This window comes from Pseudomonas edaphica, from assembly GCF_965277385.1.
Lineage (GTDB): Bacteria > Pseudomonadota > Gammaproteobacteria > Pseudomonadales > Pseudomonadaceae > Aquipseudomonas > Aquipseudomonas edaphica.
In genome coordinates this window covers 1,643,618-1,756,526 of record NZ_OZ255725.1, presented here as the reverse complement: position 1 = coordinate 1,756,526, position 112,909 = coordinate 1,643,618, and the positions used below count along the sequence as shown (strand labels likewise).

The 112,909-nt window shown below is 60.2% G+C and carries 109 protein-coding genes and 1 pseudogene (2 of these 110 cut by a window edge); 54 read left to right on the top strand and 56 right to left on the bottom strand.

All coding sequences use genetic code 11. The features are described from left to right. The 3 genes from ACQY47_RS07930 to ACQY47_RS07920 all read left to right on the top strand — a co-directional run. A protein-coding gene (locus ACQY47_RS07930; protein WP_428556820.1) for an OmpA family protein crosses the window boundary here: on the top strand, positions 1-261 show its 3' end. 897 nt of this gene lie to the left of the window's left edge; 261 of the gene's 1,158 nt are visible here — the last part of the coding sequence; the start codon falls outside the window, past its left edge; its stop codon occupies positions 259-261. A gap of 27 nt (positions 262-288) precedes the next feature. Next, the gene (gene pdxH, locus ACQY47_RS07925; RefSeq protein WP_428556818.1) at positions 289-936 is read left to right on the top strand and encodes a pyridoxamine 5'-phosphate oxidase; all 648 of its coding nucleotides are present in this window, start codon (positions 289-291) and stop codon (positions 934-936) included. A 262-nt stretch (positions 937-1,198) separates the two neighbouring features. Beyond that, complete coding sequence (locus tag ACQY47_RS07920) at positions 1,199-1,663, top strand: glycine zipper 2TM domain-containing protein (protein ID WP_017137197.1); 465 nt, start codon at positions 1,199-1,201, stop codon at positions 1,661-1,663. Between the two features lie 283 nt (positions 1,664-1,946). Here the strand turns inward: ACQY47_RS07920 and ACQY47_RS07915 are convergent, their stop codons facing one another. Both ACQY47_RS07915 and nhaA read right to left on the bottom strand, forming a co-directional pair. Further along, positions 1,947-3,569, bottom strand: a complete 1,623-nt coding sequence (locus ACQY47_RS07915) for a methyl-accepting chemotaxis protein (protein ID WP_169985418.1) — start codon at positions 3,567-3,569, stop codon at positions 1,947-1,949. A gap of 196 nt (positions 3,570-3,765) precedes the next feature. Next, the gene (nhaA, locus tag ACQY47_RS07910; protein WP_017137199.1) at positions 3,766-4,941 is read right to left on the bottom strand and encodes a Na+/H+ antiporter NhaA; all 1,176 of its coding nucleotides are present in this window, start codon (positions 4,939-4,941) and stop codon (positions 3,766-3,768) included. A gap of 215 nt (positions 4,942-5,156) precedes the next feature. On the opposite strand from nhaA, the gene ACQY47_RS07905 reads away from it, so the two are divergent. After that, positions 5,157-6,251 (top strand): PLP-dependent cysteine synthase family protein, encoded by a 1,095-nt coding sequence (locus ACQY47_RS07905; protein ID WP_017137200.1) that lies wholly within the window; start codon positions 5,157-5,159, stop codon positions 6,249-6,251. Positions 6,252-6,386: 135 nt separating this feature from the next. On the opposite strand, the gene ACQY47_RS07900 is transcribed toward ACQY47_RS07905, so the two are convergent. The 3 genes from ACQY47_RS07900 to ACQY47_RS07890 form a co-directional block, all read right to left on the bottom strand. Then, on the bottom strand, positions 6,387-8,000 hold the full coding sequence (locus ACQY47_RS07900) for an NAD(P)/FAD-dependent oxidoreductase (protein ID WP_236446415.1): 1,614 nt from the start codon (positions 7,998-8,000) through the stop codon (positions 6,387-6,389). A gap of 106 nt (positions 8,001-8,106) precedes the next feature. Continuing rightward, positions 8,107-8,778 (bottom strand): COG3650 family protein, encoded by a 672-nt coding sequence (locus ACQY47_RS07895; protein WP_236460221.1) that lies wholly within the window; start codon positions 8,776-8,778, stop codon positions 8,107-8,109. A gap of 97 nt (positions 8,779-8,875) precedes the next feature. Beyond that, a complete protein-coding gene (locus ACQY47_RS07890; protein ID WP_428556814.1) occupies positions 8,876-9,475 on the bottom strand; it encodes a short chain dehydrogenase in 600 nt (199 codons plus the stop codon). 104 nt (positions 9,476-9,579) lie between these two features. Between ACQY47_RS07890 and ACQY47_RS07885 the strand changes: the two genes are divergently transcribed. Next, a complete protein-coding gene (locus tag ACQY47_RS07885; protein ID WP_099548581.1) occupies positions 9,580-10,494 on the top strand; it encodes a LysR family transcriptional regulator in 915 nt (304 codons plus the stop codon). On the opposite strand, the gene ACQY47_RS07880 is transcribed toward ACQY47_RS07885, so the two are convergent. Genes ACQY47_RS07880 through ACQY47_RS07865 form a run of 4 tightly spaced genes read right to left on the bottom strand, consistent with a single transcriptional unit; the run spans position 10,485 to position 12,959 of the window. Then, positions 10,485-10,970, bottom strand: coding sequence for a DoxX family protein (locus ACQY47_RS07880; RefSeq protein ID WP_017137204.1), 486 nt, complete (start codon positions 10,968-10,970; stop codon positions 10,485-10,487). The genes ACQY47_RS07885 and ACQY47_RS07880 overlap by 10 nt on opposite strands. Beyond that, complete coding sequence (locus tag ACQY47_RS07875) at positions 10,967-11,743, bottom strand: DNA-binding domain-containing protein (RefSeq protein ID WP_017137205.1); 777 nt, start codon at positions 11,741-11,743, stop codon at positions 10,967-10,969. Before ACQY47_RS07875 ends, ACQY47_RS07880 begins: the two co-directional genes overlap by 4 nt. Continuing rightward, positions 11,740-12,627, bottom strand: a complete 888-nt coding sequence (locus tag ACQY47_RS07870) for a DUF692 domain-containing protein (RefSeq protein ID WP_428556810.1) — start codon at positions 12,625-12,627, stop codon at positions 11,740-11,742. The genes ACQY47_RS07875 and ACQY47_RS07870 overlap by 4 nt, the downstream gene beginning before the upstream one ends. Before the next feature lie 23 nt (positions 12,628-12,650). Beyond that, positions 12,651-12,959: a BufA1 family periplasmic bufferin-type metallophore gene (locus ACQY47_RS07865; protein WP_017137207.1), complete on the bottom strand. Its 309-nt coding sequence runs from the start codon at positions 12,957-12,959 to the stop codon at positions 12,651-12,653. Positions 12,960-13,184: 225 nt separating this feature from the next. On the opposite strand from ACQY47_RS07865, the gene ACQY47_RS07860 reads away from it, so the two are divergent. Beyond that, complete coding sequence (locus tag ACQY47_RS07860) at positions 13,185-14,477, top strand: MFS transporter (RefSeq protein ID WP_428556808.1); 1,293 nt, start codon at positions 13,185-13,187, stop codon at positions 14,475-14,477. A 50-nt stretch (positions 14,478-14,527) separates the two neighbouring features. Here ACQY47_RS07860 and ACQY47_RS07855 read toward each other — a convergent pair whose 3' ends face one another. The 5 genes from ACQY47_RS07855 to ACQY47_RS07835 all read right to left on the bottom strand — a co-directional run bounded on the left by ACQY47_RS07855 (position 14,528) and on the right by ACQY47_RS07835 (position 19,524). After that, positions 14,528-15,229: an ABC transporter ATP-binding protein gene (locus tag ACQY47_RS07855; protein ID WP_017137209.1), complete on the bottom strand. Its 702-nt coding sequence runs from the start codon at positions 15,227-15,229 to the stop codon at positions 14,528-14,530. A 1-nt stretch (position 15,230) separates the two neighbouring features. Beyond that, positions 15,231-15,998 carry a high-affinity branched-chain amino acid ABC transporter ATP-binding protein LivG gene (gene livG / locus ACQY47_RS07850; RefSeq protein ID WP_017137210.1) on the bottom strand — a complete coding sequence of 256 codons (768 nt, stop codon included), beginning with the start codon at positions 15,996-15,998 and terminating at the stop codon, positions 15,231-15,233. Beyond that, positions 15,995-17,248 (bottom strand): high-affinity branched-chain amino acid ABC transporter permease LivM, encoded by a 1,254-nt coding sequence (locus ACQY47_RS07845; RefSeq protein ID WP_017137211.1) that lies wholly within the window; start codon positions 17,246-17,248, stop codon positions 15,995-15,997. The genes livG and ACQY47_RS07845 overlap by 4 nt, the downstream gene beginning before the upstream one ends. After that, positions 17,245-18,168 carry a high-affinity branched-chain amino acid ABC transporter permease LivH gene (gene livH, locus ACQY47_RS07840; RefSeq protein WP_017137212.1) on the bottom strand — a complete coding sequence of 308 codons (924 nt, stop codon included), beginning with the start codon at positions 18,166-18,168 and terminating at the stop codon, positions 17,245-17,247. The genes ACQY47_RS07845 and livH overlap by 4 nt, the downstream gene beginning before the upstream one ends. A 228-nt stretch (positions 18,169-18,396) precedes the next feature. Then, a complete protein-coding gene (locus ACQY47_RS07835; RefSeq protein WP_017137213.1) occupies positions 18,397-19,524 on the bottom strand; it encodes a branched-chain amino acid ABC transporter substrate-binding protein in 1,128 nt (375 codons plus the stop codon). Positions 19,525-19,662: 138 nt separating this feature from the next. Here ACQY47_RS07835 and ACQY47_RS07830 point away from each other — a divergent pair, with 138 nt between their 5' ends. Together ACQY47_RS07830 and ACQY47_RS07825 are read left to right on the top strand one after the other, a co-directional pair. Beyond that, positions 19,663-19,869, top strand: a complete 207-nt coding sequence (locus tag ACQY47_RS07830; RefSeq protein WP_138453093.1) for a hypothetical protein — start codon at positions 19,663-19,665, stop codon at positions 19,867-19,869. After that, the gene (locus ACQY47_RS07825; protein ID WP_017137214.1) at positions 19,866-20,186 is read left to right on the top strand and encodes a DUF2288 domain-containing protein; all 321 of its coding nucleotides are present in this window, start codon (positions 19,866-19,868) and stop codon (positions 20,184-20,186) included. Before ACQY47_RS07830 ends, ACQY47_RS07825 begins: the two co-directional genes overlap by 4 nt. Before the next feature lie 376 nt (positions 20,187-20,562). Here the strand turns inward: ACQY47_RS07825 and ACQY47_RS07820 are convergent, their stop codons facing one another. Both ACQY47_RS07820 and ACQY47_RS07815 read right to left on the bottom strand, forming a co-directional pair. Next, positions 20,563-22,827, bottom strand: a complete 2,265-nt coding sequence (locus ACQY47_RS07820; RefSeq protein ID WP_099548586.1) for a putative bifunctional diguanylate cyclase/phosphodiesterase — start codon at positions 22,825-22,827, stop codon at positions 20,563-20,565. Between the two features lie 138 nt (positions 22,828-22,965). Then, a complete protein-coding gene (locus tag ACQY47_RS07815) occupies positions 22,966-23,331 on the bottom strand; it encodes a YkgJ family cysteine cluster protein (protein WP_099548587.1) in 366 nt (121 codons plus the stop codon). Between the two features lie 251 nt (positions 23,332-23,582). Here ACQY47_RS07815 and ACQY47_RS07810 point away from each other — a divergent pair, with 251 nt between their 5' ends. Continuing rightward, a complete protein-coding gene (locus ACQY47_RS07810) occupies positions 23,583-24,929 on the top strand; it encodes a spinster family MFS transporter (RefSeq protein ID WP_428556803.1) in 1,347 nt (448 codons plus the stop codon). 156 nt (positions 24,930-25,085) lie between these two features. Here the strand turns inward: ACQY47_RS07810 and rapA are convergent, their stop codons facing one another. Beyond that, complete coding sequence (gene rapA / locus ACQY47_RS07805) at positions 25,086-27,932, bottom strand: RNA polymerase-associated protein RapA (protein WP_428556801.1); 2,847 nt, start codon at positions 27,930-27,932, stop codon at positions 25,086-25,088. Positions 27,933-28,150: 218 nt separating this feature from the next. On the opposite strand from rapA, the gene ACQY47_RS07800 reads away from it, so the two are divergent. Then, the gene (locus ACQY47_RS07800) at positions 28,151-28,492 is read left to right on the top strand and encodes an aspartate-semialdehyde dehydrogenase (RefSeq protein ID WP_200433463.1); all 342 of its coding nucleotides are present in this window, start codon (positions 28,151-28,153) and stop codon (positions 28,490-28,492) included. Here the strand turns inward: ACQY47_RS07800 and ACQY47_RS07795 are convergent. The 3 genes from ACQY47_RS07795 to ACQY47_RS07785 form a co-directional block, all read right to left on the bottom strand. Then, positions 28,489-29,670 (bottom strand): aminotransferase class V-fold PLP-dependent enzyme, encoded by a 1,182-nt coding sequence (locus ACQY47_RS07795; RefSeq protein WP_428556799.1) that lies wholly within the window; start codon positions 29,668-29,670, stop codon positions 28,489-28,491. The two genes, ACQY47_RS07800 and ACQY47_RS07795, sit on opposite strands and share 4 nt — an antisense overlap. After that, the gene (locus tag ACQY47_RS07790; protein ID WP_428556797.1) at positions 29,667-30,137 is read right to left on the bottom strand and encodes a RidA family protein; all 471 of its coding nucleotides are present in this window, start codon (positions 30,135-30,137) and stop codon (positions 29,667-29,669) included. Before ACQY47_RS07790 ends, ACQY47_RS07795 begins: the two co-directional genes overlap by 4 nt. A 90-nt stretch (positions 30,138-30,227) precedes the next feature. Then, positions 30,228-31,100 carry a LysR substrate-binding domain-containing protein gene (locus ACQY47_RS07785; protein ID WP_428556795.1) on the bottom strand — a complete coding sequence of 291 codons (873 nt, stop codon included), beginning with the start codon at positions 31,098-31,100 and terminating at the stop codon, positions 30,228-30,230. Positions 31,101-31,258: 158 nt separating this feature from the next. Here ACQY47_RS07785 and ACQY47_RS07780 point away from each other — a divergent pair, with 158 nt between their 5' ends. The 3 genes from ACQY47_RS07780 to ccoM all read left to right on the top strand — a co-directional run bounded on the left by ACQY47_RS07780 (position 31,259) and on the right by ccoM (position 32,267). Further along, positions 31,259-31,744, top strand: a complete 486-nt coding sequence (locus ACQY47_RS07780) for a lipocalin-like domain-containing protein (RefSeq protein ID WP_428556793.1) — start codon at positions 31,259-31,261, stop codon at positions 31,742-31,744. A gap of 101 nt (positions 31,745-31,845) precedes the next feature. Next, entirely contained in the window at positions 31,846-32,007 is a 162-nt protein-coding gene (locus ACQY47_RS07775; protein ID WP_017137225.1) for a hypothetical protein, read from the top strand. 143 nt (positions 32,008-32,150) lie between these two features. Beyond that, entirely contained in the window at positions 32,151-32,267 is a 117-nt protein-coding gene (gene ccoM / locus ACQY47_RS07770; protein ID WP_017137226.1) for a cytochrome c oxidase subunit CcoM, read from the top strand. Between the two features lie 201 nt (positions 32,268-32,468). Here ccoM and ACQY47_RS07765 read toward each other — a convergent pair whose 3' ends face one another. The 3 genes from ACQY47_RS07765 to ACQY47_RS07755 all read right to left on the bottom strand — a co-directional run bounded on the left by ACQY47_RS07765 (position 32,469) and on the right by ACQY47_RS07755 (position 34,996). Beyond that, positions 32,469-33,944 (bottom strand): inorganic phosphate transporter, encoded by a 1,476-nt coding sequence (locus tag ACQY47_RS07765; RefSeq protein ID WP_428556791.1) that lies wholly within the window; start codon positions 33,942-33,944, stop codon positions 32,469-32,471. 334 nt (positions 33,945-34,278) lie between these two features. Beyond that, positions 34,279-34,479, bottom strand: a complete 201-nt coding sequence (locus tag ACQY47_RS07760; protein ID WP_003189295.1) for a hypothetical protein — start codon at positions 34,477-34,479, stop codon at positions 34,279-34,281. Between the two features lie 295 nt (positions 34,480-34,774). Then, positions 34,775-34,996, bottom strand: coding sequence for a hypothetical protein (locus ACQY47_RS07755; protein WP_138452464.1), 222 nt, complete (start codon positions 34,994-34,996; stop codon positions 34,775-34,777). On the opposite strand from ACQY47_RS07755, the gene pcaR reads away from it, so the two are divergent. The 11 genes from pcaR to pcaC all read left to right on the top strand — a co-directional run bounded on the left by pcaR (position 34,985) and on the right by pcaC (position 46,102). Further along, complete coding sequence (gene pcaR / locus ACQY47_RS07750) at positions 34,985-35,827, top strand: pca regulon transcriptional regulator PcaR (RefSeq protein WP_017137228.1); 843 nt, start codon at positions 34,985-34,987, stop codon at positions 35,825-35,827. The genes ACQY47_RS07755 and pcaR overlap by 12 nt on opposite strands. 144 nt (positions 35,828-35,971) lie before the next feature. Further along, positions 35,972-37,312, top strand: a complete 1,341-nt coding sequence (locus ACQY47_RS07745; protein WP_428556788.1) for an MFS transporter — start codon at positions 35,972-35,974, stop codon at positions 37,310-37,312. Between the two features lie 359 nt (positions 37,313-37,671). Beyond that, positions 37,672-38,529 (top strand): CoA transferase subunit A, encoded by an 858-nt coding sequence (locus ACQY47_RS07740; protein WP_017137230.1) that lies wholly within the window; start codon positions 37,672-37,674, stop codon positions 38,527-38,529. Next, entirely contained in the window at positions 38,529-39,308 is a 780-nt protein-coding gene (locus tag ACQY47_RS07735; protein ID WP_017137231.1) for a CoA-transferase subunit beta, read from the top strand. Before ACQY47_RS07740 ends, ACQY47_RS07735 begins: the two co-directional genes overlap by 1 nt. Then, a complete protein-coding gene (pcaF, locus tag ACQY47_RS07730) occupies positions 39,305-40,507 on the top strand; it encodes a 3-oxoadipyl-CoA thiolase (RefSeq protein ID WP_169985849.1) in 1,203 nt (400 codons plus the stop codon). Before ACQY47_RS07735 ends, pcaF begins: the two co-directional genes overlap by 4 nt. A gap of 17 nt (positions 40,508-40,524) precedes the next feature. Continuing rightward, positions 40,525-41,229, top strand: a complete 705-nt coding sequence (gene pcaH, locus ACQY47_RS07725) for a protocatechuate 3,4-dioxygenase subunit beta (RefSeq protein WP_017137233.1) — start codon at positions 40,525-40,527, stop codon at positions 41,227-41,229. Position 41,230: 1 nt separating this feature from the next. Further along, a complete protein-coding gene (gene pcaG / locus ACQY47_RS07720; protein ID WP_428556785.1) occupies positions 41,231-41,797 on the top strand; it encodes a protocatechuate 3,4-dioxygenase subunit alpha in 567 nt (188 codons plus the stop codon). A gap of 189 nt (positions 41,798-41,986) precedes the next feature. Next, positions 41,987-43,282, top strand: coding sequence for an MFS family transporter (locus ACQY47_RS07715; protein ID WP_017137235.1), 1,296 nt, complete (start codon positions 41,987-41,989; stop codon positions 43,280-43,282). A gap of 9 nt (positions 43,283-43,291) precedes the next feature. Further along, positions 43,292-44,656 (top strand): 3-carboxy-cis,cis-muconate cycloisomerase, encoded by a 1,365-nt coding sequence (locus tag ACQY47_RS07710; protein WP_428556783.1) that lies wholly within the window; start codon positions 43,292-43,294, stop codon positions 44,654-44,656. A 10-nt stretch (positions 44,657-44,666) separates the two neighbouring features. Next, positions 44,667-45,458: a 3-oxoadipate enol-lactonase gene (gene pcaD / locus ACQY47_RS07705; protein ID WP_017137237.1), complete on the top strand. Its 792-nt coding sequence runs from the start codon at positions 44,667-44,669 to the stop codon at positions 45,456-45,458. 245 nt (positions 45,459-45,703) lie between these two features. Beyond that, complete coding sequence (pcaC, locus tag ACQY47_RS07700; protein WP_017137238.1) at positions 45,704-46,102, top strand: 4-carboxymuconolactone decarboxylase; 399 nt, start codon at positions 45,704-45,706, stop codon at positions 46,100-46,102. A gap of 27 nt (positions 46,103-46,129) precedes the next feature. Here the strand turns inward: pcaC and ACQY47_RS07695 are convergent, their stop codons facing one another. The 8 genes from ACQY47_RS07695 to ACQY47_RS07660 all read right to left on the bottom strand — a co-directional run bounded on the left by ACQY47_RS07695 (position 46,130) and on the right by ACQY47_RS07660 (position 59,534). Further along, positions 46,130-47,725, bottom strand: coding sequence for a M91 family zinc metallopeptidase (locus ACQY47_RS07695; protein ID WP_428556780.1), 1,596 nt, complete (start codon positions 47,723-47,725; stop codon positions 46,130-46,132). A gap of 110 nt (positions 47,726-47,835) precedes the next feature. Then, a complete protein-coding gene (locus tag ACQY47_RS07690; protein WP_017137240.1) occupies positions 47,836-48,723 on the bottom strand; it encodes a polysaccharide deacetylase family protein in 888 nt (295 codons plus the stop codon). 83 nt (positions 48,724-48,806) lie between these two features. Beyond that, on the bottom strand, positions 48,807-50,057 hold the full coding sequence (locus tag ACQY47_RS07685; protein ID WP_428556778.1) for an OprD family porin: 1,251 nt from the start codon (positions 50,055-50,057) through the stop codon (positions 48,807-48,809). 150 nt (positions 50,058-50,207) lie between these two features. Beyond that, positions 50,208-51,893, bottom strand: coding sequence for a J domain-containing protein (locus ACQY47_RS07680; RefSeq protein ID WP_428556776.1), 1,686 nt, complete (start codon positions 51,891-51,893; stop codon positions 50,208-50,210). 11 nt (positions 51,894-51,904) lie between these two features. Continuing rightward, on the bottom strand, positions 51,905-53,602 hold the full coding sequence (locus ACQY47_RS07675; RefSeq protein WP_017137245.1) for a molecular chaperone HscC: 1,698 nt from the start codon (positions 53,600-53,602) through the stop codon (positions 51,905-51,907). A 164-nt stretch (positions 53,603-53,766) separates the two neighbouring features. Then, complete coding sequence (adeC, locus tag ACQY47_RS07670) at positions 53,767-55,224, bottom strand: AdeC/AdeK/OprM family multidrug efflux complex outer membrane factor (RefSeq protein WP_017137246.1); 1,458 nt, start codon at positions 55,222-55,224, stop codon at positions 53,767-53,769. Next, positions 55,221-58,382, bottom strand: coding sequence for an efflux RND transporter permease subunit (locus ACQY47_RS07665; RefSeq protein ID WP_017137247.1), 3,162 nt, complete (start codon positions 58,380-58,382; stop codon positions 55,221-55,223). Before ACQY47_RS07665 ends, adeC begins: the two co-directional genes overlap by 4 nt. Before the next feature lie 3 nt (positions 58,383-58,385). Then, positions 58,386-59,534 carry an efflux RND transporter periplasmic adaptor subunit gene (locus ACQY47_RS07660; RefSeq protein ID WP_428556773.1) on the bottom strand — a complete coding sequence of 383 codons (1,149 nt, stop codon included), beginning with the start codon at positions 59,532-59,534 and terminating at the stop codon, positions 58,386-58,388. A 265-nt stretch (positions 59,535-59,799) separates the two neighbouring features. On the opposite strand from ACQY47_RS07660, the gene ACQY47_RS07655 reads away from it, so the two are divergent. Then, positions 59,800-60,432, top strand: coding sequence for a TetR family transcriptional regulator (locus tag ACQY47_RS07655; RefSeq protein WP_017137249.1), 633 nt, complete (start codon positions 59,800-59,802; stop codon positions 60,430-60,432). 395 nt (positions 60,433-60,827) lie between these two features. On the opposite strand, the gene ACQY47_RS07650 is transcribed toward ACQY47_RS07655, so the two are convergent. The 3 genes from ACQY47_RS07650 to ACQY47_RS07640 are packed head-to-tail and all read right to left on the bottom strand — an operon-like array spanning position 60,828 to position 63,421. After that, positions 60,828-61,883 (bottom strand): alkene reductase, encoded by a 1,056-nt coding sequence (locus ACQY47_RS07650; RefSeq protein WP_170040890.1) that lies wholly within the window; start codon positions 61,881-61,883, stop codon positions 60,828-60,830. A gap of 31 nt (positions 61,884-61,914) precedes the next feature. Beyond that, positions 61,915-63,081, bottom strand: a complete 1,167-nt coding sequence (locus ACQY47_RS07645) for an MFS transporter (RefSeq protein WP_017137251.1) — start codon at positions 63,079-63,081, stop codon at positions 61,915-61,917. A gap of 13 nt (positions 63,082-63,094) precedes the next feature. After that, entirely contained in the window at positions 63,095-63,421 is a 327-nt protein-coding gene (locus ACQY47_RS07640) for an ArsR/SmtB family transcription factor (protein WP_017137252.1), read from the bottom strand. Between the two features lie 154 nt (positions 63,422-63,575). Here ACQY47_RS07640 and ACQY47_RS07635 point away from each other — a divergent pair, with 154 nt between their 5' ends. Then, the gene (locus ACQY47_RS07635; RefSeq protein WP_428556770.1) at positions 63,576-64,160 is read left to right on the top strand and encodes an ACP phosphodiesterase; all 585 of its coding nucleotides are present in this window, start codon (positions 63,576-63,578) and stop codon (positions 64,158-64,160) included. Between the two features lie 124 nt (positions 64,161-64,284). Here the strand turns inward: ACQY47_RS07635 and ACQY47_RS07630 are convergent, their stop codons facing one another. Next, the gene (locus tag ACQY47_RS07630) at positions 64,285-65,076 is read right to left on the bottom strand and encodes a lysophospholipid acyltransferase family protein (RefSeq protein WP_017137254.1); all 792 of its coding nucleotides are present in this window, start codon (positions 65,074-65,076) and stop codon (positions 64,285-64,287) included. Next, entirely contained in the window at positions 65,076-65,831 is a 756-nt protein-coding gene (gene olsB, locus ACQY47_RS07625) for an L-ornithine N(alpha)-acyltransferase (RefSeq protein ID WP_017137255.1), read from the bottom strand. The genes ACQY47_RS07630 and olsB overlap by 1 nt, the downstream gene beginning before the upstream one ends. Before the next feature lie 185 nt (positions 65,832-66,016). On the opposite strand from olsB, the gene ACQY47_RS07620 reads away from it, so the two are divergent. Then, positions 66,017-67,099, top strand: coding sequence for a serine hydrolase domain-containing protein (locus ACQY47_RS07620; protein WP_428556767.1), 1,083 nt, complete (start codon positions 66,017-66,019; stop codon positions 67,097-67,099). Then, positions 67,096-67,410, top strand: coding sequence for a hypothetical protein (locus ACQY47_RS07615; RefSeq protein WP_017137257.1), 315 nt, complete (start codon positions 67,096-67,098; stop codon positions 67,408-67,410). The genes ACQY47_RS07620 and ACQY47_RS07615 overlap by 4 nt, the downstream gene beginning before the upstream one ends. A 180-nt stretch (positions 67,411-67,590) precedes the next feature. Here the strand turns inward: ACQY47_RS07615 and ACQY47_RS07610 are convergent, their stop codons facing one another. Beyond that, positions 67,591-67,884: a DUF3077 domain-containing protein gene (locus tag ACQY47_RS07610; RefSeq protein WP_099548603.1), complete on the bottom strand. Its 294-nt coding sequence runs from the start codon at positions 67,882-67,884 to the stop codon at positions 67,591-67,593. Between the two features lie 395 nt (positions 67,885-68,279). Between ACQY47_RS07610 and ACQY47_RS07605 the strand changes: the two genes are divergently transcribed. Together ACQY47_RS07605 and ACQY47_RS07600 are read left to right on the top strand one after the other, a co-directional pair. After that, positions 68,280-68,651, top strand: coding sequence for a colicin E1 family microcin immunity protein (locus ACQY47_RS07605; RefSeq protein WP_428556765.1), 372 nt, complete (start codon positions 68,280-68,282; stop codon positions 68,649-68,651). Positions 68,652-69,056: 405 nt separating this feature from the next. After that, positions 69,057-69,383, top strand: a complete 327-nt coding sequence (locus ACQY47_RS07600; protein ID WP_395600169.1) for a Cki family colicin immunity protein — start codon at positions 69,057-69,059, stop codon at positions 69,381-69,383. An 11-nt stretch (positions 69,384-69,394) separates the two neighbouring features. Here ACQY47_RS07600 and ACQY47_RS07595 read toward each other — a convergent pair whose 3' ends face one another. Next, complete coding sequence (locus ACQY47_RS07595) at positions 69,395-70,576, bottom strand: colicin-like pore-forming protein (RefSeq protein ID WP_099485785.1); 1,182 nt, start codon at positions 70,574-70,576, stop codon at positions 69,395-69,397. A gap of 644 nt (positions 70,577-71,220) precedes the next feature. Between ACQY47_RS07595 and ACQY47_RS07590 the strand changes: the two genes are divergently transcribed. The 6 genes from ACQY47_RS07590 to ACQY47_RS07565 all read left to right on the top strand — a co-directional run bounded on the left by ACQY47_RS07590 (position 71,221) and on the right by ACQY47_RS07565 (position 78,086). Next, positions 71,221-72,396: a M20 aminoacylase family protein gene (locus ACQY47_RS07590; protein WP_428556762.1), complete on the top strand. Its 1,176-nt coding sequence runs from the start codon at positions 71,221-71,223 to the stop codon at positions 72,394-72,396. A 59-nt stretch (positions 72,397-72,455) separates the two neighbouring features. Then, a complete protein-coding gene (locus ACQY47_RS07585) occupies positions 72,456-73,766 on the top strand; it encodes a citrate-proton symporter (RefSeq protein ID WP_017137261.1) in 1,311 nt (436 codons plus the stop codon). Next, a complete protein-coding gene (locus ACQY47_RS07580) occupies positions 73,763-75,205 on the top strand; it encodes an amidase (RefSeq protein ID WP_428556759.1) in 1,443 nt (480 codons plus the stop codon). Before ACQY47_RS07585 ends, ACQY47_RS07580 begins: the two co-directional genes overlap by 4 nt. Before the next feature lie 64 nt (positions 75,206-75,269). Beyond that, a complete protein-coding gene (locus tag ACQY47_RS07575) occupies positions 75,270-76,028 on the top strand; it encodes an IclR family transcriptional regulator (RefSeq protein ID WP_017137263.1) in 759 nt (252 codons plus the stop codon). A gap of 317 nt (positions 76,029-76,345) precedes the next feature. Continuing rightward, positions 76,346-76,927 carry a YceI family protein gene (locus tag ACQY47_RS07570; protein WP_017137264.1) on the top strand — a complete coding sequence of 194 codons (582 nt, stop codon included), beginning with the start codon at positions 76,346-76,348 and terminating at the stop codon, positions 76,925-76,927. 1 nt (position 76,928) lies between these two features. Next, positions 76,929-78,086, top strand: a complete 1,158-nt coding sequence (locus ACQY47_RS07565; RefSeq protein ID WP_099548607.1) for a phospholipase D-like domain-containing protein — start codon at positions 76,929-76,931, stop codon at positions 78,084-78,086. An 18-nt stretch (positions 78,087-78,104) separates the two neighbouring features. On the opposite strand, the gene ACQY47_RS07560 is transcribed toward ACQY47_RS07565, so the two are convergent. Then, a complete protein-coding gene (locus tag ACQY47_RS07560) occupies positions 78,105-81,053 on the bottom strand; it encodes a S8 family serine peptidase (protein ID WP_428556757.1) in 2,949 nt (982 codons plus the stop codon). Between the two features lie 267 nt (positions 81,054-81,320). Then, positions 81,321-83,612, bottom strand: coding sequence for a beta-glucosidase BglX (bglX, locus tag ACQY47_RS07555; RefSeq protein WP_428556755.1), 2,292 nt, complete (start codon positions 83,610-83,612; stop codon positions 81,321-81,323). 241 nt (positions 83,613-83,853) lie between these two features. Here bglX and ACQY47_RS07550 point away from each other — a divergent pair, with 241 nt between their 5' ends. The 4 genes from ACQY47_RS07550 (at position 83,854) to ACQY47_RS07535 (ending at position 87,360) form a co-directional block, all read left to right on the top strand. Further along, complete coding sequence (locus tag ACQY47_RS07550; protein ID WP_017137266.1) at positions 83,854-84,465, top strand: LemA family protein; 612 nt, start codon at positions 83,854-83,856, stop codon at positions 84,463-84,465. Positions 84,466-84,483: 18 nt separating this feature from the next. Then, on the top strand, positions 84,484-85,212 hold the full coding sequence (locus ACQY47_RS07545) for a TPM domain-containing protein (RefSeq protein ID WP_026013717.1): 729 nt from the start codon (positions 84,484-84,486) through the stop codon (positions 85,210-85,212). 31 nt (positions 85,213-85,243) lie between these two features. After that, positions 85,244-85,861, top strand: a complete 618-nt coding sequence (locus ACQY47_RS07540; RefSeq protein ID WP_186618408.1) for a TPM domain-containing protein — start codon at positions 85,244-85,246, stop codon at positions 85,859-85,861. A 281-nt stretch (positions 85,862-86,142) separates the two neighbouring features. After that, on the top strand, positions 86,143-87,360 hold the full coding sequence (locus ACQY47_RS07535; RefSeq protein WP_428556752.1) for a class I SAM-dependent methyltransferase: 1,218 nt from the start codon (positions 86,143-86,145) through the stop codon (positions 87,358-87,360). 39 nt (positions 87,361-87,399) lie between these two features. On the opposite strand, the gene ACQY47_RS07530 is transcribed toward ACQY47_RS07535, so the two are convergent. The 6 genes from ACQY47_RS07530 to ACQY47_RS07505 all read right to left on the bottom strand — a co-directional run bounded on the left by ACQY47_RS07530 (position 87,400) and on the right by ACQY47_RS07505 (position 94,677). Further along, a complete protein-coding gene (locus ACQY47_RS07530) occupies positions 87,400-88,353 on the bottom strand; it encodes a DMT family transporter (RefSeq protein ID WP_428556750.1) in 954 nt (317 codons plus the stop codon). Positions 88,354-88,638: 285 nt separating this feature from the next. After that, positions 88,639-91,197, bottom strand: coding sequence for a TonB-dependent hemoglobin/transferrin/lactoferrin family receptor (locus ACQY47_RS07525; protein ID WP_428556748.1), 2,559 nt, complete (start codon positions 91,195-91,197; stop codon positions 88,639-88,641). Positions 91,198-91,325: 128 nt separating this feature from the next. Next, the gene (locus ACQY47_RS07520; RefSeq protein WP_428556746.1) at positions 91,326-92,294 is read right to left on the bottom strand and encodes a FecR family protein; all 969 of its coding nucleotides are present in this window, start codon (positions 92,292-92,294) and stop codon (positions 91,326-91,328) included. Continuing rightward, positions 92,291-92,830 (bottom strand): RNA polymerase sigma factor, encoded by a 540-nt coding sequence (locus ACQY47_RS07515; protein ID WP_428556744.1) that lies wholly within the window; start codon positions 92,828-92,830, stop codon positions 92,291-92,293. The genes ACQY47_RS07520 and ACQY47_RS07515 overlap by 4 nt, the downstream gene beginning before the upstream one ends. A gap of 164 nt (positions 92,831-92,994) precedes the next feature. Further along, the gene (locus ACQY47_RS07510) at positions 92,995-93,867 is read right to left on the bottom strand and encodes a dihydrodipicolinate synthase family protein (protein WP_428556742.1); all 873 of its coding nucleotides are present in this window, start codon (positions 93,865-93,867) and stop codon (positions 92,995-92,997) included. Positions 93,868-93,894: 27 nt separating this feature from the next. After that, a complete protein-coding gene (locus ACQY47_RS07505; RefSeq protein ID WP_017137275.1) occupies positions 93,895-94,677 on the bottom strand; it encodes an aldolase in 783 nt (260 codons plus the stop codon). A 106-nt stretch (positions 94,678-94,783) separates the two neighbouring features. Between ACQY47_RS07505 and ACQY47_RS07500 the strand changes: the two genes are divergently transcribed. After that, complete coding sequence (locus tag ACQY47_RS07500) at positions 94,784-95,311, top strand: helix-turn-helix domain-containing protein (RefSeq protein WP_017137276.1); 528 nt, start codon at positions 94,784-94,786, stop codon at positions 95,309-95,311. A gap of 140 nt (positions 95,312-95,451) precedes the next feature. Here the strand turns inward: ACQY47_RS07500 and ACQY47_RS07495 are convergent, their stop codons facing one another. Next, entirely contained in the window at positions 95,452-96,468 is a 1,017-nt protein-coding gene (locus ACQY47_RS07495) for a DUF4917 family protein (protein ID WP_017137277.1), read from the bottom strand. A gap of 123 nt (positions 96,469-96,591) precedes the next feature. On the opposite strand from ACQY47_RS07495, the gene yiaY reads away from it, so the two are divergent. The 6 genes from yiaY (at position 96,592) to ACQY47_RS07465 (ending at position 103,395) form a co-directional block, all read left to right on the top strand. Further along, positions 96,592-97,740, top strand: a complete 1,149-nt coding sequence (gene yiaY / locus ACQY47_RS07490; RefSeq protein WP_017137278.1) for an L-threonine dehydrogenase — start codon at positions 96,592-96,594, stop codon at positions 97,738-97,740. A gap of 92 nt (positions 97,741-97,832) precedes the next feature. Beyond that, positions 97,833-98,507 carry an NAD(P)H-binding protein gene (locus ACQY47_RS07485; protein ID WP_138453635.1) on the top strand — a complete coding sequence of 225 codons (675 nt, stop codon included), beginning with the start codon at positions 97,833-97,835 and terminating at the stop codon, positions 98,505-98,507. Next, on the top strand, positions 98,507-99,418 hold the full coding sequence (locus ACQY47_RS07480) for a LysR family transcriptional regulator (protein WP_099548614.1): 912 nt from the start codon (positions 98,507-98,509) through the stop codon (positions 99,416-99,418). Before ACQY47_RS07485 ends, ACQY47_RS07480 begins: the two co-directional genes overlap by 1 nt. Positions 99,419-99,872: 454 nt before the next feature. Beyond that, positions 99,873-101,066, top strand: a complete 1,194-nt coding sequence (locus tag ACQY47_RS07475; RefSeq protein ID WP_169985470.1) for a CaiB/BaiF CoA transferase family protein — start codon at positions 99,873-99,875, stop codon at positions 101,064-101,066. Continuing rightward, positions 101,063-102,004, top strand: a complete 942-nt coding sequence (locus ACQY47_RS07470; RefSeq protein WP_017137282.1) for a hydroxymethylglutaryl-CoA lyase — start codon at positions 101,063-101,065, stop codon at positions 102,002-102,004. The genes ACQY47_RS07475 and ACQY47_RS07470 overlap by 4 nt, the downstream gene beginning before the upstream one ends. A gap of 59 nt (positions 102,005-102,063) precedes the next feature. Continuing rightward, complete coding sequence (locus ACQY47_RS07465) at positions 102,064-103,395, top strand: MFS transporter (RefSeq protein ID WP_428556738.1); 1,332 nt, start codon at positions 102,064-102,066, stop codon at positions 103,393-103,395. Here the strand turns inward: ACQY47_RS07465 and ACQY47_RS07460 are convergent, their stop codons facing one another. Continuing rightward, positions 103,396-103,884, bottom strand: coding sequence for a DMT family transporter (locus ACQY47_RS07460; RefSeq protein WP_138453960.1), 489 nt, complete (start codon positions 103,882-103,884; stop codon positions 103,396-103,398). Between the two features lie 77 nt (positions 103,885-103,961). On the opposite strand from ACQY47_RS07460, the gene ACQY47_RS07455 reads away from it, so the two are divergent. Continuing rightward, positions 103,962-104,870: a LysR family transcriptional regulator gene (locus tag ACQY47_RS07455; RefSeq protein WP_395600163.1), complete on the top strand. Its 909-nt coding sequence runs from the start codon at positions 103,962-103,964 to the stop codon at positions 104,868-104,870. A gap of 7 nt (positions 104,871-104,877) precedes the next feature. Here the strand turns inward: ACQY47_RS07455 and ACQY47_RS07450 are convergent. After that, positions 104,878-105,162 (bottom strand): annotated as a pseudogene (locus ACQY47_RS07450) (type II toxin-antitoxin system RelE/ParE family toxin). After that, positions 105,152-105,391 carry a CopG family ribbon-helix-helix protein gene (locus ACQY47_RS07445; RefSeq protein WP_428556736.1) on the bottom strand — a complete coding sequence of 80 codons (240 nt, stop codon included), beginning with the start codon at positions 105,389-105,391 and terminating at the stop codon, positions 105,152-105,154. The pseudogene ACQY47_RS07450 and the gene ACQY47_RS07445 overlap by 11 nt, the downstream one beginning before the upstream one ends. A 101-nt stretch (positions 105,392-105,492) precedes the next feature. On the opposite strand from ACQY47_RS07445, the gene fos reads away from it, so the two are divergent. From fos to ACQY47_RS07430, 3 genes are all read left to right on the top strand, one after another. Further along, a complete protein-coding gene (fos, locus tag ACQY47_RS07440) occupies positions 105,493-105,903 on the top strand; it encodes a fosfomycin resistance glutathione transferase (protein WP_017137288.1) in 411 nt (136 codons plus the stop codon). Between the two features lie 54 nt (positions 105,904-105,957). Beyond that, complete coding sequence (locus tag ACQY47_RS07435; RefSeq protein WP_428556733.1) at positions 105,958-106,599, top strand: LysE family translocator; 642 nt, start codon at positions 105,958-105,960, stop codon at positions 106,597-106,599. Between the two features lie 119 nt (positions 106,600-106,718). Continuing rightward, positions 106,719-107,246, top strand: a complete 528-nt coding sequence (locus tag ACQY47_RS07430; RefSeq protein ID WP_428556731.1) for a DUF4142 domain-containing protein — start codon at positions 106,719-106,721, stop codon at positions 107,244-107,246. A gap of 54 nt (positions 107,247-107,300) precedes the next feature. Here ACQY47_RS07430 and ACQY47_RS07425 read toward each other — a convergent pair whose 3' ends face one another. Beyond that, entirely contained in the window at positions 107,301-107,726 is a 426-nt protein-coding gene (locus tag ACQY47_RS07425) for a low affinity iron permease family protein (RefSeq protein ID WP_017137291.1), read from the bottom strand. 181 nt (positions 107,727-107,907) lie between these two features. On the opposite strand from ACQY47_RS07425, the gene ACQY47_RS07420 reads away from it, so the two are divergent. Continuing rightward, on the top strand, positions 107,908-108,690 hold the full coding sequence (locus ACQY47_RS07420; protein ID WP_428556729.1) for a GNAT family N-acetyltransferase: 783 nt from the start codon (positions 107,908-107,910) through the stop codon (positions 108,688-108,690). Here ACQY47_RS07420 and ACQY47_RS07415 read toward each other — a convergent pair whose 3' ends face one another. From ACQY47_RS07415 to ACQY47_RS07395, 5 genes are all read right to left on the bottom strand, one after another. Beyond that, on the bottom strand, positions 108,691-109,191 hold the full coding sequence (locus ACQY47_RS07415; RefSeq protein WP_017137293.1) for a methylated-DNA--[protein]-cysteine S-methyltransferase: 501 nt from the start codon (positions 109,189-109,191) through the stop codon (positions 108,691-108,693). 88 nt (positions 109,192-109,279) lie between these two features. After that, positions 109,280-109,603 (bottom strand): hypothetical protein, encoded by a 324-nt coding sequence (locus tag ACQY47_RS07410; protein ID WP_017137294.1) that lies wholly within the window; start codon positions 109,601-109,603, stop codon positions 109,280-109,282. A gap of 75 nt (positions 109,604-109,678) precedes the next feature. Continuing rightward, a complete protein-coding gene (locus ACQY47_RS07405; RefSeq protein WP_169985481.1) occupies positions 109,679-110,089 on the bottom strand; it encodes a type II toxin-antitoxin system HicB family antitoxin in 411 nt (136 codons plus the stop codon). A 22-nt stretch (positions 110,090-110,111) separates the two neighbouring features. Then, complete coding sequence (locus ACQY47_RS07400; RefSeq protein ID WP_428556726.1) at positions 110,112-110,294, bottom strand: type II toxin-antitoxin system HicA family toxin; 183 nt, start codon at positions 110,292-110,294, stop codon at positions 110,112-110,114. A gap of 167 nt (positions 110,295-110,461) precedes the next feature. Next, complete coding sequence (locus ACQY47_RS07395) at positions 110,462-111,355, bottom strand: LysR family transcriptional regulator (RefSeq protein ID WP_428556724.1); 894 nt, start codon at positions 111,353-111,355, stop codon at positions 110,462-110,464. Between the two features lie 95 nt (positions 111,356-111,450). Between ACQY47_RS07395 and ACQY47_RS07390 the strand changes: the two genes are divergently transcribed. Both ACQY47_RS07390 and ACQY47_RS07385 read left to right on the top strand, forming a co-directional pair. After that, the gene (locus ACQY47_RS07390) at positions 111,451-112,614 is read left to right on the top strand and encodes an MFS transporter (RefSeq protein ID WP_428556722.1); all 1,164 of its coding nucleotides are present in this window, start codon (positions 111,451-111,453) and stop codon (positions 112,612-112,614) included. Continuing rightward, positions 112,611-112,909, top strand: partial view of an MFS transporter gene (locus ACQY47_RS07385; protein ID WP_428556720.1) — the 5' portion only. The gene runs 901 nt beyond the window's last position; 299 of the gene's 1,200 nt are visible here — the first part of the coding sequence; it begins with the start codon at positions 112,611-112,613; the stop codon falls past the right edge of the window. The genes ACQY47_RS07390 and ACQY47_RS07385 overlap by 4 nt, the downstream gene beginning before the upstream one ends.

Below are 112,909 nucleotides of genomic sequence, written 5' to 3'. Positions count from 1 at the left end.
TTCACTCAGCGTACAACTATGTTGGCGCTGCTGAGCAAGTACAACTCGGGCAAACCACCGGTCGCTGACATGGTCGCTGTGCAAACTGCTCCGGCCCCAGTACCGGCTCCGGCAGCGAAAAAAGCCGCTCCGGCGAAAAAGGCCCCGGCCAAGAAAGCCGCCGCCAAGCCCGCTGCGAAAAAAGCCGCTGCCAAGCCGGCCGCGAAGAAAGCCGCACCGAAGGCCGACGCGCCCGCAGCAAACGACCAGGCGAAAAACTGATCCGTTGAAACACAAGGATAAAACCGCATGACCCAGGCACTGGCCGATATGCGCCGTGACTACACACGGGACGGTTTGAGCGAGGCCCAGGCCCCGGGCGAGCCGTTTGCGTTGTTCCACCAATGGTTTGGCGATGCGGTGAAAACCGAGCAGCCGCCGGTGGAGGCCAATGCCATGACCCTGGCCACGGTCGACCAGGACGGTCGCCCGCACTGTCGCATCCTGCTGCTCAAGGGCCTGGATGCACAGGGTTTTACCTTCTTCACTAACTATCAGAGTGCCAAGGGTGAACAACTCGCGGCGCGGCCGTTTGCGGCCATGACCTTCTTTTGGCCCTCCCTGGAGCGCCAGGTGCGCATCGAAGGGCGGGTTGTCAAGGTCACGCCTGAAGAGTCGGATGCCTATTATCAGGTCCGGCCTTTGGGCAGCCGTCTTGGCGCCTGGGCATCGCCGCAAAGCCAAGTCATTCGTGACCGTGAAGAGCTGCAGGAGCTGCTCAAGCAGACCGAACAGCGTTTCAGCGATACCCAACCCGACTGCCCCGAGCATTGGGGCGGCTATCGTTTGTTGCCTGAGCGCATCGAGTTCTGGCAAGGCCGCGCCAGTCGCCTGCATGACCGCCTGAACTATCGCCTGCAAGCGGGCGAGTGGACGCGCGAGCGCCTGGCGCCCTGAGCTACACCTTTCGTCATTCCATCTGAATGGTGATCATCACGCCGAAGTCTCTACACAGAGGCTTCGGCGTTTTTGATTGCGTGACTACAATAAAGAGCGCTTCCACGTGATTTTTGGATCGGGGCGGGAGCTACCGTTCGTCGAGTTTTTTGGTGCTGGCAGTCTGTACTCAGGCTGAATGAAAGCAATTTTCTGGCGTGCTTGCCGTGACAGGCGCCAAGCAGCGGCGTCTAATGAATACCTGTCCTTTGGAGTTGATGCTATGCGTAAGTCTGTTTTACTAGTTGCCTGCTTTACCACCCTGTCGTTGCTGTTGGGTGGCTGCGCCTCGAGTCTGACCGGCGACTCGTACTCCCGTGACGAGGCGCGTCGTGTACAGACCGTTCGTATGGGCACCATTGAATCCCTGCGCCCGGTGAAAATCGAAGGCACCAAGACCCCAATCGGCAGTGTTGCCGGTGCAGTGGTCGGCGGCGTTGGCGGCAGCGCGATCGGTGGTGGCCGTGGCAGTATCGTCACTGGCGTTATCGGTGCGGTTGCCGGTGGCTTGCTGGGTTCCGCCGCTGAAGAAGGTCTGACCCGCACCCAGGGTGTTGAAGTTACCGTTCGCGAAGACGACGGCAGCATGCGCGCCTACGTCCAGGCCGTCGACCCTAACGAAATCTTCCGCATTGGCGACCGCGTGCGCATCATGACGGTTAACGGCACCAGCCGTGTAACGCGCTAAGCGCTGGTTGTAGAAACGCAAAACCCCAACCGGGTGACGGGTTGGGGTTTTTTATTGCCTGCGGTTTTTTGAGAAAATGCAGGCAATAAAAAAACCGCTTTAGTAGGGCGGTTTTTATTGCAACCCATGTCTAAGTTTGCCTGTGGCGAGGGCGCTTGCTCCCGTTGGACTGCGTAGCAGTCCCATGCTTTTAAAGCAAAGAGCAGGGGCCGCTACGCGACCCAGCGGGAGCAAGCTCCCTCGCCACAGTTACAGTGTCCGGGCAGGCATTCGCGCGGATACTTCACACCTGAAAGTGCTTCACCATCGTATTCAACTCATGCGCCAGGCTGGCAAGCGATTGCGAAGCGGCGGTGGTCTGAGTCGAGCCTTCGGCGGACTGAATCGACAACTGTTGAATATTCAGCAAGTTGCGGTCGACCGCCCGGGCAACGTCAGCTTGCTCCGCCGCCGCCGTGGTAATCACCAGATTGCGGTTGTTGATCTCGTCATTAGCGGCAAGGATATCCGCCAGCGCTTGCTGCGCCAGTTCGGCCAGGCCAATGGTTTGCTGGGTCATGGTGCTGCTGTCGAGCATGGTGTTGACGGTGCTGGCGGTGTTGGTCTGGATGCTGCCAATCATCTGTTCGATTTCCTGGGTCGATTGCGCGGTGCGATGGGCGAGGGCGCGTACTTCGTCGGCGACCACGGCAAAACCACGGCCCGCATCACCGGCCCGCGCCGCTTCGATGGCCGCGTTCAGTGCCAATAAATTGGTTTGCTCGGCAATGGTGCGGATAACGTCGAGCACTTTGCCGATGCCTTTGGCCTGCTCGGCCAGGCCGCCCACTTGGCTGGAGCTTAGCTCTACACCACGGGTCAGGGCCTGGATGGAACTCAGTGCCTCGACCATACGTTGCTGGCCTTTCAAGGCGATGCTGCGCGACGCCTGGGACAGGTCGGAGGTGGTGGCGGCATTCCGGGCGACCTCTTCAATGGCCGTGGTCATCTCGGTGACGGCCGTGGCGGCCTGCTCGATCTCGCCATGTTGCTGCTGCAGGTCGCGGCTGCCCTCGGCAGTAACGGCATTCAGTTCCTCGGCCGCTGCCGCCAGTTGGCTCGACGAGCCGGTTATTTGCCGCAGTGTCTGCACCAGGTTATTACGCATGGTCTCTTGTGCCCGCAACAGGCGTGTGGCTTCGTCATTGCCGGTCGGGTTGATGGGCTGGCTGAGATCGCCCTTGGCGATGGTTTCAGCTACCCGTACCGCCTCAATGATGGGGCCGGTGATGCTGCGGGTCAGCAGCCAGGCCACCAGCACCGTGCCGCCACTCACCAGCACGATGACGATGGCGATACCGCCCACGGCATGCTGGTACGCGGCCACGGAAGTCTGGCCGGCAAGTTCTGCGCCCTTGTTGGCGAGGTCGATCAATTGATCGAAGTTCTTGGTCATCTGCTCATAGCTTTCTCGAATGCTGTTGAGAAAGTCACGGGCGCCAGCCTTGTCACCTGAGCGCGAGCGTTTGAGCATCTCGGTGTGGTTCTTGGCGTACCCTTCCAGGCTCTGGTTAAACACGTCCAGGCGCGACTTTTCCTCCGGCGTGCGCAACAGCGCTGCATATTGAGCCAGTTGCTCCTTGACGCTTTTCAGGCGACCCGCGGATTTGTCTTCGTAGGTCTGCATATCGGCGTCGCTGGCGGACAGGATGTGCGCCATTTCCCCCAAGCGAAAACGATCCAGCGAGGCATTGGCCAAGGCGAGGATCCTCACGCGCTGCATCCAGTTGTTTTGGATGTCGGCAGCCTGGGACTGCACTTCGCCGATCTGCTTGAGCGCGAACAGGCCGAGAAACACACTCAGCGACGCAATAGCAGCGAAGCCGATGAAGGCTCTGGCTGCGATTCTTATATTTCTCAGGAACATGGGTTTTCGCTCGGGCTGGGAACGCGTTGAAGAGCTGTGTCAGGCGGGTGCCCCAGACGGGGCAGGCGGATCGCCACAATCCTTAGTCGGCGGCCGAGACAAAGTCTTTAGGCGTTACGCGAAAGTGTCATCTTCGCCAAAAGAAAAACCCCAACCGGGTAACCGGTTGGGGTTTTTTGTGGGGCGTTCAGAGCGCTCAGGCTTTCTTGCGACTCGCCAGCGCTGTGACCGCGTAGCCAATACAGGCTGCCAGGATCGACCCGGTGAGGATGCCCATTCGATCCTCACCCGCGAACTCACTGGCGCCCGGCACAAAGGCCAGGGAGCCGACAAACAGGCTCATGGTGAAGCCGATGCCGCACAAGATGGCCACTCCCAGCACCTGGCCCCAATTGGCGCCGCTGGGCAGGGTGGCGATTCCGGTCTTGATGGCCAGCCAAGTGAGGCCGAACACGCCGATGGTCTTGCCGATCAGCAGGCCGGCAGCGATGCCCATGGGCACGTGGTGAGTGAAGCTGTCCAGGGTAACCCCGGTCAGCGACACGCCAGCGTTGGCGAAGGCGAACAACGGCAGGATAGCGTAGGCCACCCAAGGGTGCAGGGCGTGCTCCAGAGTCAGCAGTGGCGAGGGTTCGGCATTTTTGGTGCGCAGTGGAATGCAGAACGCCAAGGTTACCCCGGCCAGGGTGGCGTGCACGCCACTCTTGAGCACGCAGACCCACAGGATCAGGCCGATGATCATATACGGGCCGAGTTTGACCACGCCCAGGCGGTTCATCGCGATCAAGGCGACCAGGCACGTGGCCGCGCCCGCCAAGGCTGCATTCGACAGTTCGGCGGAGTAGAACACCGCGATGACGATGATAGCGCCCAGGTCATCAATGATGGCCAGGGTCATCAGGAACAGCTTCAGTGACACCGGTACACGCTTGCCGAGCAGGGCCAGGACGCCGAGTGCAAAAGCGATATCGGTGGCCATCGGGATTGCCCAGCCGGCGAGTGCGGCTGGGTTGTCCTTGTTCAGGGCCCAGTAGATCAAGGCCGGCACCACCATGCCGCCAATCGCGGCCGCCCCCGGCAGTACCACTTGCGATGGCTTGGACAGGTGGCCGTCGAGCAACTCGCGTTTGACCTCCAGACCGATCAGGAGGAAGAACAGCGCCATCAGGCCATCGTTGATCCACAGCAGCGCTGGCTTGGCGATTTTCAGCGCGCCAACCTGCGCCACCACCGGCGTATCGAGGAAGGCGCCGTAGAGGTGGGATAGTGGTGAGTTATTGATGATCAGCGCCAAAGCGGCAGCGGCGATCAATAACAGACCGCTGGCGGCCTCCAGCTGGAAGAAACGGGTGAAAGTGTTACGCAGAGGCAAGGGATGCTCTCCAATAAGGTTCAATAGGTGGGTACCCTAACCCGTACTGTTAGTTGTTAAAACAAAAGTTATATTCTTATTTGTTATAAGAGAGGGGCAGGATTGGTCTTGCGTCAAAGCTTAGCAATTGTGTGTCTAATTGAGTCGTCACTGTATCTGTGTGGCGTGTAGGAAAGCCCCTAAAATCGGGACTGAAACCCTTAGAGACTCACCTCATGAACGACCACCGTACCTGGGCTCGCGAAGCCATCCGTGTCATCGAAGCGGACTTCCAGCGCAGCGCCGACACGCACCTCATCCCTCTTCCATTGCCGGGGCTGCCGGGTATCGAGTTGTACTTCAAGGACGAGTCCAGCCACCCCACTGGCAGCCTCAAACATCGGCTGGCGCGTTCGCTGTTCCTTTATGCGCTGTGTAATGGCTGGCTCAAGCCGGGTGCGCCGGTGATCGAAGCGTCCAGTGGGTCTACTGCGGTGTCGGAGGCGTACTTTGCGCGTTTGCTTGACCTGCCGTTTATCGCGGTGATGCCGGCCACCACGTCCCAGGCGAAGATCGACCAGATTGCCTTTTATGGTGGCAAGAGCCATCTGGTAAAGGATCCGACGCAGATCTACGCCGAGTCCGAACGTTTGGCGAAGGAAAGTGGCGGTCACTTCATGGACCAGTTCACCTACGCCGAGCGCGCGACGGACTGGCGGGCAAACAACAACATCGCTGAGTCGATTTTCCAGCAGATGCGTTTTGAGCATTACCCGGAGCCGAGCTGGTTGATTTCCAGCCCCGGCACCGGTGGCACCACGGCGACCCTGGGCCGCTACGTGCGTTATCGCCAGCATTGCACCCGCGTGCTGTGTGCCGATGCCGAGCGTTCGGTGTTTTTTGACTACTACCAGACGGGCGATGCCAGTTTGCGTCTGGAGTGCGGTTCACGCATCGAAGGGATCGGCCGGCCACGGGTCGAGGCTTCGTTTTTACCCCAGGTGATTGATGCGATGGTCAAGGTGCCGGATGCGCTGTCATTGGCAGCCATGCATTACCTGGCCGAGCGGTTGGGGCGGCGGGTGGGTGGTTCCAGCGGGACTAACCTGATCGGCGCTTTGGTCGCGGCGCTGCAGATGAAAGCGGCGGGGGAGTCGGGGTCGATCGTGGCGATCTTGTGTGATGGGGGCGAGCGGTATGCGAACACATACTACGATCAGGCTTGGTTGGCGGAGCAGGGGTATGAGCTTGGCGGCTTGATTGCAGCCGTTGCGGCCAGTGTAGAGAAGGGTGAGCCGTTGCCTGCCAGCGTCCTGCGCGCCAATATCTGACACGCCCCACAAACTAATGTGGGAGCTGGCTTGCCTGCGATGGCGGTGGTTCAGTCGATAAATTCGGCGACTGACACTCCGTTATCGCAGGCAAGCCAGCTCCCACATTTGATCCGGGTTGGCTGTAAGAAGTGCTTAAGCTTCTATACCCAGCATATCCCGCGCCAACGCTTCGGCAATCCGAATTCCGTCAACACCCGCCGACAGGATGCCACCGGCGTAACCTGCGCCTTCACCGGCCGGGAACAAGCCTTTTACGTTCAGGCTCTGCATCGACTCGTTACGGGTAATGCGCAGTGGCGACGAGGTGCGGGTCTCAATACCGGTCAGTACCGCATCGTGCAGCGAGTAACCTTTGATCTGTTTCTCGAACGCCGGCAGCGCTTCACGAATCGCCTCAATGGCGAAGTCCGGCAGAGCCAGGGCCAGGTCGCCCAGGGCCACCCCCGGCTTGTAGGACGGTTCCACACTGCCAATGGCGGTGGACGGCTTACCGGCGATGAAATCACCCACCAGCTGCGCCGGCGCCTCGTAGTTGCTGCCGCCGAGGATGTAGGCGTGAGACTCCAGGCGCTCCTGCAACTCGATACCGGCCAGCGGTCCGCCTGGGTAATCCACCTCAGGCGTGATGCCGACCACGATGCCGGAGTTGGCGTTGCGCTCGTTGCGTGAATATTGGCTCATGCCATTGGTGACCACGCGGTTCGGCTCGGAAGTCGCCGCCACCACGGTGCCGCCCGGGCACATGCAGAAGCTGTAGACCGAACGGCCGTTCTTGGCGTGGTGTACCAGTTTGTAGTCGGCGGCGCCCAGTTTCGGGTGCCCGGCGTATTTGCCCAGGCGCGCTGCGTCGATCAGTGACTGCGGGTGTTCGATACGGAAGCCCACCGAGAATGGTTTGGCCTCCATGTACACACCACGGCCGTGCAGCATACGGAAGGTGTCGCGGGCGCTGTGGCCCAGGGCCAGAATCACGTGCTTGGAGAGGATCTGCTCGCCGCCGTCGACGACCACGCCGTTCAACTGGCCGTCTTCGATCAGCACATCAGTGACGCGCTGCTCAAAACGCACTTCACCACCGAGAGCGATGATCTGCTCGCGCATGTTTTCCACCACGCCGGTCAGGCGGAAGGTGCCGATGTGCGGTTTGCTGACGTAGAGGATTTCTTCCGGCGCGCCGGCCTTGACGAACTCGTGCAGCACTTTGCGACCGTGGAACTTCGGGTCTTTGATCTGGCTGTAGAGTTTGCCGTCGGAAAAGGTCCCGGCACCGCCTTCGCCAAATTGCACGTTGGACTCGGGGTTGAGCACGCTTTTGCGCCACAGGCCCCAAGTGTCTTTGGTGCGCTGGCGCACTTCCTTGCCGCGTTCGAGGATGATCGGCTTGAAGCCCATCTGCGCAAGCAACAGCCCGGCGAAAATGCCGCAGGGGCCGAAACCCACCACGATCGGCCGTTCAACCAGGCCTTGCGGCGCCTGGCCCACCACTTTGTAGCTGACGTCCGGTGCCGGGTTGATGTTGCGGTCATCGGCGAACTTGAGCAGCAGGGCGGCTTCGCCCTTTACGTTCAGATCGATGGTGTAGATGAAGCACAGCTCCGACGATTTCTTGCGCGCGTCGTAGCTGCGTTTGAACAGGGTGAAGTCGAGCAGGTCATCACTGGCGATGCCCAGGCGCTGCACGATGGCCGGCCGCAGGTCTTCTTCGGGATGGTCGATGGGCAGCTTGAGTTCGGTGATTCGTAACATGACAGGATCCGGTGGGCGGCGGGCTTCGATGCCGGCTGTTTTGCAAACCGGCGATTATAAGCCCCAAAGGCTGATTCTCGTCATGTTAAAACAGCCCAAGGCTGAATCAGTCGTCCCGCGAGCCGCCGAATGATGCACAACCGCGCTGGACCTGGCCATTGACCCGCAACTCGGCGGTCATGTGTTGCAAGCTCCCGCTGACGGCATCGATGCAGCGTTGTGGGGCTACCCACAGTTCGATGTGCTGGTTATTGGCTTCGGTCATCAGGTTGAAACGGCCGTCACCCAGTTGCTCTTCGACAAAAGGCACCGCCAGTGGCGGCTGGCCTTCGCGCTCCAGCACCATGCCTTTGCCGGTAACGTTCATCGCCCAGGCCGGTTTATGGCCATTGGCCCGCAGAATCATGCGTTTGAAGTCCGGGTCGTTACAGGCCGAGGTCGAGCGTTCTACACGATACAGTTGTTGCAGGTCGACCGAACCCTGGGTGCCGCTGGCAACCCCGGAAAACTTGCCGCGTAAATCGGCAAACAGCACGCCTTGCTGGCCGGCCAGGGACGCGGCTTCCTGCAAGACGCTGGTGCCGCCGGTGTCATTGACCACGTAGTTGCGTTTGTCGCCGCACGGCTGGAACAGCAGCTTGTCGCCCACTGCCGTGAGCTCACCCTGCATGCGGGTCAGCCCGACGGTAGACGGTTTGGCCGGCTCGCTCTCGAACATCTGGCAAGCGGTGAAGAGGGGCAGCAGGGCAAACAGAGCAAGGGTACGGGCGGCGCGCATTATTGGGTCTCCAAACTAGTGCCGCCACGTTACGCAGGCTCGCACCGCACCACAAGCCCGTTCGCCGGGTTCAGGCGATTCTGACAGACATCATATTTCAGCCAACGATGAAGGTCTGGCCAGTCTGTAAGCCTTCGACGCTTTTTGCGTAGGCCAGTGCTACGTCGGCACCCGAAGCCGGTTTGAAACCGCGGAAGTACGGCGCGTAGCTGCCCATGGCTTCGAGCAAGACGGTCGGGCTCACCGAGTTGATGCGCAAGCCGCGCGGCAATTCGATCGCCGCCGCCTTGACGAAGGCATCCAATGCGCCGTTGACCAATGCGGCAGAGGCGCCGGTGCGGATCGGATCGCGGTTCAGGATGCCGCTGGTAAAGGTGAACGAGGCACCGTCGTTAGCGTAGTCGCGGCCGATCAGCAGCAGGTTGACCTGGCCCATCAGCTTGTCCCGCAGGCCCAGTTCAAAGTCGGCTTCGCTCATCTCACCCAGTGCCACAAAATTCACACTGCCTGCCGGGCAGACCAACGCGTCGAACTTGCCGGTCTGCTCGAACAGTTTGCGGATCGATGCGCTGTCGCTGATATCCACCTGGAAGTCGCCGCCGCTGCGGCCGATGCTGATCACCTCGTGACGCTGCGCCAGTTCCGCCTTGACCGCTGAGCCGACCGTGCCGCTGGCACCAATCAATAGGATTTTCATCGTGCTGTTCCTCCGGGGATTAAGTGAGGTTTCAGTCTAGGATGGCTTTTTAAGTGGATAAACGCGCTAATAGGCAACCTTTGGTTTTTAATTGGAAACAATCCATGAGCGAAATGGATGACCTGGCGGCCTTTGCCGTGCTGATCGAGGCGGGCAGTTTTACCCTGGCGGCGGAGCAATTGGGCTGCAGCAAGGGCCAATTGTCCAAGCGCATCAGCCAATTGGAAGCGCAGTTTTCGGTGGTGTTATTGCACCGTACCACTCGCAAGCTCAGCCTGACCGCCGCCGGTGCGGCGTTGTTGCCCCAGGCTCAGGCACTGGTGGCCCAGGTGGAGCGCGCCCGTCAGGCGTTGGCGCGGCTCAAGGACGATCTGGCTGGGCCAGTGCGTATGACGGTTCCGGTGTCGCTGGGGGAAACCTTCTTCGATGGCTTGTTGCTGGAGTTCACCCAGCAATACCCGCAGGTTCAGATCGAGCTGGAACTGAACAACAGCTACCGCGACCTGGCGCGTGATGGCTTCGATTTGGGCGTGCGCATGGGGGCGATGGATAACGAGCGGCTGGTGGCCAAGCCACTGTTGGCCTGGCATGAAATGACCTGCGCCAGCCCGGCCTACCTTGCGCAGCATGGCGAACCGCTGACGCCTGCGGATCTGGCCGCGCACACCTGTCTGCTCAACAGCCATTACAGCGGGCGTGAGGAGTGGTTGTACCACCAGCAACATGAACTGCTGCGGGTGCGGGTCAGCGGTACCTTCGCTTCCAACCACTACAACCTGTTGAAAAAAGCCGCCTTGGTGGGCGCCGGCATCGCCCGCCTGCCGTCCTACGTGTTACCGGCAGAACTGGCCGACGGGCGCTTGCGCTGGCTGCTGCGTGATTATCAAACGCGCAGCATGCCGATGTACCTGGTTCATCCTTATCAAGGTGGCCTGCCGCGCCGAACCCAAGTGTTGGCCGACTACTTGGTGGACTGGTTCAGACGCAGCGGCGAAACCCTGGATCGCCTTCAGCGGTAACGGCGCGCGATCAGGTGATCAATCGACAGGCAACCTGGGCCTTTGGCCACCAACAGCAGCAGTAACGCGATCCAGGTGCCATGGGTGGGGTAGGCCTCGGGGTAGACGAACAGTTGAATGGTCAAGGTCATGCCGATCAGCGCCAGGGCCGAGAAGCGCGTGGCAAAGCCCACCAGGATCAGTACCGGGAAAAAGTGTTCGGCAAATGCTGCCATGTGCGCGGCCACTTCCGGTGACAGCAAGGGCACGTGGTACTCGCTGCGAAACAGCGGCAGGGTTGAAGCGGCAAGCTTGGGTTCGCCCAATTGGAAGGTGCCGTTGATGATATCAATCGCAAAGCCTTCGACTTTGGTCTGGCCGGACTTCCAGAACACCGCCGCAATGGAAAACCGTGCGAGAAAGGCGATCAGGCTGTAGGGGATTTTTTCGAACAGCGCGATGGTCCGTTTTACCAGGCAAGTAGGGGAAGTGTTCATGGCGATTCCTTTTGTTCTGTGTGCAAATGAATGATGGCGTCGTGGCTGATCAGCAGTGTCAGGCAATGGTTGAGGTCGAATTCGGCTGATGCTTCAAGCGCGTGCTCTACCGCCATTTCCAGGCCTGATCCCTGGTCAAGGCTGTTGATAAACGCCACCGAACCGCTGTCGATGGCGAAGACCTTGACCGCCAAGCCCTGGCGTAACACCAGTGCACTTTGGGCGTACCAAGGGTTCAAGGTGGCAATGGTGCCTTCGGTCTGGTGCGCGGCCCATACCGCAACCACGGCGTAGGGTGAATTCAAGGTGGCCAGGGACGGATGCAGGTGCAGGCTTAGCTGCCCCAGGTCGGTCGGCCCTTGCAGTTGTTCAAGGATGGCCTGCTGATTCAGTGGCTGGCGGTCCGCGGCGTGATAAGCACGCACCCGCAGGCGTTCCAGGCGTGCGACGTCCGCCAGGTAAGGCACGCTCGCAGCCGGTTCGAACGCCTGGATGAACGCGGCAAACGTGCTGCCGTAATCGCTGATCAGCGGGCTGTCGGGCGGGCTGGCTTGCACGTACAGGCTGGCCATCGCGCGAAAAAATTCATCGCCAACCAACTGCAGCGTTACCGGATAAGCGGCGGCGAGCGCGTTGATCAGCGAGCTGTGGACATTGTTTCGATACACCGCGAAACGGCTGGCCGGGTCGGCGCCGTTGCTGCTGAACAATCCGTCGGGGCAGGCCTGGTCGGCGTCGAGCAATGCGCCGGCAAATGCAGCTTGATCGCTCATGGCTTCAATACCTTCGCCTGTGACAGATGCCAGTCGGCGTGTTGGGCTTCGGCGTGTAACACGCTGAAGGCAGGCACCTGGTTGTCCCGCTCGATCAGCGTGGCCACCGGGCCGGTGTACTTGAGCACCTGTTCATAGAGCTGCCACACCGCGTTATCGATGGGCGCGCCATGGTCATCGATCAGCAGGCGGTCGCCCAGGCTGTCGGTGTCTTCGGCAAAGCCGGCCAGATGAATCTCACCGACGGCCTTCAGCGGTAGCGCATTGATGTAGGCCAGTGGATCGCGCTGATGATTGATGCACGACACATAGACGTTGTTGACGTCCAGCAACAGCCCGCAACCGGTGCGCCGGATGATCTCGCTGATGAAGTCCGTCTCGTCCAGGGTCGAGCGTTGGAACTGCAGGTACGTCGAGGGGTTCTCCAGCAGCATCGGCCGCTTGAGGGTGCTTTGTACCTGATCGATGTGCTCGCACACCCGGTCCAGGGTCGCGGCGTCGTAGGCAAGCGGCAGCAAGTCATTGAGGAACACCGGGCCGTGGCTGGACCAGGCCAGGTGTTCAGAGAAAGAGTGGGGTTGATAGCGTTCGATCAGCGTGGCCAACCGTGCCAGGTGCTCACGATTAAGCGGGCCTTCGCCGCCGATGGACAGACCCACGCCATGCAATGACAGTGGGTACTGTTCGCGTATCAAACCCAGGTAGTGATGAAACGGGCCGCCGGCGACCATGTAGTTTTCGGCGTGAACTTCAAAAAAACCGATATCGGGCGAGGTCTTGAGCACTTCAAGAAAGTGCTCGTTCTTCAGCCCCAGCCCGGCCCGGTAAGGGAGGCCGGGCACCTGAGCCGGTGAGACCGTGTGTTGGGGTAAAAGCGTCATCATCAGTACTCAGGTTTTGCAGGGTTTCAGGACTTGGCGGTGAAGGCTGCTTCCTGGCCGAAACCGGTCGGCGAGGTGGCGCTTGGGGTCTTGGCGCAAGTGCCGGCTGGGACCAGTTTCCAGGCGTTGGCCTGGTCTTTGACTTTCGAGGTACCGGCGCAGGTAGTACCGGCGCCTGCAGCGCAATCGTTCTTGCCGGCTTCGGCGACACCAAAGCACTTGTCCATTTTCGCTTCGTCAGCGTGGGCCATATTGGTCAGGGCGGAAAAGCTCAGGGCCGAACCCAGGGCCAGAACGAGGGTAGCGGCGGACAGCGAACGGGATTTAGTAGTCATGGTGTAACTCCAGCAGTGAGGGTGAGTAAGGAAGCGTTTTTGCTTGCTTACCCCTCTAGAGTTGGGGCATCAGGTTGCGTTACAGCAGGTAGTAAATAAATTTTCGATGCCGAGCAAATGGCGCTTTGAGTCTTGGTGTTCGCTAGCCCTGTATGCGCTTGCTGTAGGATCAAGCCATGCCTGGCACTGGGCGAATGTGCGCAAGACCAATAAGGAGCGTTGGCTGTGAAGAACCGCTTTGCAGATTTTTTCATCAGCAGAAATTTCTCATTCCTGTGGCTGGGGCAAGCCCTCTCATCGTTTGGCGAGTTCGTTTTCGAGAGCACCGTCATTGTGTGGCTGGTGACTGACTTGTTTCACGACAGCGCGTTCTTGCCGACGGCCGTAGGCCTGGCAGTGGCGGCTTCGGCTATACCGCGTGTATTGGTAGCACCACTGGCCGGGGCTTGGGTGGACAGGATGACGCCGCTGTACGTGATGATCGCGGCGGACGGCATTCGGGTGCTCAACTTCCTGATCTTTTTTGTGATCTATTCACTGTCCGGCCTGGACCCGATGCAAGTGCTCGTTGGTGTTCTGCTGTTGTTGTTGGTTAACAGCACGGCCGCACAGTTTTTCAATCCGTCACGCCAGGCGATCATGCAAGTGGTCATCCCTTCGGCACGCCGCGTTGAGGCATCGGCCAAGGCAATGTTTTCCCTGACGGGTATTTCAGTGTTGTCGGCGTCCCTTGGGCCGGCCTTATTTGTCTGGGTTGGCCCCGCCCTGGCACTGCTGATCAATGTGCTGGCTTTTGCCTGTTCGGCCCTGTGCATCGCGTTTACCCGGGGCCTGCGCCGGACCTTGCTGGCCGAGCAACAACGGCTGCCCTTCTGGCATGGAGTGCTCGCAGGGCTGCGGTTTTCCTGGGGGCACGCCTCGATTCGAACGTTGTTGATCGGTGTCGCGTTGTACGGGTTTTCCCTGGGGGTCAATAACGTCGCATTGTCCTTGTACGCATTCAAAACCCTGGGCTTGAGCCCTTATGAATACGGCCTGATTCTCGCGGCGTTCCCTGTCGGCGGGTTGGTTGCTGCCGTGCTGGTCCGGCCGCTGTTGAAGTCATTGAGCACGCGCCAGGCCTTTACCTTTGCGCTGCTGTGCATGGGGTTCAGTTACCTGGCGTATTCGCTGCATCCGCCGTTTTACCTGGCCTGGGCGCTGATGTTCAGTTGTGGGTTGTTCTTCTCGGTGTTTGCGATTGTGCAAGGGCCGATGCTCCAGGAAGCCGTGCCGGAAGGTTACATGGGGCGTGTGTCCGCAACGGTCACGCCGGTGCTGGCCATCGCCTCGTTGACCGGTACGCTGGTGTGTTCTCAGACATTGAATAGGGCAGAGCGCGTCATAGCCTATTTCGACGCGCCGCTGGATGTGTACGGCGCGTATATCTTCCTGGCGGCGGGCTTGTTGCTATTGGGCGGGGCATTGATGCTGGCCGGCCAGCGCGCGGGCAAGGGGGAGTTGGTCGCGACGCTTTGAACCGCGATAGAAAAACGGCCCGAAGGCCGTTTTTTTGTTACCTCAATGGCTCAGCCACCGAGATAGGCTTCACGCACCTTCGGATCCGTGAGCAATTGCTCCCCGGTGCCCTGCATCACCACCCGGCCGTTTTCCAGCACGTAGGCGCGGTCGGCGATTTTCAGCGCCTGGTTGGCGTTCTGCTCCACCAGGAATACCGTCACACCGTCCTTGCGCAGTTGTTCGATGATATCGAAGATCTGCTGGATGATGATCGGTGCCAGGCCCAGTGAAGGCTCGTCGAGCAGCAACAGCTTGGGCTTGCTCATCAGCGCCCGGCCGATGGCGAGCATTTGCTGCTCGCCGCCGGACATGGTGCCGCCGCGCTGGCTGAAGCGTTCCTTGAGCCGTGGGAACAGGTGCAGCACCTTGTCCATCTGCTCCTGATAATCGCCCTTATCGGTGAAGAACCCGCCCATGGCCAGGTTCTCTTCCACCGTCAGGCGCGAGAACACACGACGGCCTTCGGGCACCACGGCAATGCTCTTGCGCATGATCTCGGAGGAAGCCTGGCCCACCAGCTCTTCACCCATGTAGCGGATGCTGCCGCTGTGGGCCTGGGGTGAACCGCACAGGGTCATCAGCAAGGTCGACTTGCCGGCACCGTTGGCGCCGATCAGCGTGACGATTTCACCTTGGCGCACTTCCACGTTGACGCTGTGCAGCGCCTGGATCTTGCCGTAGAAAGTGGAAACGTTTTCGAATTGCAGCATTTTACGCTTCCCCCAAATAGGCTTTGATCACTTCCGGGTTGTCGCGGATCTGCTCCGGCGTACCGTTGGCCAATGGCGTGCCCTGGTTGATCACCACGATGTGGTCGGAAATGCTCATGACCAGTTTCATATCGTGTTCGATCAACAGCACCGTAGCGTTGTTTTCCTCACGCAGCACCGTGATCAGCGCCTTGAGGTCTTCGGTTTCCTTGGGGTTCAGGCCGGCGGCCGGTTCGTCGAGCATCAGGATCCGCGGGCGGGTCATCATGCAGCGAGCGATTTCCAGTCGGCGTTGTTGGCCGTAAGCCAGGGTGCCGGCCGGGCGGTTGGCAAACTCGGTGAGGTTGACCTTGTCCAGCCAGTACGCCGCGTATTCCATGGCCTCGCGCTCGCTCTTGCGGAACGCCGGGGTCTTGAACAGGCCAGCAAAGAAGTTGGTGTTCAAGTGCCGGTGCTGGGCGATCAGCAGGTTTTCGACCGCCGTCATGTCCTTGAACAAGCGCACGTTCTGGAAGGTACGCACCACGCCCTTGCGGGCGATCTCGTGACCGGCCAAGCCCTGGATGGGTTGGCCATCCAGCAGGATGCTGCCACCGCTCGGCTTGTAGAAGCCGGTAAGGCAGTTGAACACCGTGGTCTTGCCGGCGCCGTTCGGGCCGATCAGCGCCACAACCTGTTTCTCTTTGACGGTCAGGGCCACGCCGTTGACCGCGAGCAAGCCGCCAAAACGCATGCTCAAGTTTTCGACTTTCAGGATCTCGCGGCTCATTTGCGCAGCTCCATGTGTGGGCGTTGCATCGGCAGCAGACCTTGAGGACGCCAGATCATCATCAGTACCATCATGGCGCCGAACATCAACATGCGGTATTCGCTGAACTCACGCATCATTTCCGGCAGCAGGATCATCACGATCGCCGCCAGGATCACGCCCAGCTGCGAGCCCATGCCACCCAGTACCACGATGGCGAGAATGATCGCCGACTCGATAAAGGTGAACGACTCCGGGGTCACCAGGCCTTGGCGCGCGGCGAAGAAGCTGCCGGCGAAACCGGCGAAGGTTGCCCCCAGGGTGAATGCCGAGAGTTTGATGACGGTCGGGTTCATGCCTAATGCACGGCAGGCGATTTCATCTTCGCGCAACGCTTCCCACGCGCGGCCGATCGGCATGCGCAGCAGGCGGTTGATCACGAACAGTGCCGCCAATGCCAGCAACAACGCCACCAGGTACAGGAACACCACTTTGCTCACCGGGTTGTAGTCGATCCCGAAGTATTCGTGGAAGGTCTGCATGCCTTCGGCTGCGGTGCGGTCGAACGACAGCCCGAAGAACGTCGGTTTGGGGATGCTGCTGATGCCGTTGGGGCCACCGGTGATATCGGTGAGGTTCCGCAGGAACAGCCGGATGATTTCACCGAAGCCCAGGGTCACGATCGCCAGATAGTCACCGCGCAGGCGCAGCACCGGGAAGCCCAGCAGGAAGCCGAACGTGGCCGCCGCCATGCCGGCCAGTGGCAGGCAGATCCAGAAGCCCCAGCCCAGGTAGTGCGAGAGCAGCGCGTAGGTGTAGGCACCCACGGCATAGAAACCCACATAACCGAGGTCGAGCAGGCCGGCCAGGCCGACTACGATGTTCAGGCCCAGGCCCAGCAACACGTAGATCAGGATCAGGGTGGCAATGTCGACGGCGCCGCGCGAGCCGAAGAACGGCCAGATCAACGCGGCCACGATCAGCCCGATGATGATGTAGCGCTGGGTACGCGGCAGGGTCAGGAATTGGCTGACCTTGGGCGACACCAACGGGCCACGGTTGCCCTTGAGCAACGCACCGACCTGCTGGGTGAACAGCACACGCAGGAACATCAGCACCGAGCACAGGGCGATGATGGTCAGGGTCACGGGACCGGTGCCATGCACTTCCAGGTTGATGCCGACAATGCTCAGCTTGAGGCCGAGTACCGGAAAGGCCACGGCCCAGACCAGCAAGGCGCTGAAAAACGCCGATTTAAGATATCTGCTCATACTTTCTCAACCTCCGGACGGCCCAGGATGCCGGTCGGGCGGAACAACAGCACCAGAACCAACAGGCCGAACGCCACGACGTCCTTGTACTGGTCGCCGAACACGTCGGCGCCAAAGGCTTCAGCCACACCCAGCACCAGCCCGCCGAGCATCGCGCCCGGAATACTGCCGATACCGCCCAAGACCGCTGCGGTAAAAGCCTTGAGGCCTACCAGGAAACCGGCGTTGGGGTTGATCACGCCGTACTGCATGCTCAGCAGCACCGCCGCAATGGCTGCGAGTGCGGCACCGATCACGAAGGTCAGGGCGATGATGTTGTTGGTGTTGATGCCCAGCAGGTTGGCCATCTTGATGTCTTCGGCGCAGGCCCGGCAGGCGCGCCCCAGACGGGAGCGGGAAATGAACAGGGTCAGGCCGAGCATTGCCACCAGGGTGACGACGAAAACCAGCACCTGCATGTACGAAATCAGCACTTCTTGTGCGCCACCTGGGCCGAAGGAGAAGCTCCCCGGAATCAGGTTGGGAATGGACTTATCCTTGGAGTCCTGGGACAGCAATACAGTGTTCTGCAGGAAAATCGACATGCCGATGGCGGAAATCAGCGGGATCAAACGGTTGCTGCCACGCAAGGGGCGGTAGGCGACGCGCTCGATACTGTAGCCATAAGCACTGGTCACGACGATCGATGCCAGGAACGCAGCGGTCATCAACAGCGGCAGGGAATGGATACCCAGCATGGCCAGCCCGGCAAGGGCGATGAAGGCCACGTAGGAACCAATCATGTACACCTCGCCATGGGCGAAGTTGATCATTCCAATGATGCCGTAAACCATTGTGTAGCCAATGGCTATCAAGGCATAGGTGCTGCCAACGGTCATGCCGTTAACCAGCGTTTGGAAAAAATGATAGATCTCAGGCATTACAGCGCTCCTAAAAACCCGATACGCATTTCACTGGTGGAGTCATTTCCGGCTCGGTGCCCTGCTCTGTGATCAGGTTGCACGAAGCGTTTGCCAGCGAACCGCTGGTGACGGTTTTAAGATTTTCAGGTGAGCCAGCGCCCGGATCGCGGGTGACATGGCCCATAAACCTCGTAAAACAAAGCCCACTGCTCTCACAGTGGGCTTGTTGGACCAGTAACGCCTGGCTTACTGAGGGGAAACTTCGGTTTTTGGTTTACCGAAGTGCCATTCGTAGACCACGAATTTGAAGTCCTTCAGGTCGCCCTTGGCGTCGAAGCTCAGGTCGCCAGTTGGGGTCTTGAAGGTGCCGGCGTGGATAGCAGCAGCCACTTTGGCGGTGTCTTCGCTTTTCGCGGCGGCGATACCGCCGGCGATCACTTCAACGGCCGAGTAGGCCGGGAACACGAACGGACCGGTTGGGTCCTGCTTGTTCTTGGTGAACTCTTCAACGATGGCCTTGTTGGCCGGGTCGGTGTCGAAGGATTTCGGCAGGGTAACCAGCAGGCCTTCGGAAGCGCCCTGGGCGATTTGCGAGATGGAGTCGTTACCCACACCTTCTGGGCCCATGAACTTGGCGTTCACGCCTTTTTCCTTGGCCTGGCGCAGGATCAAGCCCAGCTCTGGGTGGTAGCCGCCGTAGTAGACGAAGTCGACGTTGGCTTGCTTGAGCTTCTGGATCAGCGAGCCGAAGTCTTTGTCGCCAGCGTTGATGCCTTCGAACAGGGCGACTTTCACGCCTTTCTTCTCGAGGGTCTGCTTAACGGCGGTGGCGATGCCTTCACCGTACTGCTGTTTGTCGTGGATAACAGCAACGACTTTCGGCTTCACGTGGTCGGCGATGTAGTTACCGGCCGCTGGGCCTTGGGCGCTGTCCAGGCCGATGGTACGGAACACCAGCTTGTAGCCACGGGAAGTGATTTCCGGGCTGGTAGCCGCCGGGGTGATCATGATCACGCCTTCGTCTTCATAGATGTCGGACGCTGGCTGAGTGGAGCTGGAGCAGAGGTGACCGACCACGAACTTGACGCCGTCGTTGACCACTTTGTTCGCTACGGCAACGGCTTGTTTTGGATCGCACGCATCGTCGTATTCTTTCGCTTCAAGCATTTTGCCGTCGACACCGCCCTTGGCGTTGATGTCAGCGATTGCCTGCTTGGCACCCATGAATTGCATGTCGCCGTATTGCGTCACTGGACCTGTCTTAGGCCCGGCGATACCGATCTTGATGGTGTCGGCTGCGAACGAATGGCCGGCAACCCCAGCCAGGACCATAGCGGCAAACAGTTTGGAAATCTGCTTAGTAGCCTTATTCATAGTGCTCCACTCTTACTGTTGTATTTTTTATAGTTCTAGCGGCCTTGTGAGCTGCAGAACCGGATCAGATATCGCGGATATCCCCCCGGCATTGCCCTGGCAACTGTACCGGTACAGTGTAGAGCGCCGGTTGATCGCTTGAAAAGCTGGCTGCTGGGGGCAAACCTTGGGTGTGTCGCTTTAATGAAAGAAAAAGACAGAATTGCGGCGGGCTTATGCCAGAGTTTCGGGCAATCCTTGGCTTTCCTGACACTTTCGTTCGGTGCCTCATTTGCAACTGGGTTTTTCTGCCTGACGCCTGACGCTATGATTGCGCCGATTTTTTCTTCAGGTGAATTCCCATGACGCAAGAACCTAGCACCCTCTATGCCAAGCTGCTCGGTGAAACCGCCGAAATTTCCTGGAAGGAGCTTGAACCGTTCTTTGCCAAGGGTGCCCTATTGTGGGTCGACGCTGGCCTGGATTTGATCGAAGCGGCCGAAGGAATGGCCGAGGATAACCGCGACAAAGTCGCTGGTTGGCTGGCCGCAGGGAGCCTTGGCGAGGTGTCTGCGACGCGGGCGTTGGACTTGGTTGAGCGTGATCCGAGCCTGTGGGCGGTCGTGGTTTCGCCGTGGATTCTGATCCAGGAAAGGGCGGCGCAAGAAAGGCTCGCACTATAAAGGTGCGCGTTTTCTTGCCGAGCAAGTGTGTAGCCGAGTAACCGCTGGCGCCGTGATGGCATCTTGCCGTAGAGAAAGGTCACAGGTGACGGTGACGTAAGCGTCACGGGAACAGTTTTAAAGTGGGCGGAACATCGGGGTAATTGTTTCCGGGTGTGGCAAAGCCAGAGCGTTCCCACGCTCCGCGTGGGAATGCATCCGGCGACGCTCTGCGTCACGAAGAGCGGACGCAGAGCGTCCAAGGCGGCATTCCCACGCAGAGCGTGGGAACGATCAACCCTGACTTTTCAAGAGGAGTACCCGGCGTACTCCGATGATTCGGCCGCTCGTCGGCGTTCATCCAAGTAGATGATGGCTAAATCCCAAAGATACGACGTCATCGAATGGGCCTGACAATCGACGGCGGGCCGATGCGGCCTGCACCAGGGTCCTTCGGCGCGATGGCGTCCTTATTGCCCTCGATGCTGAACGGGTAGAGTGGGTTGCGCATCTGGATGCCCTGGATCACACCCACCACATCGCTCAAAGGCACCGCCGGGCTCAGCAGGTAACCCTGGATAAAGTCGCAGCCGTGCTTGAGCAGCAGTTCAAATTGCGCCTGGGTTTCAACGCCTTCGGTGACCACCTGCAAGTGCAGGGTGTGGGCCATGCCGATGATCGCCTGGACGATCTCGACATCGGCGGTGGACTTGGGAATGTCCTGGATAAACGACCGGTCGATCTTCAGGGTATTGAGCGGCAGGCGCTTGAGGTAGGCCAGGGATGAATAACCGGTGCCGAAATCATCAATGGCCAGCGAAACGCCCAGGGCGCGGATCTGGCGCAACAGCGCCAGGGTGCTGCTGATATTGCCCATCAGCGCGTTTTCGGTGACTTCCAGTTCCAGGCGGCTGGCGGCGATCCCGGCAAAACGCAGGGCGGCTTCGATCTCATCGGCCAGCTCGTCACGGGCCAGATTCAAGGCCGAGCAATTCACGGCCATGGTCAGCTCGGTGTAACCGCGGTCAGACAGCAGGCTCAAATCGTGACAGGCCTGACGCAATACCCAGTGGTCGAGTTCGGCAATCAACCCGTTGTTTTCGGCGATGCCGATAAACCGGTCCGGGGCCAGCAGCCCATGTTGCGGGTGTTGCCAGCGCACCAGTGCTTCCAGGCGGGTGACCTTGCCCAGCTTCATGTCGAAGATCGGCTGGTAGAACAGCACCAATTCATTGCGGCCGCGCAACGCAGCGCGCAATTGCTCCTCCAGTTGCAGCTCGAGGAAGGCGCGGGTTTTAAGGTTGGAGCTGAAGAAGTTCAAGCTGTTGCGACCGGCATCCTTGGACTGGTACAGCGCCAGGTCAGCGGTTTTAAGCAACTCTTCGCAGGTCAGTCCGTCATCGGGGAACAGGCTGATGCCAATGCTGGTGGTCATCACCATGCGCCGGCCGGCCAGTTCGATTGGTTCTTTCATCTTATGCATGATGCGCTGGGCCAGGTGCCGCGCTTCGTCGCGATGGTGAATGTTGATCAGGATGCAGAACTCGTCGCCGCCAAACCGCGCGACCACATCGCTATGGCTGCGCACCGACCCCTTGATATGCCCGGCCAGTACGGTGAGCAGTTGGTCGCCGGCATCGTGGCCGAGGCTGTCATTGATGCGCTTGAAGTGGTCGATATCGAGGAAGATCACCGCCATCATGCCGTGGCCGGCGGTTTTTTCGGCGACCTTCTCGGCAAAGATCTGGTTGAAGCCGCGACGGTTGAGCAGGCTGGTCAGCGCATCGAAGTGCGCCACTTGTTGCAGCGAGGCACGGGCTTGGTCCAGCTCACTGAGCAGGGCGTTGACCCGGCGCAGGTCACGCTCCTTGTGCTGCAGTTTTTTGTCGGCGAGGGCGGCGCTGACGCTGCTGCCAATCACCAGCAGGGTGATCACGGCCACCGACAGGCCCAGTTGAATCGGGTTGTTATCCAGTGGCAACGACAGGTCAGCACCGGCCGGTACCAGCATTCGCATGGCCGCCATGCCGGTGAAGTGCATGCTGAGGATGCCGGCGCCCAGCACGAGGCTGGCGGCGTACTTGAGCAGTTGATGAAACACGCCGGCGCCGGTGCGCAGGTAGCTCGACAGCAACAGCGCGGCCAGGCTCGCGCCGATGGCAATCGCCACGGAGGCCATGAACAGGTCGGTCTCGAAGTACACATCGGCCTGGGAGCGCATGGCCGACATGCCCACGTAATGCATCAGCGCGATACCCAGGCCCATCCATACCGACGCCAGCAGGTATTGATGGAATCGCAGATGGGTATGACTCAGGGTTTGCATGGCGAACAGTGAAGCGATCAAGGCGATCACCAGCGAGGCGAACGTCATGATCAATTCATAATGAATGGCGATAGGTGCCTGGAAGGCCAGCATGCTGATGAAGTGCGTCGACCAGATGCCACCCGCCAGGCAACCCGCTCCCAGCCAACGCCAATGACGGCGGGCGGTAGGGTCTTCGACATGGCCCACGCGCTCAGCCATGTCCAGCGTGCCGAAGCCGGCCGCGCAAGCAACCAGATACGCCAGTAGCACCAGAAAAGGGTTATGACTGCAATTGAGTAATAAGTGCCCGTTCTCTGGCAGGTCGGTAAAAAAATGCAGACCCAGCCATTCCATAGCAAGCCCCGTCATAGCGTCACGTCACAGCCAACGGCGATGACCTATGAAGTCGAGTATAGAAGCCGCGCGGGATTTGCCATGGATAATGGCACTTTGCTTTCAACCATTTTGGCATGCCCGCCATAGCGTTTGATGCTAAGCGCTGATCGGCAGGTCCAGTTCAAAAGGTGCTTCTAATGGCGGCAGGCCAAAGGCGGCGCGAGCGGTATCGCAGTCGACGTTCTGCTCGCCCTGGCTCCACGACGCATCGAACTCTCGGCAGGGGCTTGAGCGTTGTTCATAGATGGTGCAACGGGTGCCCTTGCCGACCTCACCCTCGAGGCTGCAACACCTGGCGGGTTTCTGGTCGGTACCAATCATCGCCACGCGTGTGGGGTTGATCTGCACCACCAGGTCATCGGGCACCGTGCCGCCCGATGAGGCGCACTCGCCCCAGAAGAAAGACACGCGAAAGTGTGAACAGCAGGCACCGCAACTCAGACACGGACTGGCTTCGGACATGGGCGTCATCGATAAGAAAAGTAGGATGTGGGTGTTACGGAAGGCTCGCCATTCTATCCGTGCCATGGCGGTTGGGAAGGGGGGCGCGAACTTATATTTTCGTAGGGAAAGTCCCGTCGCTGCGGGTGAAATCATGCCCTATCAGCTTTACGAATCATTACAGACAAGCGTGCCTGGCCTGATTATGTTGCAGGTACCGGGCAGGATGCATCGGGCATCGCAGCTCTCATAACAATAAAAGAGACGGACCCATGCAGAACTCGACCCAAGCGGCGAATGCCTGGCGCATTCTGTTCCTGCTGTTCCTCGCCAACCTGTTCAATTTCTTCGACCGCACCATCCCCGCCATCATCATCGAGCCAATCCGCATGGAATGGCACTTGAGCGACTTCCAGCTCGGTATCATCGGCACCGCCTTCACCATCGTCTACGCCATCGCCGGCCTGCCGCTCGGGCGCCTGGCCGATACCGGTTCACGCAGCAAACTGATGGGCTGGGGCCTGTTTGCCTGGAGCGGGCTGACGGCGGTCAACGGCATGGTCGGCAGCTTCTGGACCTTTTTGCTGGTGCGCATGGGCATCGGCATCGGTGAAGCCAGCTATGCGCCGGCGGCTAATTCGTTGATCGGCGACCTGTTTCCCGCCCACCGCCGCGCCCGGGCCATGGGCATTTTCATGCTGGGTTTGCCGTTGGGCCTGCTGCTGGCGTTCTTCACCATTGGCGCGATGGTCAAGGCGTTCGACAGCTGGCGCGCACCGTTCTTTATCGCCGCCGTGCCGGGGCTGATCCTCGCGATCTTTATGTTCTATATCAAGGAACCCAAGCGCGGCGCAGCGGAAACCGTGCAAGTCTCCCAGGAGCGCGTCGACCGCCCGATTCGTCGCGTTCTGGCGGTGCCGACCTTCCTGTGGCTGGTGCTGGCCGGGTTGTGCTTTAACTTCGCCACCTATGCGTGCAATTCATTTTTGGTGCCGATGTTGCAGCGTTACTTCCTGATGCCGTTGCAGGACGCCGCGGTGGCCACCGGCGTGATCGTCGGCATCACCGGGCTGGTGGGCCTGACCCTGGGCGGCTGGATTGCCGACAAGATCCATCAGCGCGTCGCCAACGGCCGGCTGCTGTTTGCCGCGTGCAGCTTGATTATCTCGACCATTACCACTGCCTGGGCCTTGCACGCCGGGCGCATTGAGATTGGCGTGTTTGTGGCGCTGTTCAGTGTGGGCTGGTTGTTTGCCTATAACTTCTACACCTGCGTGTACACGGCGATTCAGGACGTGGTTGAGCCACGCCTGCGCGCCACGGCGATGGCGCTGTTTTTTGCGGGGTTGTACTTGCTCGGCGGTGGCATGGGGCCGGTGGTGGTGGGCGGCCTGTCTGATCATTTTGCCCATTCGGCAATGTATGCCGATGGCGCCTCGCGGATGACCGAGGCGTATAAAGCGGTTGGGTTGCACGACGCCATGTACCTGATTCCGGTGGCGCTGTTCTTGACCATGCTGTTTCTGTTCCAGGCCTCGCGCAGTTTTGTGCGCGATGCCAAGAAGATGAAGGATGGGTTGGGGACAGTTGAGTTGCCGGCTGGGGCGGCTACGGCTTGAAACCGAGGTGACGCCATCGCAGGCAAGCCAGCTCCCACATTTTGATGTGTGAATATCTTCAAATGTGGGAGCTGGCTTGCCTGCGATGAGGCCCCTAAGGCCAATAAAAAAGGCCCGCATTGCGCGGGCCTTCTTTTTAGCAGGGCAGGGCGGTTATCAACCCGCCACCAACACCCGAATCGCTTCCAACCGCAGCGCAGCCTTGTCGAGCATGGCCAGGCCTTGCTCGCGCTGGTTGCGCAGCGCCACCAGTTCGCTGTCGCGCACGGTCGGGTTGACCGCTTGCAACGCGGTCAGGCGCGCCAGTTCTTCGTCGGTGTCGGCTGCCAGGCGGCGTTTTGCCTCGGCCACACGCTCGGCGTGGCGCGGGGTGATCTTCTCTTCGCCGGCATTGATGCGTGGCGTGAGCTGATCACGCTGGGCCTGCACGAACTTGTTGGCGCTGGCGCGTGGCACACTTTCCAGCTGGTCGTTCAAAGTTTCAAACGACACACGACCGGACAGGTCATTACCGTTGGTATCCAGCAGGCAGCGCAAGGCGGCCGGTGGCAGGTAGCGGCCCAGTTGCAGCGAGCGCGGCGCAACCACTTCACTGACGTAGAGCAGTTCGAGCAACACGGTGCCTGGCTTGAGCGCCTTGTTCTTGATCAGCGCCACGGCGGTGTTGCCCATCGAGCCGGACAGCACCAGGTCCATGCCGCCTTGCACCATCGGGTGTTCCCAGGTGATGAACTGCATGTCTTCACGCGACAGCGCCTGGTTACGGTCGTAGGTGATGGTCACACCTTCGTCGTCGCCCAGGGGGAAGCTGGCGTCGAGCATTTTTTCGCTGGGCTTGAGGATCAGTGCGTTTTCCGAATGGTCCTCGCTGTCGATGCCGAAGGCGTCGAACAGGGTTTCCATGTAGATCGGCAGGGCGAACTGGTCGTCTTGCTCAAGAATGTCTTCCACCAGCGCATCGCCTTCACCCGCGCCGCCGGAGTTGAGCTCCAGCAAGCGGTCGCGACCGGTGTGCAGTTCCTGTTCCAGACGCTCGCGCTCGGCACGCGCTTCGTCGATCAGGGTTTGCCACTCGCCGTCGTCGGCGTTTTCCAGCAGCGGCAGCAGGCGTGGGCCGAACTGATGCTGCAAGGCGTTGCCGGTCGGGCAGGTGTTGAGGAACGCGTTCAGCGCTTCGTGGTACCACTGGAACAGGCGCTCTTGCGGGCTGGTTTCCAGGTACGGCACGTGCAGTTCGATCACATGCTTCTGGCCGATCCGGTCCAAACGGCCGATCCGCTGTTCCAGCAGGTCGGGGTGGGACGGCAGGTCGAACAGCACCAAGTGGTGGGAGAACTGGAAGTTGCGGCCTTCACTGCCGATTTCCGAGCAGATCAGCACCTGGGCGCCGAACTCTTCGTCTGCGAAGTAGGCAGCAGCGCGGTCACGCTCGAGGATGTTCATGCCCTCGTGGAACACCGTGGCCGGGATGCCGGAGCGCACGCGCAGGGCGTCTTCCAGGTCCATGGCGGTTTCGGCGTGGGCGCAGATCACCAACACTTTGGTGCGCTTGAGCATTTTCAGCTGGTCGATCAGCCACTCGACGCGCGGGTCGAAGCGCCACCAGCGGTTTTCTTCTTCAACATCCGGTTGCGATTGGAAGCTGACTTCCGGGTACAGCTCGGCGTGTTCGCCCAGCGGCAGTTCGAGGTATTCGTCCGGGTTCGGCAGCGGGTAGGCATGCAGCTTGCGCTCCGGGAAACCCTGCACGGCGGCGCGGGTGTTACGGAACAGTACGCGGCCGGTGCCGTGGCGGTCGAGCAGCTCACGCACCAGGCGTGCGCTGGCTTCGGTGTCGCCATCGTTGACGGCGCTGAGCAGTGCTTCACCTTCGTCACCGAGGAAACCCTGGATGGTTTTGTGCGCTTTTGGCGACAGGCGGCCCTTGTCCAGCAGTTCCTGCACGGCTTCGGCTACCGGGCGATAGTTCTCGCTTTCGGCGCGGAAGGCGTGCAGGTCGTGGAAGCGGTTCGGGTCCAACAGGCGCAGGCGCGCGAAGTGGCTGTCCTGGCCCAGTTGTTCCGGGGTGGCGGTGAGCAGCAGCACGCCAGGGATCACTTCGGCCAGTTGCTCGACCAGCGCGTATTCCGGGCTGGCTTTTTCTTCATGCCACACCAAGTGGTGGGCTTCGTCGACCACCAGCAGGTCCCAGCCGGCGGCGAACAACGCGTCCTGGGCCTTCTCGTCGTCCACCAGCCATTCGAGTGCAACCAGTGCAAGCTGGGTGTCTTCGAACGGGTTGGCGGCATCGCTTTCGATAAAACGCTCTTCGTCGAACAGCGCAACCTGCAGGTTAAAGCGGCGGCGCATTTCCACCAGCCACTGGTGTTGCAGGTTTTCCGGCACCAGGATCAGCACGCGGTTGGCGCGACCCGACAGCAACTGGCGATGAATCACCAGGCCGGCTTCGATGGTCTTGCCCAGGCCCACTTCGTCGGCCAGCAATACCCGTGGCGCGATACGGTCAGCGACTTCGCGAGCGATGTGCAGTTGGTGAGCAATAGGTTGTGCACGCACGCCGCCCAGGCCCCACAGCGAGGACTGCAACTGACGGCTGGTGTGTTCCAGCGTGTGATAGCGCAGCGAGAACCAGGCCAGCGGGTCGATCTGCCCTGCGAACAGACGGTCGCTGGCCAGACGGAACTGGATGAAGTTCGACAGTTGGGTTTCCGGCAGGGTGACCTGCTCGTTCTGCCCATTGAGGCCGTGGTAGACCAGCAGGCCATCGACGTCGTCGACTTCCTGTACGGTCATTTTCCAGCCTTCGAAATGGGTGATGCTGTCACCCGGCGAAAACCTCACACGAGTGAGGGGCGCATTCCGTAGCGCATACTGACGAGTGTCGCCAGTGGCCGGATAGAGCACGGTCAACAAGCGCCCGTCCTGTGCCAGAACGGTGCCTAACCCCAGCTCTGCTTCGCTGTCACTAATCCAGCGTTGCCCCGGTTGATACTGCTGCGCCATGCTGCCTGACTCCCGCCGTGAAAAAGCCGACTATTCTAACGGAACACGGCTTCCAGACCAAAAGGAATAGCTTCAAGCTTCAAGCTTTAAGCTACAAGCGGCAAGAAAAAGGGCGATATGTTCGTCGGATAGATGACGATTGGTTCACAAGTTGGGGGCTTGATGCTCAAGTCGCCCCTCCCGCAGCCGACAGTCTGCTGAATAGGAGACTAAAAACCATGCTGCCACCCATACTCCCCCTGAGTGTTGTGCCGGTTACGTCACAGCTTGATCCGGTGCGCCAGAAGCCGGATATCCCGCCCGTGGTGCCCGTGCAGGCCGGTTCCAACGAAAGCACCATCGACCTGAAAAAGGGCGATGCCGAGCAGTCGACTTTTTTACTGCGCGAAGAACAACGCCGTCAGCAAGAACAGCACAAACGCCGGCGCGAAGCGGATGAAGACCCCGAGGCGCATCTGGCGATCCCCGGCGATGAACTCAACGCCGACAACACGGTGCCGGTGGCGCCGCTGATCGAAGACGCGCCGCGCCAGGGTTTGTGGGTGGACGTCGAGGTTTAATCGCGCAACTCGCGCAGCGCGGCGATCAGCAACTCGATGTCGTGCTCGGTGTTGAGCGGGCTGACAGACACCCGCGCAATGCTTGTAAGACCCCGCGCCTGCATATCCAGAGGCGTGTAGGCCACACCATTGGCGCCGATGTTGATGCGCTTTAATCCCAGCCTGCGCTTGAGTTCAAACGCCTCCCAGCCGGCGAGGTTAAAGGCGATCAGTCCTGAGTGAAGCGTGCCCAGATCGTGCAGGGAAACGCCCGGAATCTGACGCAGCGCGTCGCGGATTTGTCCGCTGAGCTGCAAGACCCTTGCCCACGTCTGCTCCACGCCCAGTCGGTTAATTTCCTGCAGCGCATTGCCCAGGCCCGCCAATAAGGCGTAGGACACTTCACTGGTTTCAAAGCGGCGGGCATCGCTACGCAGGTCGAACCCTTCAGCAGTCCAGGGCGCCGAGAACACGTCGCGCTGGGCCGGGTTCAGGCGTTGCAGAAAGTCCGCTCGCACATATAGCAGCGCCGTGCCACGCGGCCCGCGCAGGTGTTTGCGCCCGGCTGACTTGAGTACGTCGCAGTGCAACGCCTGCACATCCACCGGCAACTGGCCGACGGCTTGGCCGGCGTCGATAAAGTAGGGGATTGCGTGGCGCCTGGCCACTTCGCCGATGGCCTGGGCAGGGTTGATCAGGCCGCCGTTGGCCGGCAGCCAGGTCAGGTCGATCAGCTTGACGTTGGCATCAATCATCGCCTCCAGCGCCAATGGGCACACTGCGCCGGTGGCATCGCAGGGAATGACCTCCACTCGGGCACCCGCTTGCACGGCCAACTGCATACTCGCCAGGTTGCCGCCCCATTCATGGCGCCCGACCAGGATGCGATCGCCCGGCTGCCACGGCCCCAGGGCCTGGAACGCCAGGCTCCAGGCGGTTGAGCCGCTGCTGGCGAAGGCAATCGAGGAGACGGGCGCATTGAGTAATTGCCCAGCTGCGCGCCGGGCTTTTTCTACCAGGATCGCGCCATGCTCGCCGGCCTCCATCGGGCCATCGCGGGCTTCGCGTTGCAACTGGTCGATGATCGCGTCGAGGGTGGCTTGGCTCGGCAGCGAGGCACCGGCATGGTTGAAGTGCACGATGCCTGATTGGCAGCCAGGTGTGTCGTCACGCAGATGCTGGACCTGCAGCGGGCTCACGACAGCAGCTCGAAAATTGCGTCCACCTCCACGGCGACGCCGGCGGGCAGGCTCGACACACCGACGGCGGTGCGCACGTGCCGGCCTTTGTCGCCCAGGGCATTGACCACCAGATTGGATGCGCCATTGGCAACTATGCTCTGGCGCGTGAAATCGCCGCTGCTGGCGATGAACACGCCCAAGCGGAGAATGCGCACTACACGCGACAGGTCATCACCGACGGCAGCACTTAACTGGCCGAGCAAGCCCAACGCCGCCAGCTCTGCTGCCTGGGCACCTTCTTCATCGCTGAGGGATTGCCCCAGCCGGCCGATGTAGGCGGGTTTGCCGTCGAGCATAGGAATTTGCCCGGAGATAAACAGCTGGTTCTGGCTGACCACATGATTGATGTAATTGGCCGCCGGCTGGCTAGGGGTTGGCAGCGTCAGGCCAAGGGCTTGTACGCGTTGGCGGATGGAGTCGCTCATGTTGGATCCTCTTGGGTTAAGAGGTTTGAGCATGTTTGTTGTATCAATGGGCGACAAACGGATAGATCTCACTCGACGTATCGAAATAGCTCATGCATCGGCGCAGGTGTCTTTCAACCATTGACTGAAGCATTCGACCGCTTGGCTCGTGGGCCCTTGAGGCACGATCAGCCAGTAACCGATTTCACTGTGGTAGGGCGGCCAGTCAAAGGCTTCCACCAGGCTGCCGTCCTTGAGCCTGCGCTCTATCAGGCGGTGACGGCCCATGGCGATGCCTTGGCCAGCCACGGCGGCTTCGACCACGATGTTGTAGTCGTGCAGCAGCACGCGGGAATGGTGGTCGAGGTTGACCTGGTAGTGCGCCGACCAATCCGTCCATTCGAAAGGGCGGTGCGAGGTGGCCATCAACAAGGGCGCATTGTGCAGTTGGCTGGCCTTGAAGGCCGGGCTGCACACCGGTGAAATGACTTCCGCCATCAAACGCGTGGCCTGTACATCGGGCCAGTCGCCCTTGCCATAGCGGATGGCCAGGTCGACCTCGGCGGTGGCGACGTTGGCTAATTGAATCGCGGGCAGCAGTTCCACCTGGATATGCGGGTAGCGGTTGAGAAACCCGGCCAGACGCGGGGCCAGCCACAGGGTGGCAAACGAGGCCAGCAGGCCCACGCGCAAAATTGTGGTCGTGGGGGCGACTTTCTGCGCGCGGGTGGCGGCGGCGATCATATCGAGGGCCGGGCGGATTTCGTCGTAGTAACCTTGGCCGTCGGCGGTCAGATCAATCGCGCGGGTGCGTCGGATAAACAGTGGTTTGCCCAGATACTGTTCGAGCTTTTGCACTTGGTGGCTGAGTGCGCTCTGGGTAACCGACAACTCATTGGCGGCCTTGATAAAACTCAAGTGCCGCGCCACCGCCTCAAAAGCGCGCAGGGCCAGCAGCGGCGGAAGGTCATTGTGCAGTGCCAACTGAGTGCGCCTACAGGGTAAGTTGGAAAGTGTCGATTTTGGGCGATGTGCTTCCTTTTGTCGCCCGCAGATTCTCCTGTCGTAGTTTGGGGATATGCCCTACATCTCCCCGGGCAGCCGTGCGCAAAGCTCTGTGTCTTTTTTGAGACGGTAGAGCGATGAAATTCCCTATAAAGGCAAATGTGATCGGGTTGGCTGTTTCGATGGGCCTTTGCGCGGGCGCAGCAGCGAATGAGTCACCGCTGGTCGGGGCCTGGAAGCTGGTCGGCTATCAGGTCGAGTCCCAGGATACCCGTGAGAAAATCCCGGCAATGGGCAGCCGTCCTTCCGGGCGCGTTATTTTTACCGCGGATCATCGAGTGGCTTTCGTGTTGACCGGTGAGGGAAGAAAGCCCGGCGCTTCCGACGCAGAAAAATCAGCGCTGTTGAATACGCTGGTGGCTTATACCGGTATTGAGCAGGTCGAGGGCAATCAATGGTGCACAGAGGTTGATTCTGCCTGGAATCCGGAGTGGGTGGGGACGGTGCAATGCCGCGATTTTCAGGTCAGGGGCGATACGCTGGAAGTGCTGACGCCCTGGCGCCAAATGCCGAATTGGCCGGGGACTACACGTTCCATCATTACATTTGAGCGGGATAAATAAGCGCCAGGAAAGAGAAGTACGAGGATTTTCACCCTGGCATTTGCCGTCGAGCGGGAGAGGCCGCATTATTGAGCCATTCCCGCCACGACGTAAGCCCAGCCATGAGTGAAGACGACAAACTGATCGACCTGAATGCCGAACGTGCCAAACGTGTGCATGACTTGAATGACAAGCGCCTGAATGAGGTTCGCCAGGCATTTGAGCAGGCGATGCCGCTTGGCAAAGTTAAGAAAAAACCCAAGAACAAGCCGAAAAAGCGTTGAAACAGCCTGCATTTGTTGATGCAGGTCAGTTATTACCCTTCTTTAAGCCCCGTTGCGGGCGACATTGATCCCGGTCAATTTTCCACTCCGCCTTCTCCATTAACTTAGCCCTATCGCAACAGGGCATGAGCAGGAGGCCGGTCATGTTTTTCGATAATGTGGTGTTTGCCGGGGTGCTGACTGTCAGCCTCATGGTGCTGTTTTTTGTAGGGTTTGGGATTTTTATCTGGAAGGACGCTAATAAGCGTAAAGAACCGTAAGTTCTTCTGGGTTACATGAGCACGCAAGGCATTTTGGGCGACTTCGGTCGCCCTTTTTTTTGCCTGCTATTTAATGTGATCGTTCCCACGCTCCGCGTGGGAATGCCGCCGAGGACGCTCTGCGTCCCGCACCTGTAGTTGTGAGATAAAAAAAAGCGCGATCCCCATCAGGATCGCGCCTTCTTTTTCAGCCGCAGCGTATCAACTACCCAATGCCTTGGACGCCAGCCAGAACAACCCGGCTGACAGACCCACGGTTGCCGGCAAGGTCAACACCCAAGCCATCAGGATGGTCTTCACCGTGCCGCCTTGCAGGCCGCTCTTATTGGCAACCATGGTGCCGGCCACGCCTGAAGACAGTACGTGAGTGGTGGAAACCGGCAGGCTGAAGATGTTGGCCAGGCCAATCATGCTCGCCGTGGTGATCTGTGCCGACATGCCTTGGGCATAGGTCATGCCCTGCTTGCCGATCTTCTCACCGATGGTCAGTACCACACGCTTCCAGCCCACCATGGTACCCAGGCCCAGGGCCAGTGCGACGGCGAGGATCACCCAGAACGGGGCGTACTCGGTGGTGGCGGTCAAGTCTTTGCGCAGCTTGTCCAGGTCGGACTTCTCACGCGCATCCAGGCCCGGCAGCTTGCCGACTTTCTTCGCGGTGTCGTCCAGGCACAGCAAGTAGCGGCGCACTTCAATGCGGTGCTCGGCAGTCAGCGAGTGGTAGTCGGAAACGCCTTTCAGGGTTTCCATCAATGCATTGATAGTCGGCTCGGTCTGTTGCGGGTTGCACCGGAACTTGCCCGGCAGGTCGTCCTTCACGCTTTTGCCCAGTGCCAGGAACTCGCCGAGCGTGGCGTTATTGCGCTCGTAAAACTGGCTCAAATGCACGGTGGCATCGCGAGTACGTTCAATCTGGTAAGTGGTGCTGCCCAGGTCGAGTACGAACTGCGCCGGTACGATACCGATGAGCACCAGCATGATCAGGCCGATGCCTTTCTGGCCATCATTGGAGCCGTGTACGAAGCTCACGGCCATGGCCGAGATCACCAGTACCAGACGGTTCCAGAACGGTGGGTGCTTCTTGTCGTCAAGTTTGCGGCGCTGGTCCGGGGTCTTGTGCATTTTCGACAGTGGGCGCCACCATTTCAGGCCGATCAGCACCAGAGCAGCGACCAGGAAGCCGGCCATCGGCGAGAACACCAAGGAAGCACCGATATCGACGGCTTTCTGCCAGTTCACACCGTCAGCCAAGGGGATGTCGTTGATCAGGGCATTGGCCAGGCCGACACCAAGGATCGAGCCGATCAAGGTATGGGAGCTGGAGGCCGGGATACCGAAGTACCAGGTGCCCAGGTTCCAGGTGATCGCCGCTGCCAATAAAGAGAAGACCATTGCCAGGCCATGGCCGGTGTTCACATTGATCAGCAACTCCACCGGCAGCAAGTGCACGATGGCGTAGGCGACGCCGACACCACCGAGCAACACGCCGAGGAAGTTGAACACCCCGGAGAAGAACACGGCCAGGTGCGGCGGCATGGCTTTGGTGTAGATGACTGTGGCCACCGCGTTAGCGGTGTCATGAAAGCCATTGATGAACTCGAAGGCGAGGACAAAGGCCAGGGCGAGCAACAGGCTCACTAGAACCCAAGCATCCAGTCCGCTGAATAAATCGATCATGAAGGTTTTCTGACCCGGTCGTAAGGGGGCGCGATTATGCCAGAAAACCTCAGTAATCGATGCATTAGCTGCTCATCGGTAACAATCTTCACTGAAAAAACACCGGGCAAAGCGGCGCATCCCAGGGTTTTCGGGGCTTTGGCAAGTCTTTGATTTATAAAGTGCGGGGCCGAAAAGACACGGATTTGTCATGCAAACGTCATGTCTGAAACATTTGTATGAAATTTCGTTGGCGGCAGCAGGACGCTGACCAATGGTGAGCCAATGCACGGTGCCTTCCGCCGGCGCTGGGCCGGCAGAGACAGCAAGACCCTGGAAACTCTGAGCGAAGGGCTTATGGCTCTTCGGTCTTGAGTTCCTGTTCAATCTTTTGAATTTCCTGGGCAAATGCCTGATCCAGCAAACTGGCCCGTTTGCGCCAGGGTTTGCGCTCGGGTTCAGGTTGCGCGGCGTAGGTGGTGACTTCCCCGCCGTAAACGTCCTTGTAACGTTGTTCCTGGCGCTCAAGTTCCGCGCGCAGTTCGTCTTTCGTCACAGTGTTACCTAATTAAGTTGAGTGTATTGACGGTGCAGCGTCATGCCTGAAAGTCGTCCTCGGGTTGTTCAAAATTGAACAGTAGAACCATTCAAGTTTGAAAAAGGGCCAAAGGGCAGATCTTATAAACAGGTATGTGTGACCGATGATGCCTGTAACGCGCATCGCCTCGTGAGCTCCACTCCCGATGATAATGAAATCGGGCTGACCTCTGCACAAGCTGCATTATAGCGGCGCATTTGGATAAAACTATCAGCATTAAGTTAAAAAGCGTCAACTTCGTGTGAGACTTTTGTTACATGACGGTGTGAGTCATTTGCGCGTTTTGCGCATGACTGTAGTGGTCTACCCGGCTGTCGGGTTCCATCGGCAAAATTGCGATAATCGCATGGCTGTCCGATAATCGCCCGATGTTGCGGGCGCAACCTTGTGCATCCCGGCCGGCACGGCTTGTAATGGCGGCCAACCCTCCCTGCGGTTGAAAACAAGAGAAAGGACCCTGGAAATGAACGATCAATTGCGCAACTCCTTCGCATCAGTGGCGCCGCCGATCGTGGCTTCACCGGCCAAGCGTATCCAGGCGTTTACCGGTGATCCGGACTTCATGACCTCCCTGGCGCGCGGCCTGGCCGTGGTGCAGGCGTTTCAGGAGCGCAAACGCCACCTGACCATCGCCCAGATCAGTCATCGCACCGAAATCCCGCGTGCCGCCGTGCGCCGTTGCCTGCACACCTTGATCAAGCTCGGTTATGCCACCACCGATGGGCGCACCTATTCGCTGCTGCCCAAAGTCTTGACCCTGGGGCATGCGTATTTGTCCTCCACGCCATTGGCCGTATCGGCCCAGCCTTACCTGGACCGTATGAGCGAGCAATTGCACGAGGCTTGCAACATGGCGACCCTGGAAGGCGACGACATCCTTTATATCGCCCGCTCGGCCACCACCCAGCGCCTGATCTCGGTGGACCTGTCGGTGGGCGGGCGCTTGCCGGCGTATTGCACATCGATGGGGCGCATCCTCCTGGCGGCGCTGGACGATGCTTCGCTCAAGGACTATCTCGACCACGCCGACCTGCAAACCAAGACCAGCCGCACCCTGACCACGCCCGAAGCCTTGTTCGAATGCCTGCAACAAGTGCGTCAACAAGGCTGGTGCATCGTCGATCAGGAGCTGGAGCAGGGCTTACGCTCCATCGCCGTGCCGGTGTACGACGCTTCCGGCCAGGTGTTGGCCGCGCTCAATGTCAGCACCCACGCCGGGCGTGTCAGCCGCAGCGAGCTGGAGCAGCGGTTTTTGCCAAGCATGCTCAGCGCCAGCCGCGAGCTGAGTGCGCAATTGTTTGCCTAAGTGTTCGGTGACCGCACAGATCCCGGCTTGATCAATTGACGCTGTTTCCCCCGACTTATTACTGTGCGGCAGCGCTCTGAAGAGCCGCCCAATAATAATGACGACCCCAGGTCGTTGGCCCGCCATCGGTGTGGAATAAAAATAATGAATCAGCCTTCTGTCGGTACCACCCTGGACGTGCAGTCCTTTATCAACGCCCAGCCACTCTCGCGTTACCAGTGGCGTGTGGTAATCCTGTGTTTCCTGATTGTCTTCCTCGATGGCCTCGACACCGCTGCCATGGGCTTTATTGCGCCTGCGCTGTCCCAGGACTGGGGCATCGACCGCGCCAGCCTCGGCCCGGTAATGAGTGCCGCGTTGATCGGCATGGTGTTTGGTGCGCTCGGTTCCGGCCCGCTGGCGGACCGTTTTGGCCGCAAAGTGGTGCTGGTGAGTGCGGTGTTGGTGTTTGGCGCATTCAGCCTGGCCTCGGCCTACAGCAGCAACGTCGACCAACTGCTGGTGTTGCGCTTCCTGACCGGGCTGGGCCTGGGCGCAGGGATGCCGAACGCCACGACGCTGCTGTCCGAATACACCCCCGAGCGCCACAAATCGTTGCTGGTGACCAGCATGTTCTGCGGTTTCAACCTGGGCATGGCCGGCGGCGGGTTTATCTCGGCCAAGCTGATCCCGGCGTTTGGCTGGCATAGCCTGCTGCTGATCGGCGGCATTCTGCCGTTGATTTTGGCGGTGGTGCTGTTGGTATGGCTGCCGGAATCGGCGCGTTACCTGGTGGTGCGCAACCGTGGCACCGACAAGGTGCGTAAAACCTTGTCTCCCATCGAACCCACGATTGTTGCCCAGGCGAGCAGCTTCAGCGTGCCCGAGCAAAAAACTGTCAAGGCGCGCAACGTGTTCGCGGTGATCTTCTCCGGCACCTACAGCGCCGGCACCCTGCTGCTGTGGCTCACCTACTTTATGGGCCTGGTGATTGTTTACCTGCTGACCAGTTGGTTGCCGACCCTGATGCGCGACAGCGGCGCCAGTATGGAACAGGCTGCCTTTATCGGCGCGTTGTTCCAGTTCGGCGGCGTGCTGAGCGCGGTCGGCGTGGGCTGGGCAATGGACCGCTTCAACCCACACAAGGTTATCGGCACGTTCTACCTGCTGGCCGGGGTATTTGCCTACGCAGTCGGGCAGAGCCTGGGCAATATCACACTGTTGGCGACCTTGGTGCTGATCGCCGGGATGTGCGTCAACGGCGCGCAATCGGCAATGCCATCCCTGGCCGCGCGCTTCTACCCGACACAGGGCCGCGCCACCGGTGTGTCGTGGATGCTTGGCATTGGCCGCTTTGGCGCGATCCTTGGCGCGTGGATGGGCGCCACCTTGCTGGGCCTGGGCTGGAACTTCGAACAGGTGCTGACGGCGCTGGTGATTCCGGCGGCGTTGGCCACGGCTGCCGTGGTGATCAAGGGTATGGTCAGCCATGCGGATGCGACCTGATCCCCGCGCGATTCAAGTGGGCGCTAAATTGTGTGGGAGCTGGCTTGCCTGCGATGCAGACACCTCTGTCTGTCAGGTAAACCGTGGTGATGCAATCGCAGGCAAGCCAGCTCCCACATAAGCCAGCTCCCACATAAGCCAGCTCCCACATAAGCCAGCTCCCACATAAGCCAGCTCCCACATAAGCCAGGCCCTCAGACTGAGCGAGTTTTCGTAAACGATTAGCTAGACAACAATCCGTTCGATAATCGAACGCTGAGTCGATTATCGGATTGTTTGGCCCATTTGCCCGGCTTAATCTTCAAGCACTTCGGCGCCACCTCAGCGCCTTTTTCGATCAACACCGGGAGCCCAACCCCATGGCTGAAATTCTCACCCTGCGTGATGCGGTCAAGCGCTTCGTGAACGACGGCGATACCGTCGCCCTCGAAGGCTTCACTCATCTGATCCCTACGGCAGCGGGTCATGAAATCATTCGTCAGGGCAAGAAAGACCTGACGCTGGTGCGCATGACGCCTGACCTGATCTACGACCAGTTGATCGGTGCCGGCTGCGCGCGCAAGTTGATTTTCTCCTGGGGCGGCAACCCGGGCGTGGGTTCCCTGCATCGCCTGCGCGACGCCGTTGAAAAGCAATGGCCGCAGCCGCTGGAGATCGAAGAACACAGCCACGCCGACCTGGCCAATGCCTACGTCGCCGGCGCCTCGGGCCTGCCGTTTGCGGTGCTGCGCGCTTATGCCGGCTCCGACCTGCCCAAGGTCAACCCGCTGATCAAAACCGTGACCTGCCCATTCACTGGCGAAGTGCTGGCGGCCGTGCCGTCGGTGCGTCCGGACATCACCGTGATCCACGCACAAAAGGCCGACCGCAAGGGCAATGTGCTGCTCTGGGGCATTCTCGGTGTGCAGAAGGAAGCGGCCCTGGCGGCCAAGCGTTGCATCGTCACCGTCGAAGAAATCGTCGATGACCTGAATGCGCCGATGAACAGCTGCGTACTGCCGACCTGGGCCTTGACTGCGGTGTGCCATGTACCCGGTGGTGCGCACCCGTCCTACGCCCACGGCTACAACGAGCGCGACAACCGCTTCTATCAGGCGTGGGACCCGATCGCCCGCGACCGTGGGACCTTTACCGCGTGGATCGACGAATACATCCACGGCACCGCTGACTTCAGTGAATTCCAGGCCAAGCTGGCCCACGCGCAGGAGGCCAAGTAATGGCTTACTCGACCAATGAAATGATGACCGTCGCCGCCGCGCGCCGCCTCAAGAACGGCTCGGTGTGCTTTGTCGGCATCGGCTTGCCTTCCAAGGCCGCCAACCTGGCACGCCTGACCTCGTCGCCGGACGTGGTGCTGATTTACGAATCCGGCCCGATTGGCGCCAAGCCAAGCGTATTGCCGCTGTCGATCGGTGACGGCGAACTGGCAGAAACCGCCGACACGGTCGTGCCGACCGGTGAGATTTTTCGCTACTGGCTGCAAGGCGGGCGCATCGACGTCGGCTTTCTCGGCGCCGCCCAGGTCGACCGCTTCGGCAATATCAACACCACCGTGGTGGGCGACTATCACCAACCCAAAGTGCGCCTGCCGGGTGCCGGTGGCGCGCCGGAGATTGCCGGTTCCGCCAAGAGTGTGTTGATCATCCTCAAGCAGTCGGCGCGTTCGTTTGTCGACAAGCTGGACTTCATCACCTCGGTCGGCCATGGCGAAGGCGGTGACTCACGCAAACGCCTGGGCCTGCCTGGCGCCGGCCCTGTAGGGATTATTACCGACCTGTGCATCATGGAGCCGGAGGAGGGCAGCCATGAGTTTGTGGTCACCGCGCTGCACCCTGGCGTCACCCGTGAACAAGTGGTGGCAGCCACCGGTTGGGCAATTCGTTTTGCCGACCACGTAAGCACCACCGCCGAGCCGACCGAGGTGGAGCTGACCGCGCTGCGTGATCTCGAAGCGCGCACTGCCGCCGCCCACGGCCAAGCACCGGGAGAAGCCTGATGCGCGACGTCTTTATTTGTGATGCCATCCGCACGCCCATCGGCCGTTTCGGCGGTGGCTTGTCCACGGTGCGCGCCGATGACTTGGCAGCCTTGCCAATCAAGGCACTGATCGAGCGCAACCCGTCGGTGGACTGGAGCGCGGTCGACGAAGTGTTCCTTGGTTGCGCCAACCAGGCCGGTGAAGACAACCGCAACGTCGCGCGTATGGCGTTGCTGTTGGCGGGCTTGCCGCAAAGCATTCCGGGCGTGACCCTCAACCGCCTGTGCGCCTCGGGCATGGACGCGATCGGCACGGCCTTCCGCGCCATCGCCAGCGGCGAGATGGAGCTGGCGATTGCCGGTGGCGTCGAGTCGATGTCCCGTGCGCCGTTCGTGATGGGCAAGGCTGACGCGGCGTTTTCGCGCAACATGAAACTGGAAGACACCACCATCGGCTGGCGTTTTATCAACCCGTTGATGAAGGCCCAATACGGCGTGGATGCGATGCCGCAAACGGCCGATAACGTCGCCGACGACTACAACGTGTCCCGCGCCGATCAGGACGCCTTCGCCCTGCGCAGCCAGCAACGCACCGCCGCCGCGCAAGCCGCCGGGTTCTTTGCTGAAGAAATCGTGCCGGTGCGCGTCGCCCATAAAAAAGGCGAAACCGTGGTGGAGCACGACGAGCATCCACGCGACACCACCCTGGAGGCCCTGGCCAAACTCAAGCCGGTCAATGGCCCGGATAAAACCGTCACCGCCGGCAATGCGTCGGGCGTGAATGACGGTGCGGCGGCGCTGATTCTGGCGTCTGCCGAAGCGGTCAAAAAGCACGGCCTCACCGCCCGCGCTCGCGTATTGGGCATGGCCAGCGCCGGCGTTGCGCCGCGTGTAATGGGCATCGGCCCGGTGCCGGCGGTGCGCAAACTGGTGGAGCGCCTTGGTTTGGCGGTCACCGACTTTGACGTGATCGAACTCAACGAAGCCTTCGCCAGCCAAGGCCTGGCGGTGCTGCGTGAACTGGGGATCGCCGACGATGCCGCGCAGGTCAACCCGAACGGCGGCGCCATCGCCCTTGGCCACCCGTTGGGCATGAGCGGCGCGCGGTTGGTGCTGACGGCACTGCATCAGTTGGAGAAAACCGGCGGCCGCAAAGGCCTGGCGACCATGTGTGTGGGCGTCGGCCAAGGCCTGGCCCTGGCGATTGAACGCATCTGATAAGAGAGGATTGCTCCATGAGTGACAAGCCCGGTTACCGGCGCCCGCAAGCGGGCACCCAACCTGATTACCTGCACCCGGCCTACCAGTCGACGAACCTGCGTTCGCCCTCCCAGCCATTGGTGTTTCTGCCGCACTCCTTGTCGGAAATCACTGGCCCGACCATCGGCGCAGAGCGGATCAACGAGAAGGACAACGACCTCACCGCCCAGCACGAAGGCGAGCCCCAGGGCGAACGCATCATCATCCACGGCCGTGTGCTGGATGAAAACGGCCTGCCGGTGCCGGGCATTCTGGTGGAGATCTGGCAGGCCAACGCCGCCGGTCGCTATAACCACAAGCGCGACCTGCACGATGCGCCGCTGGACCCGAACTTTACCGGCACCGGCCGCACCGTCACCGACGCCGACGGCTGGTATCAGTTCCAGACCATCAAGCCCGGCGCCTACCCGTGGGGCAACCACCACAACGCGTGGCGCCCGGCGCATATCCACTTCTCGCTGTTTGGTCCCAGCGTGCTGACGCGGCTGGTCACGCAGATGTATTTCCCCGGTGACCCGCTTCTGGAATACGACCCGATCTACAACTGCGTGCCGGACACCAGCGCCAAGCAGCGTCTGATCGCACGTTTTGATCTGGAAAAAACCATTCCGTCCTATGCCCTCGGCTATCGCTGGGACATCGTTTTGCGCGGCCGCGACGCCACGCCGATGGAGAAATGAGATGACCCTCAATGCGACCACGTCCCACACCGTCGGGCCGTATTACCACATCGGCCTGACCTGGCTGAACCGCGAAGACCTGACCGTGCCGGCCACCTTGGGCGAGCGCGTGGCAATCAGCGGGCAGGTGGTGGACGGCAACGGTGATGTCGTCAACGACGCCATGCTGGAAGTCTGGCAAGCCAATGCCGCCGGCAAGTACGACCACCCCGAAGACGAGCAGGCCAAGGCCATCGACCCCAACTTCGAAGGGTTTGGCCGGGTGCCGGTGGATGCCGAAGGCCGCTTTCGGTTTACCACCATCAAGCCGGGCAGTGTGCCGGGCCTGCAAGGCACGACCCAGGCGCCACACCTGGTGGTGTTGGTATTTGCCCGTGGTTTGGTCAAGCACCTGCTGACGCGGATCTATTTCGACGGTGAAGCGTTGAATGGCGATGACCCGTTGCTGGCGTGTGTGCCTGCTGAGCGTCGCGGCACGTTGATTGCCAAGCCGGATGCGCAGGGTGTGCATCAGTGGAATGTGATTTTGCAGGGCACAGACAAGGAGACGGTGTTCTTCGATTATTGAGTTGAGCTGGCGGGCGCCATCGCGGGCAAGCCCGGCTCCCACATTTTGAACTGTGAACAGGTTCAAAGGTGGGAGCTGGCTTGCCTGCGATGGCGCCCTCAAGGCCGCACCTATGCAAAAGTCTGCTTGCGGAACATGGTTGTTGCAAAGTATGTCTAGGCTATAACCGTTCCCACTGAGTAAAAAAACATGACAACAAAAACGAGTCACTACACCGGAGAAGAACGCAGCAAACGGATTTTTGCGATTGTCGGGGCCTCCTCCGGCAACCTGGTCGAATGGTTCGACTTCTACGTCTATGCCTTCTGCGCGATTTATTTTGCCCCGGCGTTTTTCCCCTCGGACGATCCCACGGTCCAGTTGCTCAACACCGCCGGGGTGTTTGCTGCCGGATTCCTGATGCGACCCATCGGTGGCTGGCTGTTTGGCCGAGTGGCCGACAAGCACGGGCGCAAAAACTCGATGATGATCTCGGTGCTGATGATGTGCGCCGGTTCGCTGGTCATCGCCTTTTTGCCCACCTACAAAGATATCGGCGCCTGGGCGCCGGCCTTGCTGCTGGTGGCGCGCCTGTTCCAGGGTCTGTCGGTGGGTGGCGAATACGGCACCACGGCGACCTACATGAGTGAAGTGGCACTCAAGGGCCAGCGCGGCTTTTTTGCGTCATTCCAATACGTGACCCTGATCGGCGGCCAATTGCTGGCGGTGCTGGTGGTGGTGATCCTGCAACAGATCCTGAGTGAAGAAGAACTGCGCGCCTGGGGCTGGCGTATTCCGTTCGTGATCGGTGCCATTGCTGCGGTGATCTCCCTGCTGCTGCGTCGCACCTTGAAAGAAACCACCAGCAAGGAAATGCGTGAAGACAAAGACGCCGGCAGCATCGTCGCGCTGTTCCGCGACCACGGCAAAGCCTTCATTACCGTGCTGGGCTACACCGCCGGTGGCTCGTTGATTTTCTACACCTTTACCACGTACATGCAGAAATACCTGGTGAACACCGTGGGCATGCACGCCAAGACATCGAGCTACATCATGACCGGCGCGCTGTTCCTGTACATGTGTATGCAGCCGCTGTTCGGTATGTTGGCGGACAAGATCGGTCGACGTAATTCGATGCTCTGGTTCGCAGGCCTGGGCACGCTGTTCACCGTGCCGATCCTGCTGACCTTGAAAACCGTCACCAGTCCGTTCCTGGCCTTTGTGCTGATCACCCTGGCTTTGGCGATCGTCAGCTTCTACACCTCGATCAGCGGCCTGGTCAAAGCGGAGATGTTCCCGCCGCAGGTGCGCGCACTGGGTGTGGGCCTGGCGTATGCGGTGGCGAATGCGATTTTTGGTGGTTCGGCCGAAGTCGTTGCGTTGAGCCTGAAATCCATTGGCATGGAAAATACCTTTTACTGGTACGTCACCGCGATGATGGCGGTCGCTTTCCTGTTCAGCCTGCGTCTGCCCAAACAGGCGGCTTATCTACATCACGACCTCTAGGGATGAGTTATGACACTGCGCACGAGCAATCAACTGTTCGACGCTTACTTCACCGCTGACAGCATGGCCGAGGTGTTCTGCGACCAGGGACGTTTGCAGGGCATGCTGGATTTCGAAGCGGCGCTGGCCCGGTCCGAGGCCCGGGTCGGATTGATTCCGCAAGCCGCCGTCGCACCGATTGCCCAGGCGTGCCTGGCTTCGCTTTACGATGTGGATGCCCTGGGCGAGGCGATTGCCTCGGCGGGGAATTCGGCAATTCCGCTGGTGAAGGCCTTGGGCAAGTTGATTGCCGCTGAAGATGCCGGTGCCGAGCGTTACGTGCACCTGGGCGCGACCAGCCAGGATGTGATGGACACCGGGCTGGTGCTGCAACTGCGCCAGGCGTTCGCGCTGATTGAAGCGGACCTGGCGCAATTGGGCGAGGTGCTTGCTGCCCAGGCCCAGCGTTATGCCGACGTACCTTTGGCTGGGCGGACCTGGCTGCAGCATGCGACGCCGGTCACGCTGGGGATGAAAATTGCCGGGTGGCTGGGCGCGGTGACGCGCAGTCGCCAGCGCCTGGCCGAGCTGAAGCCGCGCTTGTTGGTGCTGCAGTTCGGTGGCGCGTCCGGCACCCTGGCGGCACTTGGTGAGCACGCCATGCCGGTGGCGCACGCCTTGGCGGCTGAGTTGCAACTGGGCTTGCCCGAGCAACCCTGGCACACCCAACGTGATCGGCTGGTGGAGTTTGCCAGTGTGCTCGGCCTGATCGCCGGCAGCCTTGGCAAACTGGGGCGCGACCTCAGCCTGCTGATGCAGACCGAAGCGGCGGAAGTGTTCGAGCCGTCTGCGCCGGGCAAGGGCGGCTCATCGACCATGCCGCACAAGCGCAACCCGGTGGGCGCCGCCGTGTTGATCAGCGCTGCCACCCGCGTGCCGGGGCTGGTGGCGACGATGTTCAGCGCTATGCCCCAGGAGCACGAGCGCAGCCTGGGCCTGTGGCACGCCGAGTGGGAAACCCTGCCAGAGATTTGTCGGCTGGTGTCCGGTGCCTTGAAACAGGCGCTGTTGGTGAGCCAAGGCTTGGAGGTCGACCCCGAGCGCATGGCGCACAACCTCGACCTGACCCAAGGCCTGGTGCTGGCCGAAGCCGTGAGTATCGTGCTTGCCCAACGCCTGGGCCGCGAGACCGCTCACCATCTATTGGAGCAATGTTGTAAACGCGCCGTCGCCGAACGGCGACATCTGCGCGCGGTTCTGGCGGACGAAGCACAGGTCACCGCCGAGTTGTCGGCGGTGGAACTGGACCGCCTGCTCGATCCGGCCCATTACTTGGGCCAGGCTCAAACCTGGGTTACCCGTGCGGTGACCGACCATTTTGCTTTGACTGCGTAAGGAGACCGCCGTGGCATTTGTACAACTGGCCGAAGGCCCATTGCATTACCAACTGGACGGGCCTGAGGGCGCGCCGGTGCTGGTGTTGTCCAACTCGTTGGGCACCGACCTGCATATGTGGGACATCCAGATCCCGGCCTTCACCCAGCACTTTCGCGTACTGCGTTTCGATACCCGTGGCCATGGCAAATCCCTGGTCACCGAAGGGCCGTACAGCATCGAGCAGCTGGGTCGCGATGTGATTGCGTTGCTCGATGCGCTGGATATTCAGCGTGCGCATTTTTGCGGGCTGTCCATGGGCGGCCTGATCGGCCAATGGCTGGGCATCCACGCAGGTGATCGCCTGCTGCGCCTGGTGGTGTGCAACACCGCCGCCAGGATCGGCACGCCGGAGATCTGGAACCCGCGAATCGAGATGGTTTTGCGTGACGGTGCGGCAGCCATGGTAGCGCTGCGCGATGCGTCGATTGCACGCTGGTTTACCGCCGATTTCGCCGCCGCCAACCCGCACCAGGCCCAGCAGATTACCGACATGCTTGCCGCCACGTCGCCCCAAGGTTACGCCGCCAACTGCGCAGCCGTACGCGATGCGGATTTGCGCGAGCAACTGTCCACGATCCAAGTGCCGACCCTGGCGATTGCCGGCACCGAAGATGCCGTTACGCCGCCGGCCGGCAGCCGCTTTATCCAGAATCAGATCAAGGGCGCCGAGTACGCCGAGTTCTACGCGGCGCACCTGTCCAACGTACAGGCCGGCGCCGCGTTCAGCGACCGCGTGCTGGCGTTCCTGTTGGCTGATTAAACCTGTGGCAGCGAGCTTGTTCTGGAGAGCTGACGTGTTCTGTATAGCAGGCTTGTTGTGACAGACAGGCTTGTTGTGGCGAGCAGGCTTGCCCTGCGTTGGGCGGCGAAGCGGCCCTGATACAGCCACCGCGTTCTTCCCGATGAACCGCATCGCCAGGTTTTGGGGCCGCTTCGCGCCCCAGCGCAGAGCAAGCCTGCTCGCCACACGTGTTCGAGCTTCTATCAAATGTTTAAGGAGTTTTTGTGGACGAGAAACAACGTTATGCCGATGGCCTGCAAGTGCGTCGCGAAGTGCTGGGCGATGCCCATGTCGACCGCAGCCTCAATGCTCTGACCGAGTTCAACAGCGAGTTCCAGGAAATGATCACCCGCCACGCCTGGGGTGATATCTGGACCCGCCCCGGCCTGCCTCGGCATACCCGCAGCCTGATCACCATCGCCATGTTGATCGGCATGAATCGTAGTGAAGAATTAAAACTTCACCTGCGTGCCGCCGCCAGCAACGGCGTGACACGCGCCGAGATCAAGGAAGTGCTGATGCAGAGCGCGATCTACTGCGGGATACCGGCAGCCAATGCGACGTTCCACTTGGCCGAGTCGGTGTGGGATGAGCTGGGCGTCGAGTCACGGGAGTCGGTTTGATCAACCCACTCCCTCGCTCAATACCCCTCAGGTGTAGGTAGTGCGTAACTGACGGCGCATCTCCTCTCGAAACCCATTTTCGGAAAACGGCTTGGGGTTTGTTGTACTCGGTTCGGCCGCGGGGTGACCTACAAAATTAAATGGCTGAGCAACGGTAAACAGTCCTACGGCTTGCCGTTCATCATTGGGTTCACCGTCGGGGTTCTCCGGTATGGCGGTGCTGCCTGCGAGGAACGTTCCCGAGGCGCCATTATAGGCGTGGGCCATTTCGTGATAGAGGGCGTTGACGGGTGCGCTGTCTGCATCCAGCGAATACGAGGGGTTGTATTGTATCTGCGCACCCGTTGCGACGGCGCCAGCTTGTTGGTGTGTGATGAAGCCTTGGGCCGCAGGTGCCAGCGTATCCATAGAGTGACCTGCTTCGAGGTGGTTGCGAATGGCCGCATTACTGAAGTAGTAGCTGCCGTTGTCCTCCGTCAATTCAGTAATGCGTACCGGGGAATCATTCCGCTGAGCCGCGGCGTCGGCAGTACCGAGCATTCTCTTGCCTTGCCGGGATATTCTTAGCAGCTCCATATCGTCTTCTACGTTTTGTACGAACTCGGCAGAGCCCTCAATCACATAGCCACTTTTGCCCACCTCGCTGTGTTGCGTGTGAACGCGCTGGGAGCCCGGGGTACGATGAACCTCGTCCGACGGTTTGGCGTAGATGACGGTATTGTCGTTATCAGACCTGACGATGTTTTTGTCGCGCCCGGTGTAAATTGTGGCGGGGCCATTTGTGACGATCAGGTTTTCACCTTTGCCACCGTGCAGGACTGTCGGGATTTGAGTGTCGTTGCGCGTGACAATCATGAAGTCGTGACCGTCGCCGCCGTCCATGAACAGGCGACGATCAGCCGAGCCTTTTCCTGCCTGCATACGGTCATTGCCATTGTTGCCTTTCAGGACACCGTTCCCGGTGCCGGCGATCAACACGTCATTGCCATCGTTACCGAATGCGATGCCGTCGCCGCTCCCAAGCCTGAGCAAATCGTTCCCCGCACCGCCATAGAGGCGGGTGTCTCCTGCGCCGGCACGCGCGTAATCATTGCCGGCGCCGAGCTCGATGCGAATGGCGTTTTTAACTTCAGGATCGATCAGAACACAATCGTCGCCCCCGTTGGTCCTGATGCGTAAGGGTTGCGATTCACTGCCGTCAGGGGACGTCAGCAGGTTCAGTTGATAGGGCTTATTGTTGATGGTCGCGATCAGACTATGACCCGGGCCTTTTTTAATGGTTACCTTGTCGGCACGGTTACCGGTCTCGATTACAAGTTCGTTGGAGGACGAGCCTATCGGCTTGCCGTTTTCGCTCATGTAGGCGATTTCCTGGTAGAACTTCACGTGCTTGTCGTGTCGCAATACGTCGGTGTTGATGTATTTTTTTTGGGTACTGTCCAGCGGATGCTGATCGGGAGTGAGTTTGGAATGCGAGGATAGGTATAGAAAATCTATCGGTCTGTCGCGCCCCACGTAGTAGGAACGCCGGGCACTGATCTCAATGGGCGCTTGCGATGCTGTTGGCGTTGTATCCGGGAGGGCAATCGAATGCTGATTAAGCGATGGCGAAGTGACGTTCATGGGATTCTCTTTTTTATTGACGTCCCTATGTGTGTTGGCGGCGTGAACTTGAGTTCCCCATGAGCGGCAAGCGCAAGTAGCAGCAAATATAACCGGTCGTCGCAGAGCGACTAATGCGAGTCCGCATCCCACACCCAGTTCCACACCCCCGGCAGATGCACTACTTCATTCATATCCTTGACTGTGCGTGCCAGCGCTGCGCGTTCCAGCGTGGCGTGGTCGGTGTAGAACGGCTCGGCTGCGACCTTCATGCCATTGATCCGAGCGCTGTCCATCAGGATTTGCAAGTACTCCTGCATGTGTCGCGCGGTGTAACGGTTGATATCGTGGAAGGTCACCACCACGGGTATCACGCCGTCCACCGTTGGCAATTCGCCCAGAGCAATGCGTTCGCGCACCACAGACAGTTGCCGATACAAGTTCGCTCGCCGGCGTGGGCTGCCATTGAAACCCCAGATTTTTCCGTCATTGGCACTCAGGTCAGTCAGCAGCACATGCATGCCGTGGCGCTGGTAGGCGGCGAAGGTGCGCCGGTCGTAGTTCCAGAAGGGTGGGCGTACCAGCGTGGGCGCAGTGCCAGTGATCGACGCAATGTCGGCTGCGCCCTCGGTGAGGGTGCTTTCCAGCTCGGCGTCATTGAGCCAACGGTGGTTGGTGTGAAACGCCGTGGCTGTGTGAAAGGCCAACACATGCCCGGCGGCGTATTCGCGCTCCATGGTCTTGCGACCCCGCAGGCTGCCACCGGAGCGGGACGCTTCGGTCTGCAGGAAAAATACCGCCTTGATGCCCGGCAGTATCGGGTTGTGCAGCAAATCGGCCATCACTGACCGGCTGGGGTTGTTATAACCCGAGGCGCTGGGGCCGTCATCGAAGGTCAACAAAAAGCGGATGGGCGCCTGAGCCTGCAAGCGTTGCGCCGTCTGCGGCGTCAGGACGACAGGTGCGCCGATGCAGCCGCAAAGGCTCAGAGCCAGGACCAGCATGGCGAAGAATTTCATGGTGTGCATGCGCTCGAATAGAGGCCGCTGCTGGGCGGATCAGCAGCGGCAGGCGCGCACCATACAGTAAGTCCGACGCTGGTTTACAGCAGACTTATCGGGTAGCTGACGATCAACCGGTTCTCATCAAATTCGTTGTTGCTGTAATCACGACGCATCGTGGAGTTGCGCCAGCGCACATTGAGGTTCCTGAAGGTGCCGCTTTGCACCGTATAGCCCACTTCGCTCTCGCGCCCCCATTCCTTGCCGTCGGTGATGGTGCCGGTATGCACGTTGCTACCGCTGATATAACGGTTCATCAAAGTCAGGCCAGGTATGCCCAGCGCGGCGAAGTTGTAGTCGTGGCGCACTTGCCAGGACTTTTCCTGGGCGTTGTCGTAGCTGGAGTTATAGCTGTCGTTGGCCAGGGTGCCGCCGCTGGTGCCGTTGACGCGCATCCAGGCACTGTTGCCGGTGAGTTTTTGCAGGCCGACATAGAAGGTGTTGCCGCCGTAACGGGCGGAGAAAAGGCCGGACCAGGTCTTGTTGTCCAGCTCGCCTGCGCGGGCGCTGCCGTCGTCCTTGCCGTAGAAGAACCCGAGGTTGGCGCCCAGGGTCCAGTCGCCTATGGGTTGGCTGTGGATCAAGTTGATGTATTGCTGGCTGTAGATGTCCTTGAGCTGGGCATTCCACACGCCGACTTGGGTGCGTTTGTCGTTGAACGCGTATTCACCGCCCTGGAAGTTGAAACGGTCGGAGGTGAAGGCGGTTTTACCGACCATCGACATGTCGGTCATGCTGCTGTCGTCGCGTGGGCTGTTGGCGCGGAACTGGCCGCCATAGAGGGTCAGGCCGTCGATCTCCTTTGAGGTGATCTGCCCGCCACGCAGGGTTTGCGGCAGGGAGCGGCCGTCGTCCGAGCGCAAAATCGGCAGCACCGGCATCCATTCGCCGACCTTGACTTCGGTCTTGGAGATTCGCGCCTTGAACGCGACCCCAAGACGCCCGAAGTTATCCGCCGGGCGGCCGTCGCGGTCCAGCGGCAATAGCTGGGTGCCGCCGGTGCCGCGCCCGCCATCGAGCTTTTGCGAGTACATGCCCAATACATCCACACCGAAACCCACCGTGCCCTGGGTGAAGCCGGAGCGGGCATCGAGGATAAAACTCTGCGTCCACTCCTGCGCGCCACCCTGAGTTTTGGTCGGGTTGGTGTAATTGCGGTTGAAGAAGAAGTTGCGCAGGTTGAGGTTGGCGCTGGCGTCTTCGAGAAAGCCGTGTTCTTCGGCGGCGACGGGCAGGGCAAGGCTGGCGACAGCGGTTGCCAGCAATAGCTGGCGCGGGCGGAACGTGCTCATGGTGTTGGACCTGTTGTTATTGGGTTTATGCAGGTGCCGGCCATGGTGCGGGGCGGTGCGGGGGCGATGAAAGTGGGGGAGGGCGGGTTGTGGGCGATGATCGAACGCAAGTTGCGGGCCAGCGCACTACGCTCAGGCCCGATCTTCTTGTTACCGTTTTGGCAGGTCGATATGTGTCCATGGCACAGTTGGCAGGTAATGCTGCGCGACGATGATCACCGCCACCATCACCACCAGGAATACCACTTGCAGCGGGCTCCAGAAGGCCCAATGCAGACCATTGAGCCACGGATAGTTGAGGCTTTTCTCACCCATGTGGCCGATGCGTTTGCTGTGCAGCAGGTTGATCAGCAGCATCCCGGCATAAGTAATCGCCCCCAGAATCCCCAGCATCAGCCCGCAAGCCACGAGCATGGCCAATTGCGGGATGCCGTGGCGTAACACCAGCCAGTACTGGTTGGGGTTGACGCGCTTAGGGATCAAATACTGGCTCAGCCACAGGTCCGCAACCATAAAGGACGAACTCATCCAGACCCACACCTGCGTGATCCGAAAGAAAACCGCGGCCGGCAAGATCGCCAATGCCACTAAGATGAGTACGACCCCGAAGTCCAGCTCTTCGGTTTGAACGTGAGCGAGGTTCAGGACAGCGGCCAAGGCAAAGATCGCCCAGAGCCGGATAAGCACTTGGACGTAAATCGGTCGTGGGACGAATTTGCGCCAGAAGAACAGGTCGCTTTGGGGCAGGCGTTCGATCAACTGCGGATAACGCCAGGTCAGGGTTTCGCCCAGATGCTGGCAAGCGTTCCATTCGTTTTGGCCAAACGTGCCGATGATGCTCATCTGTTGGGTTGCGGTCATGGGCGTGAGCAACAAGCGCGCGGCCAGGGCGTCGGCGCTGGTGCGCCGGGTGTCCTGGGCTTTGTCCTGGAGGTTGATATAAAAGCTTTCCTGCTCGCAACGCGACACCAAGCCACGCCACATCCACTCAGGTTCCGGGTACACGCCTTTCTGGTCGTCCCAGCCAAAGGCCTGGCACACGCGTTCAAACAGCGGCACGCTCCATTGGGTGTCGTGCAGCAGTTGCAGAATAATGCGCTGCCACTGTTGCTGCTGATCGAACACCCGCAGCCAGGCTTGCTCGTTGTACTGCGTCAGTTGGGTGATGAACTCGCGCTCGGCCTTTTGCTCCAGCAGTTCCTGCAAGGTGCGGCGGTAGTCCTGCAGCAGCTCGCTGGTGAGGGCTTCGTGCTGCCACGGGGTCATCACCACCTGTTGCCAGGGCGTCAGCCATTCCAGGTGTTGCATCGCCCAACCGGCAATTGCACTGCGCTCGCCGGGGGCTTCAAAGCAATGGCGCAGCAGGCCGGCCTGGAATGTTTCTTCGCAGCTCTGCTGTTGGGCCTGGGCCCAGCGTTCATCGAGGTTGTGCAGGTTCACTCCGGCGAGCAGCGCGTGGGCCGGGTCGGGCTTTGGCGCTTCAAACGCGGCGGGGCTGAGTGGGCTGATGTTCATCAGCTCGGCGAGGTCATACGCGTTTTTCGCCATGGGCGGTTCGAACGACGCAGGACTCAAGGGGCGAACGTCCATCAGTTCAGCCAGATCGTTGAGATTGCCGTGTGCCTGTTCGGCCATCGGCGCCTCGACGGTTTCCACTTCCTCGTTGTCGGCCCGCCAGCGCGCGATGTTCAGCGCCTGTTCATAGGCCTCGCGCAGGCGCTGGAAACCCTCGGCGTCATCGTCCGGGCGGCAGCTTTTCAGCAGTCGCGCGTAGGTGCGCTTGATGGTCCGTTCGTCGGCATCGTCTGCCAGTTGCAACACTGTCCAACAGTCCATGTGGATTTCCTTCAGCGCCAGAACCCGTTATCGAGTTGCTCAAGTTGTCGGGTCAGCTCGCTGCGGGCCTCACGGATGCGGCGTTCGTCCTGGGTGTCGAGCACTTGCTGGAACTGCGCGGCCCAGTGTCCGAGTTGCTCACGCAATTCGCCGAGGTTTTCCTGGTAGAGCCGCTCGAGGCGGGCGGTCAGCACGGTGTTGACCTGCTGGTCGCGCGGGTGAATTTTCAACAATGCCAACGCTTGCAGGCGTTGCTGGATCTCTTGCGGGCTGAGCACGCCGGGGTTGTTCTCGATCACCAGCGAGTGCTGCTCACCGGTCAGCGGGATGTTCACCTGGGCTTCGAGCAAACCGTTGTTGTCGTAGGTGAAGCGCACGTCCAGTGAGACTTCGCCAGCCTTGCGCTTGGGCACGGGGATTTCCAACTGGCCCAGTTCGATGTTGTCTTTCACCAGGCGACTTTCGCCTTGGTAGATTTTCAGCAGCACGCGGGGCTGGTCGTCGTAGAGCGTGACCACGCTTTTGACCCGGCTCACCGGCACGCTGCTGTTGCGTTCGATCAACGGCAGGTAATGCCCGCTCTCGATATGGCCGCCGTACTGGTTCGAGGTTTCGATACCCAGGGTGTAGGGGCAGACGTCGGTCAGCACGATTTCTTCCAGCGCCGCCGAGCGGGCCTTGAGCGCGGCCTGGATCGCCGCGCCGTGGGCGACCACCTGGTCCGGGTCGAGGCTGATGGACGGGAAACGCCCGAACAAACCTGCGGCCAGTTTGCGCACCAGCGGCATGCGCGTGGTGCCGCCGACCAGCAGGATTTCATCGAGGTCGCCGACGCGAATCCGTGCGTCGCGCAGGGCGCGTTCAATCGGTGCGCGCAGGCGTTCCAACAACGGCGTGTAGAGCTTGGCGAGTTCGGCCTGGGTGATGGTTGTGACCCACTGTTGGCCATCTATACGCAGGGCGAACTCGGCGCTGTCGTCCTGACCCAAGGCTTTGCGCACGCGCTCGGCTTCGCGGCGCAGGGCTTGCAATACACTGCTGGTGGGCGGGAAACCCTGGGCATTGCGCTGGCTGTCGACGAAGTGTTCCAGCAACAACGTGTCGAAGTCTTCGCCACCCAGGAAGTTGTCGCCGGCGCTGGCGCGTACTTCCATCACACCGTCGAACAGCTCGATGATCGACACGTCAAAGGTGCCGCCGCCGAGGTCGAAGACCAGGAACGAGGTTTCCTTGTCACGCTGGTGCAAGCCATAAGCCAAGGCGGCGGCGGTGGGTTCGTTGATCAGTTTTTCAACATTGAGCCCCGCCAGTTCACCGGCAATGCGCGTGGCTTTGCGCTGGCCGTCGCTGAAGTAGGCGGGCACGCTGATCACTGCTTCGGTGACGGTTTGGCCGTAGGTGCGCTCGATGTCTTCTTTGAGGCTTTTGAGGACCAGCGCCGACAGCTCTTCGGGGCGGAACGAGCGGTCGCCCAGGCGCACTTCGGTGGCACTGCCCATGTAGCGCTTGAACAGCGACGTGGTCAGGAGTGGGTGAGTATGCAGGCGTTCCTTGGCGGCTTGGCCCACCAGGATACGGCCTTGATCATCCAGGCCGACCACGCTGGGGGTCAGCAACTGGCCAAGCGCATTGGGCACCATTTCGGCCGCATCGCCGCGCCACACGGCGGCCAGGCTATTGGTCGTCCCCAGGTCGATTCCTACGATCATTACGACAAGCTCCCTCTGTGGTCTGTAAGAATCTGTTACTAATTTTACCCTGAAAGGTTGAAGGGAAGGCAAGCCAGCGCCCACCTTTGATTCGCGCTGATTAACGACATGGCAAAAAAAAACCGCTTCCGGTAAGGGAAGCGGTTTTATCTACATCAGCACGATCAGAACAACTTCAGCGCCGGTGCTTCTTCTTTCAACGGCTCGTTCTTCGCGGTCTGCTCGTTCCAGCCGCCGCCGAGGGCCTTGTACAGGTTGACCTCGCTGTTGAGCTGCGCCAGGCGGTCGGTGATCAGCGATTGCTGGGCACTGAACAGTTGGCGCTGGGCGTCGAGGAAGGTCAGGTTGCTGTCGACACCAATGCGGTAGCGACGCTCGGCCAGGCGGTAGTAATCCTGGTTGGCCGCAACGAAGCCGCGCTGAGCATCCAACTGCTGCTTGTAGGTCTCGCGGGCGGCGAGGCCGTCGGAGACTTCCTGGAAGCCGGTCTGGATCGCCTTCTCGTAGTTGGCCACGTTGATCTCTTTCTGGATCTTCGAGTAGTCCAGGCTTGCGCGCAGGCTACCGGCGTTGAAGATCGGGATGTTGATCTGCGGGGCAAACGACCAGGTGCCCGAACCGCCTTTGAACAGGCCACCCAGGGTAGGGCTGGCGGTACCGGCGCTGGCAGTCAGGCTGATGCTCGGGAAGAACGCAGCACGGGCCGCGCCGATATTGGCGTTGGCGGCCTTGAGGTTGTACTCGGCCTGCACAATGTCGGGACGACGTTGCAGCAGGTCCGAGGGCAACCCGGCAGGCACTTCGCTGAGCAGGTCATCCGACAGCGGCTTGCTGGTGATATTGGCTGGCAGGCCAGTGCCCAGCAACAGGGTCAGGCTGTTTTCGTCCTGTGCCACCTGACGCGTATAGCGCGCCAATTGAACACGGGCGTTTTCCACCGAGGTGCGTGCCTGGCTGAGGTCGAGGGCCGAGGCCACGCCGACTTCGTTGCTGCGCGAGGTCAGCTTGAAGCTCTGCTCAAACGCGCCGAGGGTGTCCTGGGTCAGCTTGAGCAGTTCCTTGTCGGCCTGCCAGGTCAGGTAGGCATTCGCCACACTGGCCACCAGGCTGATCTGGGTGCTGCGCCGCGCTTCTTCAGTGGCGAAGTACTTTTGCAGCGCTTCTTCACTCAGGCTGCGCACGCGGCCGAACAGGTCCAGCTCATACGAACTGATACCCAGGCCGGCCGAGTACTGGCTGGAGATGCTCGATTCGCCGGTCTGTGACAACTTGGCCGGGGTGCGCGAGCGGCTGCCGCTGCCGGTGGCCGAAACCGCCGGGAACAGGTCGGCACGCTGGATCTGATACTGCGCCGCATAAGCGTCGATGTTCAGGGCAGCGACACGCAGGTCACGGTTGTTGACCAACGCGGTCTGGATCAGCTGTTGCAGGGCAGGGTCATGGAAAAACTGCTTCCAGCCCTGCTCGGCAGCGGCCTGGCTCGGCGCCTGGGCCGACGAGTACGCCGGCCCCTGCGGGAACTGGGCTGCTACCGGCGCTTCAGGGCGCTGGTAGTCAGGGATCAGCGAGCAGCCACTGAGCACGAATGCGGTGACGGCTAAGGAAAGTAGCGACTTGCTCATTGGCCAGCCTCTTTAGGAGTTTCAGTAGTGTCTTTCTTTTTGCGTTCGCCAGCGGCGGATACAGTTGCGTAGAACAGCGGCACCCAGAAGATCGCCAGCACAGTGGCCGTGATCATACCGCCGATCACGCCGGTACCGATCGCATGCTGGCTGCCTGAGCCTGCGCCCGTGGAGATCGCCAGCGGCAATACGCCGAGCATGAACGCCAACGAGGTCATGATGATCGGGCGCAGACGCATGCGGGACGCTTCGATAGCCGCCTCGACGATGCCTTTGCCTTGCTCATGCAGCTCTTTGGCGAACTCCACGATGAGGATGGCGTTTTTCGCCGCCAGGCCCACCGTCACCAACAGGCCCACCTGGAAGAACACGTCGTTGGACAAGCCGCGCAGGCTGGTGGCGATCAACGCACCGATCACCCCCAAAGGTACCACCAGAATCACCGCGATCGGGATCGACCAGCTTTCGTACAGTGCCGCCAGGCACAGGAACACTACCAGCAGCGACAGTGCGTACAGCGCTGGCGCCTGGGAGCCGGAAAGGCGCTCTTCGTACGACAGGCCTGTCCAGGCATAACCAACACCGGCCGGCAGTTCTTTGGCAATGCGTTCGACTTCGGCCATTGCATCACCGGTACTGTAGCCAGGTGCCGGGGTACCGAGGATTTCCATCGCCGCTACACCGTTGTAGCGCGAAAGCTTGGGCGAACCGTAGATCCACTTGCCCGACGAGATGGCCGACAGCGGCACCATTTTCCCGTCGTTGCTGCGCACGTACCATTTGTCCAGGTCTTCCGGCGACATGCGGCTGGCGGCGTCACCTTGTACATACACCTTTTTCACGCGACCACGGTCGATGAAGTCGTTGATGTAGCTGCCACCCAAGGCAATGGCCAGTGTCTGCTGGATATCCGCTAGGCTGATGCCCTGGGCACTGGCCTTCTCGTCGTCAACGGTCAGCTCGTACTGCGGCTCGTCGTTCACGCCGTTAGGACGTACGCCGGCCAGCACCTTGCTTTGTGCCGCCGCACCCAGGAATTGGTTACGTGCAGCCATCAGCTTGTCGTGGCCGACGCCACCCTGGTCTTGCAGGAACACGTCGAAACCAGTGGCGTTACCCAGCTCCAGTACCGAAGGCGGCACGATGGCGAAGACCATGGCGTCCTTGAAGGCCCCGAAGAAGTAACCCTGCGCACGCTTGGCCACTTCGAATACCGATTGGGTAGAGTCACGCTCATCCCACGGCTTGAGCATCACGAATGCAAGCCCCGAGCTCTGGCCACGACCGGCGAAGTTAAAGCCGTTCACGGTAAACACCGACTTCACCGCCTTGCCTTCGCCTGGCTCGCCTTCCTTGTCGTTCAGCAGGAAGGCGCGCATGTCGTCGACGACTTTTTGCGTGCGCTCAGCCGAAGCACCGACCGGAGTCTGCACCTGGGCGAAGATCACACCCTGGTCTTCCTCAGGCAGGAACGCGCTTGGAATACGGGTGAACATCCAGATCATGCCGGCCAGGATCAGCGCATACACCAGGAATGCCGGAATCTTGTGCTTGATCATGCCGCCCACGCCGCGCTCGTACTTGAGTACGCCACGGTCGAAGGTGCGGTTGAACCAGCCGAAGAAGCCGCGCTTGGGCTGGCCGTGTTTTTCCGGATCAATCGGCTTGAGCATGGTGGCGCACAAAGCCGGGGTGAAGATCAGGGCAACCATTACCGACAAGGCCATCGCCGAAACGATGGTGATGGAGAACTGCCGGTAGATCACACCAGTGGAACCACCGAAAAACGCCATCGGCAGCAGTACCGCCGACAGTACCAGGGCAATACCCACCAGGGCGCCCTGGATCTGGCCCATGGACTTGATCGTCGCTTCCTTGGGCGACAGGTGCTCCTCGGCCATCACCCGTTCGACGTTTTCCACCACGACGATGGCATCGTCCACCAGCAAGCCGATGGCCAGGATCATGCCGAACATGGTCAGGGTGTTGATGGTGAAACCGCACGCCGCCAGGATCCCGAAGGTACCCAGCAATACCACCGGTACGGTCATGGTGGTGATGATGGTGGCACGGAAGTTCTGCAGGAACAGGAACATCACCAGGAACACCAGCACGATCGCTTCGACCAGGGTGTGAACCACACCGGAGATCGATTCGGTCACTACCGGGGTGGTGTCATATGGCACCACCGCCTTCATGCCAGGCGGGAAGAACGGTTCCAGGGACTTCACTGTTTCGCGGATGGCCTTGCCGGTGTCCAGTGCGTTGGCACCGGCCGCCAGCTTGATCGCCATACCCGAAGCCGGCTTGCCGTTGAACTGCGCACTGATGCTGTAGTTCTGGCCGCCCAGTTCGATGCGTGCGAGGTCACCCAGGCGAACCTGCGAGCCGTCGGTGTTCACCTTCATCAGGATCTTGGCGAATTCCTCGGTGCTTTGCAGGCGCGTCTTGCCGATGATCGTGGCGTTCAGCTGGGTGCCGGGCAGGGCAGGCAGGCCGCCCAATTGGCCGGTGGCCACCTGCACGTTCTGGGCCTTGATGGCATTGCTGACGTCCACTGGCGTGAGCTGGTAGTTGTTCAGCTTGGCCGGGTCGAGCCAGATACGCATGGCGTACTGCGAACCGAACACCTGGAAGTCACCCACCCCCGCGGTACGGGAGATCGGGTCCTGGATGTTGGACACGATGTAGTTGGAGAGGTCGTCCTTGGTCATGCTGCCGTCTTCCGACACCAGACCGATCACCATCAGGAAGTTCTTCACCGACTTGGTCACGCGGATACCCTGTTGCTGCACTTCTTGCGGCAGCAGTGGGGTCGCCAGGTTCAGCTTGTTCTGTACCTGGACCTGGGCGATATCCGGGTTGGTACCCTGGTTGAACGTCACGGTGATGGTCATGCTGCCGTCGGAGTTACTGTCCGAGGAGACATAACGCAGGTTGTCGATACCGTTGAGCTGTTGTTCGATCACCTGCACCACGGTGTCCTGCACGGTTTGTGCGGACGCGCCTGGGTAGGTCACCTGGATGTCGATGGCGGTCGGCGCAATGGCCGGGTATTGGTTGATGGGCAACTTCAGGATCGAGAGTGCCCCGACCAGCATGATCACCAGGGCAATTACCCAGGCGAAAATGGGACGGTCGATAAAAAATTTCGACATGGATTACTCCCCTTTACCAGCATCGGCAGCAGGCGCTGCGGCAGTGCCGGCGGGTTTGGCGTTGTCAGCGTCTTTAACCTTGACTTCGATGCCCGGCTTGATGAACTGCAGGCCTTCGGTGATCACGCGGTCACCGGCATCCAGGCCCTTTTCCACCAGCCAGTAGGCGCCGGCAGTGCGGTTGGCAACCAGTTGACGCTGCTCGACCTTGTTGTCCTTGTTCACGATCAGCGCAGTCGGGATGCCCTTGAGGTCACGGGTCACGCCTTGCTGAGGTGCCAGGATGGCCTTGCTGTTCACACCGGCTTGCAGCTGGGCGTGAACGAACATGCCCGGCAGCAGGGTGTGGTCAGGGTTGGGGAACACCGCGCGCAGGGTCACGGAGCCAGTAGTCTGGTCCACCGACACTTCGGAGAACTCCAGCTTGCCGTCCTGGGCGTAGGCGGTGCCGTCTTCCAGGGTCAGCTTGACCTTGGCAGCGTTGTCGCCGGCTTTTTCCAGCTGGCCGCTTTCGAGGTCGCGGCGCAGTTTCAGCATTTCTGCCGAAGACTGGGTGACGTCGACGTAGATCGGGTCCAGTTGCTGAATCACGGCCATGGCATCGGCCTGGCCATTGCTGACCAGCGCGCCTTCGGTGACCGAAGAACGACCGATACGCCCGGAGATCGGCGCGAACACTTTGGTGTAGCGCACGTTGATCTGGGCGGTTTGCATGTCGGCTTCAGCCGTCATGCGGTTGGCCACGGCGGTGTCGTATTCCTGACGGCTGACGGCTTGCTCATCGACAAGTTGCTTGTAGCGGTCGGTGATGGACTTGGTCTGGGTCAGTTTCGCTTGAGCGCTTTTGAGGGTGGCGTCATACACCGACGGGTCGATCTGGTAGAGCTGTTGCCCTTCCTTCACGTCGCCGCCTTCCTTGAACAGGCGCTTGAGAATGATGCCGTTCACCTGGGGACGAACTTCCGCGATGCGGTAGGCAGTGGTGCGGCCTGGCAGCTCGGATGTCAGGGTAAAGGCTTGCGGTTGAATAGTGACCACGCCGACCTGAGGGGTTTGAGCGGGCGGAGCCGCTTCTTCCTTTTTACATCCGCTGAGCAGCGATGCCAGGGCGACGGCAGTGACCAGAGCGGTAACAGCTGGCTTAAGTTGCATGAAGATCCTCGGGTCAGGCGCGCAAAATGCGCACAAGAAGTGTGGAAGGGTAAAAAACAAGCCGTGAGTGGATAAGTAGCTTGCTACGCAATATACTTACGTTCACGGTTGTTTGTAAACTCTTGACAGGCTTCGCGGATTGTTGACAAAGCATCCGCCAAAGCCTCGATTTTAGTACGTTCGGCGCCCAAGACGACGTCGTCCCACAATTATTCAGATGATGCTCAAGCACCATCCACAGTGTCCTGATTGAGGTTTTACTGCCATGGTTCGTCGCACCAAAGAGGAAGCTCAGGAAACGCGCAGCCAGATTCTCGACGCCGCCGAGCAAGCCTTTTATCAACGCGGAGTGGCCCGCACCACGCTGGCGGACATCGCCGCGTTGGCCGGGGTGACGCGCGGGGCTATCTATTGGCATTTCAGTAACAAGTCCGATTTGCTCCAGGCACTGCTCGACACGCTGCACGAACCCCTGGACGAATTGGCCCGGGCCAGTGAAAGCGAGGATGAAGTCGACCCGCTGGGCTGTATGCGCAAGCTGTTGATCCATCTTTATCATCAAGTGGCCCTGGACCCGAAAACCCGGCGCATCAACGAAATCCTGTTTCATAAGTGCGAGTTCACCGATGAAATGTGCGACATGCGGCGCCAACGCCAGACCCATAGCCTGGAGTGCAACCTGCGTATCAGCCTGACACTGCGCAACGCGGTCCATCGCGGGCAACTTCCGGAAAACCTCGACACCACGCGTGGCGCGGTGTGCATTCATGCCTATATTCACGGCCTGATTGGCCAATGGCTACTAGTCCCCGACAGCTTCCAGTTGCATCAGGACGCCGAACGCTGGGTTGACGCAGGGCTGGACATGCTGCGCTTGAGCCCTAGCCTACGCAATTAAGACAAAATGCGTAATTGCATCCAGTTGTGTCAACAGTAAAGTCCAGAGACAGTCAATCGTCCCTTCGCAGGATTTGTGGGGTGACTTTATATACGGGCTGGCGGGCGGTTGATAGGTAGCCGCCTAAGTATTTTGTAGCGATTTTGTTGCAAGGCTGTGAAGGAATGTTTCCCAGCCTTTATACGATCGTTCCCACGCAGAGCGTGGGAACGCTCAAATGTGGGAGCTGGCTTGCCTGCGATGCAGGCACCTCGGTGAGTCAGTTACACCGCAGCGATGCTATCGCAGGCAAGCCAGCTCCCACATAAACTTGCTCCCACAGTAGATCTGCGGCGTTTTTCAGGTGTAATAAAGCCCCGGTTGTTGCCAGCCGGGGCTTTTTGCGTTTCAGGCGATTACAGCGCCAGCGTGGGGTAGTCGATGTAACCCACTGGGCCTTTGCCGTAGAAGGTTTCCGGGTGCGGTTCGTTCAACGGCGCATCGGCCTTCAGGCGCGCCGGCAGGTCCGGGTTGGCAATGAACGGCACGCCGAAGGCCACTGCATCGGCCTTGCCGGCCGCCAGCCAGGCGTTGGCGCTGTCTTTGGTGAAGCGCTCGTTGGCGATGTACGGGCCACCGAAGGCTTTTTTCAGTTGTGGACCGAGGCTATCGCCGGCTTCTTTTTCACGGGAGCAGATGAAGGCGATGCCACGCTTGCCCAGCTCGCTGGCGACGTAGGTGAAGGTTTCCGCCAAATTGTCGTCGCCCATGTCGTGGGAGTCGGCGCGTGGTGCCAAATGCACACCCACACGGCCGGCGCCCCAGACTTCAATGGCGGCGTCGGTCACTTCCAGTAGCAGGCGAGCACGGTTTTCCAGGGAGCCACCGTAGTTGTCGGTGCGCTGGTTGGTGCTGCTTTGCAGGAACTGGTCGAGCAGGTAGCCGTTGGCGCCATGGATCTCCACGCCGTCAAAGCCTGCGGCCTTGGCGTTTTCAGCGCCGACGCGATAAGCGTCAACGATGTCGGCGATTTCAGCGGTTTCCAGGGCGCGTGGCGTCGGGTAGTCGGCCAGCGGGCGAACCAGGCTGACGTGGCCTTTAGGCTGGATGGCGCTCGGTGCCACCGGGGTTTCGCCGTTGAGGTACGACTCATGGGAGATACGGCCCACGTGCCACAATTGCAGGAAAATCTTGCCGCCCGCGCCGTGTATAGCCTTGGTTACATTGGCCCAGCCGCGAACCTGGTCGTTGGACCAGATACCCGGTGTGTCCGGGTAGCCAACGCCCAGCGGCGTCACGGAGGTGGCTTCGCTGAGGATCAGCCCGGCGGAAGCGCGTTGCACGTAGTACTCGGCCATCAGCGCGTTGGGTACGCGGCCTTCATCGGCGCGGCAGCGGGTCAGCGGCGCCATGATGATGCGGTTGGACAATTGCAGGTCGCCCAGTTTGATCGGATCGAAAATAGTCGTCATGGGAAAACACCCTTCTCTTTAAGTGGATTGATCAGTTGGTCGCAGGGGCCAGGTCGGCATCGCCGCTCTGACGGAAAGTAATCAGGGTCACCAGCAGGGCCAGAATCGCCAGGGCCGCCGCGGCCAAAGGCACGCTGGTCAGGCCGAAACCGTGGGCAATCACGCTGCCGCCGACCCAGGCGCCGAGCGCGTTGCCGATGTTGAAGGCGCCGATATTCAAGGTGGACACCAGGTTTGGAGCGGCCTTGCCGAAGGTCACCACGTTGATTTGCAGCGCCGGTACGGCGGCGAACGAAGCGGTGGCCCACAGGAACAGGGTGATTTCCGTCGGGATCACCGCGACGCTGGTCCAGGTCAGCACCGTGGAGACCACTGCCATGCTGATGAACACGCCGATCAGGGTGGCGGCCAGGCGTTTGTCCGCCAGCTTGCCGCCGATGATGTTGCCGACGGTAAGCCCCAGGCCGATCAGCAGCAGGGTCCAGGTCACGCCTTTGGGCGACACGCCGGTGACATCGCCGAGCAGCGGTGCGACGTAAGTAAAGAGGGTGAACATGGACGCGGCGAACAACGCAGTCATGGTCAGCGACAGCCAGATGCCGGCGCCCTTGAGCGCGGCCAGTTCGGCGCGCATGTCGAGTTTTTCTTCGTCACGCTTGGCCGGCAGGAAGCGGATCAGACCGATCAAGGCGACTACGCCAATCACCGTCACCGCCCAAAAGGTCGAGCGCCAGCCGGCTTCCTGTCCCAGTGCGGTACCCAGCGGCACGCCGAGCACGTTGGCCAGGGTCAAACCGGTGAACATCAAGGCCACGGCCGAAGCCCGTTTGTTGGCCGGCACCAGGTTGGCCGCTACCACCGAACCGATCCCGAAGAACGCACCGTGGCACAGCGCGGTGACCACACGGGCAAACATCAGCACGTTGTAGTCACTGGCCAGGGCGCAGAGCAGGTTGCCGACGATAAAGATGCCCATCAACGCTACCAGGGCGGCCTTGCGTGGCAGCTTGGCGGTGGCCAGTGCCATGAACGGCGCGCCGATGGCCACGCCCAGGGCGTAGCCGGTGACCAGCCAGCCGGCGCCGGGGATCGACACGCCCAGGTCCGCCGCCACATCGGGCAGCAAGCCCATGATGACGAACTCGGTAGTGCCGATGGCGAAGGCGCTGAGGGCCAGTATGAGTAGCGAGAGGGGCATTGGCGTTTCCTTGTTACAGCGCTGCGTTTTCGTCAGCACTGAGTTCGGTGATGAGCGCCGCGAGGAAGGCCTGGATGGTTGCCTCGTTGCGTTTGAAAAAATGCCACTGCCCGGCCTTCTGGCTGCTGATTAACCCGGCGCGTTGCAAGGTGGCCAAATGGGCCGACACGGTCGACTGCGACAAGCCGCAGCGCTGGTCGATCTGCCCGGCACAGATCCCGTATTCGTGGTTGTGTACTTGCTCGGGGAACTGCACCTTCGGGTCTTTCAGCCAGGTGAGGATGTCTCGTCGTACTGGGTGTGCCAGGGCTTTTATTATTTCGTCGAGGTCGATGGACATGGCGGTTGCTCGGTTTCGTACAGCGTTATATCGCGATGAGGCGAACTTTAAATCGGTCTATCCCGATATACCAATATGATTTTGATCTGAGATCAGGCTATTTCGGTATATCGGGTTATAACGATACGTAGTCGGCAGTGGTAGACTGCGCGGCATGAATTATCTCGCACATCTGCACCTGGGCGGCCAACTTCCTGCTCAATTGCTCGGCAGCCTGTATGGCGACTTTGTAAAAGGCCGCCTGCAAGGCCAGTTCAGCCCGCAAATCGAGTCGGCGATTCAGCTGCATCGCTCGATCGACCGCTTTACCGACAGCCACCCGCTGGTGGATGAGGCGTTGTCACGCTTCAGCCTGACCCGCAAGCGCTACGCCGGGATTGTCCTCGATGTGTTTTTCGACCACTGCCTGGCGCGGGATTGGGCGCTGTACGCCGAGCAGCCTCTGGAGCACTTCACGTCGCAGGTGTACCGCGTACTCGCCGCCGAGCCCCAGTTGCCGGGGCGGCTGGCGCAGATTGCACCGTATATGGCAGCGGATGATTGGCTGGGCTCATACCGTGAGTTCGCGGTGATGGAGCAGGTGCTGCGCGGGATTTCGCGGCGGCTCACCCAGCCTCAGGAGCTGGGCCATGCGATGCAGGAGTTGCGGGTTTTGTATGAGCCGTTGAGTGAAGATTTTCGGTTGTTCTATCCCGAGTTGCAGAAGTTTGCCCAAGCTCAACTGATGACTGAGCTCTAACTGAGATCTAAATGTGGGAGCTGGCTTGCCTGCGATAGCAGTCTGTCAGTTGAAAGAGATGTGGCTGACCCACCGCTATCGCAGGCAAGCCAGCTCCCACATTTGAACCGGTGTTCAGTTCATCTCAGGCCGCAAATGCAGGTCGAGCCGCCACCTGCTCAACTTCCGGCAACGGCCCAAACAACGCTTTCTGCACCGCCTGCTGCGCCTGATACGCCAGCGCCGCACGTTCCTGCCCGGCACAGGCAATCGGCTGGAGCACATGAATCTCCACATCACCCTGGTCATTACTAAACAGACGCATCAAGTGCGAGAGCAAATCGTCATCGCCAATAAAAGGTGCCAACGCATCCACCTGCCCATCACGCAAATAACGAATCGCTACCGGTTGCAGGGACACATCCGCATCAATCGCACTGGCCAGCAAACGCCCGTGGAACGTACGCAGGCTGCGCCCATCAGTGGTGGTGCCTTCGGGGAACATCAGCAGCGGATGCTGTTGCTCAAGATGGCGAGTCATCTGCTTGCGGATCAACTGGCTGTCGCCTGAGCCGCGGCGAATAAACAAGCTGCCGGCCTTGGCCGCCAACCATCCAGCCACCGGCCAGGTGCGCACTTCGGCCTTGGACAAAAACGACATCGGCGCCACCGCGCCGAGCAGCGGAATGTCGGTCCAGGACACGTGATTGCTTACCCACAGCATCGGCTGCGTCGGCAGCTCACCGTGTACCGTCACGCGAAAGGGCAGGGCGTTAGTCAGCCGTGCCATAAAAAACCGCGACCAACGCTGGCGACGCACCATCGAGTTGGCAATGCCCATGCGTTCGAACACACCAAACACACTGGCCATGCTCAACCCCAGCGCCACCACCAGCAGCACCCGGGCAATGCGCCCGTACACGCGCAGGCGGCTCATCACATGGCCGCCTTGAAGTGGCGGGCGTAGCGCGGGCACAACTCATCGCGCTTGAGCAGGATGAACACGTCGGCCACCTGGAAGTCTTCATCCCAGCACGGCTCGCCGCAGATCTTCGCACCCAGGCGCATATAGGCTTTGAGCAGCGGCGGCATTTCCGCGATGACGTTGGACGGCAGGTCCAGCGCCGGCAGTGGTTTTTTCGGTTCGGCGCGCAGGTGCTCGTTGCACAGGTAGCGTTCGCGCAGGCGCTGCATGATCGCGTGAGCCTGGATGCCGCCGTCGTGCATCGGGATGCTCGCGCAACCCATCAGGTAGCTGTAACCGCCTTGGTTGAGCACTTCGGCCAATTCGCCCCACAACACCGCGATGGTGCCGCCGTTGCGGTAGGCCGGGTCGACGCAGGTGCGGCCGATCTCCAGGATCGGGCCTTGCAAGTGCAGCAAGCCGTGCAGGCTGAATTCTTCTTCGCTGTAGAACCGGCCCAAGGTGCTGGCGGCCTGGTGGTCGAGCAAACGGGTGGTGGCCACCAGTCGACCGCTGTTCAAATCCCGCACGCCGATGTGGCTGCAGTGAACATCATAGTCATCCATGTCCAGACCCTGTTCCGCGCCTTTCAGCTTGGCGTTGAACTCGCCGCTGAACACGTTGAAACGCAGGGCCTGGGCTTCCTGCAAAGCCTTGGCGCCAACCAGGCGTTCGGCTTGCAGACGGCGTTCATTGCCGGTGTCGCTGATGCGGGCGATCTGAGTCATGGCGAATCTCCGAGTGCCGGCCACTTACCGGCCGGTCGACTTGTTTGTCCAAACTCAGGCTATGTAGGCTCGGTGTCAGCTCCATGAAGTTATGGTGACGCTTGGATGACAGGCCTTCCTGTCGCAAATCTGTCATGCGCCTGGGCTAGGCTCGCGGGCTTGAAAGCCCCCTTGAGTTTGCGTCCATGGTCCGAGGCCTGTTGTGCGTTGCCCTGCTGTTAGTCACCGCTGCCGCCCACGCCGACACCTGGCCGGACAAGGAATGGGCCAAGGGCGCGCCGCTCGAAGGCCCGGCGGTCGATGCACTGAATGCCTACGCTTTTCCACCCCGTGACGACGCCACTCGTAAAGGCATCCGCACCGATGCGCTGCTGGTGATCCGCGATGGCGTGATCGTTTACGAGCGCTACGACGCGCCCACCACCGCCAGCACGCCGCACCTGACCTGGTCAGTGAGTAAAAGCCTGATGGCCACTGTGCTCGGCGTGGCCTACGGCGAAAACCGCTTCAAACTCACTGACCCGGCCGCGCGTTTTTACCCGCCAATGAAGCAACACCCCAAAGTGAGCATGGCCGACCTGCTGCACTGGGCCTCGGGCCTGGACTGGCAGGAAGACTACGAATACGCCCCGCTGAAATCCTCGGTGGTGGCGATGCTCTACACCCGTGGCCGCAGCGATATGGCCGAGTTTGCCGCAGCCACCGAGGCCACCGCCGCACCGGGCCAGGCCTTTCGTTATTCCAGTGGCGACAGCAATATTTTGTCCGCCGCCCTCAAAGGCATGCTCGGCCACAAGGCCTATATGAGTTACCCGTGGGACGCGCTGTTCAAGCCGCTGGGCATTCACAACGCCACCTGGGAAACCGACGCCGATGAAACCTTCGTCGCCTCGTCCTATGCCTACCTCACCGCTCGCGATTTAGCGCGCGTCGGCCTGCTGATGGCGCGCGACGGTCGTTGGGGGGAACAACAACTGCTGCCTAAAGAGTGGGTTGCCTTCAACCGCCAGCCATTCGACAAATACCAGGCCGGCCAGGACGACGCCGTCCCCGGCGGGCAATGGTGGCTCAACCTCGACGTACAAGGCGCGCCAAGACCCTGGCCCGATGCGCCTGCCGACACCTTCGCCGCCCTCGGCCATTGGGGCCAGGCGCTCTATGTGCTGCCCGACGAACACCTGGTGATCGTGCGCTACGGCGATGACCGCGACGGCACTTACCGCCACAACGAACTGCTCAAGCGCGTACTGGCGGCGGTGCAACCATGATCCGTCGTCATCCGTTTATCAGCGTGTTTTTGCTGCTGTTGCTCGCCCTGTCGGGCTGGGTGTGGCACGAACGCGTCAACCTGCAAGCCTTCCCCGACATCATCGCGGCGTACACGGCCAAGGAGTATTGCTCGTGCCGGTATGTGGAGAACAACCCGGCGGAGTATTGCCTCGGGTATGTGAAGCAGTATGTGCCGACCAGCGCGTTCACTGACTCGCCGGAACGCAGTGAAGTCACGGCAAGCGGCTTGGGGCGCACGCATACAGCGCGCTGGTTGGGTGATCGCCAGGGCTGCCGCCTCAACCCCTGACGCACCAAAGATTTTCTGTGGGAGCTGGCTTGCCTGCGATGACGGCGGCACAGGCAACAGTGATGTTGACTGACCGGCCGCCATCGCAGGCAAGCCAGCTCCCACATTGGATTTGTGCTGATCTTGGGAAATGAGGCAGTCCAGACAGGCGCCCGATGCACTGCACCGGGCGCGGACGACTTACTGCGGGGTTGGGCTGCCAGGCTGCAAGGCCAGCAACAGGTCATCGATGATCGCCTTGCCCATTTCCCCCAGGTAATGCGAGGCGAATGCAAACTTCTCCGCCTTGGGGTCCATGGCGGCTTCAAGGGAGAGCATTTTTGCGTAATAGAGCACGTGGGATGCGTGTTCGAGGGCTTCTACGAGCGGAACCCCGGCGTTGACGCGGAAGAGTTTCAGGTGGCTTTTGTTTTCTCCGCAGTCTGCGAAGGTGGCGGCGCCGATGGTTTCGGCTGAGGGTATTTCGTACGGCATATGCTTGCTCCTTTGGTATAACCAAAAAGAGCTTCTTTTCTCGGGATTCCAAGCCCGGTCACTCATGAGCAGCGACGGAGGCGAGGTTAACCCTATGCACGCGCCGTCGCAACCGGTGGCCAATAGCTGTCCGCAATCTGCGTTGTGTGGCGAGGGCGCTTGTCGGATCGCCGTACCGTCCCGTTTGACTGCGCAGCAGTCACCGGCTTTTTGGGGGCGCTTCGCACCCCAGCGCAAGCAAGCTTGCTCGCCACAGGGTTATGCGCAGCGGCAGAAGTGTCGGTTGTTGCCTTGAAACTTGCCGGGTGCTGTGTTTCCAGCGCGCGCCCCTGTAGTAACCTTGCCCGCGGCCGACCCCACACACGTCGGCCGTTAACAGGCATAAAAGGAGACTTATGACGCTGGGGCGCAAGGCCGAAAAATACTTCAGGATGATAAGAACGCGAATGGGCCTGGAGAAAAACTATTATTTAAAAAGCTTCGTTATTGCGCTGTTTATTTTCTGCATGAGCGTCTCCGTTTTTAAATCCAGCGATAAGGCCGTGATCATTATCTTGATCTGCGGGGTTAATGCGCTGCTGTTCCCGCTGGCCAGGCGTGCAGTCGAAAACGTTGTCTTTCGTTTTACTGGGAAAGAATTTTGGGCGACACATCCCCTTCGGGCCGCCGCATCTTATGGCGGTCACGTACTGCTGTGGATGTTTTATTTCGTTTTTGCCATTCCGCTTGGCGCGTTCTATTTGCTGTGGTTGTGGCTGAAAAAATAGTGCCTGTTCGCGCGGCCTCTGTTTTCTGAGGACGGAACCTCTAGTTGTTGGGCCTCGCGTTTTGGGGCCTTCGCACCCCTGCGCAATAAAGTTGTTTACCTTATGTTTCACTGTTTTCGAGTCTTTATCACGCGGTCATCGAGCGCTTTTTAGCAACTTAATGTTGCATGATTGACCCATTCGGACGTCCTTGCATGCAAGCTGCAGGGCGCACAGTACGGATTCTGCGGGGGCGTGCAGGGTATTTTCAGCACAAAACAGACGTGCTGGCCCAAGTACTGTGGATGGAGTGAATGCCATCGTCATGTAGTAATCTCGAAGACGGTCGGAGTGCTCTGTAGGTCAGCCTCAAGCATAAAGGATGCGTCTGGCTCTCACCCATATAGTCGGTAAAGGTTGGTAAGTATGGAAAATAAATATTATTTTAAAAACCTAATATTTGGTTTGTTTATGTTTTTCATCTGTGCGTTTTATTCCAGGTCGGACGATAATGCTGCGGTGGTTTTTATTGTCGCAGGCGTAAATGCACTATTGTTTCCCTTTGCAAAGCGCGCAGTAGAAAATATAGTTTTTCGTTATATTCGCAAGGGTTTTTTGAGTTCGGGGCCAGTATTGACTGGCGCGGCAAATGGTGGTTATGCACTGGTGTATGGGTTTTATTTTGCATTTGCGATTCCCATTGGTTTGCTTTTTTTAATAAACTTGTACGTTAAAAAAAAGGCCGCCATGTAGGCGGCCCAGCGTTATAATTGTATGATGAAATTGTTCAGGCTTTCTACGCTTGCGTCATTAATTAATACACTGGTTGCAGCGATCAGCAAAGCAAATGCCAGTATCCCTAGCGGAGTGACCGCGATGAATCCAAACATGGCGCTAACCAATGCTGTTGCTGAAATGCCAAGAGCAATCGCTTCGACCTTTACAAAAAAAGGCTTCCAGTTATCTGTTTTGCTAGCTTTTTTAAATTCAATATAAGCATCTTTAAAGTCTATCGCGTACCCAGCATATCCAAAACCTTTGCTGAATTTAGCTGAAGCCCTACCGATAGCCTCAAAGTCCATTGAGTCTATGTATTTTGCTGCTGCGGCTCTGTCCTTGGCGCTGAATTTTTTATCCAGAGCATCTTTGTACTTGTCGAAAGCATTAAAAGCTTCATCTGCACTACGGATCTTGTTACCTTTCGCGCTTTCTGCTAACTCAACTGCGAGCTTTGATGCGTTATCGCCGAATTTTCTAGCCACTTCGCCACTAAAGGCAATGGTGAATTTTATGGCGTCGTCTATGTTAGCAAGCTTTGTAGCTGCTTCTGCGTTAATGCGTGCTTCTTCAGCTTGCAATTTCGACCACGCTTTTTGTTTGTTCGCCAGTTCAGCTAAATCATTAAGCCGTTTGATCTCATAAGCTGCCTTAAGCGATTTTTGCCAATCTTCAAAGCTTTTTTTGGAGTCGGCGATACGGTACGCCAATCGCGCGGCAGCTTCTGTAATAAACGCATTGATGGGCTGGTCGAAAAAGTCACGTTTATAAAAACTGTTTGCTACTGCTTGAAGTGAAATGGTCTCCAGAGCTGTTTGTGAAATAATCGTGTCCATAGACCCGATTTCACTCCACAGGTTAGCGACACGGTCGTCTGCTTTTACATCACTTTTGAGCTTGTCTTCTTCAATTTTTCTTTGAATTTCCTCCGGTATCAATTGACGTTTAGCTGCGTAATCAGCTTCTTGCGCCGCGACTGCGTTATTGATCGGTACTTTGTAGTTTTCACTGACTTCTTTGCGGGCATTCGCTGCGACCTTTCTTCCTATGGTGCTGTTACCAAAATCATCACCGTAGCCACCGCCGCCCACTGGGCCAGAGCCAAAGACCGTTGGCTCATAAGCTCTGATTTCGGTCAGGCCGAGATAGATCGTAATACGATCGCTCATAGCGAAGCCCCTTTTTTCATATTTGCCGGCATGGTGTTTTGTCGCCTGAGCATCGTATTTGCAGGCCGTCGGTTCGTCCTGGACAAACTGTTTAGTAAAGCGCCTGAACTGTCAGGAGAGGTCTTCGCCATAACGATGGAAGCGTTTTTTGACGTGTTCATTGTCTATATCCTTATATTAGGCTCAATGCGTGTTTGTCTTTTTGTCTGAATTGGTTTTTGTTTTTAGGTTTTGTGAAGTTTTGCGTTTTGGGTATTGGTTAATTGGTAGAGGGCGTGTGGTTAAGAACTGTAAGTGCGTTTGGTTTTTTTAAACAATAAACATTATGCTTGGGTGTATATCTTGTTACATAAGTTAAGGTTTAATTAGGAACTGTTATTTCCTGGCTGCGAGTAGGGTTGGGCGGTCGCAATATCTGTTGAGTTAACGGCGTTAGCTTCCGTTTGACTGCGCAGCAGTCACCGGCTTTTTGGGCGCGCTTCGCACCCCGGCGCAAGCAAGCTTGCTCGCCACAGGGTTATTAGGTGTCGGCCTTAGGTTCCACCCAGTGGAACCACCTTTGATTGTCCTCGCGCCCACATCGCGCTTAGCTGTCGATGTGCAGCCAACAAGAACGGGACCACCCGCCTGTGAGGAGAATCACCATGCGCCCACACCAGCACATTATGGATTGGCTCAGCGACGTCGCCAGCGACTTGCACGCTGTGCGCCACGATATCCACGCCCATCCCGAACTCGGCTTTGAAGAAAACCGCACCAGCGCGCTCATTGCGCAATCCTTGAAGGAATGGGGCTACGAGGTGCACACCGGCATCGGCAAAACCGGTGTGGTCGGCGTGCTGCTCAATGGCAGCAGCTCGCGCACGCTGGGGATTCGCGCCGACATGGACGCCTTGCCCATTATCGAAAACACCGGCGCGGCCTACACCAGCCAGCACGCTGGCTGCATGCATGCTTGCGGGCATGACGGCCACACCACCATGCTGCTCGGTGCCGCGCGTTACCTGGCGGCGACGCGGCAATTTGACGGCACCTTGAACCTGATTTTCCAACCCGCCGAAGAAGGCCAGGGCGGCGCCGAGGCGATGCTGGCCGATGGTTTGCTCGAGCGCTTTCCGTGTGACGGCCTGTTCGGCATGCACAATATGCCGGGCTTGCCGGCTGGGCATCTGGGCCTGCGGGTCGGGCCGATGATGGCCTCGCAGGACTTGCTCACGGTGACGCTGGAAGGCGTCGGTGGCCACGGTTCCATGCCGCATCTGACGGTGGATCCGCTGGTGGCCGCCGCGAGTATGGTCATGGCGTTGCAAACGGTGGTGGCGCGCAATATCGACACCCAGGAAGCCGCCGTGGTCACGGTCGGTGCGCTGCAAGCGGGGCAGGCCGCCAACGTGATTCCTCAGCAAGCGCTGTTGCGCCTGAGCCTGCGCGCGCTGAACCCCAAGGTGCGCGAGCAGATGCTCGAACGGGTCAACGCGATCATCCAGACCCAGGCCGCGAGCTTCGGCTGCACGGTGCAGGTCGAACACCGCCCGGCCTACCCGGTGCTGGTCAACCACGCCGAAGAAACCGAGTTCGCTCGCCAGGTCGGCGTGGCCTTGCTCGGCGCCGACGCGGTGGACGGCAACACCCGCACGCTGATGGGCAGTGAAGACTTCGCCTGGATGCTGCAACGCTGCCCCGGCAGTTACCTGTTTATCGGCAACGGCGTGTCGCGGCCGATGGTGCATAACCCTGCCTATGACTTCAACGACGACATCCTGCTGACCGGCGCCGCCTACTGGGGCGCGCTGGCCGAGAGCTGGCTCAAGCCTGCCTGACGACCTCTTTTTTTCTGCCGCTGGACCCTTGCCCTTATCGGTTGAATGGAGTGTTCCTCATGCAGACTTCAAACACAGGCGTATCGCGCACCCGCCAGGTGGTGGCGGCGGTGATCGGCAATGCGCTGGAATGGTATGACTTTATCGTTTACGGCTTTCTGGCCAGCATCATCGCCCGGCAATTCTTTCCGTCGCAGGATGAATACGCCTCGCTGCTGATGGCCTTGGCCACCTTCGGCGTGGGCTTTTTCATGCGCCCGGTGGGCGGCATCCTGCTCGGCATTTATGCCGACCGCAAAGGCCGCAAAGCCGCGATGCAGTTGATTATCCGGCTGATGACCGTGTCTATCGCGCTGATCGCTTTCGCGCCCAATTACGCCGCCATCGGCATGGGCGCGCCGCTGCTGATTGTGGTGGCGCGCATGCTCCAGGGCTTTGCCACCGGCGGTGAGTACGCGAGTGCCACGGCGTTTCTGGTGGAAAGTGCGCCGGCCCATCGCAAGGGCTTGTATGGCTCCTGGCAGTTGGTGGGGCAATGCCTGGCGGTATTTGGTGGGGCGGCGATGGTGGCGTTGGTCACGCACTTCTTTTCGCCGCAAACCCTCGACCTGTGGGGCTGGCGCGTGCCGTTTGTGCTGGGCTTGCTGATCGGCCCGGTGGGCTTGTGGATTCGCCGGCACCTGGAAGACCCGGAAGAGTTTATCCAGGCACGCAAACAGGCCACCGGCCCGGCGCCGAGCTTGATGGGCGTGCTGCGCGAGCATCGGCGCAGCATCCTTGTCTCCATGGGCTTGGCCTGTGGGGCGACGGTGTCGTTCTATGTGGTGCTGGTGAATATGCCGACCTTCGCGCACAAGAGCCTCGGTTTGCCGCTGGACCAGGTGCTGATGGTGCAGATGTTCGCAGTGGCGCTGATGACCGTGGTGATTCCGCTGTCCGGCATGCTCTCGGACCGGCTGGGGCGGCGGCCGGTGTTGATGGCCTTCACCCTGGCGTTTTTCGTGATGGTTTACCCGTTGTATGTGTGGGTGGCCGCGGCACCGTCCATCGAGCGCTTGCTGGTGATGCAAGTGCTGCTGTGCACGGTCATCGGCGGCTTTTTCGGCCCGGCACCGACGGCCCTGGCCGAGCAGTTTCCGATTGAGGTGAGGTCAACGGGTGTGTCGGTGGCTTATAACGTCGCGGTCATGGTGTTCGGCGGTTTCGCACCGTTGATCGTGACCTGGCTGACCAAAGTACTCGGTACGCCAGTGGCGCCGTCGTTTTATGTACTGTTCGCTTGCGTGCTGACGTTGATGGGCACTTACTGCATGCACGAAGCCCCACGGGCGAAAAAACCGCTGCCCTTTTCCAATGAGGTGAAGCCTTGAGCCGTGTTGATTGGGATGCCACGCAGCTGTCGCAAGCGATCCATGCGCGGCAGGTGTCGTGTGAAGACGTGATGGGCGATTACCTGGCGCAGATCCAGCGTTTTAACCCGAGTGTGAATGCGCTGGTGTCGTTACGTGATGCCGATGAAGTGCTGGCCGAAGCCCGCGCTTGTGATCGCGAACTGGATCAGGGCAAGTCCCGTGGCTGGATGCACGGCATGCCTCAGGCGATCAAGGATTTGGCGGCCACCAAGGGCTTGCGCACCACCTTGGGCTCGCCGCTGTTCGCCGAGCATGTGCCCACCGAAGATGCGATCAGCGTGTCGCGCGTACGGGCCAGCGGCGCGATCATCATCGGCAAGACCAATGTGCCGGAATTCGGCCTCGGCTCGCAGACCTACAACACGCTGTTCGGCACCACCGGCAATGCCTATGACCCACGTTTGGTGGCCGGAGGCAGCAGCGGCGGGGCGGCGGTGGCGCTGGCGTTGCGCATGCTGCCGGTGGCCGATGGCAGCGACATGATGGGTTCGCTGCGCAACCCGGCGGCGTTCAATAATGTGTTTGGTTTGCGCCCTTCGCAGGGGCGCGTGCCCCACGGGCCGGTGCCGGAATTGTTTGTGCAGCAACTGGGCACCGAAGGCCCAATGGGCCGCAGCGTCACGGATGTGGCGAAGTTATTGAGTATCCAGGCCGGTTACGACCCGCGGGTGCCGCTGTCATCCAGGGACGATCCGTCGGTGTTCGGCCAGCCGTTGCAGCGCGATTTTAAAGGCGCGCGCCTGGGCTGGTTGGGGGATTACAACGGCTACCTGCCGATGGACGACGGCGTGATGAACCTGTGCGAGTCGGCCCTTGGCGATTTCGCTGCGCTGGGCTGCGAGGTGGAAAGCTGCCAGCCGGCATTTTCCCTGGCGCGCCTGTGGCGCTGCTGGTTGGTGCATCGCCACTGGTTGGTGCACGGCAACCTCGGTGCGGCCTACGCCAACCCGCAAAAACGCGCGTTGCTCAAGCCTGAGGCGCAATGGGAAGTGGAGGGCGGCCTGGGCCTGAGCGCGCAGCAGGTGTACCAGGCGTCGGTGGACCGCAGCGAGTGGTATCGCGCCTTGGCCAAGCTGTTTGAACGTTACGATTTTCTGCTGTTGCCCAGCGCCCAAGTGTTCCCTTTTGATGCACAACAGGCGTGGCCGCGCAGGGTGGGTGGGCGTGAAATGGACACCTATCACCGGTGGATGGAAGTGGTGATTGGCCCTACGTTGGCAGGCTTGCCGAGCATGAGCATTCCGGTGGGGTTCAATCCTCAAGGCTTGCCCATGGGCTTGCAGATCATCGGCCCGGCCCAGGCGGACCGGGCTGTCTTGCAGCTGGCCTATGCTCATGAACAGCTGACGCAATGGGTACAACGCCGCCCGCCTGCGTGCCTTGAATCGATGAGTTGACCTGCGATCGGGCCTGTATCTTGCTGTGAAAAATGATCATCCACCGGCAACAGGGAGATCGAACATGGAGACAGGCACGGTACGGTCGGTTGAGCGCGCACTCGCCATCGTCGAACTGCTCGGCGAACACCAGGCCTTGGGGTTGGAGGAGTTGCACTACCTCACACGACTGCCCAAGGCGACGGTGTCGCGCATGTTGCTGACCTTGCAGGAACAGGGGTGGGTCTATCGCGGCCTCAGCGACCGTCGTTACCGCCTGCGCGCCCAGCGCTTGTTCGGCGACACCCAGCAACGTTTCAAGCGCCAGGTGGTGGAAAGCGCCGCGCCCTGGCTGCTGGAACTCAGCGAGCGCACCGGGCTGGTGGTGGATTTATCCTGCTTTGATGGTGAGCGCCTGGAAGTCATGGAAAGCGCGATCCCCAGTGTGTTGCGCAAGCTGTACCCCAACAACTGCCAGATCGTCGGCCAGCACGCCAGCCTGTTTCACTCGGCGATGGGCAAGGCGTGCCTGACGCAATTGCCGGTTGAGGAGGTGCAGCGTCTGGCGGGCCGCGATCATGTGGCCGCGGACGAGCAGGTGCATACCTGCGAGCAAACCCAGCACCAGGGGTTTGGCCAGCGCACTGAAGGCTATTGGGAATACCCGGTGCGCCTGCCGTTTCTGATTCGCGCGGTGGCCCTGCCGGTGCAGGCCAATGGGCGGCTGGTGGGCAGCATGGCGCTGCACTGGCCGATGCATCAGGCGCCGGTGGAGCGCGTATTGAACCTGCACATGGCCAGCCTGGAAGCGACGGTACGCGATGTGCAGCGGGCGCTGATCTGAAGGCAACCACCGAACCCTGTGGGAGCTGGCTTGCCTGCGATAGCGGCAGGTCAGCCACCTTCACTGTTGCCTGTGGCGAGCAGGCTTGCCCTGCGTTGGGCTGCGAAGCAGCCCCAAAATCAAGCGCTGAGTTTTTTCAGTAAAAATTCCAATGCTCTCATGGGGCTGCTGCGCAGCCCAACGCAGGGCAAGCCTGCTCGCCACAGGGGTTTGGCTGCCTTGAAAAATTGTGCAGATACCCAGCTCCCACATTGGATTTGCGCCGCTTGTGAGATTGCGCTTAAGGTTCGTGCAGGTTTTTTGCCCCATGAGTTTCTATGTTCAATCTCAAACCCCTGGCCTTCACGCTGTTGACGTGCGCCGCCTTGCCTGCCCACGCCGACTGGTACCTGGATAACGAATCCTCGCGCCTGTCGTTCGTCACCACCAAGAACACCGAGATTGCCGAGGTGCATCGTTTCCTGGTGTTGCACGGCAAGGTCGACAGCAAAGGCGCGGCGCAGCTTGAGGTCGAGATGGAGTCGATCAACAGCGGCATCCCGCTGCGCGATGAGCGCATGCGCAATGACCTGTTCCAGATCAAGGCCTTCCCCGAAGCGCTGATCAGCGCGCAGATTAATCTGCAACCGATCAATGACCTGGCCCCAGGCGCGCAAATTGAGTTGCGCCTGCCACTGTCGGTGACTTTGCATGGCAAGACCCAAACCTACAGCGCCGAACTGCTCGCCACACGCCTGGATGATCGACGCTTCCAGGTGGTGACCCTGGAACCTGTGGTGCTGCATGCCGAGGATTTCGATTTGGTGCCGGGTGTGGCGGCACTGCGCAAGGCGGCCGGCTTGGCGTCGATCAGTTTGTCGGTGCCGGTCGGTGCGGTGCTGATTTTCACGGCGCGCTGACGTGAGCGGCGCAGTGTTCCCATGGCGCAGCGCCAACCGCTTCGAGTTGCTGATCGACGGCCCGAGTTTCTTCCCGCAGATGCTGGTGGGTATTGCCCGGGCCGAGCGCCAGGTCGATCTGGAGTTGTACCTGGTGGAGGCGGGTGCTTGCGCTGAAGCCATGGTGCAGGCGTTGGTGCAAGCCGCCGAGCGCGGCGTGCAGGTGCGCTGCCTGTTTGATGATTACGGCAGCCTGGCCTTCACGCTGGGCCTGCGTAAGCGCCTCACCGACGCGGGCGTGCAACTGCGCTTCTACAATCGCCTGAGCTGGCGCCGTTGGATGCGTAACCTGTACCGCGACCATCGCAAACTGTTACTGATCGATCAGGGCATCGCGGTGGTCGGCGGCACGGGCGTTACCGATGAGTTCTGGACGCCAGGGCAAGACACCGCCGACTGGCATGAAGTGATGGTGCAGATCAGCGGCCCGTTGGTGCTGGACTGGCAGGCGTTGTTCGACCGCCAATGGCATGCCAACGCGGCGCGCCGTGAGTGGAAACCCGCCACCCATTTCGGTTTGCCGCGCTTGCCCAAGGTGCCGGCCACCGGGCCTGGCCTGGGGCGCGTGGCGTATGCCGATGCTCGTCAGCACCGCGATATTTTGCAGTCGCTGATCCGCGCGCTGAACAGCAGCAAGACGCGCATCTGGCTGGCCACCCCGTATTTTCTACCGACCTGGAGCGTGCGCCGTGCGTTGCGCCGCGCAGCCGGGCGTGGCGTGGATGTGCGTTTATTGCTGACCGGCCCGCGCACCGATCACCCTTCAGTGCGCTACGCCGGGCACCGGTATTACCCACGGTTGTTGCGCGCAGGCGTGCAGATCTTTGAATACCAGCCGTGTTTTTTGCACCTGAAAATGGTGCTGGTGGACGACTGGGTGAGCGTTGGCTCGTGCAATTTCGACCACTGGAATTTGCGCTTCAACCTGGAGGCCAACCTGGAAGCGCTCGACCCAGAATTGACGGCAGCGGTGGTGGGCAGTTTCGAGGGTGATTTTGCCAAGAGCCAGGCGGTGAGCCTGGCGGCCTGGAAGGCGCGGCCACTGTGGCGGCGGGTGAAGCAGCGGGTGTGGGGCTGGATTGATCGGTTGGTGGTCAACCTGCTGGATCGGCGGGGGTAGGACACCCCCGCCTGCTGCTTAAAACTGCAGTGAATATTGCGCGGTGATGCTTTGGTCTCGCGTGCGCTCACCACGCTGCTGGGCAAAGCCCAGGTCGATCGCACTGTTAGGCGTCAGGCGCGCGGTGGCGCCCAGTTCCAGCCGGGTGCTGAGTCGATCCAGCGGCGCGCCGCTGACACTCATGACTCGCCCGCCGTCCCAGGCAGCCTGGGTAGAAGGTTGCAGGTCACCGCTGGCACGGGTGTAAGCCAGGCCGCCGCGCACACTCAACCACGACGGGCCGATCTGCGCCTTGCCCAGGTCGAGGTTCACCCGCACACCGCCGGTGGCCAGGTTCACGCTTTCTTTCGAACGTTTGCCGCGCAGTGCCGTGATGCCGCCCCGCTCGGTGTAGCCTTCGCTGCGCTGTTGCACATTGGTCAGTTGCAGGTACGGCTGCCAATCCCAGAAGTCATGGCTGAACTTATAGTTGGCCTCGGCAAATGTCTGCACGCTACGACTGGCGTACTTGGCGGACAGGTGGTTTTCTACCCCAGGGAAACTGACGCGACGTTTGGTCTGGATCTCATGTTGCGCGTAGGCAATGCCGCCATACAGGCCAAAAGCGTCCCAAGTGTGGCCAACATGCAGGCCCAACTGGTAGGTGTCGACACTCGCCTTGCCGCGTGCACCGGCCTTCACCTCGATTTGACTGCTGCCGGCCACCACGCCCACGCGAGTGCCTTGTTCCAGTGTGTGATCAAACCCAAGCAGTAGGCCCGTGCTGCTGTGGGCGGTGCGCGAGGTGCCGGTGTCGCCTGCGAGTTGGCCGGATTGCCGCGGCAGTTGCACCCAGACGCCTTGGTTTTTTGCATCGAGCCCGATGGTCCGGCCGTCTTGCGCCAGGCGCTGACGGTCGAGTGCGGCTTGACGCAACACGCGGCTGTTCTCGATCAGCACCGCTTGGGTGCTGGCATGCAGTTCGCCGCTCAGTTGGTCCAGGGCCGAAGGTGCCTGCTCGGGAAACAGTGCGGTCAGGCGCTGCAGCAGCGGCGAAGGCTGAGTCTCAGCATCCGCAGCGCGGGCGACGGCGCGCTGGTTGGCAGTGCCCGCCGCCGACGCCAGTGACCGACCACGGCCGAACTCCACCAGTAAGTTGTTGCCTTGTTTGACCTGGGAAACGCTGAGGAAGGGTGAGAACTCACGGTGGTCGATCGAAGCAAACTCGCCGCTCAACGCACCTTTGGCCTGCAGGATGCTGTAGCGCTGGCCCAAAGGGTAGCTGTTGGGTTGCGCGCTCAGGTACAGCGTGCCGCCGTTGATTGAGGCTTGCTGGCTGACTTGCAGTTTTGCCGGGGCTGCCTGGGGCACCAGGCCGGTCATCAAGGTTGCGCCGGACGCTTGCTGGTAGTCGCCTTCGACGGCCAAGCTGCCGTTCAGGCGCAGGACGCCGCCGTCGAGTTTTACGTCGCCCTTGAGGTTGTTGACGCCATCCAGTTCCAGAATGCCCTGCTTGACGGTGGCGCCGGCGAAGCTGTTATTGCCGCTCAGGCGCAGCCAACCGATGCCGGTTTTTTCCAGGCGGCCGGGGCCACTGATATCGTTGCGCCAATCGTCCCAGGCGCCGCCTTGCCAGACAATCGCGCCGCCAGCGGGGCGATCCATATTGACGTTGGTATCGACGCGCAATTGGCCGGGGCCATCGATGGCTTTTTTCAGGTTCATCAAGCCCCAGCCGTAAACGTCGTCCACGCCCGGCTCGCCGAGGTCGGTGGCGGTGGTGAGCAATATGTCGCGGATTTGCGGGTTGTCGAGGTAGGGGAAACGTTCTATCAGCAGTGCCAAGCCGCCGGTGACGTGGGGCGCGGCCATGGAGGTGCCAGAATTTAGCATATAGCCTAGTTCGGGGTTATCACCGGTCACTGCGAAGCCATCGACACCATCGTCCTGGTCGAAGTGGTTTTCGGTTTGTATTGAACCTGCGACCCAGGACGAGTTGATATCTGTTCCGGGCGCGGCCAGGCACCAGTCTTTGCTGAAGCCGCAGCGCCTGGAATAATCGCTCAAGGTGAGCTCTTTAGTTAAGTTGACGACGGTCAACCAATAAGGCTCCAGCTCTGCAATGGCACGTGGCAGGTTGGGATGAAGCCCGGAGTTTGGCGCTTTTTGAGGTGATTCGTTGGCTGTGGTGACGTTGCCCGCTGACCATACTTGCAGGATCCCATACTTGATAGCGTTGTCTGCGATGGCCTTGAGTTCTGAATAAATGGAGGTTCCGGTTTCGCTTAATGCCAGGTTCAGCTCTGTTTCATTCGCAGGCGAAAATGCGCTGCCCCAACTATTATTGACGACACGCACATTTTGACTGTGCAACTGGGCATAGGCGACGTTTACCGCTGCAACAGTCGGAAGGGGCGCGCGCGTAATATCTCTTAAGGCAAGTGGGCCTCCCAGGTAGGTATTACCGTACTTGCGCACTGCACTCACGTTGGCAGCGTAAGCCACGCCCTGCACTCCAGAGCCATCACGATTGGCGAGCGCTATGCCGGCAACGTGAGTGCCGTGCGCGTCGTATTTAGAACCTACCGCTCTGAGATAGTCATCAAGTTGCTCACGGGTAAGCGTGCCCTCGGCAATGGACTCTTCAAGGCCGGGCAATGCTTCAGGTGGCAATGCGTCGATAACGGTGACCGAGGCGCGGTCACCTTCGGTATAGAAGCAGCCGTTCTCCAGTACGGTCCCACTCATGCAGCCGGTGTCAGCCATAAGCACGCCGATGGCTGGCTTCCCCGCAAACTCGCTATGGCGCAGGTCTGTTCCAGTATCGTAAACCCCTAATCGTACCCCTGCGCCACTCAAACCCCGTGCATAAGCGTAGTCCGCCCCGACCGCGCCCAACCCCCAGTTACTCTTGAACTCGTCACTGCGCCAGCTGGCCGCATCGTGCAGTCGGCCCTGTTCGGCATAGCTTGCGGCTTCAACGGGCATACCCGACAGGCACCCAAGCACACAGAGGGCGATAGTATTTTGTTTGAAAGAGGATTGAGCGGCCGCATTCAGGGCGTTCGCTCGGTCTTTTTTCGAGGGCGACATGGTCCACACACCTGCACATAAAAATGGGCTGACAGGGTGTGCGAGCGTGCGGAGAAGGTTATGTAGGACTTGGCTGGAGAGAGTGAGTGAAAGTTCACTTTTTGCTGATTGAGGCGGGCAAGTACCGCAAGCCCCCTCTTAAAAAAGAGGGGGCCGCAAGTGTTACAACAACTCGAACGTCTGCTGCTGCACATCCTGGGAGTCCAACCCGATCTGCACATTGAACTCGCCCGGTTCCGCCGCGAACTTGAGTTGAGTGTTGTAGAACTTCAAGTCTTCCTCGCTGATGGTGAAGTGCAAAGTGCGCTCTTCACCGGCCTTGAGCATGACTTTCTGGAAGTTCTTCAGCTCTTTAACCGGGCGGATCATCGAGCCGGCCACGTCCTGGATATACAACTGCACCACGGTTTCGCCATCGACCTTGCCGGTGTTCTTCACGGTGACGCTGGCATCAAGCTTGCCGGTCTTGTTCAGGGTGGTGGACGACAGTGCCATGTCCGACAGGCTGAACGTGGTGTAGCTCAAGCCATAACCGAACGGGAACAGCGGCCCGGTAACGTCATCGAAGTACTGCGAGGTGTAGTTGCCCGGCTTGCCTGGGGTGAACGGCCGGCCGATGCTCAGGTGGTTGTAGTAGGTCGGAATCTGCCCCACCGAACGTGGGAAGGTGATCGGCAGCTTGCCCGATGGGTTGTAGTCACCGAACAGCACGTCGGCGATGGCGTTGCCGCCTTCAGTGCCGGCAAACCAGGTTTCCAGGATCGCGTCAGCCTCTTTGTTTTCATCCACAATCGACAGCGGGCGGCCGTTCATCAGCACCAAGACCAGCGGTTTGCCGGTGGCTTTGAGCGCCTTGATCAGGTCGCGCTGGCTTTGTGGGATGTTCAGGTCGGTGCGGCTGGAAGACTCGTGGGACATGCCACGGGACTCGCCCACGGCGGCGACCACTACGTCGGCTGCCTTGGCGGCCTTGACCGCTTCGTCGATCATCACCTGGGCTGGGCGGGTGTCATCCACCACTTCCGGCGCATCGAAGTTGAGGAAGTTGAGGTAGTCGACCACGGCCTTGTCATTGGTGATGTTGGCGCCACGGGCGTAGATGATTTTGCCTTTGTCGCCGATTACAGCGTTCATGCCGTCCAGCAGCGTGACGGATTGTTCAGGCTTACCGGCGGCGGCCCAACTGCCCATCATGTCGATCGGTGCCTTGGCCAGCGGGCCTACCAGCGCGATGGTCGCGGATTTTTTCAGCGGCAGGGTGTTGTTGTGGTTTTTCAGCAAGACCTGGCTGCGGCGTGCAATATCGCGCGCATCGCTGCGGTGCAGGCGGCTGTCGGCATAGGTGTCGGCCGGGTCATCTTCGGCCTTGCCGATGCGCAGGTACGGGTCTTTGAACAGGCCCATGTCGTACTTGGCGCCGAGCACTTCGCGCACCGCATTGTCGATGTCGCTTTGCTCGATTTCGCCGGATTTGAGCAGGCCGGGCAATTCCTTGCCGTACAGCGAGTCGTTCATGCTCATGTCGATGCCGGCCTTGATCGCCAGCTTGGCAGCCTCACGCCCGTCCTTGGCCACGCCGTGCTTGATCAGCTCGAAGATCGCGCCATGGTCGCTCACGGCCAGGCCTTTGAAGCCCCACTCTTTGCGCAGCAGGTCGTTCATCAGCCAGGTGTTGGCGGTGGCCGGTACGCCATTGATCGAATTCAAAGCCACCATCACGCCGCCGGAACCGGCCTTGATCGCCGCGTGGTACGGCGGCAGGTAGTCCTGGTACATCTTGACCGGGCTCATGTCGACCACGTTGTAGTCGCGACCGCCTTCCACCGCGCCATACAGGGCGAAGTGCTTGACGCTGGCCATGATGCTGTCGGCATTAGCCGGGCTTACGCCCTGGAAGGCCTTGACCATCACTTCGGCAATGCGTGAGACCAGGTAGGTGTCTTCACCAAAACCTTCGGAGGTGCGGCCCCAGCGCGGGTCGCGGGAAATGTCGACCATCGGCGCAAAGGTGATGTCGAGGCTGTCGGCAGCGGCTTCCTGGGCGGCGATGCGCCCGGAGCGGCCGATGGCGTCCATGTCCCAGCTGGAGGCCAGGGCCAGGCTGATCGGGAAGATGGTGCGGTGGCCGTGGATCACGTCATAGGCGAAGAACATCGGGATCTTCAACCGGCTGCGCATGGCCGCGTCCTGCATCGGACGGTTTTCCGGGCGGGTGATCGAGTTGAACGTGCCGCCGATGCGGCCGGCGGCGATTTCCTTGCGGATCAGCTCGCGGGGCATTTCCGGGCCGATGCTGATCAGGCGCAATTGGCCGATCTTTTCATCCAGGGTCATCTGCTTGAGCAGGTCGCTGACGAAGGCGTCCTTGTCTTTAAGCGCAGCAGGCTTTGTTTCTGCCCAGACGGGGTGGGTGGCCAGAGTGGCAACAAGGCCGAGCAAACACAGCTTTTTCATGAATATCCTTTTTCGGCTACTGCACAGCGAAAATGCGCTGGTCTGCCAAAATGTGGGGGAACCTATGTTGTTGTTCGAGTGTTATTGCAGTAAATGCACCACACTTGTGAACTCTTATTCGCGCTGGGCATCTTTTTAGCTGATTGGCTCGACGCAATCCAGTGGTGGCGGATTATGCCCCAAGCGCGCGGTTTATAGGGTTAGTCGTCACATTCCATCCAGATTGGGCAGGAGAAACACTATGCAAGCAGCACAACATTACCGCTGGGGCTTCAAGGCCGCGGCTTTGCTACTGATCAGCACGGTGCTGAGCGGTTGCGGCATCAACACCATTCCGACCCTGGACGAACAGGCCAAGGCGGCCTGGGGCCAGGTGCAGAACCAGTACCAACGCCGCGCCGACCTGATTCCCAACCTGGTGGAAGTGGTCAAGGGCTATGCGGCCCATGAGCAAGACACCCTCACCGCTGTGATTGAGGCGCGGGCCAAGGCCACCTCGATCCAAGTGGATGCCAGCACCCTCGACAACCCCGAGAAACTCAAGCAGTTCCAACAGGCTCAAGACGGTTTGAGCGGCGCACTCAGCCGTCTGATGGTGGTGTCCGAGCGTTACCCGGACCTCAAAGCCAACCAGAACTTCCTGGCGTTGCAGTCTCAGCTTGAAGGCACCGAAAACCGTATTGCCGTGGCCCGTCGCGACTTTATCCAGGCGGTGCAGGCTTACAACACCGAGATCCGCACCTTCCCCGGCCGCCTGTGGCATAGCGTGATGTACAGCGACTTGCCGATCCGCGCCACGTTTGAAGCCACCAGTGCCGACGCCGATAAAGCGCCGCAAGTGAAGTTCAAATAAGGCTTCTCTGAGGTGTCGATGCGTTTATTACGGATAGGCTTGGCGCTGTGGCTGCTGGCCTGCGTGGGCGTGGCCCAGGCGGCGCTGACCTTCCCGGCCTTGACCGGGCGGGTGGTGGACACCGCACAGATGATCGACCCGGCGGTACGTGCGCAGCTGACCCAGCAATTGCAGGCGCTGGAGCAAACCTCGGGTGACCAGATCGTGGTGGTCACTGTGCCTGACCTGCAGGGCGTGCCCATTGAGGACTACGGTTATCAATTGGGCCGCCAGTGGGGCATCGGCCAAAAGGGCAAGGACAACGGCGCGCTGTTGATCGTCGCCCGCGATGAGCGCAAATTGCGCATCGAAGTCGGCTATGGCCTCGAAGGCGTGCTGACCGATGCGCAGTCGTGGGTGATCATCAACCAGGTGATCGCGCCCAAGTTCAAGGCCGGTAATTACAGCCAGGGCATCAGCGACGGCGTTGCGGCCATGATTCAGGTGGTGGGCGGCGAGCCGCTGGCCGTGCCGGCGCATGTGGCGGATGCGAATTTTGCCAAGGATAATCCGGGGTTTTCCATCGGTTTGTTCATCCTGCTGATCGGCGTGTTGTGGCTGTGTAATCGGCTGGGGCTGCCCGTTGGCGCTATCCTGCTGGCGATTCTCAGCAGCAGTGGACGCGGCGGCGGTGGCGGGGGCGGCGGTGGTGGCTTCAGAGGCGGCGGCGGTGGTTTTGGCGGCGGTGGTGCCTCAGGTGGCTGGTAATGACAATAACTAGAACAGAGCATCTACAACCATGGCATTACTGACTGAACACGAGCAGCGCCAAGTCGCCGAAGCGATCGCACGCGTCGAAAAAACCACCGACGCCGAGCTGGTCACCGTGCTGGCCGCGCGCGCGGATGATTACGCCTATATCCCGCTGCTGTGGGCCAGCCTGATCGCCTTGGTGGTGCCTGGCATCGTGCACTACCTGTCGGGCTACCTGACCATGTACACCTTGCTGTTGGCGCAATGGGCGACCTTCATTGTGTTGTGCCTGGTGTTTCGCCTGCCCAAGGTCACCACCCGCCTGATTCCGCGTTCGGTACGCCACTGGCGTGCATCGAACCTGGCCCGTCGACAGTTCCTGGAGCAAAACCTGCACCACACGCTGGGCAGCACCGGCGTGCTGATTTTTGTCAGCGAGGCGGAGCGGTATGTGGAGATTCTGGTGGACGATGGTATTTCCAGGCACCTGGATGACAGCAGTTGGGATGAGATCGTCAAGGCATTCACCCAGCAGGTGAAGCAGGGGCAGACGCTGGCGGGGTTTATTGCCTGCATCGAAGCGTGTGGTGAGTTGCTGAAGGTGCATGTGCCGGTGACGCAGACGCGTAATGAGCTGCCTAACCGCCTGATAGTGCTGGAATAGCTGCTTTTCTGTGGGAGCCGGGCTTGTGTGGGAGCTGGCTTATGTGGGAGCTGGCTTGCCTGCGATGCAGACACCTCGGTCCATCAGAAAACCCAGGTGATGCCATCGCAGGCAAGCCAGCTCCCACAAAAGCCAGCCCCCACATAAGTCAGTTCCCAGAGAAAAGTGGTTCCCGCATTTGATTTGCGGCGGCTGAGCGACCGTTGATCAAATAACCCCGTGCCCTAAACCTTCATCCCCCCTAAAATGCCCGGCATTCTTTGCCCGAGGCGTTTTTGTTCATGTCTGTCACCGCTCAACCTGCCAGCCCTGCGCCGGATCATCACGCCCAGTTCATCGAACTGCTGAGCGCAAGCCTCGCGCAGAACGCGTTTATCAAGCTGGTGCTGGCCAAGTACGTCGGCGAAGAAGCCGAGTTGCAGCGGCTGATCATCAAGCAGGTCGTGGTCAAGGAGCAGGCGTGCCTGTCCTTTGTTTATCGCTACAAGACCCGCGACATTACCAAGAACTTCCCGCTGGCCGAAGGCGTGGCGGCAATTGCCGCGCTGCTGCCGGCGTCGTTCAAGAATGCGCACCTGTTGTCGCTGACCGACGAAGCCCAGCTGGAATACAGCAAAAAGAACAAAAGCTCGTTGTTCAAAAGCAAGCCGCAGCAATTGCGCGAGGCGCCTTCGGCTGAGCATAACCGCGAGAAAAACCGCTTCCTCGACTTGAGCCGACCCTTCCTCGCGGACCTGGGCGTCACCGACACCAAGCAGGCGCTGATCCCATCGATGTCGCGCAAATGGAAGCAGATCAACAAGTTCATCGAAGTGTTCAGCCATGCGCTGACCTCATCGCCGTTGAAGCTTGACCAGCCGGTGCGCGTGGCGGATTTCGGTTCGGGCAAGGGCTACCTGACGTTCGCCATTCACGATTACCTGCGCAACACCCTCAAGGCCGAGGGCGAAGTGACGGGTGTGGAATTGCGTGAAGACATGGTAACCCTGTGCAACACCGCCGCCGCACGCCTGGAGCATCCGGGGCTGGTGTTCAAGTGTGGTGATGTGCGCAGTGTGGCGCCCAGCGAACTGGATGTGATGATCGCCCTGCATGCCTGCGATATCGCCACCGACTACGCGATCCACACCGGCATCCGTTCCGGTGCGTCGATCATCATGTGCTCGCCGTGCTGCCACAAACAGATCCGCCTGCAGATCCAGAGCCCGGTGCTGCTCAAGCCGATGCTGCAGTACGGCCTGCACCTGGGCCAGCAAGCGGAAATGGTCACCGACAGCTTGCGTGCGTTGTTCCTGGAAGCCTGTGGCTACGAGACCAAGGTGTTCGAGTTCATCTCGCTGGAACACACCAACAAGAACAAGATGATTCTGGCGGTCAAGCGCACCGAGCCTGTGGACAATGCGCAACTGTTGGAAAAAATCCAGGAGCTGAAGGCGTTCTACCACATCAGCGAACACTGCCTGGAAACCCTGCTGCGCGCGGATGGCTTCTTGAACTGAATGCGGTCTCCTGTGGGAGCTGGCTTGCCTGCGATGGCATCACCTGGGTTTGCTGATAGACCGAGGTGTCTGCATCGCAGCGGTGCGACGATTCGACAAGCCAGCTCCCACACAAGCCGGTGCAGGCTGCACCGCCGTCTTGCGCCCGAGCATCACCGTCACGATCACCCCACACGCAAACACCCAGGTAATCGGCTCGATATGTTCACCAAAGAACAACGCCGAAAACGCGATGGTAAAGAAGATCTGCAACAGCTGAATCTGGCTGACCCGCGCAATGCCGCCCATGGCCAGCCCGGCGTACCAGGCGAAGAACCCCAAAAACTGCGAGAACAGCGATACATACCCAAACGCCCACCAGGTGCGCATGGAAATCGCGCCTTGATGCTGCGCCGCCAAGTACCACACCGGGCCGATCAATACTGGCGTCGACAGCACCAGCGCCCAGCAGATCACTTGCCAGCCGCCCATTTCCTTGGCCAACCGGCCGCCTTCGGCATACCCCAGGCCGCCCACGGCAATCGCGCCGAGCATCAGCAAATCGCCGGCCTGGATACTGCCCGCGCCGGTGATCAACGCATAACTCAGCACCAACGCACTGCCCAGCGCTGCGCAGGCCCAGAAGGCTTTTGACGGCCGCTCATGTGACAGCCACGCCGCATACAGTGCCACGCACAGCGGTTGCAAACCGTTGACCAGCGCGCCATGGGACGCCGGCAAGGTTTGCATGGCCCAGGCCGATAACACCGGGAAACCCAGGATCACCCCGGCAATCACCAGGCACAGTCCGCGCACCTGGCGCCAGGTTGGCCAGCGCTCGCGTCGCCACAACAACAGCGCTGCTGCCGGGATCGCCGCGAACAAGGCGCGCCCGAGGCCATTGAGCAAGGGGTGGATTTCCTGCACCACGATACGGGTGAAGGGCAAAGTCAGGCTGAAGATGACGACGCCCAGCAGGCCGAGGGCCATGCCGGTGTTTTCGCGCGAGCTCATGAGTGGGGACCAGAATCTGGAGGGCTTCAAGGGAAGCCCATCTAGCCACAACCCCCGCTGATTAAGGGCCTACAGCTGGTCGCAGATTTATCCGTACAGTTTCAATCTTTAAGCTGGCAGGCACGGCGCCATCGCGGGCAAGCCCGGCTCCCACATTGGATCTCTATTGTCTGGCGGACCGAGATCTCCTGTGGGAGCTGGCTTGCCTGGGGTTGATCTCTATTGCCTGGTTGACCGAGATCTTCTGTGGGAGCTGGCTTGCCTGCGATGGCGTCACCCTGGTCTTTAGAAGAACCGCGTAATGCTGACCTTCGCATCGCGGCCCTTGGTGTAGGCACGATCACCGCTCAAGGCCGGGCGGAAGTTGTTGTTGAACAGGTTGTCCACGGTGAAGTTCACCTCGGTGCCTTTGAGGTAGGCCTGTTGCGGTTTCCATTTGGCGAACAGGCCTTGGGTGTTGTAGGCCTTGTTGCCGTACTGGTCGTAGAACAGGTCGCCCAAACTGCTGCCCGGGCCGCCGGAATATTTGTCACTCGGCAAGCGATCGGTCGCGCCAATGAACTGGCCCATCCAGCCCACCTGGGCATCCCAGGCCGGGATGTTGGTGCCCACTACCAGCACCCATTTGGTCGGTGGAATGTCACGTGCCGGTACATCCGGCCCCCACGGGTTGGTGTACGCGCCTTCGTGTTCACCCTTGGCGTAGGCGAACGACACCGAGCCGAACAGGTAGGTGGAGTTGTAGAAGGACTCCAGCTCAAAGCCCTTGATGGTCAGGCCACCGATGTTGCGGTAGTTGGACATCGCCCCAGGCGGGCAAGCGTTGGCAATGGTGCCGCCGTTGACGGCCTGGTTTTGGCAACCAACGCCAGTGGCCTTGAAGATTTCATCTTCGACTTTGTTGTGGAACAGTGTGGCGCGCACTTGCAGGTTGTCGTTCTGGGCGATCAGGTGGTCGAAGCTGGTGACACCGCCCAACGTGATCGAGGTGATGCGTTCCGGGTCGAGGTCGACACTGGTGGCGGTGCGGCTGCCCAGGCCTTGCACTTCATATTGCTCGTCGATCACCGGCGCACGCCAAGTCTTGCTCCAGTTGGCGAACAGCCCCAGGTTCGGCGTGACGTTCCAGAACAGCGCCAGGCGCGGCGACCAGCCGGTGTAAGTGCGGTCGCTGTAATCGTGGCCGAAGGACGGATTCGGGTTGTTGTAGTACGGCGCGTCATTGCCTTCGCCACGGTTGCGCACATGGTCGTAGCGCAGCGACGGGGTGATGGTCACGTCGCCCACGGTGACTGCGTCCTGGACAAAGAAACTGTTGGTGTCGACCTTGCCGTGGGGCATGAAACCCGGCTGGAAGTGCCCGTAGTTGTAGCGCGCGGTGTTGTAGGTGGTGCCGGGCATCCACATTTCGGTTTCGCGGATGTGCTTGCGGATTTGCCCGCCGACGGTCACCGCATGCTGCAAGGGGCCGGTGTCAAACAGGCTGACGTTGCGGATGTCGAGGTTCTTGTCGGTGTAGGCGGTGTCCATCTTGCGCCCGCCGGTGGCCAGTTGGAAAAACGCGGTGGCGTCGCGTTCGTCGGTCTGGTCGGTATTGGACTGGGAATATTTGACGGTCAGGTCGATCAGCGGGTTATTCACCGGCGTGTATTCGTACTTGCCTGACCAGGTGGTGTCAGTGGTGTCACGCTGGGCTAAAAAACGCTTCAGCGCGTTTTCGTAACCGTAGCGGTCGATGTTGGCCTGGGTCGGCGGCGTCGGGTAGCTGGCGGCGGAGAATGGTGTCCAGCGGTTGCTGTGGGAGCGCGAGTAAGAGAGGCCAACGCTGTGCTCCTCGGTGAAGTGGGCGTTGACCTTGAAGAGTTTGCCGTCCACATCCTGGGCACTGTTGGGCAGGCGCTGAGGGTTGACCGGGTATTCGTTGTTGTCGTTGGGTAGTTTGGCGGCCACCTTCATGTCGCCGCCGTCGCGCTGGGTCAGGTAGGCCAGCGCGTCAAAACGCCCGTCGTCGGTGCGGCCGTACACGGCACTGCTGTAGATCTGTTCGTGGTCGTTGCTGGAGTAACCGTATTTGAGCATCGCGCCGCTGTTGCGACCGTCTTGCAGCAGGTCCGGGGCGTCCTTGGTGGTCATGTTGACCGTGCCGCCAAAGCCGCCGTTGCCGGTGAACGGCGAGTTGGGGCCTTTCTCGACCTCGATGCTCTTGATCAGCTCCGGCTCGATAAACACGGTGCCTTGCTGGTAGCGCTCAAAGCCGGTTTTGGTGGCGCCGTCGACGGTCATCGGCACGTCTTCGGCATCGCCGAAACCTCGAATATTGATGGTCTGGCCACCAGGTTTCAGTGAGCCGCCCTGGCTCACGCCGGGCAAGGTCTGCAACAGGCTGGGGATGTTGTTGGATTGGTAGCGGTCAATGTCGGCCTGGGTCATGGTCGAGCGGTTGACGGTGCTGGAGTCGACTTCGTTACCGGTGCCGATCACGCTGAGGGCATCCAGCTGGATGGCGCCGCTGTGGGTGGTCTTGCCCTCGTCGGGGCGCACCACGTAGGTGCTGCCGACTTTGATCAGGGTGAACTCGCCGTTTTTCAGCAGGCTGCGAATCGCCACTTCCGGGCTGAATTCACCGTTGAGCGCCGGTGCCTGCACGTGTTTGAGCAGTGTCTCATCGAACAACAGCTGGATTTTCGCCTGCTGCGCGACAAAGCTCAGGGACGTGGCCAGCGATTGGGCAGGCAGTTGCAGCCTGAGCGACTCGGCCTGGGCGTTGAGGCTCAAGGCCATGCAGGTGGCAATAAGGGTCGGTCGAAGAAACAGGTGCGGAGCGTGGCAAGGCGCGCGAAACATGAAATCCCCCGGGGTGGCTAAATAGCCAAAAGGTGTGCGTATCCAACACAGTCGGGAGGAAGACGGGGCAGCTGCAAAAAACCACACATGCGAATGCAAAATATTCTCAAGTGTGATTTTTGCAGGCTTTACTTGAGCGGTTCGATTCTGACTATGCCATCGGCCGAGGCCACGGTTTTAACCGGCAGCAGGGCGGGCAGGGCGCTGAGCAGGGCGTCTGGGTCATTCACATCCAGATTGCCCGAGACCTTCAGTTGCGCCACGGCTTTGTTGACCTGCAAGGGTGCTTGAGGCCGGTAGAGGCTCAGTTCATCGATCAGGCTGGCCAACTCCCGATTGCGAAACGACAGGTGCCCACTGCGCCAGTCGGCCACTTCTTCGGTGGTGAGTGTCTGTTGCTGCACGGTGCCCTTGGCGTAGCTGTACGTGGCACGTTGCTGGGCGCTAAGCAACGCCACCGGGCTTTTGGCGTCCGGCTCGAAGGCGACCTGGCCGTGGGCGACGCTGACCACCAGTTGTTGCTGGCTGCGTCGCACGTCAAACCCGGTGCCGACCACCCGCACATTGGCCTCGCCGGCTTGCACGTAGAGCGGGCGCTCTTTGTCGGCGGCAACTTCGATAAAGACCTGGCCCTTGTCCAGGTGCAGGATGCGTTGATGCGCGCTGAAATCCACGCGCAGATGGGTGTTGGCGTTCACATACAGCGTGCTGCCGTCGGGCAAGGCGAGGGTGCGCATGCCTTTGGCGTGCCCGGCAATCTGGCTGTGGAACAGCGCGCGGGGCGCACCGATATTCGTCGTCAGCACGGCGCAGACCAGTGCGGCGGCCACGGCCAGGGCAGGGCGCACTATCGACGGTTTGCGCGGGGGCAGTGGCACGGGTTTGTTCAGTTGCTGCAGTTGGGCGAGGTCGTCCCACAGTTGTTCGAACTCGGCATAGGCGCGGGCGTGGGCGGGCGTTGCCTGCCAGGCGGCAAAGGCTTTGCGCTCGGCCCGTGCTGCGCCATTGCGGTTGCGGGCAAACCAGCTGGCGGCTTGGGCATCGATGGAGTCGCTCGCCTCGATGTCCAGGGCGTCAATGTCGCTCAGGCGGTTCATTCTGGCTGCTCCGTGCCGGGTTCTGGTTGAAGGCGTCGCTTGCAATGCAGCAGGGCAAAAGCGATGTGCTTTTCTACCATGCTGGTCGAAATGCCCATGCGCTCGGCGATCTGCGCCTGGCTCAAGCCTTCGAAGCGGTGCAGCATAAGGGCTTCTCGCCTGCGGGGCGAGAGTTCGGCAAGGACTTCTTTCAACCGTTCCAGGCGTTGCAGGCGCTGCGCGGCGGCCATGGGGTCGTTTTGCGCGTCGGTGACCGGCTCCGTGTCAGCGTCGGCCGGGTCGGAGTGAGCGCTTTGGCGTACCTTCTGTTTACGCCAGTGATCGCGCAACAGGTTGCGCGCCATTTGGAACAGAAACGCCCGTGGCTGCTCGACCTTGGCGCGGTCGCGGTAGTCCAGCCACTGGGTGAAGACATCCTGGGTCATGTCCGCCGCGTCGCTGGCGTTGTCCGTGCGTTTGCGCAGGAAATGCAGGATATCTGCATAAAACCCGCGAAAGGCATCGGCCGACAACGGGTCGGGCTTGGGACGAGACATGGATATCCTTCTTGAGGAAGCACGACGTAGATAAGTCGCGAATGATATCGAGAACTATTGTCATTTGTCTCTATGTAACGGGTTCATGGGTTCAAAAATGTGGGAGCTGGCTTGCCTGCGATAGCGACGATTCGACAAGCCAGCTCCCACAGGAGGCCGTGGTTTTAGCGCAGTAATGCTTTGAGCTGTTCGATCCCGGCCTCACCCAACGGGAACACCGGCAAGCGTGGATCGCCTACCTCCAGGCCGGTCAGCCGCAACCCGGCCTTGATCGTCGCCGGCAAACCGCCTTTGAGGATGAACTCCAGCAACGGCAACTGGCGATAGAACAGCTCCCGCGCTTTATTCAGGTCATTGGCCAGCACCGCGTCATACAACTCCAGGTTCAGCTGCGGGATCAGGTTCGGCGCCGCCGTGCACCAGCCCTTGGCACCCGCCGCGAAGGCTTCCAGCGCCAGCGGGTTGCAGCCGTTGTAGAACGGCACGTCGCTGTGGCGGCGCAATTGGTGCATGCGCTGAATATCGCCAGTGCTCTCCTTGACCATGGTCACGTTCGCCACCTGCTTGACGATGCGCAGGATCAAGTCCACCGACATGTCCGTGCCGCTGGTGGCCGGGTTGTTGTAAAGCATGATCGGTACGCCGATGCTGTCGCCAATCGCAGCGTAGTGGGCGAGGATTTCCGCTTCGCTGAGTTTCCAGTACGAGGCCGGCAGCACCATCACCACATCGGCACCATTGGCTTCGGCATAACGGGCGCGACGCACGGCCTTGGCGGTGGTCAAGTCAGACACGCTGACAACTGTGGGTACGCGCCTGGCGATTTTCGCAAGGCTGTAGGCGCTGACCTCATCCCACTCCGCATCGCTCAAATACGCGCCTTCACCGGTACTGCCCAAAGGCGCGATGGCGTGTACGCCGCTGTCGATCAGGCGGTCGATTGAACGGCCGAGGGCGTCGAGGTCAATGCGCTGGCCGTCGGCGCTGAACGGGGTGATGGTGTAGCCGATGATGCCGTGAATAGTGGGGTTGGACATGGGAGGTCTCCGCTTGAAAAAGGGCAATCAGTTCAGGCAATCGGCGTGTTTGCGCAGGTTCTGCCGGGCGTAGTAGTTGAACGCGGCGCCGTGGCGCTTGGGCTTGGAGATCCAGTCATGGGCCTCGCGACCCAACTCCGGCAGGATCGGCTTGATGGTGCCCGCCGACATTGCCAGCAACTGCAACTTGGCCGCCCGTTCGATCAACTGCGCGATCACGCAGGCTTCCTCGATGCTTGCGCCGGTGGACAGCTGACCGTGGTGCGAGAGCAGAATTGCGCGCTTGTCGCCCAAAGCTGCTGTGATGATTTCGCCTTCTTCATTGCCCACCGGCACGCCCGGCCAGGCTTCCAGGAAGGCGCAATCTTCGTACAGCGGGCACAGGTCCATATGCGACACCTGCAGCGGCACTTCGAGCATCGACAGCGCGGCAATATGCGTGGGGTGCGTATGGATGATGCAGTTCACATCCGGCCGCCCACGGTATACCCAGGTGTGAAAACGGTTGGCCGGGTTGGGAATGCCATGCCCCTCGAGTACTTCAAGGTCTTCGTTGACCAGCAACAGATTGCTGGCCGTGATTTCATCGAAACCCAGGCCCAGTTGCTGAGTGTAATAGGTGCCAGGCGTTGGCCCACGTGCGGTGATCTGCCCGGCCAGGCCGGAGTCGTGTCCGTGTTCGAACAGGATGCGGCAAGTGAGCGCCAGCTTTTGCCGGTCGGTCCACGTATTATCCGCCAGGCTGTTTTGCATCTGGATCAGTGCTTGCTTGACCAGTTGGTCTTTGGGAAGTGCTAATGTCTTGGCCATATCGGTGTCCTTTGGGTTAGAGCAAATGACACTAAAGATGCTATATGACACATTGTGTCATTGGCAAGCGTGATTCTGCCTTTTCTGCAGGGATTAACCGCAGCACATGTCTATCCGTTTGAAACTATTGAGAAAAAAACTTGGCGTAACCCTGGAGTCGCTGGCCGAAAAGTCCGGGATGACCAAGAGTTATCTGTCCAAGGTCGAGCGTGGGCTCAACACACCGTCGATTGCTGCCGCGCTGAAACTGGCCAAGGCGTTGAACGTGAAGGTCGAAGAACTGTTCAGCGAAGACAACGTCAGCCTCGACAGCTACAGCCTGGTGCGCAGCCACGAACGTCCCGACACCGCGCCGGGTTATGCCGTGTTGGCCCATCAGGTCAGCGAGCGCAGCCTGCTGCCGTTCATCATTTACCCGCCGGCAGAATTCACCGACAAGACCTTCAAGGAGCATCTGGGGGAGGAGTTTTTGTTTGTGCACGAAGGCCAGGTGGAAGTGGACTTCATGAACGAGCGGGTGATTCTGGAGCGGGGCGACGCGCTGCACTTCAATGCACAGAAACCTCACCGAATTCGCTCGGTGGGAGAGGTGCAGGCGCAGTTGCTGGTGGTGGTGCACAGCAGCGACGAGTGACCGTGTTCCCAGGTTGGAACACAGTCACTGTGGGAGCTGGCTTGCCTGCGATAGCGGTGGGCCAGTCAGTACTGTCTTAACTGACACACCGCTATCGCAGGCAAGCCAGCTCCCACAGTTGATCTTCGTTGTTCAGTGGATCAGCGTTCGACCGGCACAGACAAAGCGGCATTACCCAACGGATGCGTACGCGCCGCAAAGAACTTCAGCTCCACGCCACTGCCGTCAAACAACTGCGAATACCGGCGCTTCTGCTGGCGGATAAACCCGTCACTGCGCCCCGACACCGAGATTGCCAGGGTCGTGAGTCTGGCCTGGCGAATCGCGTCTACCAAGTGGCTGTCCTGAGCCCCCAAGTCATGGCCGAAGATGCACAACGCGCCTTCATGACTCAGCAATTGCTCGTAGCAGAACGACAAGTAATCCGAACTGCGAATGGTCTTGAGCTTCTCCTCCACCTTGCCCTCACTGACAAACAGCGGCACATCGTCCAACGTCTTGATCGTGTTGTTTATTGCAAAGCTGCTGAGCAAGGTGCTCTCGGTGGTCGGCAATTTGCGCGCGGTGCCGTCGAGGTTGCGCACCAGGTGCAGGCCGCCGTGCAGGTAGAGGATGCGTGTGGCGTCGGTGCGGGTGTTGCGCAGGTCGAAGCTGGCGTCGGCGCTGCGGAACAGGTCGTCGATGCCCGGCGTGTGCAGGATTGCCCAGTAGTTGAGCAAGTCGTAATTGCTGGTGAACACCGTCGCGTAATGCTTCAGTTCAGTGTTGATCGTCGCCAGTGTCGACGGCTGCACCAGGCGCCACGGAATGTGCACGGCGTGGATGGTGTTGATCAGCGCTTCCTTGATTGCGTAGTAGCGGTTGCGCGGCGCCGCCGAGCTGACCGCCAGTGCCTTGTTGACCCGGCTGGTGGTCTTCAAGGCGCCCAGCGCTTGCTCGAAACTGCGGGTTTGCAGGGCGTCGAACACGCTGAGTTCGGATGGGCTCAGGGGCTTTTCTTCGACGGTGCGGGCGTTTTCGAACAGCGAGTCGTAGGCAAAGTCTTCCCAAATCGCACGGCTGGCGCCATTGCCGATCAGAATCCCATTGAAGTCGATGGCGCTGCGCAGTGCGCTCCAGTCTTCAAGGTGGGCGTCAATATCCTGGAAATCCTTCATTGCGGCGGGTCTACTCGAAATCGGCTGGGTGGTGACTTTATCATGAGCGGGCGTTGATCCTGATCAAGATGCGCCACGCGTTAGCGGTTGATTCTGTCGGCATACCGCCTCCGAGGATTGACCATGAGCAGCACCTTTTTTATTCCCGCCGTCAACATCATGGGCACCGACTGCCTCGACGAAGCCATGACGGCCATCCGCAACTACGGTTTTCGCAAGGCGCTGATCGTCACCGACGCCGGGCTGGCCAAGGCCGGTGTGGCCAGCATGATCGCCGAGAAGCTGGCGATGCAGGACATTGACTCGGTGATCTACGACGGCGCCAAGCCCAACCCCAATGTGGAAAACGTCGAGAAAGGCCTGGCGATGCTGGAGGCCACCGCCTGTGATTTTGTGGTGTCCCTGGGCGGCGGTTCGCCCCATGACTGCGCCAAGGGCATCGCGTTGTGCGCCACCAACGGCGGGCACATCGGCGACTATGAAGGTGTCGATCAGTCGAGCAAGCCGCAGTTACCGCTGGTGGCGATCAACACCACCGCCGGCACGGCCAGCGAGATGACCCGTTTCTGCATCATCACCGATGAAACCCGCCATGTGAAAATGGCCATCGTCGACCGCAATGTCACGCCGCTGCTGTCGGTCAACGACCCGACGCTGATGGTCGGCATGCCCAAGGGGCTGACGGCGGCCACTGGCATGGATGCGCTGACCCATGCGATCGAAGCCTATGTGTCGACGGCCGCCACGCCAATCACCGATGCCTGTGCGATCAAGGCCATGGAGCTGATCAGCGCCAACCTGCGTCTGGCGGTGCGTGATGGCAGCGACAAAGCCGCGCGGGAAAACATGGCGTATGCGCAGTTCCTCGCCGGGATGGCCTTCAACAATGCCTCGCTGGGGTTTGTGCATGCCATGGCCCACCAGCTCGGCGGCCTCTACGACCTGCCCCACGGCGTGTGCAACGCGGTGTTGCTGCCACATGTGCAAAGCTTCAACGCCAGCGTGTGCGCTAAACGCTTGAGCGACGTGGCGCGCGCCTTGGGTGCCGATATCAAGGGCATCACCCCGGAAGAGGGCGCCCAGGCGGCCATCGTCGCTATTCGCGCCTTGGCCCATGACGTTGAGATCCCGGCCGGTTTGCGCGAGTTGGGCGCCAAGTTGCAGGATATTCCGCTGCTGGCCACCAATGCGTTGAAGGATGCCTGCGGTCTGACCAACCCGCGCCGGGCGGATCAGCGACAAATTGAGGAGATATTTCGCAGCGCGTTCTAAAGGCGGCAGCCGCACGCCGCAAGCGTTAAGCTACAAGTTGAACGGTATTTAACTTGAGCATGAAGCTTGCGGCTTGCCGCTGAGGTCCCCTGATGAGAGTTCTATTATTCGGCGCCACCGGCATGGTCGGCCAAGGCGTGCTGCGTGAGTGCCTGCTGGCCGCTGACGTGCAGGAAGTGGTCGCCGTCGGCCGCACGCCGCTGACCCAGGAGCACGGCAAGCTGCACCAGGTGTTGCACAGTGACATGCTGGACTTCCAACCGCTGGAAAACCTGCTGCAAGGCTTTGATGCATGCTTCTTCTGCCTCGGCGTGTCGTCGGCGGGCATGAATGAAGCCAAGTACACCCACCTCACCTATGACCTCACCCTGGTCGCGGCCAGTACCTTGGCGCGGCTCAATCCGCAGATGACCTTTATCTATGTGTCCGGCGCCGGCACCAACAGCTCCGAGGCGGGCAAGTCGATGTGGGCGCGGGTCAAGGGCAAGACCGAAAACGCCTTGCTGCGCTTGCCGTTCAAGGCGGTGTACCTGTTTCGGCCCGGGGTGATTCAGCCGTTGCATGGCGTGCGCTCGAAAACGCCGCTGTATCAATCGTTCTATACCGTGCTCGGGCCGCTGTTGTCGTTTTTTCGTCGGGTCAAACCGAGCTGGGTGGTGAGCACCGAGACCGTCGGCCTGGCGATGTTGGCGGCGGCGCGTCATGGCGCGCCGCAAGCCGTGGTGGAGCAGGCCGAGATCAATCGCCTGGCCAGCGAGCCGCGCTGATGCTGCACAAAAGCCTGGTGCGTCGCCTTGACCTGATCACTCTGCAACTGTTCGTTGCAGTGTTTGAAGAAGGCACGCTGACCCGCGCTGCGGCCCGTGAAGCCATCGCCGTGTCGGCAGCCAGCAAGCGCCTGATGGAGCTGGAGCAGGTATTGGGCGTGAGCCTGTTCGTGCGCCGTGCCAAGGGCATGGACCTGACTGCGGCGGGCGAAACATTGCTGCACCATGCGCGGCAGATGCTGTTCAACGTCGAGAAAATGGGCCTTGAACTGGGCGAACACAGCCACGGCGTGCGCGGTTATGTGCGCATGCTGGCGAATCTGTCGGCGATCATTCAGTTCCTTCCGGAAGACCTGCGCGACTTTTCCCAACGGCACCCCGAGGTCAAGACTGATCTGGAAGAGCGCCCCAGCAACGGCGTGGTCCAGGGCGTGCTGGACGGGGTGGCAGACCTGGGCATCTGCTCCAGCGACACTGACACCAAAGGCTTGCCCAGTGTGCTGTATCGCCATGACAAGCTGGTGGTGTTGATGCCGGCGGAGCATCCCTTGGCCGCACGCCAAACCCTGGCGTTCGAGGAAACCCTGGGCAGCGATTACGTCGGCCTGCACGCCGCCAGTTCGATCAACATGCGTACCCATGCCGCTGCGCGTGAGGCCGGCAAGATGCTGCGCCTGCGTATCCATGTGCCGGGGTTTGATGCGATGTGCCGGATGGTCCAGGCGAATATGGGCATCGGTATCCTGCCGCAAAAGGCCTATGAGCTGTTTGGTCGCGCGCTGGGGTTGCATGCGGTGCCGCTGACCGACACGTGGTCGGATCGCAGCTTGATTGTGGTGGTGCGTGATGAAGCGCAGTTGTCGCCGGTGAGCCGGTTGTTGTTTGACTACCTGCGCACGCCACTGAAGTGAGCAAACCCTGTGGGCCTCATCGCGGCATAGGTATCTACACAACCGGTTAACACGAAGTCTGTGGCAGGTGGGCTGTTGTGGCGAGCAGGCTTGTCCTGCGTTGGGCTGCGAAGCGGCCCCAGTACAGGCACGGCAATTTTGCTGAAAGTACTCAGCGTCTGTTTTTGGGGCTGCTTCGCAGCCCAACGCAGGACAAGCCTGCTCGCCACAGGAGAAATAGGCTGCTTTTAAAAGTTGTGTAGATACCTATGCTCATCGCGGGCAAGCCCGGCTCCCACAAGGGGCCGCATTCCTCCTGTGGGAGCCGGGCTTGCCCGCGATAGCGATCTGACTGACGCCGGCACCCAATAGCCGTTCGCATTTCGCGAACGCTCCTTGCCAACTGACGGTTGGATTTATCTTCCCTCTGTCCTCTAGCCTTGGCTGCATATTCCAAGAACAAGAGGACCATCCCATGACAGCGCCGTTGAGCGGTATCAAGGTGATTGAAATCGGCACGCTGATTGCCGCGCCGTTCGCCGCGCGGATGCTGGCCGAGTTCGGCGCCGAGGTGATCAAGATCGAAGCCATGGGCCAGGGCGACCCGCTTCGTAAATGGCGAAAGCTGCACGAAGGCACATCGCTGTGGTGGTACCTGCAATCGCGTAACAAAAAGTCGCTCGCCCTGGACCTCAAGTCCCCGGAAGGCCTGGGGTTGATCAAGCAATTGCTGGGCGACGCCGACGTGCTGATCGAAAACCTGCGCCCCGGCGGCCTGGAGAAACTCGGCCTGGGTTGGGACGTGCTGCATGCGCTGAACCCCAAGCTGACTCTGGTGCGTATCTCCGGCTACGGCCAGACCGGGCCTTACCGCGATCGCCCAGGGTTTGGTGCGATCGGTGAGGCCATGGGCGGCATTCGCTACACCACCGGCAACCCCGACTCTCCGCCGGCGCGGGTTGGCGTCAGCCTGGGTGACTCTCTCGCCTCGTTGCACGCGGTGATCGGCGCGCTGATGTCGCTGCTGCGGGTCAAGACCGGGCAGGGCGAGGGGCAGGTTGTCGATGTGTCACTGGCCGAAAGTGTGTTCAACCTGATGGAAAGCCTGGTGCCCGAATACGACATGCTCGGCCATGTGCGTGAGCGCAGCGGCGGCGCCTTGCCGGGTATTGCGCCGTCCAACACCTACCTGACTGCCGACGGCGCCTATGTGGTGATCGCCGGCAACAGTGACCCGATCTACAAGCGTCTGATGCACACCATCGGCCGTGCCGACCTGGCTGAAGCGCCGGAGTTTGCCCACAACGACGGCCGCGCCGCCAACAGTGGCCTGCTCGATGCGGCCATTACCCACTGGACCAGCAGCCTGCCTATCGACCAGGTGCTCAGCGCGCTCGAAGCCGCCGAGGTGCCGGCCGGGCGCATTTACTCGGTGGCCGATATCGTCAGCGACCCGCACTACCAGGCGCGTGACATGCTGCTCAATGCCCAATTGCCCGGCGGCGTGTCGGTGAAGATGCCCGGCATTGTGCCCAAACTTTCTGAAACCCCCGGTGGTGTGAACTGGCAAGGCCCGACCCTGGGCCAACACACCGATGACATCCTTGGCAGCCTGGGCCTCACCGGCGCCGATATCCAGCGCTTGAAAACCGCGGGAGTGGTGCAATGATCACTGATTATTCCGATGCGCTGATCGTGCAGGAAGTGTCCCCGCGCGATGGCTTGCAAATCGAACCGACGTGGGTTGAAACCGCCGACAAGATCACGCTGATCAACGCGCTGGCGCAGGCCGGTTTTTCGCGAATCGAGGCGGGCTCGTTCGTGTCGCCCAAAGCCATTCCCGCGTTGCGTGATGGCGAGCAGGTGTTCCAGGGCATTGAGCGCCGGGCCGGTGTGATTTATGTGGCGCTGATCCCCAACCTCAAGGGCGCCCAGCGCGCCATCGAGTCGCGCGCCGATGAGCTGAACCTGGTGATGTCCGCCAGCCAGACCCACAACCTGGCGAATATGCGCATGCGCTGTGAGGCGTCATTGGCAGCCTTTGGCGATATCGTCAGCTTTGCCGCCGACCACCCGGTGCGCCTTAACGGCAGCATTGCCACCACCTTTGGCTGCCCGTTCGAAGGCAAGATCGATGAAGACCGCGTGCTGCAAATAGTCGACGCCTATCGCGAGTTGGGCATTCAGGGCATCACGTTGGCCGACACCACCGGCATGGCCAATCCGCGACAGGTCGAACGTCTGGTCAAGCGCGTGCTGCAACAGGTGCCGGCCAGCGATCTGACCCTGCATTTTCACAATACCCGTGGCCTGGGTTTGTGCAATGTGCTGGCCGCTTACGAGGCCGGAGCCCGCCGGTTTGACGCGGCGTTGGGTGGCCTCGGCGGTTGCCCGTTTGCACCGGGCGCGTCAGGCAATATCTGCACCGAAGATTTGGTCAACCTCTGCGAAGAGGTCGGCATTCACACCGGCATCGACCTGCCGCACCTGTTGCAAATGTCCCGCCGCCTGCCGGCCTTGCTTGGGCATGAACTGCCCGGCCAAGTGGCCAAGGCCGGGCGCAATGGCGACCTGCACCCGCCACCGGCTTACATCGCCACGCTGTAACGCGCTACCAGACAACAAAAACAATCGGGCGCCTGTGAGCAGCCCGCTGGAGAGAAACCATGAGCACTAATACGTTAGAGGTCGGCGTGCGCCCGGCCGCTGAAATCGATGCCGAAAAAGCCCTGGTCAGCAAGGTCGCCTGGCGCCTGATGCCGCTGATCATGGTGTGCTACCTGTTCGCGTTTTTTGACCGCATCAACATCAGCTTCGCCAAGTTCCAGCTGCAAACCGACCTGAGCCTGAGCGACACCGCCTATGGCCTGGGCGCCGGCTTGTTTGTGGTGGGTTATGTGCTGTTCGAAGTGCCGAGCAACATGATGCTCTACAAGGTCGGTGCCCGCCGCTGGATCGCGCGCATCATGATGTCGTGGGGCCTGGCCACGGCGGCCATGGTGTTTGTCACCGCCGAATGGCAGTTCTATGGCCTGCGCTTCATCATTGGCGCCATGGAGGCGGGGTTTGCGCCTGGCGTGCTGTATTACCTGACGCTGTGGTTCCCGCAGCACTTTCGTGGGCGCATCACCTCGATGCTGTTCCTGGCCTCGGCGTTCGCTGGTTTGGTCGGCGCGCCATTCTCCGGGCTGGTGCTGGAGCACCTCGACGGCGTGCTGCAAATGCGCGGCTGGCACTGGCTGTTCCTGCTCGGCGGCTTGCCCTGCATCGGCCTGGGTTTTCTGGTGCTGACCTTGCTCAAGGACCGCATTGAAGACGCGCATTGGCTGACGCCTGCCGAGAAAACCCTGCTGTCGAGCCGCATCGCCAAGCATGAGCCGAACGCGCACGGTGGCTCGTTGCTCTCGGCGATCCGCATTCCAGGGTTTTTGATGCTTGGGTTTATCTACTTTCTGATCCAGGTGGCGTCTTACGGCCTCAACTTCTGGGCGCCACAGTTGATCCGCAGTGCCGGCACCCAGAGCCCGGTGATGATCGGCCTGCTCACCGCCATTCCCTATGTGTGCGGGGCGATCAGCATGGTGGTGATCGGGCGACTGTCGGACGCCACCGGTGAGCGCCGCAAGTTTGTCTGCGGCCTGGTGGTACTGGGCGCCATTGGCTTCTTCTGCGCCGGGATCTTTGCCGACCACACCACCTTCCTGATCATCGCCCTGGGCCTGTTGGGCGCGGGCATCATTGCCTCGATCCCGGCCTTCTGGACCCTGCCGCCCAAACTGCTGGCTGGCGCCGGTGCGGGTGCGGCCGGTGGCATTGCGGTGATCAACACCCTCGGGCAGTTCGGCGGTATCGTCAGCCCGGTGATGGTGGGGCGCATCAAGGACCTCACCGGTAGCACCACGCCGGCGCTGTATGTGATCGGCGTGTGTGCGCTGTTGGCGGCGGCGCTGCTGTTGTGGGGCTTGCCACAAAAACTGCGCACGCTCGACAGGGGCTGATCAGCCTGCCGTGGCAAGGGCGCGGGCCGGTGTGGCGCTGAACTGAATCAACACCACCCCGCCAATCAACAATAACGCCCCCAGCACGCGGGGCGTTGTCAGTTGGCGTTCCATCAGGCCGAACAGGCCAAAGTGATCGAGCAGCAGCGAAGCGAGAATCTGCCCGGCCATGGCCAGCGCAATAAACCCTGACGCGCCGAGCTTGGGCAGCAACATCAGCGCCAGCGAAATAAAGCACACGCCAAACGCGCCTCCGGCCCATATCCACAGCGGCGCCTTGGTGATAAAGGCCAGGCTCGGCAAGGGCAGGCGCAGCGCGATGATGACCGGCAGCAACACAATAATGCTCACCAGCAGTGACGCCAGCGTGGCCCACAACGGGTGCCCCAGCCCACGCCCGAGGCTTGCGTTGATCGCACTTTGAAACGGCACTACCGCGCCGGCGATCACCGCCAGTGCCAACAGACCAGCCCAATGCAACGTCGTCATCTCAGTTCTCCCAGAGGTTTTGCTGGACTCTAGGCTATTCGTCGCGCAAATTTAAATTCCAAGTTCTTATGCTGAGCATGCAGCTGATGAATGATCTGCGCCGCATCGACCTCAACCTGCTGGTGATCCTCGACGCCTTGCTCAGCGAGCAACACGTCACCCGCGCCGCCGAGCGCCTGCACCTGAGCCAGCCGGCGGTCAGCCATGCGCTGGCGCGCTTGCGTGATCTGCTTGGTGACCCATTGCTGGTGCGCCAGGGCGGTGCCTTGGTGCCGACCGCCCGCGCCCTGGAGCTGGCCGCGCCACTGGCCGAAGCCCTGGCCCAGGTGCAGGCGCTGCTGGCGCCCAACCGGTTTGATCCAGCATCGGCCAAACGCCGGTTTCGTGTGGCGATGTCGGACTACAGCGCGGCGATTTTCCTGCCGGGGCTGGTCCGCACCTTGCGCCGTGAAGCGCCTGGCATCGACCTGCAAATCGTCCAGGCCAGCCGCGAAGGCATGGTCGACGGCGTGCTCAATGGTGACCTCGACCTGGCCGCCGGGGTGTTCCCCGACATGCCCGCCGAACTGCGCACTACGCCGTTATTCGAGGAGCATTACACCTGCCTGATTGACCGCGAAAGCCTGCCGAAAAACGGCGTGCTCGACCTGCCCGCTTACCTGTCGCGTCCGCATGTGTTGCTGGAAATGCGCGGCAGTGGCACCCCGGAGATCGAACGGGCGTTGACGGCAATTCGTGAGCGCCGGCATGTGGCGATCAGCCTGCCGCACTGGGGCGTGGCGCCGCAGTTGATCCAGGGCACAGACCTGGTTTTGACGGTGTCATCCAGAGGCTTGCTCAACATCGATCAGCAGCACCTGCTGGCTGTGCCGCCGCCGTTTCATATCCCTTCGTTTGCGTTTGAGTTGGCGTGGCATGCGCGGCGGGGCGGGGATTCGGGGTTGCAGTGGTTGATTGGGCAGGTACAGGGTGTGTTGTCCGTCTGAACCGTGGCTACCAGGAAGCGGGTGGCTGGCGGCGTGTATGAAAAATTCGCATCACCTGTAACCGGCCATCTCGAATACGGTAGGGAACGATATAGGGCCATCGGGGCAATACCCATTCGCGCGTGCCGGGCACTCAGCCTTCTTTGCCCATCGCCGGAAATTCAGCGACATGTTCAAGCCCGGTCAAGATCGCCTGCACGAACTCATGGGCAACTTTCGGGTTTTCTTCGGCAATGTAGGCCGCTTCATTATTAAGATTCCTGAGGCCAGCCCTCAGCCACTCAACCTGCATTGTTACGCCATTTATCGGCGACTGCTTTTACTTCGGCCGCTGTCGCAAAGTCGCCCGCATCAGCTTCTTTCAATGCTTTTTTAATTTCCTCTATTTGCCAGGCCTCACGCGTCAGGTATTCGCGTAATGCATCTACGGCTAGAAAGGATTTGCTGCGCCCGGTCGCCTTGGCGAGACTGGCAAGCGTGTCGGCGACGTCTTCCGGTATGTGTAGGGACATAACAGGCATAAGAGCCTCGATGTAGTGATGTGTAGTGCAACATACTGCATTGTCATCGCAAAAACGGTTTGCCCCGTTCGTCACTGGGTGAATAGATAAAAGGACATTCCATGCTCTGCGGCCTTAACCACCTGACCCTTGCCGTCACCGACCTGAACCGCAGCATCGGCTTCTACCATCAATTGTTGCAACTTCGGCTCGATGCGACCTGGGACGGCGGCGCCTATTTGTCCCTACCCGGTTTATGGCTGTGCTTGTCCCTCGACCCATTGCGCTCGCCAGAGCCTGCGGCTGAATACACGCACTACGCGTTTACCGCCGATACCGGTGATTTTGCGGCGCTGGTGGCGCGCCTGCGCGCTGCGCAGGTGCGGGAATGGCGCGACAACCGCAGTGAAGGCGCGTCGTTCTACTTTCTCGACCCCGATGGCCACAAGCTCGAAGCCCACGTCGGCGATCTGGCCTCACGTTTGCAAGCCTGTCGCGCCAAACCTTATGCAGGAATGAAGTTTTACCCGTAGCGGCGGAACGTGCAGAATCGATCCACCTCATCACCGTCTATCAGAGTCGCGCCCATGACCCTATCCCTGCTGTTCGCCGTGCTTGCTTCGGGTTTTATCTATGGCATTACGCCCGGTCCGGGCGTGCTCGCCGTATTCGGTATCGGCGCTGCCCGTGGTCGCCGTGCCGGGGCGGGTTTTTTGTGCGGGCATTTGCTCGGTGACGTGGTGTGGTGCAGCACGGCGTTGATTGCCATCGTGGGCGCGCGGGAAGTGGGCAGCACAGCCTTTGATGCACTGGGCGTGCTCAGCGGTTTATACCTGTTCTGGCTCGGCTGGCGTGCGATCCGTACCCAGCGGCGCAGCAGCGATGCACCTCAGGGCGCGGCTCGGCACCCGTTCTGGCACGGCATTGTGTTCGGTCTCACCAACCCCAAGGCTTACCCGGTGGCCGTGGCGACCTTCACCGCGTTGTTGTCCAGCCGTGCCGAGTTGCTGACGTGGGCGATGCTGCCGTCGTTTATCTTCCTGAGCTTTATCGGTGGCCTGCTGGCCTATGCCATTCTGATCGGCGTGGTCGGCGCCCAACGTGTGCGCACCGTGTATCAGCGCCATGAAATCCTTATCACCAAACTCTGTGGCGTGATGTTTATCGGCTTCGCCATCAATGCCCTGGCGCATGCGTTGCCGGGCCTGTTTGGCAGCAAACCCGTCTGATACAGCGACGACCGTTCGTCGCACTGGCGAGTTTTTTCTAAACCTTTGCCGCCCTGAAAATTCGAATTCAGGGCGGGGCGTCTGTTCCCGCACCTATTTTTGACCTGGAGGAACCCATCATGAGCCGCATGGCTATCCGGTTACGCACCGCCAGTTTCGCGATGCTGCTGGGCCTCGGCGCCAGCAATGTTTTCGCCCAGTCGCCTGCTGAATTCATCGAGCAGGCTTCGGCCAAAGGGATGGCCGATATCGAAACCAGTCGCATGGCCCACGCCAGAACCTCGTCCCAGGAAATCAAGGACTACACCATCGAGGTGATCAACGAACGCACCCAGGCTAACCAGCACCTGGCAGCCATCGCCAAGAAACTCGACTTGCCTGTGGCCCCGCGCGAGAAGATCGTCGATAAAGCCGAAACCTTGATGCCCGAACTCAAGGACGGTGACTCCTTCGACGCGGCCTACACCGCGCAACAGGTCAAGGAAAACGAAGACGCCATTGCCCTGTTCAAACAGGAAGGCGCGGCGTCGGATGTGCCGGAAATCAAAGCGCTGGTGGATGAAACGCTGCCCAAGCTGGAAGAGCGCCTGCAAAAGGCCCGTGCCTTGGCGTCAACCTATGGCAAAGGTCATCAAGGCGACGGTTGAGTCCGTCACTTGAGATAGAAAACGGCGGTTGGACTTTCTCCAACCGCCGTTTTTTTATGCCTGGTTCAGATCGGTTTTGTTGGTCACCGCATCGTCGACTACTTCGCCGCAACTGCTGTTGAGGCTGACATTGCCTGCGGCGCCGATGCTGCGGTATTCGCTGCGCAGTTTTTCCAGTTCCTTACGGTCCAGGCCATCGAGGCTCAGCACGGCGTTTTGCGCATCCTTGGAGACGCGCAGCAACTCGTCGATCTTGATATGCAGGATGTCGTTGTCGCGGTTTTGCGTGTTCTGGATCAGGAACACCATCAGGAAGGTGATGATGGTGGTCGAGGTATTGATGATCAGCTGCCAGGTGTCGTTGTAGTGGAAATATGGCCCGCTGAGGCTCCACAGGAAAATCAGTGCGACAGCCACGTAGAACGTGCGGGCACTGCCTGCCCAGCGGGACAGAGATTGGGAGACTGCAGAGAATTTCATGACCGTTTTTCCTTGACCGGAGGGTGATGAAATTATGGACCGCAGGCCCGCTTCGAAATTTCTTTTTACATTTTAGGGTTAGAACAATGTCGTGCTTTTTCCTCCGGCTATCTTAGGAATTGGCCTACTGCGCCTTTGAATGGCGGGAGCAAGACTGGTTTTTTTATCCGGATGTTCTCCCATGCACGCTAACGCCGCCTGCGATTTGCCCACGCTCTACGGTAAAACCGAAGAGCATTTTTTTGCCGCGGTGTGCCCAACGCATCGTCGATACAGCGGCGGCATCAATGCTTATTTCACGGATGAGTATTTCAGCCCGTTCAATTTGTTGTTTATCCGGGTTGGCAGCACTTTGCTGGATAACGCTTTGGCCGCACCGCTGGAGCTCATCCGGCGTACCACGCAGGCAATACGCGTGGTGATCCATGAGGAACAGGTCGAAGCGCTGGGTGAGGTGTTTTTGGCACACGGCTTTAAGCCGGTCGAAAAGACCACCGCGATGGTGGGTGACCTGGCGTGCCTGGCTCCATGGGTGGGCGAGAGCGGTGTGCAGGTCCAGCTCACGCGGAACATGAACGATTGGGCTGAGCCCTTTGGCAGTGCGTTCATGAGGCTGCCCGAGGAGGTTGAGCGTTATCAGGTCCGCCACCAGCGGGCCCTGGACGCGGGTGAGGCGCTTTACCACTTCACCTTGTCCGATGAGGGGCAGGTAAGGTCTTCGCTGGTGCTGTCCCTGTGTGATGGCGAGGCCCGGCTTAGCGATATCGGCACACTCATGGGCTTGCGTGGCAGAGGGTACGCCACTCGATTGATCCATGCCGCTCTGCTGCACGCGTCGAGCCTCGGGGCCCTGCGATGCTTTCTAGAAGCCTCGCAGGGTGCCTTCGCGCTGTACCGGCAACTAGGTTTCGAACCTTTGTACGAGTGCCAGGCCTTTACCCGTGACGCCCTTGCAGACGCGTAATCAGAGGGCCAGCTTTGCCTGGCCGCGATCCTCAAGCGCCAGCAAATACTGCTTGGCCTCAAGCCCACCGGCAAACCCGGTCAGCCCGCCCGAAGCACCGATCACCCGGTGGCAGGGCGCGACGATCGAGATGGGGTTTCGGCCATTGGCTGCGCCTACCGCGCGCACGGCCTTGGGGTTGCCGATCTGCTGGGCAATCTGGCTGTAGCTGCGGGTTTCGCCGAAGGGGATGGTCAGCAGTGCCTGCCAGACTTGTTTTTGGAAATCGGTGCCGTCGAAGTCCAACGCCAGATCGAACTGATTGCGGGTGCCGGTAAAGTATTCCCGTAGCTGGCGCTCGGCTTCCAGTAACACCGGGCTGTCGTCGGCTAGATGCAACTCGCCCAGACGCACGCGATTGGCGCGTTCTTTTTCCCACAGGATGGCGCTGAGTTTGCCGTTGCGCGCCACCAGGGTGAGCTGGCCGACGGGGGAAGGCATGAGCTTGTATTGGTAGGGCATGAGCGGGCTCCTTGAAGATGTAGGGGGCCACTATCCACCTTGTGGGCGGTTGGGAAACCCAGTTTCTTGCGGTCAAATTCTACTGGGACTAAATGCTCCAGTGAATCCAGTTACCGGAACCATAGGCCCAAGCGACGAAATAGATGAACCAGACGATCGAGGGCGTCGACAGTGCTACCCATGAACCGAGGTTAAGTAGCGCAAGTGCGGTTGCGCAGAGTGTGATGCCTCGGCTGGCGTTCTGCCTTGAATACCAGACGCCATAGATGGATCCCGCCAGAGCCGCTATCGACGCCAGGCTCCTCAGGCCGAAAGGGATTGGCGTCAGCGGTAACAGCAGTGGAATGATCAATACCAGCCCCACCACCTTTCTAACGACTTGGCTCTCAGTTTTTTGTACAGGCACGCGCATTGGCTCTGCTCATGGGTAAGATATGTGCGCATTTTTAACGAAGGTCGTCTTCGTCGCTTTAGGAATTTGCTTAAGTCAATGTTCCTGCTGCAGAACCTTTAGTGCTGCCGATGCCAGAAAGCCGGAACGGCTTTTTTCTTCAGGATGATGCAACACGTATTCATCAATTCGATTCAGCAGGTAACCCGGCAGGGTGATATTGAGCTTCTGCGCTTTGCCCAGATATTTAGTGACATCAATATCAACCACGGCCCAAATGCAGCCGGCATATGCCTGGTTGGCCGCGTGCAGGGTGACTTTCTGAGCGGTGGGAATCGGCGCGCCATCCTCTGCAAGGATTTCAAAGTGCCCTTCGATCGCTTCGCGGGCCATGGCCATGGCGTCGTCCAGGTCGTCGCCGGCGGAGTAGCAGCCAGGAATATCCGGCACTTCCACACCCCAGGCGTGGTCCTCGTCACCGGTTGAAATTGCGATGGGGTAAAGCATGTCTATTGCTCTCCAGGGGCGCTCAGCTCAGCAGCGCCTGTTTCAAAATGCTCTTGGCGGTCTTGTCCAACAGGTCTTTCTTTGGATGAGGAATCGTCACCAGCCCCGGTTTGGTCGGGTGTTTGAAGTGGTGGTGACTGCCTCGGGTGCGTACCAGGCACCAGCCATCCGCAACAATGTGACCTATCAAATATCGGCTATCCACAGCACCTCCTTGTGGTGTGTGTTGGTGGTGACTATAACCACTGAAAATAAATTATCAACACTCTACCTACCGACGGCTGACGACCGGCGTTTCGGTAAGTGCTGAATGAAGTGTATGAGCCTTTGAAAACGGCGTCTTAGAGAGGTATTGCGGGGATTTTCGAAGTGTTACTCGTTGTTTAAGACATGGGCGAGAACGGCGAGAAATGCGTCAGCCAACAGGCTTTTTCTGGCCGCAGGCGTCAGCACCAACAGCTGCGCACAGGCATCCACCTCGACCATGGGCTTATAGGTGACACCCTTGTTCATCAAGCTCCGGGTGCATTCGGGCACCAATGCCACGCCTTGCCCGGCGGCCACCAACGCAATGATCGAAGTGATCTGCCGCCCGGTCGGCCCCGCACGCAGGGGCACGCCGTGGTGTCGGTACAACTGCTCGATCGACTGGTTCAACCCCGACCCGTAATCGGGCGGAAACAGAATCAGCGGGTAAGCACTGAGCTGCGCCAGGCTCACCTGCGTTTGGCCGGCTAACGGACTTTCACTGGAAACCGCCGCCCACAAGCGCTCCTCACCCAGCGACAGCGCTTGCACGGCCTGGCTTTGCGGCAGCAGACGACTCAGGCCGACATCCAGGCGCCCATCTGCCACCTGTGCGCCCAGGCTGCCGGAAGCGCACTCCACCAAGGTCAACTGCACATCGGGAAAACCCTGGGCGAAGGCCTGGATCGCCTGGCTGAACAGGTCCGACAGCGCGATCGAACTGACGTAACCCAAGGTCAGTTGCCCAGCGGTCCCGGCGGCCAATTTACCGGCGATTACCTGTGCCAGCTCCACCTGTTCCAACACGCTACGCGCATAGGGCAAGAACGAACGGCCCTGAGCGGTGAGGGAAACCGTGCGGCTGGTGCGATCAAACAACTTGAAGCCCAACTCCGTTTCCAGCGCCGAGATCTGCCGGGTCAACGGCGGCTGGGCCAGGTGCAGGCGAAGGGCTGCGCGACCGAAGTGCAGTTCTTCGGCGACCGTCAGAAAGTAACGCAGCTTGCGTAGGTCGAGCATCCTGATCCCTGGGTATTGATCGGTTCGAATTCGGTATTGGTTTAAGACCCGCTGGCCATTCTATAAAGACCTCACAAAATAAAACGAGAGGTTTCATGAAACCGCGCCTGCATTGTGCCCGTCTTGCCCTGTTCCTGTGTGGCTGCGCGGCGTTTCTAAACCTGTATGCCACCCAGAGCATCCTGACCACGTTCGCCGAGCAGTTTCATATCAGCGCCAGGGCGGCGGGCTGGAGTATCACGGTCACCACCCTGGCCGTGGCGGTTACCGCGCCATTTGTCGGCCGGCTGACCGGGCGTTTCCAGCAGCGTACGGTCATCGCTGTGACCGCGCTGTTACTGGCCGTGCCCGCGCTGATGACCGCCTACGCCGGCAGCTTTGTCGAAGTGTTGGTGTGGCGCTTTGTGGAAGGCATGTTGATCCCGGTGGTGTTTGCCACCAGCGTGGCTTACATCGGCGACCGCTGGCGCGGCGCCACGGTGACCGAAGTCACCAGCCTCTATGTGGCGGGCACCGTACTGGGCGGGTTCGCCGGGCGCTTCGTCACCGGCGTGATGACCGAATATGTCGGCTGGCGCGAGGCCTTTGAATTGTTGGCCGTATTGAGTCTGATGGTCGGTGGGTTCATTCAGTTTTTGCTGCCCGATAACCCGCCGCGAGTCGCACCGGTCAAGGCTGCTTCGTCAGGCGTTTTTCGCAAGCCATTGGTAGCTGCCTACGCCGTAGGGTTTTGTGTGTTGTTCTCCCAGGTTGCGGCATTTACCTACGCGGGACTCTACCTTGGCCTACCGCCTTTCAACCTCGGGCCTGCGGCCTTGGGCACGCTGTACATGGTGTTTCTGCTGGCCTTGATCGTGATCCCTGTCGCCGGTCGCCTCAGCAAAGCCCGGCCCCACGCCGAGCTGCTGGCTGTGGCTGCCGTGCTGGGCATCAGTGGCTCGGCACTGACCCTGGCGCCGTCGCTGGGGTGCATCGTGGCGGGCCTGGCGCTCAGTTCGACCGGTGTCTTTCTCGCCCAGGCCGCCGCCAACGCGTTCATCAGTGCCACCGCGCAGGCCAACAAGGCAGGGGCCGTGGGCGTTTACCTCACGTGTTATTACCTGGGCGGCAGTTGTGGTGCCATCGTCCCCGCCTTGATGTGGGAGCGCTGGGGCTGGGCTGGGTGTGTAGCGCTGATTATCGGCTTTCAACTGCTGACTTTGCTGATCGCCCTGACGGGCTGGAAGCCCCTTAAACCTGACTTGATCCAAGCATCATGACCGACACCAGCGCTGTGCCTGCCCGCGAAACCTCAAACCGCCGCCGCTCGCTGATCGCCGGGTGCGGCGCCCATGCCGTACACGATGGCCTCACGGATGTGATCTACGTGCTGCTGCCCATTTGGCAGGCACAGTTCGCTCTTTCCTACGCGCAGATCGGGCTGTTGCGCGGTGCCTATTCCGGGATGATGGCCGTGTTTCAGCTGATGGCCAGCCGCGCCGCCCGACGATGGGGGCGCATGCCGATGCTGGTGGGCGGCACGGCGCTTGCTGGCGTCGCTTATTTGTTGGTAGG

Coding starts and splice junctions, on each gene's coding strand:
- pdxH (WP_428556818.1), top strand. CDS start 289: ATGACCCAGGCACTGGCCGATATGCGCCGTGACTACACACGGGACGGT.
- ACQY47_RS07920 (WP_017137197.1), top strand. CDS start 1,199: ATGCGTAAGTCTGTTTTACTAGTTGCCTGCTTTACCACCCTGTCGTTG.
- ACQY47_RS07915 (WP_169985418.1), bottom strand. CDS start 3,569: ATGTTCCTGAGAAATATAAGAATCGCAGCCAGAGCCTTCATCGGCTTC.
- ACQY47_RS07905 (WP_017137200.1), top strand. CDS start 5,157: ATGAACGACCACCGTACCTGGGCTCGCGAAGCCATCCGTGTCATCGAA.
- ACQY47_RS07900 (WP_236446415.1), bottom strand. CDS start 8,000: ATGTTACGAATCACCGAACTCAAGCTGCCCATCGACCATCCCGAAGAA.
- ACQY47_RS07895 (WP_236460221.1), bottom strand. CDS start 8,778: ATGCGCGCCGCCCGTACCCTTGCTCTGTTTGCCCTGCTGCCCCTCTTC.
- ACQY47_RS07890 (WP_428556814.1), bottom strand. CDS start 9,475: ATGAAAATCCTATTGATTGGTGCCAGCGGCACGGTCGGCTCAGCGGTC.
- ACQY47_RS07885 (WP_099548581.1), top strand. CDS start 9,580: ATGAGCGAAATGGATGACCTGGCGGCCTTTGCCGTGCTGATCGAGGCG.
- ACQY47_RS07880 (WP_017137204.1), bottom strand. CDS start 10,970: ATGAACACTTCCCCTACTTGCCTGGTAAAACGGACCATCGCGCTGTTC.
- ACQY47_RS07875 (WP_017137205.1), bottom strand. CDS start 11,743: ATGAGCGATCAAGCTGCATTTGCCGGCGCATTGCTCGACGCCGACCAG.
- ACQY47_RS07870 (WP_428556810.1), bottom strand. CDS start 12,627: ATGATGACGCTTTTACCCCAACACACGGTCTCACCGGCTCAGGTGCCC.
- ACQY47_RS07865 (WP_017137207.1), bottom strand. CDS start 12,959: ATGACTACTAAATCCCGTTCGCTGTCCGCCGCTACCCTCGTTCTGGCC.
- ACQY47_RS07855 (WP_017137209.1), bottom strand. CDS start 15,229: ATGCTGCAATTCGAAAACGTTTCCACTTTCTACGGCAAGATCCAGGCG.
- livG (WP_017137210.1), bottom strand. CDS start 15,998: ATGAGCCGCGAGATCCTGAAAGTCGAAAACTTGAGCATGCGTTTTGGC.
- ACQY47_RS07845 (WP_017137211.1), bottom strand. CDS start 17,248: ATGAGCAGATATCTTAAATCGGCGTTTTTCAGCGCCTTGCTGGTCTGG.
- livH (WP_017137212.1), bottom strand. CDS start 18,168: ATGCCTGAGATCTATCATTTTTTCCAAACGCTGGTTAACGGCATGACC.
- ACQY47_RS07835 (WP_017137213.1), bottom strand. CDS start 19,524: ATGAATAAGGCTACTAAGCAGATTTCCAAACTGTTTGCCGCTATGGTC.
- ACQY47_RS07825 (WP_017137214.1), top strand. CDS start 19,866: ATGACGCAAGAACCTAGCACCCTCTATGCCAAGCTGCTCGGTGAAACC.
- ACQY47_RS07820 (WP_099548586.1), bottom strand. CDS start 22,827: ATGGAATGGCTGGGTCTGCATTTTTTTACCGACCTGCCAGAGAACGGG.
- ACQY47_RS07815 (WP_099548587.1), bottom strand. CDS start 23,331: ATGTCCGAAGCCAGTCCGTGTCTGAGTTGCGGTGCCTGCTGTTCACAC.
- ACQY47_RS07810 (WP_428556803.1), top strand. CDS start 23,583: ATGCAGAACTCGACCCAAGCGGCGAATGCCTGGCGCATTCTGTTCCTG.
- rapA (WP_428556801.1), bottom strand. CDS start 27,932: ATGGCGCAGCAGTATCAACCGGGGCAACGCTGGATTAGTGACAGCGAA.
- ACQY47_RS07800 (WP_200433463.1), top strand. CDS start 28,151: ATGCTGCCACCCATACTCCCCCTGAGTGTTGTGCCGGTTACGTCACAG.
- ACQY47_RS07790 (WP_428556797.1), bottom strand. CDS start 30,137: ATGAGCGACTCCATCCGCCAACGCGTACAAGCCCTTGGCCTGACGCTG.
- ACQY47_RS07780 (WP_428556793.1), top strand. CDS start 31,259: ATGAAATTCCCTATAAAGGCAAATGTGATCGGGTTGGCTGTTTCGATG.
- ACQY47_RS07775 (WP_017137225.1), top strand. CDS start 31,846: ATGAGTGAAGACGACAAACTGATCGACCTGAATGCCGAACGTGCCAAA.
- ccoM (WP_017137226.1), top strand. CDS start 32,151: ATGTTTTTCGATAATGTGGTGTTTGCCGGGGTGCTGACTGTCAGCCTC.
- ACQY47_RS07765 (WP_428556791.1), bottom strand. CDS start 33,944: ATGATCGATTTATTCAGCGGACTGGATGCTTGGGTTCTAGTGAGCCTG.
- pcaR (WP_017137228.1), top strand. CDS start 34,985: ATGAACGATCAATTGCGCAACTCCTTCGCATCAGTGGCGCCGCCGATC.
- ACQY47_RS07745 (WP_428556788.1), top strand. CDS start 35,972: ATGAATCAGCCTTCTGTCGGTACCACCCTGGACGTGCAGTCCTTTATC.
- ACQY47_RS07740 (WP_017137230.1), top strand. CDS start 37,672: ATGGCTGAAATTCTCACCCTGCGTGATGCGGTCAAGCGCTTCGTGAAC.
- ACQY47_RS07735 (WP_017137231.1), top strand. CDS start 38,529: ATGGCTTACTCGACCAATGAAATGATGACCGTCGCCGCCGCGCGCCGC.
- pcaH (WP_017137233.1), top strand. CDS start 40,525: ATGAGTGACAAGCCCGGTTACCGGCGCCCGCAAGCGGGCACCCAACCT.
- pcaG (WP_428556785.1), top strand. CDS start 41,231: ATGACCCTCAATGCGACCACGTCCCACACCGTCGGGCCGTATTACCAC.
- ACQY47_RS07715 (WP_017137235.1), top strand. CDS start 41,987: ATGACAACAAAAACGAGTCACTACACCGGAGAAGAACGCAGCAAACGG.
- ACQY47_RS07710 (WP_428556783.1), top strand. CDS start 43,292: ATGACACTGCGCACGAGCAATCAACTGTTCGACGCTTACTTCACCGCT.
- ACQY47_RS07695 (WP_428556780.1), bottom strand. CDS start 47,725: ATGAACGTCACTTCGCCATCGCTTAATCAGCATTCGATTGCCCTCCCG.
- ACQY47_RS07690 (WP_017137240.1), bottom strand. CDS start 48,723: ATGAAATTCTTCGCCATGCTGGTCCTGGCTCTGAGCCTTTGCGGCTGC.
- ACQY47_RS07685 (WP_428556778.1), bottom strand. CDS start 50,057: ATGAGCACGTTCCGCCCGCGCCAGCTATTGCTGGCAACCGCTGTCGCC.
- ACQY47_RS07680 (WP_428556776.1), bottom strand. CDS start 51,893: ATGGACTGTTGGACAGTGTTGCAACTGGCAGACGATGCCGACGAACGG.
- ACQY47_RS07675 (WP_017137245.1), bottom strand. CDS start 53,602: ATGATCGTAGGAATCGACCTGGGGACGACCAATAGCCTGGCCGCCGTG.
- adeC (WP_017137246.1), bottom strand. CDS start 55,224: ATGAGCAAGTCGCTACTTTCCTTAGCCGTCACCGCATTCGTGCTCAGT.
- ACQY47_RS07665 (WP_017137247.1), bottom strand. CDS start 58,382: ATGTCGAAATTTTTTATCGACCGTCCCATTTTCGCCTGGGTAATTGCC.
- ACQY47_RS07660 (WP_428556773.1), bottom strand. CDS start 59,534: ATGCAACTTAAGCCAGCTGTTACCGCTCTGGTCACTGCCGTCGCCCTG.
- ACQY47_RS07655 (WP_017137249.1), top strand. CDS start 59,800: ATGGTTCGTCGCACCAAAGAGGAAGCTCAGGAAACGCGCAGCCAGATT.
- ACQY47_RS07650 (WP_170040890.1), bottom strand. CDS start 61,883: ATGACGACTATTTTCGATCCGATCAAACTGGGCGACCTGCAATTGTCC.
- ACQY47_RS07645 (WP_017137251.1), bottom strand. CDS start 63,081: ATGCCCCTCTCGCTACTCATACTGGCCCTCAGCGCCTTCGCCATCGGC.
- ACQY47_RS07640 (WP_017137252.1), bottom strand. CDS start 63,421: ATGTCCATCGACCTCGACGAAATAATAAAAGCCCTGGCACACCCAGTA.
- ACQY47_RS07635 (WP_428556770.1), top strand. CDS start 63,576: ATGAATTATCTCGCACATCTGCACCTGGGCGGCCAACTTCCTGCTCAA.
- ACQY47_RS07630 (WP_017137254.1), bottom strand. CDS start 65,076: ATGAGCCGCCTGCGCGTGTACGGGCGCATTGCCCGGGTGCTGCTGGTG.
- olsB (WP_017137255.1), bottom strand. CDS start 65,831: ATGACTCAGATCGCCCGCATCAGCGACACCGGCAATGAACGCCGTCTG.
- ACQY47_RS07620 (WP_428556767.1), top strand. CDS start 66,017: ATGGTCCGAGGCCTGTTGTGCGTTGCCCTGCTGTTAGTCACCGCTGCC.
- ACQY47_RS07615 (WP_017137257.1), top strand. CDS start 67,096: ATGATCCGTCGTCATCCGTTTATCAGCGTGTTTTTGCTGCTGTTGCTC.
- ACQY47_RS07610 (WP_099548603.1), bottom strand. CDS start 67,884: ATGCCGTACGAAATACCCTCAGCCGAAACCATCGGCGCCGCCACCTTC.
- ACQY47_RS07605 (WP_428556765.1), top strand. CDS start 68,280: ATGACGCTGGGGCGCAAGGCCGAAAAATACTTCAGGATGATAAGAACG.
- ACQY47_RS07600 (WP_395600169.1), top strand. CDS start 69,057: ATGGAAAATAAATATTATTTTAAAAACCTAATATTTGGTTTGTTTATG.
- ACQY47_RS07595 (WP_099485785.1), bottom strand. CDS start 70,576: ATGAGCGATCGTATTACGATCTATCTCGGCCTGACCGAAATCAGAGCT.
- ACQY47_RS07590 (WP_428556762.1), top strand. CDS start 71,221: ATGCGCCCACACCAGCACATTATGGATTGGCTCAGCGACGTCGCCAGC.
- ACQY47_RS07585 (WP_017137261.1), top strand. CDS start 72,456: ATGCAGACTTCAAACACAGGCGTATCGCGCACCCGCCAGGTGGTGGCG.
- ACQY47_RS07575 (WP_017137263.1), top strand. CDS start 75,270: ATGGAGACAGGCACGGTACGGTCGGTTGAGCGCGCACTCGCCATCGTC.
- ACQY47_RS07570 (WP_017137264.1), top strand. CDS start 76,346: ATGTTCAATCTCAAACCCCTGGCCTTCACGCTGTTGACGTGCGCCGCC.
- ACQY47_RS07560 (WP_428556757.1), bottom strand. CDS start 81,053: ATGCCCGTTGAAGCCGCAAGCTATGCCGAACAGGGCCGACTGCACGAT.
- bglX (WP_428556755.1), bottom strand. CDS start 83,612: ATGAAAAAGCTGTGTTTGCTCGGCCTTGTTGCCACTCTGGCCACCCAC.
- ACQY47_RS07550 (WP_017137266.1), top strand. CDS start 83,854: ATGCAAGCAGCACAACATTACCGCTGGGGCTTCAAGGCCGCGGCTTTG.
- ACQY47_RS07545 (WP_026013717.1), top strand. CDS start 84,484: ATGCGTTTATTACGGATAGGCTTGGCGCTGTGGCTGCTGGCCTGCGTG.
- ACQY47_RS07540 (WP_186618408.1), top strand. CDS start 85,244: ATGGCATTACTGACTGAACACGAGCAGCGCCAAGTCGCCGAAGCGATC.
- ACQY47_RS07535 (WP_428556752.1), top strand. CDS start 86,143: ATGTCTGTCACCGCTCAACCTGCCAGCCCTGCGCCGGATCATCACGCC.
- ACQY47_RS07530 (WP_428556750.1), bottom strand. CDS start 88,353: ATGAGCTCGCGCGAAAACACCGGCATGGCCCTCGGCCTGCTGGGCGTC.
- ACQY47_RS07525 (WP_428556748.1), bottom strand. CDS start 91,197: ATGTTTCGCGCGCCTTGCCACGCTCCGCACCTGTTTCTTCGACCGACC.
- ACQY47_RS07520 (WP_428556746.1), bottom strand. CDS start 92,294: ATGAACCGCCTGAGCGACATTGACGCCCTGGACATCGAGGCGAGCGAC.
- ACQY47_RS07515 (WP_428556744.1), bottom strand. CDS start 92,830: ATGTCTCGTCCCAAGCCCGACCCGTTGTCGGCCGATGCCTTTCGCGGG.
- ACQY47_RS07510 (WP_428556742.1), bottom strand. CDS start 93,867: ATGTCCAACCCCACTATTCACGGCATCATCGGCTACACCATCACCCCG.
- ACQY47_RS07505 (WP_017137275.1), bottom strand. CDS start 94,677: ATGGCCAAGACATTAGCACTTCCCAAAGACCAACTGGTCAAGCAAGCA.
- ACQY47_RS07500 (WP_017137276.1), top strand. CDS start 94,784: ATGTCTATCCGTTTGAAACTATTGAGAAAAAAACTTGGCGTAACCCTG.
- ACQY47_RS07495 (WP_017137277.1), bottom strand. CDS start 96,468: ATGAAGGATTTCCAGGATATTGACGCCCACCTTGAAGACTGGAGCGCA.
- yiaY (WP_017137278.1), top strand. CDS start 96,592: ATGAGCAGCACCTTTTTTATTCCCGCCGTCAACATCATGGGCACCGAC.
- ACQY47_RS07485 (WP_138453635.1), top strand. CDS start 97,833: ATGAGAGTTCTATTATTCGGCGCCACCGGCATGGTCGGCCAAGGCGTG.
- ACQY47_RS07480 (WP_099548614.1), top strand. CDS start 98,507: ATGCTGCACAAAAGCCTGGTGCGTCGCCTTGACCTGATCACTCTGCAA.
- ACQY47_RS07475 (WP_169985470.1), top strand. CDS start 99,873: ATGACAGCGCCGTTGAGCGGTATCAAGGTGATTGAAATCGGCACGCTG.
- ACQY47_RS07470 (WP_017137282.1), top strand. CDS start 101,063: ATGATCACTGATTATTCCGATGCGCTGATCGTGCAGGAAGTGTCCCCG.
- ACQY47_RS07465 (WP_428556738.1), top strand. CDS start 102,064: ATGAGCACTAATACGTTAGAGGTCGGCGTGCGCCCGGCCGCTGAAATC.
- ACQY47_RS07460 (WP_138453960.1), bottom strand. CDS start 103,884: ATGACGACGTTGCATTGGGCTGGTCTGTTGGCACTGGCGGTGATCGCC.
- ACQY47_RS07455 (WP_395600163.1), top strand. CDS start 103,962: ATGCAGCTGATGAATGATCTGCGCCGCATCGACCTCAACCTGCTGGTG.
- ACQY47_RS07445 (WP_428556736.1), bottom strand. CDS start 105,391: ATGCCTGTTATGTCCCTACACATACCGGAAGACGTCGCCGACACGCTT.
- fos (WP_017137288.1), top strand. CDS start 105,493: ATGCTCTGCGGCCTTAACCACCTGACCCTTGCCGTCACCGACCTGAAC.
- ACQY47_RS07435 (WP_428556733.1), top strand. CDS start 105,958: ATGACCCTATCCCTGCTGTTCGCCGTGCTTGCTTCGGGTTTTATCTAT.
- ACQY47_RS07430 (WP_428556731.1), top strand. CDS start 106,719: ATGAGCCGCATGGCTATCCGGTTACGCACCGCCAGTTTCGCGATGCTG.
- ACQY47_RS07425 (WP_017137291.1), bottom strand. CDS start 107,726: ATGAAATTCTCTGCAGTCTCCCAATCTCTGTCCCGCTGGGCAGGCAGT.
- ACQY47_RS07420 (WP_428556729.1), top strand. CDS start 107,908: ATGCACGCTAACGCCGCCTGCGATTTGCCCACGCTCTACGGTAAAACC.
- ACQY47_RS07415 (WP_017137293.1), bottom strand. CDS start 109,191: ATGCCCTACCAATACAAGCTCATGCCTTCCCCCGTCGGCCAGCTCACC.
- ACQY47_RS07410 (WP_017137294.1), bottom strand. CDS start 109,603: ATGCGCGTGCCTGTACAAAAAACTGAGAGCCAAGTCGTTAGAAAGGTG.
- ACQY47_RS07405 (WP_169985481.1), bottom strand. CDS start 110,089: ATGCTTTACCCCATCGCAATTTCAACCGGTGACGAGGACCACGCCTGG.
- ACQY47_RS07395 (WP_428556724.1), bottom strand. CDS start 111,355: ATGCTCGACCTACGCAAGCTGCGTTACTTTCTGACGGTCGCCGAAGAA.
- ACQY47_RS07390 (WP_428556722.1), top strand. CDS start 111,451: ATGAAACCGCGCCTGCATTGTGCCCGTCTTGCCCTGTTCCTGTGTGGC.